This is a genomic window from Clostridium sp. UBA7503, assembly GCF_002477055.1.
Taxonomy (GTDB): Bacteria; Bacillota; Clostridia; order Clostridiales; family Clostridiaceae; genus Clostridium_J; species Clostridium_J sulfidigenes.
Window position 1 is genome coordinate 1 of record NZ_DLNT01000006.1, and the last position, 115,343, is coordinate 115,343.

A 115,343-nucleotide genomic window follows, 5' to 3' on the forward strand; every position below is an offset into this window, starting at 1 on the left:
GCCCATGCTGGGCGCACTTAAGAAAGAAGGCTCTTAACTGTTAATTAAGAGCCTTCTTTCTTAATATTTCTATCTCTTTTCCATATCCCTCAAGGTCATTTGGAGTTTCAAGGAAAAATGGCAAGTTGCATAATTTAGGATGATTAATAATATTAATAATGGCTTCAATTCCTAAAAAACCTTCACCAATTTTTTCATGTCTATCCTTATGACTTTCAAAAGGATTTTTGCTATCATTTAAATGAATTGCTTTCAATCTTTCTAAGCCTATTAATCTATCAAACTCTTCTAAAACTCCATCTAAATTATTAACTATATCATATCCTGCATCATATACGTGACAGGTATCAAGACATACTCCCATATGATCCTTTAGCTCTACTCTATTAATAATTTCAGCTATTTCTTCAAAATTTCTACCTACTTCTGTGCCCTTACCTGCCATGGTTTCTAATAACACAGTAGTAGTCTGCTGCGGCTTAATAACTGCATTAAGCATATCTACAATATAATTAATTCCAACTTCTACTCCTTGTTTAACATGACTGCCTGGATGAAAATTATATAGATTATTAGGTAAGTACTCCATTCTTAATAAATCATCTGTCATCATTTCTAAAGCAAATTTTCTAGTGTTTTCATCTGCTGAACAAGCATTCAATGTGTAAGGTGCATGAGCCAGTATAGTAGCAAATTTATTTTCTTCCATTATTCTTAAAAGGGCAGCAACATCTTTTTCATCTATAGCCTTTGCCTTTCCCCCCCTAGGATTTCTAGTAAAGAATTGAAAGGTATTTGCTCCAATTGAAAGTGCTTCCTTTCCCATATTTTCAAAGCCCTTAGTTGTAGATAAGTGACATCCTATATTTAACATTTTCATTACCTCCATCTTCTATTATTGCAAAACTTCTAATTTTGTATTCTATTTCTATATCCCTTGTAATTTAAATTTCAATAATCTAACTTTAATACAATGATACTATAATAGAAGATATATTTGCAATGGATAATTTTTATTATTTAGAAACAACTATTAGTATTTTAAAGTTCTAACTAGGTCATATACGTCTTCACAATAGAAAAATGTAGACATTAATGCCACTCCATGAGCTCCAGCATCTATTACACTTTGCGCATTTTCAGGGGATATTCCACCTAATGCTATAATTGGACAAGTAACTACCTTCTTTAATTCTTGAATAAATTCCACACCCTTAGGCTTTAATCCGTCTTTACATTTCGTAGGAAATATATGTGATGCTAGTATATAGCTACATCCCTTTTTATCTGCCATTATACCTTCTTCTAAAGAATGTACAGAAACTCCTACATTAAATTTCTTTTTATTATCTAAATTCATAAAATCTTTAAAAGATAGATGAACAGTTCTTTCCTTTACTTTTTCATAAATTTTCATATTAGAATTTATTATTATCTCAGCACTTCCAATTACCAGCTCCTTTATTTTATAATAAAGTCTTTCTAATTCTTCATCATCTAAATCTTTTTCTCTTAATATTATTCTATCCACACCAGCCAGTGAAGCTTCTTGCAGGGTTTTAAAATATTTCTCTTCACTAACTAAATGCCTATTTGTTATTAGGTAAATCAAATTCTTTCCCAATCCTTAAATATTGGTTGAAACCCTGCTTCTATTATCATTTCTTTTATTTCTTCTACTGAACCTTCATCATTTATGGAAAATTGTGATGTACCTTTAGTTTTTAATCCATGACCTCCAACCTCTGTAGACACACCTGCACTCATCTTGGTGATTCCTAAAGGTATAAGGTTTTTTCTCATTTCATGATCTTCTCGTGTAGAAACATTTATTCCACTTTGCTGTGCAAAGATTTTATAAGCTAACATAACTTGTACCATTTTTTTATCTTCCACTGGATTTAACTCTTTTAATCCTCCCTCACAAGGTCTGATTCTTGGAGGTGAATAAGTCACTTCTACATGGGGATATTTCTTTCTAATATACTCTCCATGAAGAGTTGTGAAAAAAGCATCTCTTCTAAAATCACCTAGTCCAAGAAGAGCTCCTATACTTATACTTCTCATTCCAGCTCTTGCTCCTCTTTCTGGAGTATCTAATCTAAATTTATAATTCTTTTTAGGTCCTGATAAATGAACTCTATCATAAATTTCTTCATCATAGGTTTCTTGGTATACAGTAAGACCTTCTGCTCCCACTTCTACAGTTTTTTTATAATCCTCTTCACTTAAAGGCTGTACCTCTAAGGTTATAGATGGAAAGTATTCTTTCATTACTTTTATAGCATCTACTATATACCTAGTTGGGGAATGAATTTGACTTTCTCCTGTTAATAGAATAATGTGCTTAAATCCTTGTTTAGCAACTGCTTCTGATTCTGATTTTATTTCCTCCAAAGTTAGCTTTTTTCTACTTATAGAATTTTCAAGATTATATCCACAATAAGAGCATTTATTAACACAATAATTTGAAATATAAATTGGAGTATATAATAAAATAGTTCTTCCAAAGTGTCTTAACGATAATTCCCTTGCCTTTACTGCCATATCTTCTAATACTTTTTCTGCTACTGGTGATAATAAATTAAGCAAGTCCTCATAATTTGGATTTTTTTCATTAATACTTCTCTCTACATCTTCTATTTTTACCCTACTCCAATATCTATTAAAGTCAAAACCCTTAAATTTTTCTATGGTACTATAAAAACTCATTTTTTCATCTCCTCAAATTTTCCGTTAGTGTAAAGTTTTTTTACTCTCCTAAAAATCCTGTCAATGGTGAGGATGCATTTCCACTTTTAGAAACAGTCCCAAATTTTGATAAATAAGCAAGTCGTCCACCTTCTACTGCCATACTAAAGGCTTTTGCCATATTAGCTGGATTTTTTGAAGAAGCTATAGCTGTATTAACAAGACATGCCGCTGCTCCCATTTCCATAGCTTCCATTGCTTGTGATGGCTTTCCTATTCCAGCATCAACTATAATTGGAATATCTAGTTCATCTATCATTATTTCAATAAGTTCCTTAGTTCTTATACCTCTATTACTTCCTATAGGTGCTCCTAAAGGCATAACCGCCGATGCTCCCGCTTCTATTAATCTTCTCCCTGCATATAAATCTGGACACATATATGGGAGTACTGTAAATCCTTCTTTAGCTAATATTTCTGTAGCTTTTATAGTTTCCTCATTATCCGGAAGCAGATACTTTGAATCCGATATAACCTCAATTTTTATCCAGTTACCACATCCCATAGCTTTGGCAATTCTTGCAATCCTAACTGCCTCTTCTGCATTAGTTGCCCCTGATGTATTGGGCAATAAAATAACATCCTTAGGTATATTAGATAAAATATCTTCTTCCTTATTATCTAAATCTATCCTTCTTAAGGCCAAGGTAATAACCTGTGAATTACTTTCACTCAAGACTTCCTTTATAAGTTTATTAGACGGATACTTACCTGTACCTACAAATAATCTATTTTTTAATTCTACTCCACCTATTTTTAACATATCTTCCATTTTAACTTTTCCCTTCTTTCAACATAATTCTAAGTGCCATATTTGCCATATGATTTGCACATATTGCTACCCTTGGTGCCATGAGTCCAGATCCTTCTTTAGCTTCATTTACTCTATCTCCACAAATATAAAACCTATTGTTTATCTTTTTAGTTTGTATATCATTAGAAGAATAAAAGCCTGCCATACCTGATGATGCTATAAGGACTGATTCCTTAACTTTAGTTAATATCTCATTACACAACATTGCTTTATAATTTGCACTATCAAAAGCTTCTAACACAATATCTACATCTTCAAATAATTCTTTTATATTCCCCTTTTCTATTTTCTCAATTTTTTCATTTATCTCTATAAATGGATTTATGTCTAAGAGTTGTTTTTTTAAAGCAATAACCTTATATTCTCCTATATCTCTTATTAAGTATTGCTGTCTATTTAAATTTGATGGTTCTACCACATCAAAATCTATTATTCTTATAAATCCCACTCCTAACCGTGCTAAGGATATAGCAATATTGGACCCAAGGCCTCCTACACCTGCAATGGCTACTCTTGCCTTTGATACTTTTTCATGTACCCCTGGTGTATGCCTTGCCATCATAACACCTCTAAGTTCACTTTTACTTGGAACTTGTCCTCTCTTTATAAAAACAATGTTGTCACCTTCCTTTAATATCTTATCTTTAATTAAAGGAAATCCATTTAGTATCACCACATCACAACTAGGCTTAAGCCTATCCTTTAAACCAAGACATGTTTCACCCTTATTAACTTCTTCTATGTTTTCATTAACTTTAATTTTAATCTTCTCTTTCAAACAAATCCACCACTCTACATCTTTCTGTAAAAGTCTTTTGAAATATATTTATAATTTCTCTTTAGCCTCCCCCTACAAAAGATATAACTTCTATAATATCCTCCTCTTTTAAATATATTTCCCAATAATTTTCTCTTGGTACTATTTCTTTATTTAATTCCACTACTACCTTTTCTTCATTAACATCTAACTTACTTAGCAAACTGCTTATAGTAGTTATTCCATTCATATCTACACTTTTCCCATTAACCTCCATATTTTCACCTTCTTTCAATACCTGTATACATTAACTAAATTATCTTTACAAACAAAAAACACCTAACAAGTGCTAGGTGTTGAAAATCTCAATAACTCATATAACAATATCTTCTTATTTAAGCTTAGATATTAATAATTAAAATTGTATCTTTACTCAAGCTTTTATAAAAATACTAATTTTGCATAAGCAAGGCTTTTATTTTATATAAAAATAAGACTTATTATTTGCTTCCCTACGATGGTACTAACCATATCAGGTTCTTAGAGTTAGGATTTTCCTTCTCAGCCAAATTGGCACCCCTAGCTATCTATTAAATTATATTTATTATATCATTGTGGATTTACAAATTCAACTATACCATTCAATAAATACCTAATTGCGCTCCTATATATATGAATAGTTTTTTATAATAATCACAAAATAAAGTTGAACGAAATGTTGAAGGAGGTTAAATTTATGAAATTAGAAGATAACCCTGAGCTACGTGAAAAAGCTAAACAAATGCTTATAGATGGCGAATCCTATGATAAAATTTTGGACGTAACTCATTTAAGATTAAAAGATGTAAAAAGAATTGAAAGAGAAGAAGTAAGTAGTCATTTTTAGTTAATACAAAATACCCTGTAAAGTAATTCTCTATTTTGTGTGTTAAGCTTTCAGGGTATATTCTATTTTTGTATATGTTTTTGTCCTATATGTCTGTTTTATGCTCTAGTATTTCAATAAATTTTGTAGTTGCTGGAGAAAGGGACACACTCTTTAAAAAACATAGCCCTATACTTCTTTTAGGTATTTCTTCTTTTAATTTCACTTTATATACTGTTCCCTTTTCTAAATATTCTTTTGAAAATTCTTTAATAACACAGGCTATTCCTAAGTTTGCCCTTGCAAATTCTAATAATAAATCATAAGATCCTAATTCGATTTCAGCAGTAATTTTAATTCCTTTAGATAACATATATTTTTCTATGTATTGCCTTGATATAGATTTAGATTCTAATAATATTAATGGTAATTTTGTTATTTCTTCGAGGCTAATGGGTCTAGAGCAACGGTTCTTGTACTTATTTCCACAGACAAATATATCATGAATATCCATGCATTCTCTAAGTTCCAGTGCGGAATCTTCAATAGGAAAATTACAAATTGCAATATCTATTTCCCCTGACTTTACACTAGCACAAAGCTCTAAGGTTGTGGCATTTATTATTTTAAACTTAATATTGGGATATTCCTTGTGAAATTGTTCTAAATAGGGTAATAAAAAATATCTTGATATGGTATCTCCTACACCTATTTTTAAATCTCCTATCATCATATTTTTAATTTTTAAAATTTTATCTTCTCCAACATGTATCAAATTCATGGCAGAGCTAGCATATTCAAATAAAATTCGCCCCTCATTTGTAAGTATAACCCCTTTAGAAGTTCTTGTGAAAAGCCTTATATCTAGTTCTCTTTCTAATTGCATAATAGATTGACTTACTGCGGGTTGAGTCATGTATAACTCTTTAGCAGCCCTTGAAAAACTTTCATGCTTTCCCACCATACAAAACACCTTATATAAATCTAATTTACTTATCATATAAGCACTCCTTATATCTACTATTTAATCTATTTATTTTACTTATACCACTAAAATGGTGTATATTACAAGTGTAGGTTTTAAAAATTAATGTAATTTTACATAAAGGAGATGTTATAATTGGAAAGAGTCGTTGGAACTGTTGTTAGAGGACTTCGTTGCCCAATCATAAACAAAGGAGATAACATTGAAGAAATCGTTGTAGATAGCGTGCTAACTGCTGCTAAAGTTGAAGGTTTCTCAATTAATGATAAAGATGTAGTTACTGTAACTGAATCTGTAGTTGCTCGTGCACAAGGAAACTATGCTTCTATAGACAATATTGCTAAAGATGTAAGCTCAAAGTTTGGTGAAGATACTGTGGGAGTAATATTCCCAATATTAAGCCGTAACCGTTTTGCTATATGCCTTCGTGGTATTGCAAAGGGTGCTAAGAAAATTGTTTTAATGCTTAGCTATCCTTCTGATGAAGTTGGTAACCATTTAGTAGACTTAGATATCCTAGATGAAAAAGGAGTTAATCCTTGGACAGATGTTCTAACTGAAAAGCAATTCCGTGGACACTTTGGATTTAATAAACATCCATTTACCGGTGTTGATTATATTGAATATTACAAATCTCTAGTTGAAAGCTATGGAATAGAGTGTGAAGTTATATTCTCAAATAATCCAAAAACTATATTAGATTATACGAAGAGTGTACTTACTTGTGACATTCACACTAGATTCAGAACTAAGAAAATACTTAAGGCAAATGGTGGAGAAAAGATTTATAGTCTTGATGATATTTTATCTTCATCAATTGATGGTAGTGGATTCAATGAAGCTTATGGACTTTTAGGCTCAAACAAATCTACAGAGGAAACAGTTAAACTTTTCCCTCGTAACTGCCAACCGGTAGTTGATACCATACAAGCTATGATTAAAGAGAAAACTGGAAAAACTGTTGAAGTTATGATTTATGGAGATGGAGCATTCAAAGACCCAGTAGGTAAGATTTGGGAACTTGCAGACCCAGTTGTATCACCTGCATATACTCCAGGACTTGAAGGAACACCAAATGAAGTTAAGTTAAAATATCTTGCTGATAATAACTTTGCTGATTTAAAAGGTGAAGAACTTAAGTCTGCTATCTCTGAATATATTAAAAATAAAGAATCTGATTTAGTAGGTGCTATGGAATCACAAGGTACTACTCCAAGAAGACTTACTGATCTTATAGGTTCATTATCTGACTTAACTTCTGGAAGTGGAGATAAGGGAACTCCTATAATCTTCATCCAAGGTTATTTCGATAATTACACAAAATAATACAGGAAAAACTAATGTAATTTCTTATCCTACTTATATAAAAATAGCCCAAAGGATTTTCTTTATCCCTTGGGCTATTTTCTATACTTTATTTCTAATGGATTTTTCTTATATACACTGACTTACTTTTTATAAGAGCTCTTTAAAGATACAGTTCTATTAAATACTAGCTTTCCTTTAGATAATCTAGTATCTCTTATAAAGTATCCATGTCTTATAAACTGAAATCTACCTTCTTCGTTTAGTCTAAGCGCTGCTGGTTCAATAATTGCATTTTTCTTTACTTCTAAGGAATTTTTATTTATATATTCAAATAAATTATCTCCTGATGGAGCATCATTAAATAAATTTTCAAACAATCTAACTTCACAAGGTACTCCATACTTTGCACTTACCCAGTGAATTGTTCCCTTAACTTTTCTTCCAGTAAAACCGCTACCACTCTTAGTCTCTGGATCATAGCTACATCTAAGCTCTACTATTTCACCAGATTCATTCTTTATTACCTCATTACACTTTATAAAATATGCTCCCTTAAGTCTAACTTCTCCATCTAATACTAATCTATTATATTTCTTAGGTGGATTTTCACTAAAATCCTCTCTTTCAATATACAATTCTTTAGTAAAAGGCATCTTTCTCTTACCTAAGTCTTCATTTTCACCATTATTTTCAATGGTTAAATACTCTAAATGTTCTTCTGGCAAATTTGTTACTACAACTTTTATTGGATTAAGAACTGCCATAACAGAAGGTACCCTTAATTTCAAATCTTGTCTTAAAGAGTTCTCTAGCATAGCAACATCTACTAAAGTATCAGCCTTAGCAACTCCAATTTCTCTTAAAAAGTTTAAAATTGCCTCTGGTGTATACCCTCTTCTTCTCATTCCCTTTAAAGTTGAAAGTCTTGGATCATCCCATCCATCAACTTCTCCACTAGCTACTAACATCTTTAAATATCTCTTACTTGTAACTACTCCACTTAAATTCATTCTTCCAAATTCAATTTGTCTTGGTTTTGGATTATCTAAATCTAACTCATTTAAAACCCATTCATAAAGAGGTCTATGATCTTTGAATTCATTAGAACATAAAGAATGAGAAACCCCTTCAATATAGTCTTGAATTGGATGAGCATAGTCATACATAGGGTATATGCACCATTGAGTACCAGTTTTATAGTGTTGCGTATAGGATATTCTATAAATAACTGGGTCTCTCATATTCATATTGGGACTTGTCATATCTATTTTTGCTCTTAACACAGCTTCTCCCTCTTTATATTTACCAGCCTTCATTTTATCAAATAACTCTAAGTTTTCTTCAATAGTTCTATCTCTATAAGGACTATTTTTACCTGGTGTTGTTAAAGTTCCCCTATACTCTCTTACTTCATCGGGAGTTAAATTACATACATAAGCCTTTCCCTTTCTTATTAAATATAAAGCATAGTTATATATTTTTTCACTGTAATCTGAACCATAAAAAAGTCTATCCTCATAGTCAAATCCCATCCACTTCATATCTTCCATAATAGCATCTACATACTCATGGTCTTCTTTACCTGGGTTAGTATCATCAAATCTTAAGTTGAATTTCCCATTATACTTTTTAGCAATTCCATAGCTTATATTTATTGCATAAGCACTTCCTATATGGAGATATCCATTAGGTTCAGGAGGAAACCGAGTATGAATTTCATCACATTCTCCCTCATTAATATCTTCCTTCACTAGTCTATCTACAAAGTTTAAAGAATCATTTTCATTACACATATCCTCTTAGTAAAGCTTTTTTCACGCTTTACTAAATTCACCTCCAATTTATATATAAATTTTAATTTTAAGATTTTATAGTTTTTCACTTAACCAAATATAAAATTTAGAGTGACGTTGCTAATGCAACTTTCTCGCTTTGCTCTCGAGGAAACTCATTCTCACATCTTTAGCAATATGAAACTCCCTTTCACTTCGTTCAAATGAGTAAGTTCACATGACTAAATCATAGATTTAGATGTTCACTTAAGTTTTACTTAGCTAAATCAAAGATTTAGAGTAATGTTGCTAAGGCAACTTTCTCGCTTTGCTCGTAAAGAAACTCCTTCTCACATACGTTCCAAGGAGTAAGTTTCACTTAACCAAATATAAAATTTGGAGTGAAACTTAAAAACTCCCACCCTAGGACTGTTATAGTCCTTAGGGCGAGAGTTATATTTTCGCGTTGCCACCTAAATTCATAGATATGTCACCATATCAATCTTATCAAGTACGGTATTAAAAATACTTATACTCTAGTCCTGTAACGTAGACCTACGTCATAGCATCATCTTTAAAGAATCCGTATGAAGCTCAGAGCCTTGTTTCGATAAATACTTCTTTACTCCTTTTCAGCACCTGGAGCTCTCTGTAAAAGAAATTAAATATCTACTTTTCTCATCATAGCTATTATTGATATTATTATCTATAATATACAAATATATTTATTTCGTCAATATAAAATTAAGAATATATTTTTATTTTATTCGTGTAATCCAAATCCACTTATTATTAACGTAGCCCAATCTTCATTTTCTTTTTCAATCCACTTATATTCTATATCCAGTTCTTTAAGCCAAGCATTAAGCCCATAACTTTTTTTGCTTACATTCGGAGATTTTCTTCCAAATATTACCTTTATAGTCTCAAGTAATTCAGCTTGTGATTCTTGACCAAGAGGTCTATCAATTACATTACTTATCTCTATACAACATTGAGCATAGGATGAATGATCTTCAAAATACAGCTCATTAGCAAGTCCTATTCTTTTTTCATTTAATTCTTTAATTACCTCATTAATTTCATCAATATTTGATAAATACTTCTTAGCTACTCCCATAGCATCAATATCATTGTCTAGTCTATTTATTTGCTTTTCTAATCTTTCATATCTCATATCTTTTTCTCACTTTACATATTTATTTTGCCATACATAGAGTTTGTATTTAACCAATAAAACTTCTTGTCTTAAGTTGCATCCTCATTTACATTTCTCTTAATGCCAATAATCTATTATAACATTAAAAATCATTGTTGCAATTAACTTCTTTCAATCTTAACTTTACTTCCACCTCTACCTGATTCCGCTGGAGTAATAACTAATTTTACTGGTACCCTATTTTTTATAGATTCTACGTGACTTATTATTCCTACCTTAAGTTTATCATTATGAATTCTCTCTAAGGAGTTCATAACTACTTCTAGTAAGTCATCATCTAGTGTTCCAAAGCCTTCATCTAAGAAGAATAGCTCTAAGGGTGCTGTTCCCTTAAGTTGAATTTCTGAGGATAGTGCTAAGGCTAAAGCTAAGGATGTTAGGAATGTCTCTCCCCCTGAAAGTGTGGATGCATCCCTTGAGACTCCTCCATTTTTATAGTCTCTTATTATGAATTTGCCCTGTTCATCTACTTCTAAACCATAAGTTCCACTAGTAATTTCCTTAAGTCTTTTAGAGGCTTCCATGGATACATATTTTAGTCTAGTAGCAGCTACAAACTCAACAAACTTTTTACCCTTAAATAGCTTTTCTAAATCATCAAGAAGAGCTAATTTATGATCTAATTTTTCTTTTTTATCTAACAATTCCTTTAACTCCAATAGTTTTTTCTTTATATAATTAACTTCTTCTGAACATCTTATATTTACTTCCGTAAAAGCTTTAATTTCCTCTTCTTTTATAGCCTTTTCTTCTTGAACCTGCTGCCAAGCTTCTTCACTTACTTCTCTTCCATTTATCTTTATAAGTAAGCTTTCAATAGCCCCATTAACCTTGGATATGCTATTATTGTACTCTTCAATAAATGTCTTTAATCTCTCTATTTCCACCTTAGAAATTACATTATCTTTAACCTGCTCTATATCTTCAAAACTTTCCTTCCTTAAGCAATCCTTCAAGTAAGTTCTTTCTTCTTCCTCTCGTTTAACTAACTGTCTAACCTTACTTATGATTTCTATTAAAGCTTCATTACAGCTTTTAAAGTCTTTTTCCATGGATTCCTTTTTCTTATCATAATCATTAAAGGAATCTTCTATAGTCTTTATTTCTTCCTGAAGCTGCACTAATAAGTCCTTGAGATTATCGAGTTCTCCTACCTTAGCTTTTATTTGAAGCTCCTTCTCCTCTGCACTTTTTTCTTTTTCTATAAGGGCAGATTTCTCTTTAGCTAAGTTTTCTCTAAGAGAATTTATGCTTATTTGTAGGGATTCCTTGCTATCTATTAGATCATCTAATCCCTTTCTATACTTTCTTATGTTCTTTTCTAACTCTTCTCTTTCTTTTTCTATCCTTAATATTTCTTCATTTTTTTCTTCAAAATTTTCTACATTGATAGAATTTTTTATGCTACTAATATCATTTTCTAAATCACTACAAGATAGAGTATTTTTATTAAATTCTAGCTCTACATCCTTATATTGCTTTTCCTTTTCTTCTACTACTGATTTAATAGTATTTCTTTTTCCTTCTAAGGATAGTTTTTCTTCTTTTAAGGTTTTTATAACAGTCTCTAAAACTTCTTTATTTTTATTATACTGTGAAAGTTCTTTATCTAGTTCTTTAAATTTATCTTCTAATATTACTAGATTCCCAACTTTAAAATCATCCCCTAAAGCTTTTATTTCTAGTTCTTTAGCCTTAATGTTTTCTTCTAAATTTAAGATTTTAGTGTTGTCCCTAGTAATATTCATTTCTATTTCCTTAAGTTGATTTTCAAAGTTATGCAGTTTTTCATTTTTTCCAGTTAAGTCTAGGTTTTCTATATGCCTTATATTCTCAACATGATGCTCTAAAGAACCACAAACAGGACAAGGTTCACCCTTATTTAAATTTTCTCTAAGCTCACTTGCTAAAGTCTCAACCTGTAGCTCTAATATTTCTGCTTTTAAACCTTTAATGGCCTCATCTATACTAGACTTATTTTTCTCATATTTATTTACTGCTTCCCTTAAACTTTTAATAATTTCTTCTGAGCTTATAATAACTTCAGTTGCAATGCTATATCTTTTAGTCTTTTCTGTTTCCTCAGATATACTTCTTTGAAGATTCAAAAGATCAGTAGATTCTCCTGGACAAGTATTAATTAGTTTCTCTAACTCCTCTTCCTTTTCTATAAGCAATGCTTCCTTTTTACTAAATTCTTCTCTGCATAAATCCTCTTTTACGTGTTCTTCTTCCATAAACTTTTTAAGTTTTGTTAAGGTTAATCTATCTTTATCTACTAAAGCTTTTAAGTCTAAAAATCTTTCATTAAGTCTAATACCCCTTTGAACCTTTTCCTTTAAGTAACTATCTATCTTAAGGGCTTCAAACTTCATCTCAGTTTCTTTTATAACATTTCCACCTTTAAGAATTCTTTTATCTAAAATATCTATTTCTCCCTGAGCTTTCTGTCCCTGCTCATTTAAACTTTTAACACTTTCTCTTAACTCACTAATATTAACTTTTAAATCATCTAAATTTTTCTTTTCTATTAAAGCATCCTTAACCTTTTCTTCTTTTACTTTTAAGTCAGGTAATTCCTTATCCTTTTTCTTTCTCCAAAAATTCCACTTACTTTCTAGTTCATCTTTTTCTACTTTTAATTTTTCATATTGGAGATTTAACGCATTTTCCTTTTCCTTCGAGGCTTTTAAATCTCTTAGAGTATTTTCATAGCTTTCTATATAAGGTAAAACCCTAGCTGCACCTTCACCAATTTTTAGTTTTTCCTTATACTCTTCTATTCCTTCAGCTTTTCCCATTAGAGCTTTTTTCTTTTCCTCATAGTCTTTAATATCTAAGCTTAACTTCCAAACTTCTTCTTTTTCCTTAAAATCTTCTGCTAACTTCTTAAGTTCCTCATTACCTTTTTTTAGTATATCTGTTGAAGCTTTTAGTTCATCCTCTTTTTCTTTTAATGTATCCTCATTTATATTTTCATAACCCTTAAGCTCACCAGATAGCTCCTTGTATTTACTTTCTTCCTTGATTACTTCAGCCTTTAACTTACTTGAAAGATTATCTCCATACTTTTGTAAATTAAATAATCTCTCAAGCATATCTCTTCTCGTTCTACCCTCTAACCTTAAAAACTCACTAAATTTCCCTTGAGGTAACACTACAGTTCTAGTAAAATCCTCTAAACTTAATCCTATAATCTCTCTACAAGTTGCAGTAACTTCCTTCACCTTATCTGCTAAAATTATGGGCCCCTCTAAAGTCATATCTACTATCTTACATTTTCCTGATATAGGATTACCCGTTTTCTTATCTCTTTTAAATTCTCTATCCACAACATATCTCTTAGACTTTGCTCCTGAAATTTGAAAGGTATAACTTAAAGCTAAGCTATCACAATTAGTATTTATAAAGTTTGAACTTTTTCTTGAAACCTCTCCATATAAAGCTAAAGTTATTCCATCTAATACTGTAGATTTTCCACTACCAGTAGGCCCAAATATACCAAAAAAGTCTTGCTCAGTAAGTTTTTCAAAATCTATAAATTGCTCTTCATTAAAGCTATTCAATCCCTTAATTTTAAGACTAATTGGTTTCATTATCTTCGCCTCCTTCTTCTGAGATTATAGACATAAGTAAATCAACCACTTCATCCTCTGCATCTACTCCTCTTTCTCTTTTATAAAAATCCTTAAATATCTCTTCAAAGGATTTTTCAGAAAGACTCCTAGAATTCTCATCCTCTTCCTCCACCCCTATAATCTTAGGCATAATTTCTAGGATATCTCTTTTTAATGTCTTCATTTTCTTTATTTCATCTTCATTTATATATCTATCTGTAGAAATTTCAAGATAAACCCAACAATTTCTATCCTTATTTTCCTCACACTTTAAGATAGCTTCCTCTACTCCATTGCATTTCCACACCTCAATGGGCTTATAAACCTCTATTTCCACCTCTTCTATAATGCTATCTTCTCCAGCCTTCACATCTACTATAAAACATTTATTTTTAAAGCTAATTTCCTTTTTATTATAATGAAGAGGTGAACCTGAGTATCGTGCTCTTTTATTAGTTCCAGGGACTATTTGAGGCTTATGCACATGACCAAGAGCTATATATTGAGCTGATTCTGGAAAACAGCTACCATTTACTATATAGCTTCCTCCTAGTTGTATACTTCTCTCTGAACCGCTTTCTTCACTTCCCATGGCAAAGAGATGTGATACTACTAAATTTATAGTGTCTTCTCTATAATGACCTTCTAAAGTGTGAAATAATTCATGTATTCTATCACTATAAGACATTAATTTTTCTTCTTCACTTTCCATGCCACTATACAATATTTCATTTAATCTTTTTTCACTGGGATAGGGTACTGTTAATATAACTGCTCTTTCTCCATTAACTTCAATTTCAATAAACCCTTCTCCAGATTCAATAAGTCTGTGTTTTCCATAGCTCCCTGGTTGAACTACAGTTTTTGGAGTTCCCACCATAATTATTCCATGGTCCATAGCTAAAGGACCTGCTGCCACTAATCTCTCTGGATTATCATGATTTCCCGATATTACAAGGGTTAGCCTTTCACCATTTCTAGAAATTCTCTTTAAAGTATCATAAAACATTTTTTCAGCTCTAGCTGGTGGATTACTTGTATCATAGACATCTCCTGCAATAATAACTAAATCTATATTATTTTCTTCTACTATATTTACAAAATCCTTTAAAAACTCCTCTTGCTCATCCATCCTACTCTTACCCTCTAGATTTTTTCCTAGATGCCAGTCTCCAGTATGAAGTATTCTCAATTTTGTTCACCCTCCATTAATCTATATCTATTTCTTTAAACCCTATAAATTCCTCACCCTTAAATTTCATAACAATAATCCAAGGCATAATACTTTTTATTCTATTAAACTCCTCATAACCAAAAGTTTTATTATAATAATTCAATATTGTACTTAAAGCTGTGCCATGAGTTCCTATTACTACATTCTTGTCTTTATCCTCACCTAATATTTCTTTTAATGCTTTTATATTTCTCTCTTGTACCTGTCTAAGACATTCACCTTTAGAAAGCTTGTACTCAAAATCCTCCCATTGGCATTTTACAAACTCATTAAAATCATCTATCCATTGATCTGTAATAGTCCTCTCTCTTAAATCATCCTTAGTTTTTACTTCTAAATTTAAAGTATTTGCTAACTTTCTAATGGTATCTATTGCACGTTTATATGGACTAGAGTAAATAGCATGAATCTCTTTATTTTTTAATACTTTCTCTACTTTTTTACTATCTTCTAATCCTTTATCTGTTAATGGTCTAATGAAATCTTCATGAATTGAAAAGTCAGGCTCACAATGTCTAATAAAATATATGTTGGTCATTTTCCCTTTCCTCCTATAAATAAACTCTAATCCTATATTATTCTATTATACCTTAAGTTATTTTGTAGTATCATCTTTAATTAAAAACTTACTAGTATTTTTTCAATACTATTGAAGATAGAAAACAAAAAGAGTTATATTAAAACAATTTTCTAATCTTAATTAAATATTGTACACTCATTTAAAATAAATATAAGTACAATATTAATTAAACATTAATTTTGTTTTGATATAACTCTAAACTCATTTAAACACTTTATTCTTCTATACCATAGAATAATTCTATTACATCTCTATCTGGTTTTTTCCCAATATAACTTCCCATTAAGAATGTAATTATAGCTACCACAAGCGCGGGCACTATAGGTTGAACTCCCATTGGTGCAAACTTTGTAATGTAAAATATTATAAAGGAACCAACACCGCAAATCATAGATATTATAGCCCCCATAGCATTAGCCCTTTTCCAATATAAACCAAAGACCACTGGACAAAAGAAAGCAGCCTCTAATCCACCAAAAGCAAATAGATTAATAAAAGTAAGTAATGATGGAGGTTGTATTGCAAGAATAAATACTATAAGCCCTATAATTGCTGTGGACCATAGACTCATTTTTGATATTTTCTTTTCAAAATCTTTACCTTCTTTTACATCATAATTTTTCATAATGTAGTTCATATATATATCTTTTATAATTGCAGCAGAAGATAAGATTAACATAGAAGATACCGTTGACATAACTGCAGCTAGTGGTGCTGCAAGAAATATTCCAGCAGCTATAGGATGCATAATATTAATAACTAAAGTTGGAATAACAGTATCTGAATTTGCAATTCCTTTTGGAAGAATTGCTGCAGAAAGTACTCCCGCTAAAAGCATTCCAAACATTAAAATAAAAAATACTACTGTTCCATAAATCATGGCATCATGCATAGATTTGCTATTCTTAAATCCCATAGCTCTAACTGTGTTTTGAGGAAGTCCAAGGGTTCCTACTCCTACTAATACCCAAAAGGACATGATGTATCCTTTACTAAAATGTTCTCCAGATAAAGGGGTATTCCATACTGGATTAACTTCATTTAAAGTAGCTGAAATAGTATCCATTCCCCCGCCAACCTTTATAATGGAGTAAATAATCAGTCCTGTACCTATTATCATTATAATTCCTTGAATTGTGTCAGTAACTACTACTGCTTTAAAGCCTCCAATGGTAGTATATATAATTACTATTGTACCGAAAAGAATTAGTCCTACCAAATAAGAAAATCCTGTAATAGATTGGAATAGTACAGCTCCTCCAATAAACTGTGCCACCATAGTTACAATAAAAAATATTACTAAAGCAATAGATGCCATTATAACTACTGTGGGTGACTTATATCTTTTGTATAAATAATCTGTAACTGTTACAGCATTAATTTTTCTTGATATTATAGCTAGCTTTTTTCCTAAAATTCCCAATGTCAAAAATGCTGTTGGAACTTGAGTTACTGCTACAAATACCCAGCTTAATCCTACAGAATAAGCAATTCCAGGTCCACCAATAAAACTGCTAGCACTAGTATAAGTTGCTATTAGTGTCATAGCAAGAACAAGCCCTCCCATGGATCTTCCACCTATGAAGTAATTATTAATAAATCCATTTTTAGAATTTTCTTTTGCTGCATTTTTACTGATCCAAACTCCTACAAATAAGTTTAGTGCTAAATAAAAAATAATTGGTATTATAATTAACATTTTTTCCATACTACATTCCCCACTTTATTTTTCCTTATGATTCTTCTTTTGTTCTTCATCACTTTCCAAATCCATATCCATAAATAAGTACTTTACAGTAAATGTTACTGCTACAATAAGTATTATTGGTCCTACAAAACTACTTAATACAAACCACAATGGTAGTCCCATTACATATTTATAAGTAGATGGATCTCCACTTCCTAGCCCAAAGCCAGTAACATACCACCAAATAAAATAAAGTATATACAAAATAATAGAAATAATAGCTTCTTTATTCATTTGTCGATTCTTAGCTTTTTCTGATAATTTCATAATTTTACTCCTCTTGATTTCAACATAAATAAGTTTTCTAGAGCTGTACCATTTAGTAATAAGCCCTCATTTTAACAACATAGTAATATTATCACGTCACCATTGAGTTCACAATGGTTTTCATAATTTATTTTCCCCTAATATAGCATTTTAACCTAAATAAATATAAGTTTTTTTAATAAATATAAATCTTTTTAAAGAAAATATTGAAAAACTATTGCATATTTATAAGTTATAGTTGTATAATTATGCAACAGTATTAAATTATTATACAAGGGGGATACAACAATGAAAAAAGGTATACTAAAGAAAATTTTTGCACTAGCTATGGTAGGTACCATGTCACTATCTTTAATGGCATGCGGTAATAAAGAAGAGGTGGACTTGCTATCAAAAATAAAAAAAGAAGGAAAATTAAAAGTAGGTATGAGTGTTGATTACGCACCTTATGAATTCTTTATAATGGAAAATGGTGAAAAGAAAACCGTTGGTCTAGACATATCTCTAGTAAGTGAAATAGCTAAAGATTTGGGTGTAGAATATGAAATTCAAGAAATGGAATTTAGCACTATTTGTGATGCTACAAGAAATGGAATCATTGATTTAGGAGTATCTGGACTATCAGTTAATGAAGAAAGAAAAGAAGTTATAGACTTCTCAAATATATATTTTCAAGCAGAACAAGGAATATTGATAAATAAAAACAATTCTGAAACTATTAAAAGTATTGATGATTTAAAAGGTAAAAAAGTAGGAGCTCAAAATGGTTCTACACAAGCTACTTTAGCTCAGGGAATTGAAAATGCTGATGTTAAGCTATTAGCACAAGTTCCAACTTTAATTCAAGATTTAATAGCTGGAAACTTAGATGCAGTAATTGTTGAACTTCCAGTAGCTGATATACAAGCTATGGTTCATGAAGAATTAGCTGTTGCAAAAGAAAAAATTAATGATACTTCCGGTGGTGGTTCTGCTATAGCTCTTCCAAAGGGACAAAATGCTTTACTAGAAGCAGTTAATAAAACATTAGAAAGATTAGAATCTGAAGGTAAAATACAAGAGTTTTATAAAGAAGCTATAAAATTAAGTAAAGATGAGGTTACAGCTCAATAATTTTTACTAGCTACAAAGGAGGAAGCTATGTCTAATTTAAGTTTTAAGTTTTTAGAAAAATATTATCCAGTGTTTATAGAAGGTATTCAATGGACTTTATTAGTAGCAATGCTATCAGTTCTATTTGGAGCAATCCTAGGAACCCTTCTTTGCTTTATGAAAAGGTCCAAATTATCTGTATTAAAAGTACCTATTCCTAGGGTTATAGCTTCTATTTATATAGAATTCATAAGAGGAACACCTTTATTACTACAAATTTTTATAGTATACTTTGGTACAACCTCCTTTGGAGTTAAGCTTACTCCTTTAGTAGCTTGTGTAATAGCACTTTCACTTAACTCTGGAGCTTATGTGGCAGAAATAATAAGAAGTGGAATTGATGCAGTAGATAAAGGACAATTAGAGGCTGCAAGAAGTCTAGGTATGAATCAAAGAATGGCCATGCAACATATTATATTACCACAAGCCATAAGAAATATTTTACCTGCTATTGGTAATGAGTTTGTGGCTATAATAAAGGAATCATCTATGGCATCAGCTATAGGTGTAGCAGAGATTACTTATGGTGCTAAGCTAGTTACAGGTGCCACCTATAGAAACTTTGAGCCCTTAATTGTAGCAGCAATCTGCTACTTTATCCTGACATTTACTCTAGGAAGATTAATGGCTTATGCAGAAAGGAGACTTAAAGGAAATGATTCACGTTAAAAATTTAAAGAAAAACTTTGGAGAACTAGAAGTTTTAAAGGGAATTGATGAGCATATAACTAAAGGTGAAGTTGTTGTAATTATTGGTCCCTCTGGTTCTGGTAAGTCTACCTTCTTACGTTGCCTTAATCTACTAGAAGAGCCGACTTCAGGAGAAATTATATTTGAAGGAAATAATATCACTGATAAAAAGGCTAATATAAATAATCTAAGAGAAAAAATGGGAATGGTGTTTCAACAATTTAATCTCTTTCCTCATAAATCAGTATTAGAAAATATAACTATATCACCTATTAAGGTAAAAGGAGAAAAACTTCAATCAGCTAATGAAAAGGCTCTATCCCTTTTAAAAATGGTAGGTCTAACAGATAAAGCTAGTGCTTACCCAAGCTCCTTATCTGGTGGACAAAAGCAAAGGATAGCAATAGCCAGAGCTTTAGCCATGAACCCAGATGTAATGCTATTTGACGAACCTACCTCTGCTTTAGATCCTGAAATGGTTGGCGAAGTTTTAAATGTTATGAAAGAACTAGCCAAAGAAGGTATGACCATGGTGGTAGTAACACATGAAATGGGCTTTGCAAGAGAAGTTGGAGATAGAATTTTATTTATGGATGAAGGAAAAATTCTAGAAGAAGGAACTCCAGCTGAACTTTTTGGAAATCCTAAAAACTCTAGAACTATAGATTTTTTATCTAAGGTTTTATAAATCAATAAAATTCTCAATGGATTTTTATAAAATAATTTATCATAGTATATACTTATTCTTCATATATAGGGCACACTAAAATAACCAGTGATTTATTTTGAAAATAAATTCACTGGTTATATTTCTACTATTTATAATTTCGTAGTATTGTAACCTTTATTTATCAATATTCTAAATCAGCCTTTAAAAATTAAAATATCTTTTAATCCTTTTGTCTAACTCCAATTTTCACGCCATTTGGATCATGTATAAAAATATATCTTTCCATAGGCCCATTAATTATTTTTATATTTTGATCTTCTAATTTTTTTACAGCTTCATTGAAGTCATTTACATTAAATACAAGAGAAACATTTGAACCATTGACTTTTTCTACCCCCGTAAAATTCTTTGGATATTCTATTAATTCAATAATTCCACCCTCTTTATCCTTTAAGAAAACAATGCGTATTCCATCTGGAGCATCTATTCTATGCATTTCTTTTAACTCTAAAATTTCTTTATAAAACTTTTCTGACTTTTCTAAATCTGCTACTGCTATCGTAACCATTTCTAAATTCATAAATACTACCTCACTTTATTAATTTTACATCTATTACTATATATTTATAATATCCTCTTTATATATATATTTTATATTAATAGCCTTTATATAATATTACACTTTGTTTATATAAAAATTCTACTATAACCTTTTAGTTATTCAACAGTAATCTCTAAATAACTAATCACATTCTCATATGGATAATCTGACCTAACTCCATATGTAGGATCATAATATATTCCATTATAATAAACCATAAGATGACTCTTTTTATTTCCTTGGACATTAATGATACAACATTTAGGAAACTTTACTTCTATTCCCCTTGTATAAATAAATTTATCTGAATGAGCTATCCCGTAATAATCTAGTGCCTCAATGACTTTGCTTATACTTGCCAAACATTTATTACTGTGCATAACATTTATTATTTCATCAATAGATAATCCAGTTAACATAGCAATACATGCTTGTCCACAAAGCCCCTTATCTGGTTGATTAACATATTCTATGTTATCAATCTTTCTTATGGGGTTCTCCTTATTATATGGACTATCGAAATTAATTCTAGTTAATCCCTCAATTATCTCAAATTTAACACAGACTTCATCCACAGAGCTTATTTTATTCAAAACTGACTTTACAATTGGAATGTAATAAACTCCTTTTCCCTTTGGCATCAACTTACACTCAAAATATACATCATTAATGATTACCTTAACAGGTATCATTCCTTTTTTCTTGCATGTTTCCCATACATTAAAAGGAATAGATACAAATATTCTATTACCTTCTTTTAAAAAAGTAGAGTTAAATGAATATATCATAATCAAACCTCACATGTTATTTATTTTACTTTTTTGATGAACATACAAAATCCACTTTTACATTTCAGAAACAGCCTTTTTTAGTACTTTAATTGCATCTTCATACTCTAGGCTTCCACTTAATACTTTTAAATCTTCTTCATCCATAAGTGATTGAAATAATTTCTTCCTTATTATCTTCTGCCCTTCCACATCCACCTCTAATCTAAGATTTTCAAAATAAGGGTTATTGCTATAATCATATTCTGTAGAAAGTAGCTCTTTTACATAATTGTTAAACCATTTTGCAGCAAGCTCCTTGTCCCCTATTTCAATATATAGCCTACAGTAATTATATGCTCCTGAACCCATCCCTATTTTAAATATACTCTCTACTTGATTTAGAGCATCTAAATAGAAAACTGCCTTTTCATAATTATGTTCACCTTTTGAGATCCTTGCTAATATTGCTATCATTGCAATGCTTTGGTTTAAATACTGTAATAGCATTCCTTTACACATATTTTCTGCTTCTTCAATCTTTCCCTGTTTCTGTAACAATGAAGAATATAGTACCATGGGATCTATAAATGAATTTGATAATTCCTTAAGAGCTCTTTCACTTTCCTCATAGTTTTCTAAGGTCATTTGTATATTAGCAATAGAAAATAAAGCTATTGATATATACTTTGAAACCTTACTTTCAGTAACTTGATAAAGTAAGGTCAAACAATACTCCATTCTAGACTTTATACATTCCTCTGAAACATTACCTGACATCATAGAATACATTTGAATCAATTGTGCAATTATCAATTTTAAATATACACTATTAGGGTATTCTTTCTCATATTCTTTACATCTTAATTCACCATCCATATAACCCTGATGTAAAAATACTTCAACTAATTCTTTTTTTATATTAATCACTTCTACTTCAGAAAGCTCTTGTTGAAAGGAAAGTAAAACATCTAAAGAGGTATCCAATGCTCTTGCCAATGGCGCTAATAAAGAAATATCTGGTGTTGAATTTCCAGTCTCCCATTTACTTACCGCTCCAGCTGAAATTCCAATCATACTTGCCAACTGCTCTTGAGTAATCTTTTTTTCTTTCCTTAAATGTAAAATAGTCTCTCCAATATTTAATCTACTCATATTCACTACCTCCGCCTTTGGGCCTTTTTAGTACTTTTATTATAAGCTTAATTATAACTGTCAACAATGGAGAGTAGTTCATACTTAAGTTGAAAAAACTTGAGTGGTATTCAACTTTATGGTTATAAGTTATAGTTATTAATCTATTCTATGTCTCATATACCAAATATCATTATAATTTTGTTTGTATAAACTCAATAAGTGGCTTAAGATTTTCTTTGTTTATCCAATCGAAGTTAGAGCCAATTGCTTGCATTAATGCAGCTTCCCAAGATTCGTAATTGTTAGGATCTTTTTTTGCAACAGCTTTTTTAAGAATATTACAAAGGGTTTTGTCTTTCCAAGACATAGTTTTCTCATTCCAAGCACCACGACAATAAAAACATGGGATTTCATTAAGTTTGTCTTTAAAATTACGCTCTTTTATAGCAGTCATAGCTTTCTCATCATATGGAGATGCTCCCACTGCAAAAACTACTATTCTTTTATCCTTTAGTTTTTCATAATGCTTTCTTAGAAAAGATATTCCCGCTATACCTGTTGCATAAATACCTCCACCTAAAATAATTGTATCATATTTTGTAACTTGCTCTATACCAGCTTGTTTTGTTTTAATTATGTCACTTGAGAGCTCTTCTGCTAGCCATTCCGCATATTTTTTTGTAGCTCCATACTTTGATTGATATAGTACTACTATATTTTCCAACTTTAGTACCTCCTTGTATAATGATTCAATTACATTTTTTATTATATCTGTAATAGTAAAATGTTTTTTTTATATTTTAACTTTATTTTTTTGATATTGTATCTTTTGACTCATTTTAATATCCATTTATATCCTTACTATCATTTTAATACCACTATTAATAGTAACACCAAATACAATATTATCCAATAAATTCTATAAGTATATTTTATTTTCTATAACTTCGTGTCATAATAGGATTAATAAATAATTTATGGAGATGATTTTATGAACACTGAAATAGAAAAACTAACACAAATTTTAAGAAATAGCAATAACATAGTATTCTTTGGTGGCGCAGGAGTATCTACCGAATCAAATATACCGGATTTTAGAAGTGCTAATGGGCTTTTTAATTCACGACTTAACATGACACTTTCTCCTGAACAGTTAGTTTCTCATACTTACTTTATAAGATTTCCTGAGGAATTTTTTAATTTTTATAAGGCAAAGCTTATATATCCTGAAGCTAAACCTAATGGAGCACATATAGCCCTTGCTAACCTTGAAAAATTAGGTAAACTTAAAGCAATCATTACACAAAACATTGATGGACTTCATCAAGCAGCTGGTTCTAAAAATGTATTTGAGCTCCATGGCTCAATTCATAGAAACTATTGCGTAAAGTGTAATGATAGCTATGATGTGGATTTTATTATAAATTCTAAGGGAATACCTACTTGTCCTAAATGTAGTGGAACTGTTAGACCTGATGTAGTTTTATATGAAGAAGGTTTAGATGAAAATGTACTTCAAGGAGCTATCGATGCTATATCAAAAGCAGATACCTTAATCATAGGTGGAACTTCTCTAGTGGTTTATCCTGCAGCAAATCTTATCAACTACTTTAAGGGTAAAAATCTAGTACTTATAAATAAAAGCAGTACTTCCGCTGACTCTACGGCTGATTTAGTTATTAACCATTCCATTGGCAAAGTTTTAAGTGAATCTGTTAATTTTTTATAAAACAAAAGGTAGCTATTTGACTACCTTTTATTATTAAAAATATTATGCCTCTTTCCAAATACTAATTACATATTAGCTCTTCTTACTTTTCTCTTCTGACATATGTTAGTTCAACCATTCCATCTACATCTTTAGTTTCAATTAATTCAAGTTTAATTTCTGGATTTTCTTTGATAAATAGAGGAATTCCATCCCCTAATATAGTTGGAATTACTGTAATAACATACTTATCAACAAGATTTTCCCTTACAAACTCATGAATTAATTTTCCTCCACCAACAAGCCAAATATCTCTCCCTAATTGATTTTTTATATTTGATACAAAGTTTGTAATACTTCCTGAAATAAATTCTACTTTTTCATTAGTTTCATATTCTTTTTTAGTAAATACATAACAATTTTTTCCTTCATAAACCCAATTATCTGGGGATAATTCATTAACCACTTGCTCATAGGTAACTCTCCCCATAATAATAGTATCTACATTATTATAAAACTCTTCATATCCATTATCTACTTCTAATACTTTCCCATGCCCACTTAACCAATCAACTGATCCATTAATTCTTGCTATATATCCATCTAAACTCATGGCTATATATAAAACTATTTTTCTTTCCATTTTAATCTCCTTATAACATAAATTTATTATAAATTAATTTTATATCTACTTTAATAAAAAAGCTATTTATATTATACTAATATAAGACTTAATACACATATACAAAGGAGAATTTATTATGCCACAATTGCCTTTTAAGGATCTTAAAAACATAGATATTTCACAATTTGATACCCAAATTGAAGATTTTAAATCTCTTTCTTTAAAATATCGTTGTGCCCTTCGTGAAATTGAAACAAAATTTGCAATACTTAATGATGAATATAAAAGTATTCATTCTTATAATCCTATTGAACATATGAAATCTAGGCTTAAAGCTCCTGAGAGTATACTTGAAAAACTTCAAAGAAGAGGATTGGAACTCTCTATTGAGTCTGCAGAAACTTTAACTGATATTGCTGGAATTAGAGTTATTTGCTCTTTTCTCAGTGATGTTTATGAAATTGCAGCTTCAATTAAGGCACAAACTGATTTAACTATTATAAAAGAACGTGATTACATAAAAAATCCAAAAGACAACGGTTATCGCAGCCTTCATTTAGTTGTTAGTATTCCTGTATTCTTTTCAAAGAAAGTTGAAAATGTTCCTGTAGAAATTCAGTTTAGAACAATCTCAATGGATACTTGGGCAAGCTTAGAACATAAGCTTAGATATAAATATGAGGGAGAAATGCCTGATGATATTAGCACCATGCTATTAAACTGTGCTGGTGCTACAACACACCTTGATGAAGAAATGCTTATGGCACATAATAGACTTATGAACAATCATGTTTAATGCTTATTAAGTAAAGCTTTTACAAATATTTATTTTTCATAAAATTTGAGCATGTATCTAATATAGAGACATGCTCAAATTTTATTTGAATTATTTTATCGTGATAAAGTTTTGTATTTTAGTCTCGATTAGGCACTACTTTTGTATCATATAAAAGGTCATCTACCTGATAGTCATTAATATTCAAATTTATTTTTTCCTGCATAAGCTTTAGTATAAGTTCTTCCTTTTCATCTTCAAATATACCAGACTTTTGAATACTTTCTACAAAATTATATAAATCATAAATAATACAATCTCCTTCATAGGCACCTAATTCAGTACATATATCTACTGAAGCTTGAAGGGGGTCTGTTCCATAATCAACATAGACTTTACTTGTATCATCTGATAATTCTTCTATTTTTCCTACATAATATCCTGCTACATATTTTCTTGCATCATCCTCTTCTCCAAAGCCTAATACGTCTCCATTTGGTGTTACAACTATATAATTATGATAAGGTACACGTGTATTCATAGCTAAATGCATTCTCCTTTTCAGTGGATTTTACTATACTATATATTAAGTTTTCCAAAGGATAGAATTATTATACTGAGCAAAAATGAAATAATTATTACATCTTCTAAACCCTTGATAAATCTAATATATAAAATAGAATTCCATAAATTATAAAAGAAAAGCACATAAATACATGATATATAACATCAAATTTTATTATATTATTTCTAAATTTATTATTCATTAATTTTCTCTTTGATAATAATATTTTAATTCTAAAAAAAATTTCAAATATCCCTAATAAAACTGCTGGTACTGATAATAAGTTTAGCTTAGTCGCAAAAATATCACCAGATATAATATTTCTAATATCTCTAGTAAATCCACAAAGAGGGCAAGGCTCTCCTAAAATTCTATAAGAAAGGCATCCATAGGTGATAGGAAACAATTTATTCACAGCTCTAGATATAAATGGTAAAAATATCATAGCTATTACTAAAGTAATTAATATCACATTAAAAATATTATATTCTTTTATTATTCCTTCGCTTTTCAAATTTTAACCTCCTTGTAACTAAAATAAGATGCCTATACAGACATCTTTTAATGATATAATTTTATACTGCTGCTCCTAATGAAGCTAATCCCACAATAAATATTAAAAATATAATAGCCATACATATTCCTATTATGGAACATATAAATCCACCTTTAGCCATTGCAAAAGCTTCACCTGATTCTTTCTTTTTCTTCATGTCTATAATCCCTAATACTACACCTACAACACCTAAAATTAGAGATAACCACCATAGGCACCCCCATGAAATTACAGCAAATACAATACTACAAATTCCAACTACTAATGAAGCAACACCCATACAAAATCCTCCTTGTAAATTTTATCACTCCATTCATTTTATTAATCTGTATCCAATATTATTACAATTTTATTAACAAAATCATTTATCAGATATGACTATATAAATTTTAAAATATTTATATAGGAAACTATTCATATATATAACTAATTAAATAGTTAACTAGTTGTTGTCATAGTGCGGGTTTGCAAGATTCATGAATATCCAATACAGATACTATTGTATTACAAAATAAAAAAGGTGCATAGGCACCTTTTTTATTATTCTTCTACAAATTCTATAATATCTTTACCAAGCTTACTCACTCTTGCTAGCGAATATACTTCATAGCCTTTATCTTCAAGATTTTTACGACCTGGTTGGAAAGATTTTTCTATGACTATTCCAATTCCTGCAACTTTTGCTCCAGCTTCTTCTATCAATCTTATAGCTCCTTGTGCCGCTTCTCCATAGGCTAAAAAATCATCTATTATAAGTATATTATCTTCTGGTGATATAAATTTCTTTGACAAAGTTAACTCATAATCTACAGCCTTAGTAAAAGAATGTACTGTAGTTTGATATACATCTCCACTTAAAATCTTAGATGTTTGTTTCTTTAGTGTTACCATTGGTAATTCCATTTGAAGAGCGGTCATAACTGTAGGCGCTATGCCTGAACTTTCAATGGTAAAGATTTTAGTTATTCCATGGTTTTCAAAATGTTCTTTAAAGGTTGTTCCTATTTCCTGCATTAATTTAGCATCTACTCCATGGTTTAAGAAAGAATCTACCTTTAATACAGATTCATTTAACGCATGTCCATCTTTTAATATACGATTTTTTAAAGTTTCCATTATGCCACCTCACTTTTTTCTACTTTTATTTTCTCTACTTTATCTTCTTTTAATACTAAATTTAATATTAAAGCAGTTATAGTTCCTGTAGATATTCCTGATGAGAAAATCATCTTTAATCCTTCTGGTAATTGTGCTATAACATCTGGCCTAAATGTAACTCCAAGACCTAAAGCTATAGATGTAGCTATTATAAGTAGATTTCTTTCAGTTAGTCTTACTCTGCTTAAAGTCTTTATTCCTGCTGCTGCAACAGTTCCAAACATTACTACTCCAACTCCACCAAGAACCGGTTGTGGTATTCCACTTACTAGTCCTGCCAGTTTAGGTAGGAAACCTAAAATCACCATTATTATTCCTGACATAATTGCCACGTGCTTACTTGCTACCTTTGTTAAAGGTATTAGTCCTACATTTTGGCTGAAGGTAGTGTTTGGGAAGGAACCCACTACTCCACCTAACATGCTTCCTATACCATCTGCCAATACACCAGCACCCACACGTTTTTCATCCATGTATATCTGAGAAGTTTCTCCAATAGCCTTAAGACATCCAACGGTTTCTATAGTAGTTACAAAATATGCTGGAATAAATGCAATTACAGCTTTTATATCAAAGGTTACTCCATATTCAAATATTTTAGGGAAGGAAATCCAACTAGCTTCTTTAATAGCTGTAAAACTCACTAAGTCTAAAGGAATACAAATTATATATCCCGCAACCATCCCAATTAAAATAGATGCACTACTAACCATACCTTTTCCATATCTATTTAAAATCAAGGTAAAAATTAAAACAAACATGGCTATTGATAAATTCTTAATACTACCATAATCTGCAGCTCCAACTCCACCTGCAGCCCAATCAATAGATACTGGTAATAATGTAAGTCCAATTAAACATACCACTGTTCCCGTAACTATTGGCGGAAATAATTTCATAAGAGGTTTAATAAAGTAACTTAAAATAATTTCAAAGAATGCTCCTAAAATAGTAGCTCCAATTATTCCTGGAAGTCCAAGTACTGTTCCTACTGAAATAGCAGGTGATACAAAGGTAAAGTCTGTACCCATGATACAAGCAACCCTTGAACCTATAACGCCAAAACCTCTAGCTTGAATTATAGTTGCAATACCAGAAGCTAAAATTGTTGCACTTATTAATGTTGTAGTTATTTTTGCATCAAATCCTAATGCACTTGCTATTACTAGAGGCACTACTACTATACCTCCAAAAGCTGCAAATATATGCTGTAAACCAAATAATATCTTTTTAACTAAAGTTGGATTATCATCAACCCCATAGGTTAATTCAATATCATTAGTTAATAGTTCTTCATTATTCATAAGTTCATCTCCTTTTAGATATTGTTTTAATTTTATCTAAGGGTTAGCTACTTCCTTAGGTTTATTTAAATCAAAAAATAAAAGCACCTCAATAAAAATTGAGGTGCTGTGATTCATCACTATAATGATTATAGTCATAATAAAATACAACTCCCCGTAGTCTGCAAATTTATGGTTTGCAGGTAGAAACTTTCGGACCATATTACCGATTATATACGAGTCTTACCAATTGTATTGTCATTATAACACGAACATTTATATTTTACAACCAGCTATTGTTAGGATTTTTTGTAATAATAAGTTTATTGTTACATTGATTGTTCTTTTATATTTTCCACTGATTTTCCTTTTCTTCCTTCAATTATATTTTGGAGATTTTCCCCTGCATTTTTAAATACTATTGATATTGTTAAAAATACAAGAAGAACAATTCCAAGGATTAAAAAATCTTTTCCCACTATTCCATAATTAATTGTATTGGCTGAAATAACTTCTCTTAATAATTCTACACTATAAGTAAATGGCATATATGGATTAATCACTTTAAAGAATTTAGGTACTATCTCTAACGGGAATGTACCTGCACAAGCTGTTAGCTGAAGTATTAATAATACTATTCCTAAAAGTCTTCCTGCATCTCCAAATAGGGATATTAAACATTGAATTATTGCTATAAATACCAATGATAAGAATACTATAGATGCAAAATACATACCTGTACTTGTTGGGGTTAATCCTAGTCCCATTACAACTGCACTTACAAGTAATGCTTGTAATAAACCTATAAATCCAAAGGATAAGTATTTACCTATAACTTTATCAAACTTGGATAAATTAGCATCATCATCAGTTTTAGCTGAGATAACGAAGAACATCATTATTGCACCTATCCATAAAGATAGCGATATAAAATATGGTGCAAAACCTGTTCCATAGTTAGGCACTTTATTTATTGGTTCATTTTTCATATTTATTGGAGCTGATACAAAGTCACCCATTTCCTTAGAGGAATTTTTAAGTCCGGATTTCATCTCTCCTGCACCATCTTTTAAAGCAGTTGCAAGCTCATTTGATCCTTTATATAACTTATCTACCCCATCTTCTAATTGTGGTACTTTTCCTGTTAACTCTGACACTCCATCATTTAACTTGTTTTGTCCATCAACTAGAGCATTAGAACCATCTACTAGTTGATTTGAACCATTATATAAAGCTTGTATTCCACCACTTAAAGCTGGAACATTACTTCTTAACTGTCCAAGACCTCCATTTAATTCGCCAGATCCACTATATAAAGCTTGTATTCCACCACTTAAAGTTGGAATATTGCTTCTTAGCTGTCCAAGCCCTCCATTAATTTCACTAGATCCACTGTTTAACTTATTGATTCCTGCATTTAAACCAGACATATTGTCTGATAATGATTTTAATCCAGCTCCAAAGGAATCTTTAGTATTTTCGTTAAGTCCAGCTTCTAAGGAATTTAAGCCTCCACTTATTTTGCTTACTGCTACACCCATGTCATTCACACTATCTGTTAAAGCTACTGTACCTGTTGCAAATTCCTTAACACTACCAGTGTACCCATTCACAACACCATTAAACGTTCCTAGGCTATCACCAAACTTCTTACTTCCTTCTTCTAATTCTTCTATCTTCTTTTGTGTTTCACTAGTTTCTTTGTTTAAATCTTGTATCTTTTGAAGTGCCTCTTTAATATTGGGATCGTTTGCCAATCCAGGATTTGATTCAACTGCTTTTGAAATTTCCGTAGATATTTTATTCATTGTTGCTGAAGATTTATTAACACTATCTATAAGCTCATTAACTTCATCTGTAACTGATTGGTATTTAGTATTTACGCCTGTTGATAATGCTGCCACACTATCACTAGAAGTTTTTAATCCTTCTCCACCTTTCTTTAAGTCTTTTATATTACTTTCTCCAGCTTTTAATTTACCATTTAACTTATTAGCTCCATCTTTAAGCGAATTTACATTTGGATAAATTGTTGCATTAAATGCACCATAAAGACCTTTACTTCCTGATGTTAATGCACCTGCCCCATTTACTGCAGTTCCTAGTCCATTTTTCAATTCCTCTGAACCAACATATAACTTATCTACTCCAGAGCTTAAAGCTGGAACCTTACTATTTACTTCTGATAAGCCATTTTTCAATTCCTGTGAACCATTATATAATTTATCTACACCTGAACCTAAAGTTGGCACTTTACTATTCACTTCTGATAAGCCATTATTTATTGATTTTATTCCAGAGTTAAGAGCACCTTGTCCATCCTTTAATTGTTCTGAACCATCTCCAAGCTTCTTAGCACCTTCCGCTAGCATAGGTACCTTTTCATTCAGTTCACCAATTCCATTATAAAGTTTTTCACTTCCATCAGCTGCCTTTATAAATCCATCTTTTGCTTCATATAATTTATCAAAAGCAACAGTGACATAGTTGTTTGAAATTGTTCCTACAATTTCTTCTTTTAGTAACTTTTCAACCTGTGAATTGATTTGAGCTGCTAAAAAGTTTTTCTTTTCGTTACAGACAAATTGTAAATCTGCTATCTGAGGCTTACCTTCTTTTGCAGCCACAACGCTTTTTGAAAAATCTTCAGGAATTACAAATTTAGCATAATACCCTTGTTTTTCTAAACCTTCATTGGCTTTTTCATTGCTAGTGAAATCCCAGCCAACCTCTTCATTTCCCTTTAGGTTTTCTACAATATCTTCACCGTAGTTTACCTGTTTTCCATCAAGTAATGCACCACCATCTTCATTAACTACAGCTATGGTCATGTCCTGAATTCGTGCATAAGGATCCCAAAAGGCATCTAAGTACAACAATGAGTATAGTAATGGTACTATAATAATTGCAATAACCGATACTCTTATAAATCTGTTCTTAAAAATGCTTTTAATATCCTCACCGGCAATTTTTAAAAAGTTCACACTATCACCTTCTTTATTTTTTTATACTTTACAGTTAATATTATATATATACTATTTTTAAACTGACTAGTCAATATTATAAAAAAATTTTTTTATTGGTATCCTTTTCAAAAATATTAAAAAGAGCTTTCTACCTTGATATTATCTTAGCTAGAAAACTCTTTTATTAAAATTGTATATTATTTTTTATTTATATTTCATATCTCAAGATAACCTTATGTCATAGTTAATATAATCCATAAATTTTTCTACTACTTCATCATGATTATAATTGTCATTATTTATAATTTCATAGAGTGCAGATGAAAATAATACCCCTATAAAGCAGTAACTTAATATATCCGAATCTTCGTCAGAAATATTTTTATTTTTTGTGATTCCTTCCAAAAATTTAGAATTCATATTAATTAAGTTCATTACCTGCTCTCTTATTTCTTCATGACGTTCCTTTTGTCCCCATACCTGACTCATTATTACTCTAAATAAATCCTTATTAATATATACATACTTTAACTGAACCCTAGCAGATTCCTTCAATCTTTCTATAGGGTCACTTATTTCTTTTATGGATTCTTCAACTTCACTGTTTATTAAATCAATTCCTGTCTGAACAACAAAATAAAATAATTCTTCTTTACTTTTAAAGTGATAATATAAAGTTCCCTTTGCAACTCCAGCTTCGCTTGCTACTTCATCCATAGTGGCACTCTCGTAACCATTGCTTGAAAATACTTTTATTGCAGCCTCAAAAATAATTTTTCTAGTCTTATTCATAATATACGCTTCTATCCATCATGATATGAAGCAACACAACTCCTTATAATTTATATTTTATCTTTTAGTAATATAAACATTATTATAGCATAATACTTATATACTACTAAATAATAAACTAAAATAAAATTTCTAATAATGATTTTAGGAGTCACATTAATTGTATATATCCGAAAATTCTATATTACATTTTTCTACCTTTGAACTTATCATTTCACTTTTATGAGGCACATGGTCTTTTTCATCCTCCTCCATTTCTACAATCCTTATTGGAAGATAAAATGTAAATTTAGTACCTTCACCAACCTTACTTGTCACATTAATGCTACCACCATGCATTTCAATTAAGGATTTAACCAGTGATAATCCAATTCCACTACCTTCATATCTTCTTTCTGAAGTGTCATCCGCTTGAATAAATCTATTAAATACCAAATTTACCTTTTCATTTTCTATTCCTTCTCCATTATCCATAACTGATATAAAGACTTTTCCATCTTCAATACCTAAATATACTTCAATTCTTCCATTTACCTTTGTGTATTTAATTGCATTGGATAATAAATTAAGCATTATTCTCTCAATTTTATCTGGATCACAAGCAATTATTTCTTCTTCAATTTCTGTATCAAATATTAATTCTATCCCTTTATTTTCTACATATTGAGCTACAGAAATAGTAATATCTTCCACTACATTAACAATATTATGATTTTCAAGTTGTAACTTATAATACCCTGCATCTATCTTAGTTATATCTATTAAATTATTAACAAGCCTTAATAATCTATAAGAATTTTGTTTAATAGAATTCATGTACCTTTTTAAAGCTACCCCTTTATCAGCACAAATACGCTCTTTTTCTATATTACTATTTATAAGTTGCATAGTTGTAAGAATAATATTTAAAGGAGTTTTAAATTCATGGGATATATTAGAGAAAAATTCACCTTTAATTTTCTCTAATTTTATTGCTTCTTCATAATTTTTTCTTTGCTCTTCTAGTTGATGCTGCTCTGTTACATCCTTACCTGTACATATAGATATTCCTCTACTTTTTAAATATCTACTATTCCATTGAATCCACCTTGAATCTCCATTTTTGCACATAAGTCTAATCTTAAAACTCATTATCTTTTCTTCTGTCTTTAATTTTTTTATAAATTCATTCTTTAATTCTAAATCCTCCGGGTAAATTATATCTGTCCACTTCATCTTTAAAAGTTCCTCTTTGCTCCATCCTAAAGTCTTTTCCCACCCTGAATTTAACTTTCTATGTTTATCATTATCACCAATTATAACCATTAAATCAATGGCTGTATCTAAAAATAGTTGTAATTCACTTTCTGTTTCCATACGTTTTTTTAGTTCTAATTTAATTTCTTTAGATAAACTATGATTTTTTATTATTACTGCGATTTGATTACACAATATTTTTATAAAATTATGGTTATTTAGTTTTCTATCATCTATTTTACTGTATAAGAAATTCATTACACCGATAATTCTATTATTATATTCAAGTTTATATACTCCAACAAATTTAACACCTTTTTTTTCTAATATGTCTTTATTAGGATAGTATTTTCTATCACATAAGAGTTTTATTCCCTCTGCTCCTTCTTCTTCAAAAAACCCCTCTAATTCTTCATAAGTTATTGGAAGTTCTATATTATCAATATCTCTTTCATTATACTTTCCTAGATAACATTTACAGTTAAGTTTACCTTCCTTATCGTCATAAGTCCATATATTTATATCATCCACGCCCAGTTTTTGGATAATATCTTCTTTTAAATTATCAAATCTTCCACTTATTTCATTATAGCTATTACTTAATACTTCATATAAAGCGCAAAACTGTTTATGATTCTCCAATAATTCTAATTCTACTTTTTTATTAAAAGTTATATCCCTTGAAACACCAACTATATACTTTACTTCTCCATACTCATCTAATATTGGAGCATTATAAGTTTCAAGCCACATATCACCTTCTGAATTATGAATCACTCTTTCATATACTATTGGTCTTTTGTTAACAAGTACTTCATGATCTGTTTCACTTGAACAATCACATTGGTCTCCATAACAAAAGTTCCAATCATAAGATCCTATAACCCTCTCCTTATCAACATCCAAGTTTTTTACATATTGAGTATTTGCATATATATATTTGCCCTGAACATCCTTCATCCACATGCTATAGGGTAGATTGTCTAGAAGTATTTCTAAATTCTTTTTACTATATATTTCTTTTTCTTTTAACATAACAAAAAAAGCTGACTCTCCGCACCACATTCCTTTGTTAACATTTATATCACAGTGAATTTTATCTAAACCTTGTAAAGAAAGTGTATACTCTATAACTCTATTAGTATACTTTTCAAAATTACATATAAGTTCCCTTAGTATATCCTTATTTTTTTGTAAAGCTATGTCTCTATAAGATTTTTGTAAGTCTTTTTCATTTAATTCAAACCGTTCCATTAACTTAGAGTTTGCAAATAGAACTTTTTCTTTACTATCAACTACTAATATCATTTCATCTAGACTATTAAAAACCTGTTCCATAAACTTCCATCTCCTTTATTATAACTTTCCTCACTGTACTAAAATTATTATAAAAATTAATTTTTATAACTTTTTAGTTATATATGTATATTCTTTTCTATTGTATCTACATATTTCTTTAAAAGTGTATATTCACACTACCAATTATACATTTTAAAGTAATATATTACAATATATAGCAACAAATTAGTGAAACGAATTATTGTATATTAGATTATTTTGTAGTATTTTATCTTTTAAATTAGCTATTTAAAGAAAACAAGAGTTATTTATATCTATTCTACTCTAATCAGACTATATAGCATTTTTTCGCAATACCATTTAAATCAGTATTAGTGTATCATGTAATTAAGACACTACAACTGATAAGATGAGGTGATGAAATGGAGTTAGAATTAAACTCAAAGGAACCTATATATATTCAGATAAAAAATTACATGAAAATGAAAATTGTTTCTGGAGAACTAAAAAAGGGGGAGAGATTATTGTCTGTTAGAGATTATGCCAGTGAACTCAAAGTTAACCCAAACACTATATTAAGAGTTTATTCTGAACTTGAAAATGAAGGATTAATAAATACTCAAAGGGGTATCGGAAAATTTTTAACAGAGGATGAAACTATAATAGATAACCTAAGAAAAGAATATTCTAAAGAATTACTAAGAGATTTTATCCACAAAAGTAAAACCTTAGGGTTTTCAAAAGAAGAAATTTTAGAACTAATTATGAATATGTATGAGGAGGAATAGTCTTGAATAATGACGCAACTACCATAGTAACTAAAGATGAACTTTTAAATAATGTTGATTTAAACACATTTTGTGATAATGTACTAGAGATAACTGCTCTATCCAAAAATTTTGGAGCTAAGCATATTTTAAATGAAATAAGTTTTAACTTAAAAAAAGGAAAAGTTCTTGGAATCCTTGGACCAAACGGTCAAGGAAAAACAACCTTGTTAAATGTTATATCTGGACTCTTTAAGCCCACTTTAGGAACTGTAACTATTAACGGCATGTCAGTTGGAAGGGAAACTAAACAGTTTGTTTCATACCTACAGGAAAAAGATTATCTATTTAAATGGATGAAGGTAAATGATGCTCTTAAGTTTTATAAAGATTTCTTTTATGATTTTAATGAATCTAAAGCTTTAAGCTTATTAAAATTTATGAATATCCAAACAGATGCAAAACTTAAATCATTATCTAAAGGAATGTTAGAAAAGGTTGCTCTTAGCCTAACCTTAAGTCGAAATTGTAACTTATATATCCTTGATGAGCCTATTTCTGGAGTTGATATTATAAGTAGAGATAAGATAATTAATGCAATTATAGATAATTTGGATAGTAACGCTTCAATGATAATTACAACTCATTATGTAGGGGAACTTGAGCAGATTTTTGATGAAGTAATATTTTTAGGTGATGGCTCAATAATTGAAAAAGGCGATGCAGAAGAATTACGTATAAAGTACGGTACATCTATAGACAAAATATATAGAAAGGTATTTGCAGAGTAGGTGAATATTATGGAAAATAAAATAATTAAAAGTAAATCAATTAAAATAAAAAATATTTTCGGTATAGCTAAATATTCTTTTAGAACCTTGAGAATTATGTATTTGATAGAAGCTATTATTCTAGTTTTAGCTCTTGGGTCAAGTTCATTTTTGTCTAAGTTCACTCAAGGATTAGACCTAATACCAGCTATTTCAATTCTTATCGCTACGAATTTCATAGCTCATATAATAATATTTTATATGCAATTATCAAAGGAATATGGGCGACTTTTATTTTTAGCTCCTATATCTGGTATAGATTTTATTCTAGGTAATCTTTTAGAATTAATTTTTATAAATCTTTTTATTACTATAATTGTAGCTTTAGGTGCTATGGTTAACTCTGGCAATTTTTCATCCATAGTTCTTAATATTTCATTATCTATCTCCTTAGGTACTATTATAAGTTATTTAATTATAACTGCATTAATCGCAATACTAGGTTCCTATATTAAAAGTACTGCTTTATGTGTATTAGCTGTAATAGGTGCTAGTATTGTTGGAAATATTATTTACTCCTTTATAGCTAATTTAATATTGTACTTTTTACCTTATATATATATGACCATAGGTAAATATGGAGCTATTGAATTAGATATATTTGCAATAATTATAGATATATTAGCCCTAATTATACTTCAATTGGTTGCTGCCAATAGAATAGACAAAAAACTAGATATAATTTAATTAATTTATTAAAATAGAGGTGTTTTTATGAAAAAGAAACTTTTTATTATAATTCCTACTCTAATCCTTACGACTACTCTTCTTGTGGGTTGTAATGTAGAGTTTGGTGTGAAATCTCGACCTAAGAATAGTAGTCCAGTGAATTTTAATAATGATAAATTATTTGGGAATCTAGGTACAGACTTTCTAGATAATTTAGATGATATTAGTAATAACTTTGATGACTTTGATAATAATGGAAATTTAACCACTTATGACGAAGGCATATCCAAAACCATTCCTATGAAAAATATAGAAGATATAGATATTGAAATCCATGCTTCTAATGTAAATATTAACTCTGTTGACAGTTCAGATTTTACTATAACTTGTAGGGGATCTAATTCCTTTGTAGATAAAACCACAATTGGTGTTATTGGAAATACCCTCAATATTAAAGAACATGGTGTAAATTCTTCTATAAACTTAGGCTTTTTTAATAAATCTACATCTAGAGAAATTACTATTAATATTCCTAAAGGTTTTAATAAAGATTTAGAATTACATGGTGGTGCTGGTAATGTTTCTATTAATGGAATAAATATTAATAAATTAAAGATTGAAGGTGGTGCTGGAAATCTTACCTTGAAAGATATAGTTTTTCAAGATCTAAAGCTTGAACAAGGAGTTGGAAATACAACCATAGATCTTTCTAGCAAATGCGGTGATATAGATATTGATGGTGGTGTTGGTAATCTTTCCATTATCTTTGCTGAAGTTGGAGGAGACTTAACTTATGATGGTGGTGTAGGTAAAACTGTTATATCTATTCCAAATAATTCTCCTGTAAAGCTAGATACTTCTACTGGTATAGGTAGTATAGATATAAATGCCAAGACTTCTGGTGAAGATATATACACCTTTGATTTAAATGTAGGAGTAGGTAATCTGATTGTAAACTAGCTACTTTATAAAAAAATAAATCAGTTTGAAAAAAATTGAGCAAGTACTTATAGTATTAAGGCTAAAACCCCTAATACTATTAAAGTATATGCTCAATTTTTTATATAAGATTATTTATATATTTTTATAAAAGTCCTTTATATTATAGACAGTATTTATTCTAGGTATATAGATTTATAAATTAATTCTACATACCTATAACAGTAAGACCTACTGTTATTATCACTCCTGAGTATAATAAATCTATTATACAATATCCCATAATATCCTTTGCTCCTAGACCTGCTATTCCAAGTGCTGGCAAAGCCCAGAATGGTTGAATCATATTTGTCCATGCATCTCCCCAAGCAATTGACATTGCTGTTTTAGCTGTGCTTACTCCAAGTTCTGCTCCTGCTGGCATCATGATAGGTGCTTGTACAGCCCATTGTCCACCACCAGATGGTACAAAGAAATTAACTAATCCTGCACTTAAAAATGAGAACATTGGGAATGTAACTTTGTTAGAAATAGTTACAAACACATTTGACATTAATACTGCTAAAGATATTCCCTCTGCATTAGCTCCTGTCATCATTCCCATTATACCTGCATAAAATGGGAACTGAAGTAATATAGGACCAGCTCCTTTAGCACCCTCCATTAAAGCATTTATAAATCGCTTAGGAGTTCCATGTAACAAAATACCAAAAAATAAAAATATAAAGTTTACTATATTAAGGTTTAAATTAAATCCTGAAGTAATAAAATAATATATTATATAGGTAAATCCCATTATTGAAATTAACCAAGTAACTATCTTACTATTTTCTAACTTATCAGCTGGAGTCATATTTTCCTTTGGCATCTCTACAAATGCTTTTTCATCCTCTAATAAGCCTTTGTCTATAACTACAACATTACCTTTATCTGGGTGCATAGCTCTATTTATAAGTGGTAAAGTTACTACTAAAACTCCTACTATAACTAAATTACATAGTGAAAATATAGTTTCGGTAGTTGGTACTCCTGCAGCACTTACTGCTCCTGATGTAGCTTTAACTAAAGATTCTCCACCAGTAGCAAGAGTTAATGGAATTGATGCTGATAGTCCAGCATGCCATAATAAGAAACCCGAATAAGCTGAAGCTATTAGAAGCCTATAGTCAACACCATCTACTTCCTTTGCAAGTTCTTTTGCAAATATTGCTCCTATAACTAATCCAAACCCCCAGTTTAATATACATGCTATAGAAGATACAAAAGTAACTAATAAGATTGCTTGAGTTGGTGTTTTGGGGATTCTAGCTAGTTTCTTTGTGATTTTTTTAAATGCTGGTGCACTAGCTAAAGTATGACCAAAAACAAGAACTAATGCCATTTGCATTGCAAATGCTAATAAATTCCAAAATCCATTTGTCCAATGAATAATCATAGATAATGGAGATTGTCCTGTAAATAAAACACCTGAAATAAAGATTATGAAAGTTAAAATGATACAAAATAAAAATGGATCTGGTAGGTAATTTTGAACTAATTTAACGCAACCATTTGTAAATTTTTTAAACATTTTCTTTCCCCCTTAATAAATATATGGATTTCTTTATATCAGCAAATAGTTATATTTTTATGTAGCTATTTGTTGCTATCTATTTACATTACACTCATTAGAGTAGTTAAATTTTTAACTATATTAGCTATACTATATTCTCTACATGAACATTATTCTAGTTCAAACCTAGTACTTCAAGTCATGTATACTCAATCCATGTTTAGTATACCATATTTTCTATGTTTTTAAAATATACATATTACTTTTTATAAGTTTTATTACTTAATAATACATTTATAATATTTTTTTCATATAGATTAATATATGGTTATTTATTTTATAAATACATGGAATGAGTATATTCTATTACTATATTTTTCAATATAATTATTTAAATTTATTAGTTAAATTTTAAAATTGAATATCCATTAAATTCATTAAATATTATTTTGTATTTTGAGTAAACTATATAAAAAATAGAATTAAATTTTACTTTTATTTTTTATAATTATTTCTACTATATGATACTAAATTACATTTAAAATAATTTTATGGGAGGAGATTTTTATGAATAAAATAGGTGATGAAGTTAAAGAAGGTATGAATAAAGTTACTAGTGAAGTTAAGGATATGTATAATGAAGTTAAAATTCAGTATGGTGAAAAAAAGGAAGATATTAAAGAATTTATTTCAAATAAGAAATTTGTTCACGACCTTAAAAATCAAATGAAAGATGAAGTTAGAGAAGAAGGTCAATTAGCTAAAAATCTGTACAATAAAGCTATGGTTGGAGGAAAAACAATAGCTAAAGAATTAAAAAATGATGTTAAAAATGAGATGAAAAACCAGTAGTTTAATATAAAAGCTTAAATATCCAATAACAGTATATCTATTATTGGATATTTAAACTTATATTAATTATTCCTCTTAAATATTTTCACTATAGCAATAAATATTACCCATATCTCTAGTCTACCAAATAACATTCCTAAAATTTCTATCCATAATATAGCTGATGGCGCTGATATTCCTGTTATTCCAACCGATAACCCCACAGTACCTAATGATGATGCAAATTCAAACATAGCATCTTGAAGAGGATATCCATATGCAGTTATAACTCCAGTTCCAATAATAAATAATATTATATAAGTAAAAGCATAGTTTGAAGCATCTAATATATTACTATCCTCTATATAAACTTTCCCCTCTGGCTTATATATACTATCTTGACTCACCACATGCTCAGGCTTAAACTTTCTTTTTAAATTCCAAATCATTCTTTTCATTATCAAATATATTCTATTAAGTTTTATTCCACCAGCAGTAGATCCTGCTCCTCCACCTATAACCATTAAACTTATCATAACTAAAATAGCAAAACTAGGCCACTTCCCATATCCAACCGTTGAAAATCCTGTAGTTGAAAGTGCTGAAACAAGTTCAAAAGCAGCTACTCTTAATGCTCTGGATAAACTTCCGTATAATCTATTTAATGAAACAAAAGTGACTAAAGGTATTGTAACTCCAAGCAATATAAGCATAAATCTTACTTCTCCAAGTTTAAAAAATTTTTTAAACTTTCCCTTCAAAAGAAGCAAGTGAGCTGCAAAATTTGTAGTTCCTAAAAGCATTAAAATTATAGTTATTAGCTCTATGGAAAAACTATTATATTCTCCTATACTATTGCCTCTTACTGAGAAACCACCTGTAGATAGTGCTGCAATAGAGTGATTTAAAGCATCAAATAGTGGCATATCAAAAATATAATACAATATAGTTCCTGATAAAACATATCCCACATAAATTGTCAATATCATTCTAGATGATTTAATTAGATTAGGTAATAGTTTATCTGAATGACCTTCTGAATTATAAAGCCTCATACCAAATGTAGCTGATAGTGCAGACACCATTACAAGCACTATGCCTATGCCTCCAAAAAATTGCATTATACTCCTATGTATAAGATAAATTTTAGGTATATTTTCAACATTTACCACTGATAATCCAGTGGTTGTCCATCCACTAACAGCTTCAAAATATGCCTGAGTAAAATTAAACTCTCCTAGTAATATAAATGGCATTGATGAAAAAATTGTAGCAATAATCCAAGTAGCTACTACAATTATTGCATCTCCTCCTAATGATATATTGCTGTACTTTTTAAAATCAACAAGTCTACTTAATAAAATTCCAATCCCCATAGATATAATAGATGGAATAATAAAAGTCGGAGCATATTTTACTTCATGTGGGTATGCAATTAATATTAACAAAGGAAGTAATATTATGGCTCCTATTATAATCATTAAAATTCCTATATACGCAAATATTATCTTATAGCTTGTGCTATTATTACTACATGATTTCACTTTGCCCCTTACCTCCAACTAATGATTTAATTATGTTATCTTGCATTTGTGTAGAGGATATAATTAAAAATTTATCTTCTGCAAAAATTTTAGTATTCCCATTTGGAATAATTATATTCCCATCTCTAATAATACATCCTACAATAGCTTCTTGAGAAAATTTAATATCTTTAATATATTTACCACATAATGAGTAATGTTCTTTTATAATAACTTCCATTATGCTAGCTTTTCCATCCTCAATGGGAATATAATTATATATATCATTAACTGTAGCCATTTGTTCTATAATCCTTGATACGACATAAGTAGCACTAATAACTATATCTACTCCTAACTGTTTAAATACTTTAACATTTTTAGGATCAGCAACTGTTGCAAAAGTTTTGTTAACCCCGTATATATTTTTAGCTAATTGGCATATAACTAAATTGTCAGAATCCTTTGGAGTCATTGCAATTACCATATCCATACTATTTATCTTAGCTTCTTCAAGGATATACATTTTAGTTGCATCACCACAAATAATTTCTTCATCATATTTACGAGATAAAGTTTTGCAGTACTCGTAATCATCATGAATCACAGTTATTTTATTCCCTTTATCTATAAGAGATTTCATTAAAAAGTCAGCTTTCTTCTTTCCACCTATTATTAAAATATTCATTATAATGCCTCCATGATGTTCTTTGTTTTTTTCTTCGCAAAATCTGTTATACATATTTTATTCATATCATTATTATTAATGTTTTCAAACTCCCTTATGGTTAGTTGAGTAGGTCTGATAATATTCACATTAAATTCATCATATACAACTTCTTTCTCCGTATCATACAATCTAGATACCACTTTATCTACTCCAAAAATCTTACTTCCTATTTCAGCAATCATAATATTCGTATTATCATCACCTGTAGCAGCCACTAATGTTCCTGCTATTTCTATTCCACTTTCTATTAAAACGTCTATATCTGTAGCATCTCCTTCAATTTTATATCCACTATAGTCTGGTGAAAGTTTTCTAAATGAATTTTTATTTATATCTATAATAATAACAGACTTTCCTCTTGCCGATAACATAGATGCTATATTAGCTCCAAACTTACTACATCCTGCTACTATTACATAATCTGAAGATTTTCTTTTCATAATTTAATGCACTCCTTAACATCATTTTTTATTTATTATTAATTTTAAAATTCATACGTTAGTTTAAACATTTCTATTCTTACTATTACTGTATATAAATATATTACTATCTAAAATATAAAGATTGTGTTAAGATAATCATTAAAACATAAATATATCATTAAATTGTATTAATAATATGGTTGAGTTAAGTTGACAAATTATATGCATAAAAATATGTTATATCTAATTTTAATAATTACATTAGATATAACATATTTAATCTGTGTATTTATTCATCTACTAGCCTGTATCCTACGCCTACTTCAGTCTTTATATATTGTGGTTCTGCTGGATCTTTTTCTATCTTTCTTCTTATACTTGCCATAAACACTCTAAGAGATTGTGTTTCATTTTCACAATACCCTCCCCATATTTCATTTACAATAAATTTATGAGTTAAAACTCTTCCTGAATACCTTGACATTAATTCAATCAATTTATATTCTATAGGTGTTAAATGTATTTCTTTACCTTCTACAAATACTCTATGTCTATCAAAATCTATTTTAAACCCTCTAATTTCAAATACTTTTGATTTATTATTCTGATTATACATATCTTTATTTTGATTTCTAAGAGCTACTCTAACTCGAGCTAAAAGCTCAGAAACACTAAATGGCTTTGTTAAATAATCATCAGCTCCACAGTCCAAAGCTTCAACTTTTGACCTTTCATGTCCTCTGGCAGATACTACAATTACTTTAGCTTTCGTTTTACCTACAATTTTGTCTATAACTTGTAATCCATCCATATCTGGAAGTCCTAAATCTAGAATTACTATATCTGGATTCATAGAAAAAACTAAAGATATAGCAGCATCTCCATATTTAGTATCTATACATTTATAACCTTGTGTTTCCATAGATACCCTTATAAATTTACTTATAGGTTTATCATCTTCTACAATTAAAATTAATGGTTTTATCTCCATATATGCCTCCTTCTTCTCTAGGTATACTAAATCTAAATGTGGCTCCACCTAACTCATTATTAAAAGCTTCCATTTCTCCATTATGAGCTTTAATTATGGATTTACATATTGCTAACCCTAATCCTATCCCCCTATTTTCTATATGTTTTACTTTTGATTTTGTGTAAAATCTTGTGAATATATTAGGTAAGTCTTCTTTCGGTATACCATTTCCATTATCTGAAACTTCAAAAATCACTTTACTGCCTATATCCTCTAATTTAATCTTTATCTCTGAATTATCAGGTGTATACTTTATTGCATTATGAATTAAATTCACAAAAACTTGTTCAATTAACACCCAATCTACAGATATCAAAACCATCTCTCTTGGTAAATCTATTTTAATATTACGATTATCTGCAAATTTTCTTACTCTAGAAATTGCTTGTGTAATAATTTCTTCAATTATTTCAGGCTCTTTTTTCATTTCAAGCTTTCCCTCATCAACCCTAGTCATACTCAATATATTTTCAACCGAGTGAATAAGCCAACTAGTGTCTTCACAGATATTTTGTAAAAGTTCCTTTTGTATGCTTTTGTCCAATAAATCATAATTCTCAAGAATAGTTGATGCTGAACCCATAATACTTGTAAGTGGAGTTCTTAAATCATGAGAGATGGATCTTAACAAATTTCCTCTTAATCGTTCCCTTTCAGCATCTAATTTTACTTTTTCATTTTTTTCAAACAACTCTTCCCTCTCAATAGCCAATGCCACCTGGGCTGATATAGCTGCTACTGTTATTTTTTCATTTGATGTTAGTTCACCCTTTTGGAAGCAGTTCATACATATTACTCCTAATACATGATGCTGGCCTTTTATTGGATAGTAATAAACACTACTTTCGCTACAATAATTCGTACCTATTCCAACCGCACGCTCTAGTTTGAATGCTTCTTCCAATATATTTTTCTCCAAAGATGACTTAAATATGTTGCCATCTCCTCCATCCCTTTCTTCACCATATATTCTTGGATCAATTAAATTATTCTTAGAATCTTTAACAATTATCATAACAGTTCTATTACACATATCTACTAAACTTTCGCCACACAATTTAATTATCTGATTTTTATTTCTGGCTATTAGTAACCTCTTGTTATTTTCATATAATAATCTAATTCTACGTTCTCTTATATATGCAATTTTCGCTTCCCTTTTGACCTTAGACGTCAACATGCTTGTAATTATAGCTACTAGTAGCATTACTAAAAAAGTTATAGGATAATCACTTCTATATGCCCTAAAAGTATAATAAGGTACTGTAAAGAAAAAATTAAAAGCTAATACTCCTATTATTGATGCAATAGTACCATAAAAATATCCTTCTGTGCTTCTAGCTGTGAATATTACTCCTAATATAAATATGAGAATAATGTTGGACTCGTTAAAACCAAATTTTCCAAACATGATAGATATCAGTGTGCTAAAAATCATTATTAACATAGTTTTTAATAAATCTCTAATCCAATATGTCTTTTTACCTATTTCTTTATCATCATAATTATATATATTTTTATCATATTTCATTGTATATATCTCCCTTGCAAGTATTAATTATATTTCTAAAAAAGGTTAAATACAATGCTAAAGACAATTACTATAAGTTGTATTAATTATCATTAATTCATATTTAATATCAATTTATTTTCACAAATCTACCTATGTTATTTTCATCATAAATTACTGTATACAATTGTTTTTCAATATTTTCTTCATTATTTCCATAATCAATATCCCAGGTACTATATTTATATGAAAAATCACTGATTCTCTGTAGATTATTCCTTGCTGGTCTAAATGTAGCATTAAGTGAGTATGATGCACTATAATGCTTATGCGCTAAATCTATATTTTTATTCAATTCATAAAATATTCCAAATAAATTGTGAATTTCTGGAGCTGAATCATCTATCATCATAGCCTTTAAAATATAGCCTCTAGCTGGTTCATAATTCCTATTTTTTAATTCTAAAATAGCCTTGTCCATATAAAATTTAAATTTATTTTCTTTATGATTAGTTTTCATGTTGTCTCAACTCCTATTTCTAATATATCTTTATATTATTAGTTTAACAATATATTAATAAGTTTTGTATTAAGATACTTATTTACTATATAAAGATAATGTTAAGATTTCAAAGTTGAAATTATAAAAAAATAGACCTATATTGATATAGCTACTTTATATATCAATATAGACCTAAAAATTTATATTAATTATTTTTTTAATTCCTGGAGAATTTCTTCTATTTCACTAATACATCCTCCACAAACAGTTCCTGCTCCTGTAGCTTCCATTATATCATCTACTGTCTTAGCACCATCTTCAATGGCTTTCTTTATAGTATTATAGTCTACATCTTGACAAGTACATACAATTCTATTTTCTGACATTTATTTTTCCTCCTTAATATAGACATATATGATTAACGTAATTAATCATATACAATGTAATTATTCTATAATAGTATTACTATAAATCACATTTAAATACACTATATTTTTAGATTTTATATTTACATCCAATGAAGTTGTTTGTAACATTAAAACATATTATTTATTTGAGTCAATCAAACTCTCAATAACACATTTACATTTTCCACATGCTGTTCCTGCCCCTGTAGTTACACCTACCTTTTCTACAGTAGTATCTCCATTTTGTATTGCTTTTACTACCTCTTCAGTAGAAACATTTCTACATGTGCATACATCCCCTAGTATTTTTTCAATTCTTTCAATACATCCTCCACAAACATCTCCTGCTCCTGTAGCAGCTTGAATATCTTGTACCGATCTAGCTCCTTGAGCCATAGCCTCTCTTACTGCAGCATAAGTAACCCCATTGCATAAACATACGATTTTTTCTAGTGACATTTCATATTCCTCCTTAAATCTCTTATTTATATATTTCCATTATAACCTAATAATTTTTATTAATCAATATTTATTATTACATATTCACTATTCATCTTCCATGTTGGATATACCTACAATTGTATTATTTGTTACTTTTAATAATATATTCAGTATAGAATTTACGCCTGCTGGAAATTTAAAGATTTCTTCCTTTTTATTCATTGACAACCTTTCTCAACTATGATAAAGTATGGGTTGTTGAAATATAATAGTATATGAATGATATTGGTTTTAAAGGAAGATGGATGAAATTTCCGCACAGTACCGCTACTGTAATTAGGGAATATTAATTGTTTATACCACTGAACTTTTGTTTGGGAAGGTTAATTAATATAATGATCTATAAGTCAGGATACTTACCAATATTAAAAATATCGATACTCTTCGAGTAAAGAGTGATATTCGCCATGACAACTATGCTTTTGTCTATGGTTTTATCAAGAGTATCCTTATATTCATACAAATTATAATATTTAACTGATTATAATTATAATGTTAAAGGAGAATTACAATGAAACACTTTAAAAAAATCACTTCACTTCTATTGAGCTTATTACTTATCCTTAGTCTAGTAGGTTGCAGTAATAACAAATCTGATAAAAACACTTCTTCTGAGAAATCTAATTCATCTCAAAATGAATCTAAAGATTCTCATTATCCAGTAACAATTGAAACTTATAACTTCAAAAAAGAACCTATAAAACTAACTTTTGATAAAGCGCCTGAAAAAGTTTTTGCTGTATATCAAAACTCTATAGAGACTCTTCTTGCTTTAGGTCTTGAAGATAAAATAGTGGCTGCAGCTGGTCTTGACCATCCTGTAAAAGAAGAATATAAAGCTTCTTTTGAAAAAATTAATTATTTAAAAGAATTTACGCCTTCAAAAGAAACTGTGGTTATGTCCGAGCCTGACTTCATTCTTGGGTGGTATTCACTTTTTAAGGATAAAAATCTTGGTGATGTATCTTACTGGAATGATAATGGCACTAATACATATATGTCTCTAAATAGTGGTGTTGCTGAAGAAAAAACTATTGATAATGAAATTACTGACATATTAAACTTAGGAAAAATCTTCAATGTTGAAGATAAAGCACAAGCTCTAGTAAATAAAATTACTGAGGCTGTTGAAAATACTGCTAATTCAGTTAAGGATAAGGAAAAGCAAAATGCTTTAGTTGTAGAATTCTTTGATGATAAAATCAGCACTTATGGAGCTAGCACTTTGGCTGGTGATATGATAACAAAACTTGGTGCCAATTTACTTAGTCCCGAAGGAAATAGTATTGGTAAAGAAGACTTAATCACTCTTAATCCTGACTGTATATTTGTAGTATATATGGATAGAGGCGATGAAAACATTCCTCAACAAGAAGTAGATAAAATTTTAAAAGATGAATCTCTTCAAACACTTTCAGCTATTAAAAATAAAAGAGTATATCCTATATCTTTAGGAGAAATGTATTCTAGTGGTATTAGAACTATAGATGGAATAAATACATTTTCTCAAGGTTTATATGGAACTTTAGGTAAATAGTAATTATGATGATTAAAAATAAAAATTTACAGGGAACTAAATATTCTAATATTTTTAAGAGAATGCCTATTTATATAGGTACTTCTCTTGTTCTTTTAATAATACTTATTCTATCAATAGGACTAGCTGTTACCATTGGCTCAGTAAATATATCCATGAAAGAAGTATATGGGATTATTTTTTATAAACTTTTTAGTATAGGTGAGCTCTCTACAAGTGCTGCTAAAGTAGATGTTATATGGTTGATTAGAATGCCTAGAATAGTTTTAGCTATAGCCGTTGGAATGGGATTATCCGTAATTGGAATTGTAATGCAAGCAATTGTTAAAAACCCGTTAGCCGACCCCTATATTTTAGGAATATCTTCTGGAGCATCCCTTGGGGCTACTTTAGCAATTCTACTCGGTATTGGAACAAGCTTAGGTAGCAGTTATATTGGAATAATGGGATTTATAGGCGCTTTTTCTATTTCAATGCTAGTTTTAATGCTTTCTAATATAGGTGGAAGAACAAATTCTGTAAAATTACTTCTTTCCGGAATGGCTCTCAGCTCTGTATGTAGTGCATTTTCAAGCTTTATAGTTTATATTACCAATGATTCTCAAGGAATGAAAAATATCAGTTTTTGGCTTATGGGTAGTTTAGCTGGTGCTAATTGGAATGAAATTTCTTTTATACTCCCTATTATTTTTATAGGAACATTATTCTTTATAACCCAATATAGAACTCTAAACCTAATGCTTTTAGGTGATGAAGTATCTGTTACTTTAGGTACTGATTTACATAAATTTAGAATTGTTTATTTAATTATTACTTCTTTAATGATTGGTGTAATAGTATATTCATCAGGTATGATTGGATTTATTGGACTTATAATTCCCCATATAGTTAGAATACTATTTGGTACAGATCATAAAAAAATAATTCCTATTGGGGCTATACTAGGTGCAATATTTCTAATTTGGGCAGATGTACTATCTAGAATTATAATAAGAGGCACCGAGGTTCCAATCGGTATATTAATTTCTATGATAGGTGCCCCTTGCTTTGTATGGCTTATGATAAAAAAATCCTATGGATTTGGAGGTAGCAATTAATGCATATTTCAACAGAGAATATAAAAGTTAAAATTGGCGATACTGATATTCTAAATGGCATTGATATTAATGCTAATAATAAAGAATTCATAGGAATCATTGGACCAAATGGTAGTGGTAAGTCTACCTTATTAAAGTGTATCTATAGAAGCTTAAAACCTAATAGTGGCATAATAAAATTAGATGATATTGATTTAAGCAAAATTTCAGTAAGAGAAAGCTCTAAAAAATTAGCTGTTCTTTCTCAACATAATAATTATAATTTTGATTTTTCTGTAAAAGATATATTACTTATGGGTAGGTCTCCACATAAAAAATTTTTAGATAGAGATACAAAAGAGGACTACGATATAATTTATGATGCCTTAGATAAAGTAGGAATGGTAAATTTTATAAATAGAAGTTTTTTAACTCTTTCCGGTGGTGAACAACAACGTATTATTCTTGCTAGAGCATTAGCACAACAAACTGAATGTTTGATCCTAGATGAACCAACTAATCATTTAGATATAAAATATCAAATTCAGCTTATGAGTATTGTAAAAAATCTTAACATAGAAGTAGTTGCTGCAATTCATGATTTAAATATTGCAGCAATGTATTGTGACAAACTTTATGTTTTAAAAGAAGGTATAATCGTTGCTTATGGTACACCTAAAGAAATTCTTACTTCTAAGTTAATTAAAGATGTTTATGGAGTTGATTCAGTGATTATAGAAAATCCTACAACTACTTTATTAAATATTTGTTATAACCCTATGTAACAATAAAGGGTATCTCCAAAACTTGAGATACCCTTTATTTTATCCATAATTTATTTCATTATCATGGTTTAATAAATATTTCTACTTACTTACTTTGAAATGATTGATTAATTGTGATAAATCATGACAAGATTGTGATAATTCTTCAGAGTGTTGTGCTATGCTTCCAAATACAACACTTTGTTCATCTATCGAAGCACTAACTTCTTCAACGGTAGATGCATTCTGTTGTGCATTATTTGAAATGTCTTCTACTCCACCTAAGATATTTCCACTATAGTTATTAATATCTTCTGTTCTATGACTTGTTTCTCTTATTAATTCAACTATTTCTTGTAACTCATCATTAATAGAATTAAAAGATTGTTCTGTACTTAATACAGCACTTGCAGTTTCTTTGTTTATATCATTAGCATAAAGTATTGCACTTTTCACATTATTAGTTTCTTTATTTATATTAGATAAAGATTCCTTAATCTTATTTGTTGCATCACTAGATTGCTCTGCTAACTTTCTAACTTCTTCTGCTACCACAGCAAATCCTTTTCCAGCATCTCCAGCTCTGGCTGCTTCTATACTTGCATTAAGCGCTAGTAAATTAGTTTGACCAGATATATTAGTTATCATATCGATAACTTTATCTATTTCTTGTAGCTTATAAACTAATCCTTGGAATATGTCATTTACCTTATTAAGTTCAGTGGTATTTTCATTAATTTTTATATTTAAATTACTTACATTTTCTAAGCCTAATTCTGATGCTGCTGTAGAAGAATTGGATAGTTCATTCATTTTATTGATAATATTATTAATATCTTTAATAGATTCATTAAGTTTTTCTACCTTGTCTACTATACCTACAATAGTCTCTGCTTGATTTGAGGTATCTCTAGCTATTTCTGCAACTGCAGCATTTATCTCTTCTGTTGAAGCTGTAGTTTCTTCTGATATAGCACTTAAGTTTTCACTAGCACTATTGATTTGATATATAGATTTTTGTACATTAGATACTATATTGTTAATATCCTTAACCATGCTATTGAAGTTATTAGTTACTTGTCCAATTTCATCCTTCAATTTAGATTTTATATCTACTGTTAAATCACCTTCTGCTACTAACTTTGCTTCCTTAGATAACTTAACTAAAGGATTAGATATTCTTTTTATAAGTATAAATAATATTATAGCTAATACTAGCATCACTACAAAAGTTATAGCCATAGTAAAATTATTAATTTCAATTATACTAGCTTGCATATCTTTCTCATTATATACAGCTCCTACTTTCCAATTGAAGTTTGGTATAGTATAGTAATATACTTCTAAATCTTCCTTACCTTCATTAAATTTATAAGAACCTGATTCTGATTTGAAAATCTCATCAAACATAGGTTGCTCTTTTAGGTTTTCATTAATTAATTTTGGATGGTATAATGCAACTCCTTCATTGCTAACTAAAAATGCATAACCCTTGTATCCTACATTATGCTCTTTAACATTGTTTAAAGAGTTTTCTAGAGATAAGTCAACAGCTAATACGCCCTTTACTTTTCCATTTTCAACTATAGCTTTTGCTGCTGTAATTACTGGAACATTATTGTCGGCATCAATATATGGTTCTGTCCATATTACATCTTCTGGACTTTCTGATGCCTCTATATACCATTCTCTTTGGGTTACATCATAGTCTGCTGGCACTTCCCATGTAGGTTCTGCAAGCATACTTTTATCTTGAAATCCTACATATATGCTTAATATCTGTGAATTAGATTCAGTATAATTCTTAAATAATGATGATACCTCTTCTAAAGCTACGGAATCCTTAAGCACTTTCTTATTAAAAGCACTTTCTTCTCCAATTAATTTTAAGTCTTTTTCATACTGTAATAGCTCCTTTTCAAAGGACTTTCCTAATTCTGCTACTACTGTAGTTCCTCTTTCACTTGTATCTTCTTTAAGATTTTGTTTCATTATTATAGTAGTTGTTAATTGAGTTGTTAACATTCCTATTAACACTATGCCTACTATAAACACAGTCATTTTAGTTCCTAAACGCTTAAACTTAAACATAATTCTCCCCCTATAATTAATTCCAGTCTTACATATAAGTCATTGCTTACTCAACACATACAATTTTACTTTTTTTATATTATTTTTTCTACAAGCATATATTATATCCATCTCCTTTCTTAGTCTAATTTTAAACCTTTTCAATATTCTATAATATATAACTATATTAAAATTAAATAGTAATCTTATTAATAAAAATATATAATTTATTTGTTTATTAAAGGTTACACAATTATAATCGTATCAACGGAATTATAATAAACACTTTAGTAAAAAAAACATCCTATATATACACAAAAAACTATTAATATGTAGAATATTAACAGTTTTTATAATACATTAATTATTTTTCCAAATTTCTTCTATAAGTTTATTTACTTCTTTATTAGCTTCTTCTATAGCTTCTCTTCTTTCTTCTTCAGTAAAACCTGTTCCATCCACCAATAGTTCCTCAAATTTCTTAATTCCTATATACTTCATTATATCTCTTACATTATCAAGTCCTTTATTAAAAATGGATCTTAACATCCATGGAATCGGTGCACCTGATGATTGGATATATACCATAGCCCTTGGTTTGTCATTTAATAGTCCTTCCATTTTATTTTCTGATATATTTATAGTTTTTCCATCCATAACTATACAATCAATATATTCTTTTAATGGAGCTGGAAAGGAAAGACTCCACATTGGTGCTGCTATTACATATAAGTCAGCTTCTTTAAATTGATCCACAAGTTTTACAATTTTATGAACTTCTCCTTGTTGTTTTTCATTCAACTTACTAAAATCTTCTTCCTTAATCATACAATTTCTTTTTTCAAAGTATTCATACTCAAGTCTAGGTATATGACACTGATAAAGATCTAATTCTTCTAAAATAAAATCCTTATGATTTTCTAAAAACTTATTTACAAATGTTCTACCTACTGTTTTACTAGCAGATAACTCTTCTGGTTTAGAGTTTACAATTATATACAATAACTTCTTCATAAATTTCACCTCTATAATTATTAATATTGCTATTCTTTGCTTTAAATCTTAAAATATTCATAACTATTTAGGAGAATATAAAAAAATACAGGGATACTTCAAATATATTTTGAAATATCCCTGTAAACTACATTTTTGATAAGTCAGCAGATGGACCAAACATTTCATAATTTATATAATCCTCTGACACTCCCATTGCCTTTAAAGCATCATATATCATTTTCATAAACCCTAAAGGTCCACAGAAATAAAATTCTTTATCCTTTGATAGATTTCTTTCAATCCATTCCTTAGTTAAATATCCTTCAAATTGATAATCTTCCCCAAGTTTATCATTGTTTAGTGGCTTACTATAGAAAAATTTTACGTCTACATTATCATATTTTTTATCTAAATCCCTTAGCTCATTTTTAAAAGTATGAACATTTGAATTTATAACTGCCTGAATAAATTTTACTTTTCGTCCTTCTTCTATAGCCTTATAAAGCATAGACATCATAGGTGTTATTCCAATTCCACCACTTATAAGCACTAAGGGTTTATTGTTATCCTTTAATATAAATTCACCTAGTGGTTCTGTTATTTCTACTTCATCATTTACATTTATATTGTCATGCAGATATCTGGAAATTAATCCTTTATCTTCTCTCTTAACACTTATTCTATAAAAATCTTCTCCTGGCTTCATAGACAAGGAATATTGTCTAACCTCACTAGATTTATCCCCTTCAGTTATTGGTTTTATAGAAATAAATTGTCCAGCTTTATGTATTTTTAAAACTTTTTTATCTACAGAAGCTAAATAAAAAGATGTAACTACATCGTTTTCTTTAACCTTATTAAGCACTTTAAATTTACTAAATAAATTACTTTCCTTAAATTCTTCAAACATCTCTGATCCCACGCCACAGACTGGACAAACAAAATCACTTGGTAATTTTTCACCTTCATATATGTATCCACATACTTTGCAAATAAATTTTTTCATGTTGAATTCCTCCATATATACCCTATATTATAACTGTAATTTTCCTTATAGCTATATACTTATAGTATTACTAACTCATAAATTAGTCAATAATAGCTATTATTAAACAATAACTTCAACATTGCATTCCTTTGCAATATTAGTATATAAATCCAATACTTTATCTGCCTTATAAAAACATGGAAATTTTTTATTGTAGTTACCCCATATAGTAAATGGATATTTTGTGAAATATACAGTACAGAATAGAACTTCTCTAGTACTTAATCTAGTTATAAATGGTATGATGTCTTTTGTTAACCTAAAATAAATTGTGTCTCCCTGCAAAGTAGCCTTAATACTTTCCATTATTTCTTTATCTTTTTCTTCCAATAACCCTATTAGTCTTTCCTTATCTTCTTTTTCTAAAGTAGAAAAATATAAATCTACAAAGGAGTTATCCTCACCATTTAATATTATAACTTCCTCCATAAATTTAATTATATTTTCCTCAGCCTCCTCTAAATTTTTACTTTCTAACATTGCACTCTTATAGTTATTAAATCCTTCATTAATATTGTTAAATCTTATATTAACTATTTCTTTAAACTTATTCTCATTTACTGGATGTAATAAATTGTTCATCTTAATCCCCTTCTATAATATGAGTTTTACTAACAAATAAAGATTATGTAATTATAACTAAAATATATTTATAATAATATGATTATTATATAAGTACTAATTTATAATAGTTTTAATATACTTTATATAAACTCTAAATTTAAATTCTATAGCATTAAGGAGGTGAACATATGTCAAATGTATATGCCATTAAATTAAAACCACTAATAATTAGTTTAATACTCAGTTTAGGAACCGGATTTCTTTCTTCACTACTTACAAAAAATAGTAGAGAAGTTTATGCTAATCTTATAAAGCCTGATTTAGCTCCTCCAGCTATTGTCTTTCCCATTGTATGGACTATTCTTTTTATACTTATGGGTATTTCTGCCTATATAGTTTATGAATCAAATTCTCCATATAAAGATTATAGTCTTAAACTTTATATAGCTCAACTGATAGTCAACTTCTTTTGGTCTATAATATTTTTCAATTTAAATCAATTTACATTTGCATTCATTTGGATTTTGGTATTGATAGTATTAGTTTCCTTTATGATATTTAATTTTTATAAGATAAATAAGTGTGCTGCATATTTACAGATACCATATCTTTTATGGCTAATATTTGCTGCGTACTTAAATTTTAATATAATTCTTTTAAACATTTAAATATATTCAAATTTTAATTGCTACTCTATTATTTTACATTTCATCAATTTGGAACTTATCACGTAAGAACAAATTAAAATAAGATTAAATATAAATATTTTCTCTCAAAACAAGGAATACCATATAAGAGTATTCCTTATTTTGTATTTTTCCTAAGTTTCAAATTTAAAATCAATCCTATTTATTTCTTATTGAGATTCTACTAAAAAATCTCTTTTTATTTTACAAACTTCCACCTAACTGAGAAAATACGATTTCTTTGGTATTACCATCAAAATCTTTTCTTATAAGTACATCTCTTTCATCACATATATATCTTGCATTTTCCTTTTCTAAAATATCCTTAAGAATTTTATCATAATCCTTAGGAAAGTAAAATTTCATAAGTGGAGCTATTATATTTTTATTACTTGAGAAATCACAATAATTCACATAATCTCCTCTTAGGGTTATATTACACCAAGTTGAGTTTTCCGTAATTAATACATCATAGTGCTTAAGTCCCCTTAAGTCTGAGCTATATATTAGAGAACCCTGGTAATATTCCTTAAAGGAAAATTTCTCCTTTAAAAATCTAAAGTCTTCTAAAAAATTATCTGTAGAGCCCTCTTTCCTATTATATTTATCTGAAACAATTTCAAATTTATCTGAGGTGTTTTTTATACAAACATAGGATTCCTTTACATTTATAGAAAACCCAAAGACTTTTCTTAGTACCTCAAAGGGTATCCCCGTTTTCCCCTCATTATCTATTATTAATTGGTTTAAGGATAAAACTACATATTCATCTCCATTTTTATCTGCCACTATACCTCGCCCCTAACATTTAATTTAACTATTATCATTTATTTCTATATATAATGTTATATTAAATATTATTTCAATACAATATGAATTATTTAAATTTCAATTAACAAAAAGAAGGGTATAACTTTACCCCTTCTCCTTAACTTGTTATACTCTATATAAAATTTTGAATTGATAAATATCTTTCTCCAGTATCCGGTAGTAAAACAACTATAGTTTTCCCTTCATTTTCTGGTTTAAGAGCTATTTCTGTAGCTGCTTTTAATGCAGCTCCTGAAGATATTCCAACTAATAATCCTTCTGTCTTTGTTAGTTCCTTAATTGTATCAAAAGCATCATCATTAGATACTTTTACAATTTCATCATACACTTCTTTATTTAAAGTCTCTGGAATAAATCCAGCACCTATTCCTTGAATTTTATGAGGTCCTGCTTTCCCATCTGATAACACAGGTGAATCTTCTGGTTCTACTGCTACAACTGATACCTTTGAATTTTTTGACTTTAAGAATTCACCTGTTCCTGTTATAGTCCCCCCTGTTCCAACTCCAGCTACAAAAATATCTACTTCTCCATCAGTATCTTCCCAAATTTCTGGTCCTGTAGTTGCTTTATGAATTGCTGGATTAGCTTGATTTACAAATTGTCCAGGAATAAATGAATTTGGAATTTCATCAGCTAACTCTTCAGCCTTGGCTATGGCTCCCTTCATTCCTTTAGCACCTTCAGTTAACACAATCTCAGCTCCGTAAGCCTTCATCAAGTTTCTTCTTTCAATACTCATAGTTTCCGGCATCACTAATTTAATTTTATATCCTCTTGCTGATGCCACTGATGCAAGCCCTATACCAGTATTTCCACTAGTTGGTTCTATAATAACGGAATTTTCATTTAAAATTCCCTTAGCCTCTGCATCATCAATCATTGCCTTTGCAATTCTATCCTTTACACTTCCCGCTGGGTTAAAGTATTCTAATTTTGCAACTATAGTTGCTTTTAAATTATGCTTTTTATTATAATTCGAAAGCTCTAATAGTGGTGTATTTCCTATTAATTCTGTTAAACTCCTATAAATCTTTTTCATGAGTAATTCCTCCCTATATTTTATTAAAATTTAATATTATTTTTTATTTAAAGGTTTTGCAGCTATTCCTACTACAGTTGAATTTTCTTCTGTAGATTGCAGTACTACTGAGTTAGCTCCTATTTTAGTTCCTTTACCAATATATATATTTCCTAGAACCTTAGCACCAGCTCCAATAATTACATCCTCTCCTATAGTTGGATGCCGTTTTCCCTTTTCATTACCAGTTCCACCAAGTGTAACTCCATGATACATAGTTACGTTATCTTTAATTTCTGCTGTTTCACCAATTACTACCCCCATTCCATGATCAATAAATAAACCTCTTCCTATTTTGGCTCCCGGATGTATTTCTATACCTGTAATAAACCTACTAATATTTGAAATAAATCTTGCTAAAAAGAATAATTTTTTTCTATATAAAAAATTAGATATTCTATAAAATATAAGAGACTTTATGTGAGGATATAATAAAAATATCTCAATCCTACTTCTAGCTGCAGGATCTCTTGGAAAAACTGAGTCTATATCATATTTAAGCACTCTAAAAAATTTCATAATAAATTTCCTCCATAAAAATTTCAATTGTAAAAGTATAAATCAACAATATTCTTATTTTTAATTTAAATAGTCAACTTCATACTATATTTGAACTATTCTTGAGATAAAAAAAACGCCTCTAAGATAAACTTAGAGACGGATAATATCCGCGGTTCCACTCTATTTGGTAAAAAAATAACCCCACTCTTCAAGTACTATCATACTCTATTAATATAACGGTTAAAACCGCGATAGCCTACTTAATTCGGTATCGTACTCCAAAGGGCACTTCATATATAATTCCAATAAATATCCTTTCAGCTAATGGATATTCTCTCTGAATCTTCATTAAATATTACTTTCCTTCTTCAATGTATTTATATATTAAAATTATTATATTTTATTATATGCACATAAATAAAAAATGTCAACTGATTTTATTTATGTACATACATTATTTTAATAAGGTACAACTTATTTCATCCTAATATTTTCCTAGCTATGGTTACAGATTCCTTTGCATCTTTAGCATAAAAATCTGCCTTAATCATATTTGCATATTCCTCATTAAGTACTGCTCCACCCACCATAACTACACAGTCTGGCTTAATTCTTTTTAGTTCATATATGGTTTCTTCCATATTTTTAACAGTAGTAGTCATTAATGCACTAAGTCCTATTAGTTTAACATTATTTTTAATAACAACTTCTACTATTTTCTCCTTAGAAACATCTTTTCCTAAATCGATAATCTCATAATTATAATTTTCTAGAAGTACCTTTACTATATTTTTCCCTATATCATGTATGTCACCTTTTACAGTGGCTAATACTATCTTTCCTTTTGAAATTTCAGTATCAGTTCCTTTTCTTAACTCCGCTTTTATAACCTTAAAAGATTCTTTTACCGTTTCAGCAGATTGTATTAGTTGCGGAAGAAATATATGTCCATTTTCATATTTTTCTCCTACAATATCTAAGGCAGGAGCTATATATTCATTTACAATTTCTAGTGGCTGTCTATTTTCTAATAACTTAACTGTGGCTATTTTAGCTTCTTCTTTAATACCTTTTAATATTATTTTAAATAAATCATCCTGAATATTTTTCATATCTTTTTTAATAGGTATTTGTTGTTTAGATATGTTTTCATTATATATTAAATATTCCTTTGCTCCCTTATCTTCATTCCATAAAACTTTAGATGCTACTATTGTATCCATGATTTCTTTATTTAAGGGATTTATTATAGGTAAATCTAACCCTGCAAATAAACTTGCTGCTAAAAATGTTTTATTTAAAATATCTCTATTAGGTAATCCAAAAGATATATTTGATACACCAAGTACAGTCTTTACATTTAACTTCTCTTTTACTAAGGAAAGTGCTTTTAAAGTTTCCTTAACCTCTTTCTGTTGAGCCGCAGCTGTTAATGTTAAACAATCTATATATATGTCTTTTTTATCTATACCATAACTTTCTGCTGTTTTTACTATTTTTTCAGCTATTCTAAATCTTTCTTCCCCACTTGAAGGTATTCCTCTCTCATCTAAAGTAAGTCCCACTACAGCAGCTCCATATTTTTTTACTATAGGTAATATATTTTCTAAAACTTTATTTTCTCCATTTACTGAATTAACTATAGCCTTACCATTATAATATCTTAATCCCATTTCTATAGCTTTAGCATTTGTAGAATCTATCTGAAGAGGTACATCTAATACGGATTGTATTTCTTTAATAACCTTAACCATTATTTCTTCTTCATTTATTTCTGGAAGACCTACATTAACATCTAAAATATGGGCTCCTGCATCAACTTGAGCTATAGCCTCTCTTAAAATATAATCTAAATCTCCATTTCTTAATGCTTCCTTGAATAATTTTTTCCCTGTAGGATTTATCCTTTCTCCTATTACTTTTACCTGATCAATAATTACTGCTTTAGTAGGAGTACATACACCACTTAAAGGACTATATTTCTTTTCTCTTATTTCTACTTTCTTTAAAGCTTTTACTAGACTCTCTATATGTCTATCTGTTGTACCACAGCACCCTCCTATTACTTTTATACCTTTTTCTTTAAACTTTACTCCATAAACTGCAAATTCTTCTGGTAAAATATTAAATACCGTATCACCATTTATAATATTAGGCAATCCTGCATTAGGTTGTACAATTGCTGGCACCTTAGATATATTTAATATTTCATCTATTATAGGCTCTATTTCTTTAGGTCCTAAAGAACAGTTAACTCCTAGGGCATCTACACCTAACCCCTCTAGCACCATTACCATAGATGTAGGATTACACCCTGTGAAGGTTCTCCTATCTGCCTCAAAACTCATTGTACAAAATACTGGTAAATCTAAATTTTCCTTAGCTGCTAATACTGCAGCCTTTGCTTCATATAAGTCTGTCATAGTTTCTATTAATATTAAATCAACCCCACTTTTTACCCCCTGAATAACTTGCCTTTTAAAAATATTATAGGCTTCATCAAAAGTTAAAGTCCCCATAGGCTCTAATAGTTCACCAATAGGACCTATATCTAAAGCTACATATGCTTGTTTATTCTTTCTAGCTATTTTTGCATTTTCCACTGCTGAATGAATTATTTTCTCTACACTATAATTGCTATTTTTAAGCTTAATTTCATTAGCCCCAAAGGTGTTGGTAGTAATAACATTTGCACCAGCTTTAATATACCTTTTATGTATTTCAATTATTACGTTTGAATCAGTAATATTTAGTATTTCTGGTAATTCACCTATCTTTAATCCACTATTCTGTAGCATAGTGCCCATAGCACCATCAAAAATTAAAATTCCTTCTTTCAATTTTTCTTTAATTTCCACATTCACCATCCCCTTTTCTAAACATACAATTAGAATATTTATTACACTGTAAACAACTTATCTTTTTTATGCTATTATTCTCTCTTTTAACAACACCTACTATGGATGTAATGGATTTTCTTGGTATTAAAATACTATTAGAGGATGCAGTAAGCCCTATAGATTTTTCTGCACTAAGCATACTGAGAAATTTTTTTTGTATATCTATTGGTAAATCCCCATATCCAGGACTATACCTAGCTGTTAGTGTATTGTTTTCATTTTGTACAACTTCCTCCAACTCTTCACATATTCTATCACATAGTTCTTCTATAGCTGTTGTAGCACAAGCATCTAGTATCAACGCCTTAGTCATGCTTATCTTTTCATAATATCTTATTTTTGCATCTACACTATTTCCTAGAGTTACTGCCATTAAGATACAGACTTCTGATTTATCTAAGTGCTTTTTAATATTTTCTCCTGCTATACTAAAATTGCTATTTAAAATACATATTCTACCCTTCTCTTTCCTAATGTTAAAGAATTTATATATATATCTAGCTTTAATTAAACTTCTCATTTCATCCATTAATTCATCAATTAAAACATCAGTAACTTTATCTAAAACTTGATTTTTATAGCCTAAATATCTTAAAACCTCATCTTTATTTTGTAGAAATTTATTCATAGGCAAGTTCCACCTCCCTTATTCATTAATTATATATTAAATTACTTGTCTTTTATTTATAAAATTTAGTATTGAGCTAATGCTATTAGTAATTCTTTTAGCTATATATGGATTGTTCATTGTATAAAGATGTATTCCCCTTACATCAGTAGAAATTAAATCTACTATTTATTCTAATGCAAAGGCTATTCCTGCATCCCTCAGTGCATCCTTATCACGCTCATATCTATTTATTATAATACTATATATCCATATATTTAATAAGGAGACTTGATTCTTTTACCATATTTAACCTTAAATAATTAAGTCTATTATTTGATTACCTCTAAATTATTATGCTATAATAAGCTCACTACATTTTAAAATAAGGGGGAATATAAGAATGGACGGGAGCCCCAGTGGCAGTTTTATTCTAATCTTTTTACTAATCTTAATAAATGCTTTCTTTGCATCTGCAGAGATGGCAATTGTATCCTTAAACAAAACTAAACTAAATCTTTTAGCGGATGAAGGTAACAAGAAGGCCTTACTTCTTCAAAAAATTTCAAAGGATCCTAATAATTTCTTATCTACTATCCAAGTAGGAATTACCTTTGCAGGTTTCTTTGCATCTGCTTCAGCAGCTACATCTATTTCTGTAGGCTTTTCCGATACACTATCTGGATTTGGTATACCATACAGTGATAAAATAGCTCTAGTTGCTATAACCTTGCTTATATCTTATCTAACGTTAGTTCTAGGAGAACTAGTTCCAAAGAGAATAGCTCTTCAGAATTCAGAGAAGGTAGCTATGTTTTCTATAAAAGCTATAGTTCTTATAGCTAAATTTACTAAACCTTTCGTATGGTTTTTATCTTGCTCCACTAATCTTATAATGAAACTCTTTGGAATTAAGACAGATGGTATGGAAGATCAGGTTTCAAGAGAAGAAATCAGAAGTCTTATTGAAATTGGCCAAGAACAGGGTGCTATTAATAAAATAGAACGTGAGATGATTGATGGTATAATTGAGTTTGATGACACCATGGCTAAAGAAATCATGACACCAAGAACAGAGGCTTATCTACTAGAAGTAAATGATTCCATTAAAGATAACATAAATTATATCCTAAGTGAAAGTTTTTCTAGAATACCTGTCTATGATAAGGACTTTGATAATATTGTAGGCGTACTTTATATGAAAGATATATTTGCAAGTATAGTAGAAAAGGGTATAGATAATATTTCTATTAACGACATAATGAAAAAACCTTATTTTGTTCCTGAGACAAATTCTATTGATAATTTATTCAGAGAACTTCAGACAAATAGGAATCATATGGCTATATTAATAGATGAATATGGTGGATTTTCAGGTATTGTTACCATAGAAGACATTATTGAAGAAGTAATGGGAGAAATTTGTGATGAATATGATGATGAACAACCTGAAATAGAAAAAATAGATGAGGAAAACTATATAGTTAGTGGATTACTTACCCTATCTGATTTGAATGATTTTTTAAATCTCTCTTTAGATTCAGAGGTTGCAGATACCATAGGTGGTTTATTCCTTGAAACCTTTGAAACTTTCCCTAATGACACAAATAACCATCAGGTTCAAATAGATAATGTAACCCTAAAACTTTTAGCCTTAGATAATAGAAGAATAGATAAGATTCATCTTATAATAAATAAAAGCAACAACATTGAATTTTAATTTAAAGTAATTACTTAAATTGAATATAAATTTGGCTATCTAAAAAAACTAATACCATTAAATAAATTTACACTTATATTGTTAAGTGCAATTTATTTTATAGTATTAGTTAATTATTTGAAGATAGCCCTTTTAATTAATTATTCAAACTGAGAATTATATAATTGACTATAAAATCCCTTTTGTTTTAATAACTCTACATGATTTCCTTGTTCAACTATATTCCCATTATTAACCACTAGGATATGATCTGCATTCCTTATGGTAGAAAGCCTATGTGCGATTACAAAGCAGGTTTTATCCTTCATTAAATTTCTCATAGCCTTTTGAATTTGAACTTCTGTTCTAGTATCAACATTAGAAGTTGCTTCATCTAAAATAAGCATCTTTGCATCCAAAAGCATAGCCCTTGCTATGGTTAGCAGTTGTTTTTGTCCTTTAGATACATTAGCTCCATCATCAGTAATTACTGTATCATAGCCCTTAGGAAGTCTTTTTATATATGAATGAATTTTAGCTGCCTTAGCTGCTTCTACCACATCTTCCATAGTTGCATTTTCATTGCCATAAGCAATATTTTCAAATATACTTCCTTCAAATAGCCATGTATCTTGAAGTACCATAGCATAAGCTTTTCTTAAACTCTTACGTGTAACCTGTGATATTGAATTTTCATCTACCTTAATATCCCCTTCATTAACATCATAGAACCTCATGAGAAGATTAATTAAAGTAGTTTTTCCTGCTCCCGTAGGGCCTACTATAGCAATCATACTTCCAGCTGATACATTCATACTAAGATTCTTAAGAATAATCTTATTCCTACTATATCCAAAGGAAATATTCTCTACCTTCACATTTCCTTCCATATCCACAAGCTCTTTAGCTCCTTCCTTATCTGCTACCTCTGACAACTCATCCATTAATTGAAAAATTCTTTCAGCAGCAGAAAGGGAGGATTGAAATTCTCCCATGATATTAGCAGCTTCATTAATAGGTCCTGAAAATTTTCTAGAATATAGTACAAAGGAAGATATATTTCCTAAAGTCATTTGTCCAAAAAGATACATAATAGCCCCAAAAATACTGATAAGAGTTAGGGATAAATTATTCATAAAGTTAACTGAAGGACCAACCATAGAACCATAATAATCAGCACGATAATAAGCATTTACTGCTTCTTCATTTTTACTTGCAAATTTTTTCTTTGTGTTTTCTTCTTGATGATAAGCCTTTAAAGTCTTTTGACCTGATACAAACTCCTCTACCATTCCATTAAGTTCCCCTAATTTTCTTGAACGATTACGAAACATTGGTCTTGTTACCCTGGTTATTCTTTTAGTAAGTATAATAGACATAGGAACTGTAAATACAAATACTAAAACTAACTTTTCAGATATCATAACCATAGACCCAAAGGATATAATCACAGTAATTATACTTGAGCAAATGCTCACTAAATCAGATGTTAAGGTAGAATTTAAAGTATCCACATCATAGGAAATTTTACTTATGATATCTCCTGTTGCATGGGTATCAAAATATCCCACTGGAAGAGATAATAATCTATCAAATAAATCTTTTCTTAGTCTATAGGATATTCTCTTACTAATTTCTAGCATAAGTACTGATAAAATATAAGCTAATATAGAAGATAAAATATAAAATCCAATCATAAGTCCACAGTAATAATATATCTTAGAAAAATTTACTGCCCCTCTTCCAACATTTATATTATCTATAGCATAACCTGATAACATTGGACCAATTAAGGCAAATACGTTAGAGCCTATGGATAATATAATTGCTATGATAATTAATATCTTATATTCAAATAAATAGGACATTACTCTTTTTAATGTATTCCTTTTTCTATCTTTCATATATTATAAATGTCCTCCCTTTTTACTTTGATTTCCATAACTTACTCTCCCATCTGAGACTTATGAATTTCTTTGTATACATCACAACTTTCAATAAGTTCTTCATGAGTTCCATACCCTACAACATAACCATCTTCTAATACACAGATTTGGTCTGCATTAAAAATCGAACTAATTCTTTGAGCAATCATTATAGTTGTAGTATCTTTAAAATGTTCTGTAAGATTTTTTCTTAGTACAGCGTCTGTCTTATAATCTAAAGCACTAGAAGAATCATCTAAAATTAATATTTCTGGGTGTGCTGCTATGGCTCTGGCTATAAGCATTCTTTGTTTTTGTCCACCACTTAAATCTGCACCTCTTACTGCAACTTTAGTATTAAAGCCTTCTGCCTTGCCTTCAATAAACTCAGTTGCCTTAGCATAATCTGCTGCTAAGCTTATAGCACTATTCTCTAGAGTTCTTCCAAATCTAATGTTTTCATAAATTGTATCCGTGCTTATAAAATCGTTTTGAAATACCACTCCAAACTTTTCTCTTAATTTTTTCATATTAATAGATTTAATATCTTGTCCATTTATATAAATAGAACCCTGATCTACATCATAAAATCTCATTAATAATTTAATTAAAGTAGATTTTCCTGAGCCTGTAGCCCCTATAATACCTAGAGTTTCACCTTTTTTAACTCCAAAGGTTATATTACTCACATTTTCTTCTTTATGATTATAAGAAAAAGAGACATTTCTAAATTCAATAGCATAATCTGTATCTATAATTGGTATGTTCCTAATTGGTAATTCTTCTTTCTCATTTAGTATTTCAGTGATACGCTTTGCGGAAGCACTTGCTTTGGAGTAATTAGTAAATACTCTAGAAATAAATAAAAGGGAATTTAATATTAAAGTTACATATGTTAAAAATGCAATTATTGCTCCTGGTTTAATGGCTCCACTATTTACTCTGTAAGCTCCAGCCAAAATAACAAATACTGTCCCCACATTTAAGCAAAGGTTCATTACTGGATTTAGTATAGCCATAACCATACCACTCTTCTTTTCTTGAATTACTGTAGCATCATTCCGAGCATTAAATCTTTCCTTCTCATGTTCTTCCTTTGATAAAGCCTTAATTACACGAATTCCTGTAACATCTTCACGGACTACACGTACAAAATCATCTACTTTTTTCTGAACAATTGAATACATAGGGATACCTACTTTTGATATGTGCATAATAGTGATAAAAATAATAGGCATTACTGAAATCATTACTAAAGTTAGTAATGGATCTAATGTCAATGTTATAATTATTCCACCAATAAGCATTATTGGAGCTCTAATACCTAGTCTTTGCATCATTCCCACCATCTGATGGATGTTATAAGTATCCGTGGTAGCTCTAGAAATTAAAGAAGGTAGTGTAAAAGCATCCACTTGTCTATCAGAAAGACATATCATTTTAGAGAATAAATCATTTCTAACTCGCTCTGTGGTATCTCTTGCCACCTTTGAAGCCATTCTGTTAGCTAATATATTAAAAGTTACTGCACAAATGGCACATAAAAGCATAATTCCACCCCAAATTAAAATTAGAGATACCTGCTTTAATGGAATAATTTCATCAATCATATAAGACAAAATCCATGGAATTGCTAGTTCTACAATAGTTCCAGTAAACTTTATTGAAAATCCTATAAGCATGTTTACTCTATAAGGTTTTAAATACTTAAATATTTGCTTCATAATATTCCACCTTTAAGATATAATATATTTCGTTTTCCTAAATATATTATATCTTAAAGTTTTTAAAAAATCTATTTTAAAATTCAGAAATTTGCTTTAGCAATTTATAGTTCTAAAGGTTTACCTAATAATTTTTAGATGATAGAATAATAAGAATAAGGAGGTGCCATGTTGAGAGAAATAGATTATATGGCTATAGATGCTGCTAATAATCAGGATCTATTAAATAGTTTCATTGAGCAAAATGAATTGTTTATTTTAAAATGTACATCAAGAATAACCCGAAAATACATAACTAAAAGTGATGATGAATGGTCTGTTTCACTTCAGGCATTTGTACAAGCAATTAAAGGCTACGAATTAATTAAAGGAAATTTTCTCAGTTTTGCCGAGCTTATAATTCGTAGGCGTCTTATTGATTATCTTAGGCTTCAGAAGAAATATAACTTAGAATTATCCGTAAATCCTGCCATATTTAATTGTCAGTTAGACGAAAATGAAAATGATAAAGATATTGCACTTGGACTTGCAGTAGCAGAAAAGATAATTTACCAAGAAAATTATACACTAAAATTTGAGATTGAAGCTGCAAATGAAGTATTTTTCTATTATGGATTTTCTTTTTTAGATTTATCTACATGTTCACCTAAAGCTAAAAAAACAAAATCGTCCTGTGCAAAAGTTGTAGTATATTTACTCAATAACCCAATATTAATTAATGAATTACAAAGTTCAAAACAACTATCATTAAAAATAATTGAAAAAAATTTAAATGTACCCCGAAAAATATTAGAACGTCACCGAAAATATATAATAGCAGCAGTAGAGATACTATCCGGAGAGTATCCAAACCTAGCTTACTATTTCAGGTACATCAGAGAGGAGATTAATAAATGAAATCTGTTGTTGTAGAAATCAAGGCTGGCTATGCTGCAGTCCTTTCTGAAGATGGCTGCATATCAAAAGTAAAAGATAAAAATTATATCATTGGGCAGGTGATTGAAATGAAAAGTACCAATTTTAAAAATATAAAATTGGTAATGTGTTCTGCTTTAACAGCTATGATTGCAATTGTAGGAGGCATAACCCTATGGGCCTATAAAACACCTTACTCCTATGTGAGTTTAGATGTAAATCCTTCTATTGAATATTCTTTAAATCGTTTTGACAAGGTAATTAGTGTAACTGCAGTTAATGATGATGGTCAGGAAATTCTTAATGAACTTGAATTAGACAAGCTTGAAAATCAAAATATTGAAGATGCAGTTGCTGAAACAGTTAATCAAATTAGTGAAGATGGTTATTTTGATAATAGCATTGATAATGACATTGATGGTGGAATTATTATTGCAACTTCTGGTGAAGATCAAGAAAAATCAGATGAACTTGCTGAAAAACTACAAGAAAGTTTAGAAACTGAAATTGAAGAAATAGGTGAAGATATTACCCTTGAAACTATAAGTGTTGGATTTGAACGAGTACAAAAAGCCAAAGAACTGGGTGTAACACCTGGCAAACTAAATTTAGTTGAAAAACTACAAAATAGTTCTTCAAATCCAGAAAGCATTATTCTTGAAGAGTGGTTAAACAAACCTGTTAAAGAAATTATGAGTGCTATCAAGGAAAATAAGAAAGCTAAAATAGAACAAACTGAAACTTCTGATGAAGATGAATCTACTGAAGAATCAACTACAGATAGTACAGAAGTGGCAGATGAAATAAAAACTGATAAAGCCCTAACTAAAGAAGCTGAAAATACCAATGATACTAAAGCTACGCAGGAAAGAGCTAGCCAAAAATCTCAGAATAAAATAGAAAAAGCTACTAACAAGCTTGAAAAGACTGAGAATAAAGCTAATAAAAAATCTGAAGCAACTGAGAAAAAAAATAACAACAATACTGAAAAACCTAAAGAAAAAATACCTAACAAGCCTGAGAAATCTAAAGAAAAAACACCTAACAAACCTGAAAATTCAGGAAAAAAAGGTAATGAAAAATCAAATAAAAACTAATAATAGTTTTTATATATATTACTTATATAACTAAAGATAAAAATATAATTTAAACAAACTAAAGATAAAAACATAAATTAAATAAACTAAAGATAAAAACATCGTAAAGTACAAAAAAATACAAAGAGTATGCCCCTAATGCCCCCATACTCTTTGTATTTTTTATATGCCTATAAACATCCCTGAAACCCGCATAAACAGAACAACTATTTAACTAGTTTAATATTTATATATTTATTTTACTGTTATTCTATTTTAAAATTATACTTAAAATATTCTTCTACACTTTCAAAGCAAATATCTATCATAAATTCTATTTCATCTTTACTTATTACATAAGGAGGTATGAAATAAAGTACATCACCTATAGCTCTTAATAGTAACCCTTTCTTCAATGCTATTTTATAAATCTCATAACCTACTCTACTTTGCCAACAATATCTCTCCTTGGTATCTCTATCCTTTACTATTTCAATAGCAGTTATCATGCCTATACTTCTTACTTCTCCTATATGACTACAATTCTTTGCTCTTTCTATTGTAAGTTTTTCTATTAATCTTCCCTTAACTTTATTATTTTCTATTATATTTTCTTCTTCATATATTTTTAGATTTTCTAAAGCAATAGCACAAGCCATAGCATTTCCTGCATAGGTATGACTATGTAAAAAAGATTTTCTTTCTGAATAATCACCATAAAAACAATTATATATTTCATTAGTAGTCATAACTACAGACATTGGCATATATCCTGCAGAAATACCCTTTGAAAGGCACATAAAATCTGGACTTATATCTGCATGATTACATGCAAACATCTCTCCTGTTCTTCCAAATCCCATGGCAATTTCGTCTACTATCAAATGTACATCATACTTATCACAAAGATTACGAAGTTTTTTTAGATAAATAGGTGAATAAATTTTCATTCCTGCTGCACCTTGAACCATTGGCTCAACTATTACAGCACTTATCTCTTCATGATTTTCAACTAAACATTTTTCCATAGCTTCAAAGCATCTAGCACTACATTTATCTCTAGTACAACCATATTTACACCTATAACAATCTGGTCCATCAATCCTAAGAGTATCTAAAAGTAAGGGTTTATATATCATATTAAAGGCATCAATATCACACACAGATAGAGCACCTAAAGTTTCTCCATGATAGGCATCACTTAAAGCTACAAATTTCTTCTTTTTAGTTTTATTTCTTTGCATATTATAGTGAAAACTCATCTTTAAAGCTATTTCCACTGCAGAAGATCCATTATCTGAATAAAATACTTTATTTAATCCTTCTGGTGTTATGCTTACTAACTTTTCTGCTAAGTCAATAGCAGGTTTATTTGAAAAATTAGCAAAGATAACATGTTCTATTTTATCGATTTGATTCTTTATAGCTTTATTTATTCTTTTATTGCTATGACCTAGGGTATTTGTCCACCAAGATGATATACAATCCAAATACTTATTTCCATGAATATCATAAAGCCAAACCCCTTCTCCTCTTTCAATAACTATAGGATTAAGCTCTTCATAGTCCTTCATCTGTGCACAAGGATGCCATATATATTCTAAATCTCTTTTTACATAATCCTTCATATAAACACCTAACCTTTACTATAATTCTTCCATCCAATCTATAATACTTCTGTCATTAAAAGTATTTAATGCACAAGTTCTTATATTATCTATATTACTTTTATCTATAGTTTTAAATTTACCTACTACAGGAACTCCAGTAAGTTTTTCTATAACCTTAATATTATCTTTAGTTATATAATTATCTTCGTAATTATTTATAATAATTCCTTTTACTTTGATTCCCATGGACTCTATATATTTCACAGTAAGTACTGTGTGGTTTATTGTTCCCACTCCACCTCTAGCTACAACCACGGTACTCATATTTAAATCCTTAATAAGGTCACCTAGTGTATATATTTCTTCATCCCTATTTATTAGAGGACATATTATACCACCACTACCTTCTGCAATTATAAAATCATATTTTTCTTTTAGTTTCTCAAATTTAGCCTTTATAATATTTAGCTCAATAGGATTATCTTCTATTTGGGCAGCTAAATGTGGAGATATGGCTGTCTTAAATATATATGGAGTTATATTTTCATAGGGTTCCTTTAATCCACTAACCTGGCTTACTAAGTCAGTATCTCCAGGAATTAGTTTATTACCTTCTTCTATAGCCCCACTTAAAGCTCCCTTAAAATATGTTGCTCTGTGCCCTTTACTTCTAAGGACATGAAGCAGTCCTGCAGTTACAACAGTTTTTCCTACATCTGTATCCGTTCCAACTACAAATATCCCCTTAGCCATTACTTCTAACCTCCAACTTTAGTTCACCTATCATTTTCTTATCATCACATATTTTATTACCAGAAGTGGTTAAATAATTTCCAGTAATAGTAGCATTTGCACCTGAGTTAAAGCATTCTTTCCCCAAATCCCTAATGAGATTTCTACCACCAGCTAATCTAATTAAAGCTTTAGGGTTTATAAACCTAAAAATAGCAATGGTCTTTAAAATATCCCATTGACTTAAATTTTTAGAATCTTCAAGAGGAGTACCTTTTACAGGATTAAGTACATTCACCGGAATAGACATAATCGTTAATTCTTTCAATTCAAAAGCAAGATTAATTCTATCAACCCAACTTTCACCAAGTCCAATAATTCCTCCTGAACATACAGGTATACCTGCCTTCTGTGCAGCCTTTATGGTATCTATTCTTTCTTCATAACTATGAGTTGTACATATTTCCTTATAAAATTCTCTACTTGTTTCTAAGTTGTGATGGTACATAGTTATTCCTCTTGCCTTTAACTTAAGTAGCTTATCATAATCAAGTATTCCTAAAGAGGCACATAACTCAATCTTTAATTCCCTATTAAGGTTTTCATATATATCTAAAACTTTCTCAAAATCGTTACTTGTAATCCCTCTACCACTAGTAACTAAAGAGAATCTATTTACTCCCTCTGATTCATTTTCTTTTGCTAACTTTAATGCTACTTCCTTTGAAGCTAAATCATAGACTTCTGCACTAGTATTATAATGAACAGATTGCGCACAGAATTTACAATCTTCAGAACATCTACCTGATTTTGCATTCATGATAGAGCAAATATCTACCTTATTACCGCAAAAAATTTTTCTTATATTATTAGCACTAAGACATAATTGTTCAATCTCATCATTATTTCTAAGCTCTGTTAATGTCATTGCTTCTTGAAAATTTATGTATTCACCTGATAAAATTCTTATCTCTAAATCCTTAATAAAACTTTTCATACTTCAAGCCTTCTTTCACTTTTATTAAATGTATCCAAACCATTTGAATATAGGTACTATTTTTATTGCTACATAAGCTGCAAATGCTGTTAAAATCAAATCTCCAGATATGCATAGTATAAAACCATTAAAAAATGCAAAATATAGTGACATCGGTTGTTGTATATATAAGTTATAGCTAACATAAAAATATATAACTCCAAATAAATAAATAAAAAATAGTCCAGCTAAAAGCATCCCCATAGCTTTAATAAAACTTAAATCCTTAATCTTTTCTCTTATCTTTCCTATTACATAAGCTGCCACTATAAATCCTATAAGATATCCAAATGTAGGTTTAAATACATAGCTAAGCCCTCCCCCTTCAGTAAATACTGGTACACCTGCAAGCCCAACCATAACATAAATTATTTGGGATAGTGCACCAAGTTTAGAGCCTAAGATAATTCCTGCTAAGGCACAAAATAAGTATTGAAGAGTAAAAGGCACATAAGGTATTGGTATTTTAATAAATGCACCAATAGCGGTTAATGCTGCAAACATAGCTACTAAAATCAAATTTCTCGTATTCTTGGTAGTTTTCATAATTCTCTCCTTAAAATGTTTACTTTATAGTGAGATTATAATTAAGAATTCATCAATTGTCAACCTATTTAATAATTAAAGTTTACAATTTACTATAAATACATTCCATTACTTGGACTAAAAATACATTAGGTATTATTAACAAGCACATAAAAATTAGAGAGCATGCTCTTTATATAGCAATGCTCTCTAATTTATCAAGTATTATATTTATTATTTTTCATAGGCCCTAATTCAAAATTCTTTTCTGATTTTCACCAAAAGTTTAGCATGTACTTTAATATTTAATTAATTTTCAAGTAGTCTTTTTACTGGAACATAAATCTCCATAATCGTATCTGTTAGATAATGACAACGCTCATCATAAAATTCAAAATCTAATTTATCTTCGTCATAAATATATCCACTATCTTTAAACCATTCTTCAAATATATATTTCCAAGTTTCTTTAATCACTTCTGAAAACTTATCTTGGTTAGGGTCTACAGTAACATCCACTGGAGGAGTTGTAAATACTGCATACTCCGCCTCTGGTACTTCCACTGTAATCATATCCTCTGTAACTTTAGAGAAATCTTCAACAATGACCCCTAAAAGATAGCATACATTTCCCCCTTTATCAGTTGGAACACACAGACCAACTTCCCCATGATTAGGAGGATTTAAGATTTCATACATCTTTGTTTCTAAATTTTCTCCATCATAATTGCTCCAAAAGGATGCAATATCCTTTGTATAACTTGTTCCTCCAATATTAGTATTTATTCCATATCCAGCTACCTTAAAAGCTGGCTTTTTAACAATATCAGGCTTCATAATATAACCTCCAATTTTAAATGTTATTCCCTTATTAAAGTACCCATCCATTCTAGCTATATATTGTGTTGGACTATATCCAAAAGCTTTCCGAAAGGACTTTGAAAATCCACTAGGTGTTTCAAATCCATATTCAAGGGCAATATCAATAATTTTTCTTCCTTTAAATAGTTCTATTGCTGCTAATGATAGCTTACGTTTTCTAAGGTACTCCATTATAGATATACCTTTACATAAAGTAAAAACTCTACAAAAGTGGTTTACAGAATACCCCACATAATCAGCAACTTCACTCACAGTAATAGCTTCCTTAATATTATTTTCTATAAATTCAATACACCTATCAATATCCTTACTGTAGTTCACTTTTATCACAACCTTTTCCCTAGGGTATCTTTATTATACCAAGACTTTAAAATTTAAGCTGTTCCTAATTTGCTAAAATCTAAATTTAAAACCCAATATTCACTTTTGAATATTTTAATGGTATATTGATTTTAAAGAAATTTAGTATAATATTATTAAAAATGACTTATCATCTCATAAATAAGGATGTGATTATTCATGACTGAACATAAAAAGTGTAACTGCGAAAACTGCCTTCATAAATTATGCGTAGAAAAAGTTCCAATTTTCTCTGGTTTAAATTCTGAAGAACTAAGTAAAATAGCTACCTTAGTTGTAAAAAGGAAATATGAAAAGGGTGAGCTAATTATAATGGAAGAAAGTTATTTAGAAAATTTAATAATTATAGATAAAGGTAAAGTAAAAGTATTTAGTTATACTATTGAAGGCAAAGAGCAGATTCTATATATATTTGATCACGGTGACTTCTTTGGTGAGAAAAATCTCTTAAATAATCAACAATCTACCTATAATGTTGAAGCATTAGAAACTACTTATATTTGCTTGATAAATAAAAATGACTTTCAAAACCTTTTAATTAATTATCCTAAAATAGGGATTAAAATCATAGAAGAATTATGTAGTCGAATGGAGAAAATAGAGAGCTCAGTGCAAAATATGGGTACTAAAAACATAGAGTTGCGTATAAACTCACTACTTCTTGATTTTACAGAAAGGTATGGTAAAAAACATCCTAATGGTGTTATTGTAGAGCTCCCATTAAGCCGTGAAGGAATAGCTAATTATATAGGTACTGCTAGAGAAACGGTTAGTAGGAAATTAAGCGTACTACAAGATCAAGGTGTCATTGATATGATAGGAAATAAACAGATTTTAATACGAGATATAGATGCTTTAATGAATTAAAAAGTAAAAAATAATTAGATAGTTTATTTTAAAACTATGACTCCAGTCACAGAATATTTTATATAACTAATATATTATATAGTTATAAACAAGAAATCTTTAAATAACACTGTATTGGAGGAATATATATGGATAAATTTAATAGTTCTCAAACCGTAGGAGAAATTGTTTCAATTCTGCCTAAGGCTAGTGAAATTTTCAAACAATATAAAATCGATTTTTGCTGTGGAGGTAATAGACCCCTTGAAGAGGTACTCTATGAATTACATCTTGATGAAAATCTAATATTAAATAAAATAAATGAGATTTTTGAAGAAAATAATAAAACAGAAGAAGTATTCATAGATTTTAGGGCATTGACATCAAATGAATTAATTGACCATATTGAAAATACTCATCATGCCTATACTAAGAAAGTACTTCCTGAATTAGGAGATTTAACAACAAAAATAATGAGAGTTCATGGTATAAACCATAATGTACTATTCAGAGTCCATAAGCTCTTTTCAATGCTTAAAACTGAGTTAGAACAACACTTGCTTAAAGAAGAACAAATTCTTTTCCCATTAATTAAAGAATATGATAAAAATCCAAGTGTTAATCAGCTTCAAAAAATTAATAAAGTAATTAATGAAACCGAAGATGAGCATGAAAGTGCTGGAGATATTTTAAAGGAACTTAGAAAAATTACCAATGATTTCAAAGTTCCTAATGACGGTTGTAATACCTATGTTATAACCTTTAAAATTATTGAAGAACTAGAGAGTGATTTATTCCAGCATATTCATCTTGAAAACAATATTCTATTTAATAGAATGAACTTGGATATTAACAAACATCAATAAGTAATTTTATTAAAATAAAAAATTTAAAAGCCTAAGAATAATTTGTTTCCTTAGGCTTTCACCATTTTATTCCATACTCATTTTGTACCTCTACATTTTCTCTGATTTCTTATTTATTTAAAAGAGCTTTATCTGGAGTTACAAGAATTTTCACATGTTTTTTCTTTTCAGGACCTGTCAAAGCTCCAAATCCTTCTTCAACTATATCTTCAAGTGCTATTTTCTTAGTTATATATCCTTCTGCCTTAATTCTTCCATCGCTCATTTGCGCAATTGTTGCTGGAAACTCATGTCTATAGGCTAAAGTTCCTACTATTTTCTTTTCAGAAAATACTAAGACATTAGGGTTAAAGTTTATTTCATCTTCCCAAATACTTGTTATTACCATAGTTCCTTCATATTTTAGACTATCTATGCCTATATCAAAGCCTATCTTTGCTCCTGTAGTTTCAAAGGCCACATCTACACCTGTTCCACCAGTAAGTTTTTTAACCTCCATAGCTATATCAACTTCATTTGGATCAAGAACAACATCTGCTCCTGCCCTCTTTGCATATTCCTGTCTTATTGATTTTCTTTGCAACACTACTACTAGTTTTGCTCCTGCTGCTTTTAAGCATTCAATAGTTGCAAGACCTATTGGTCCTGAACCAAGTACTATTGCAGTATCTCCTGTTTTAAAATTAGCAATTCTAATAGAATGAAGTGCTACCGCCATTGGTTCTACTAAAGCTCCCTGCTCATAAGTCATCTCCTCTGGCATTTTATGCACATATTCTTCTGGAAATACAGTATATTCTGCAAGTCCTCCACCACTACCACAAAGTCCGTGAAATCCTAAGGAAGAGCACAGATTGTATTTACCTTCTCTACATGCTGGACATTCTCCACAAGCTACTATAGGTTCTACAATAACTCTATCACCTATTTCAAATTTTGTTACTCCTTCTCCTACTTCTACAACTTCCCCTGAAAATTCGTGCCCTAGAACTACTGGTGCTATATTCCCACTTAAAGGATGAGGTTGTCCAACAGGTATGAAAATAGGTCCTCCTAAATATTCATGCAAATCTGAACCACATATTCCACACCATTTAACTTTAATTTTTATATTTCCTTTAGTAACCTTTGGTTCATCTACCTCTTCAACCCTAATATCTTTCTTAGCATACCATAATGCTGCTTTCATAATAAAAATACCTCCTAAAAAATAATAATCTAGCACATTGTTAATATTCTCACATATTTATTATGCAAGTCTTATGCCAAAATCATTATTTAAAATACTTTTTAAAACATTATTCACCCTATTTTGCCTGCAGCTATGAAAATGACTACATTGAGTCCCATTCTACATTTCTAATTTAATTTACTTTAAACTTTATTTAAAAATTTAATTTATATAGTAAATTAAAAAATCTCAAAATGATACACAACTCAGTGTCTCATCTTGAGATTTATTATTTTAAATTCTCATTTTGATACATATATGATTCTAATCATTGACAATAAAAAAACAAAGTAATTTATAGGTTTTTTATGTTATATTTTTTTATCTTTCTATAAATAGTAGCTCTACTTATTCCTAGCATTTCCGCAGACTTTAATATGTTACCTCGGCAATAGTTAATAGCTTTTATTATACTTTCTCTTTCTAAAATATCTATAGGTACTATTTCATCTACCTCACTTGCTTTCTCATTATTAAAATTAGCTTCTATCATTTGTGACTTTTCCAAAGATTGTACACAAATTATATCCTTTTCACTAGAATAATAATCCCTTTCTATAGCATTTCTAAGTTCTCTTACATTTCCAGGCCAATCATGTTTTTTTAGTTCATTTATATAATCTGTTGTTATTAGTTTATATTTAGCTTTATTTTTAAAATTAAGACTATTAACAAAGTGTCTTGCTAGTGTCTCTATATCTTCCTTTCTTTCCTTCAAAGGTATGGTTTTTATATTCATTACATTTAACCTGTAATACAAATCTTCTCTAAAAGTTTTTTTACTTATCTCTTCTTTTAACTCTTTATTAGTTGCTCCTATTATTCTTACATCTAATTTCTTTTCGTAATTTCCGCCTACTCTAACTATGGTATTGTTATCTAAAACTCTTAATAATTTCGATTGCATACCTAAAGGAAGTTCTCCTAATTCATCTAAGAAAATTGTTCCACTATCTGCTAATTCAAATTTCCCTGGATGTCCCTCTTTAGCAGCTCCAGTAAAAGCGCCCTTATCATAACCAAAAAATTCACTTTCCATTAGATCTCTAGGAATTGAAGCACAGTTTACAGCTACAAAAGGGCCATTACTTCTTTCACTATAATTATGTATAGCTTGAGCTACCAGTTCTTTTCCCGTGCCGCTAGGTCCTTCTATTAATATATTGCAATCACTTCTCGACGCCCTTTTTGCAAAATTTATCATATTTATCATTTGATCGTTACTAGTTACAATGTCTTTAAACTTATAGTTAGCCTTATATCCTACCACTTTATTTACAAACCTATGTATAGATTTACTTTCTCTAAAAGTTATAACTACTCCCATAGACCTATTATTAACATTCATAGGCACAACATTTAATATACATTTTATTCTTTTATTCTTAATATTAAAGTCACATTCTATGTTATTATACGCTTCCTCATAATTTTCTATAATGTAATCAAAATTTAAATTACCTAGAGCTTTTTTTATATCTATTTCAAATATTTCATCTCGATTCATGGCTAAAATATTTTCTGCCCTATGATTCACCCTCTTAATATTAAGCTTTTCATCTATTACTATCATTCCCTCTACAATGGAATCAAAAGTTATATTCAATAAATTATAGGATAATATAAGTTCTAACTGTTTCTTTATAGATTCAGCTGCTGCAATAACTATTCCCAAAGTATGCAGATGTGCATCCTTGCATATGCCAGACATATTTATACACCCTATTATTTTCCCATCACTATCATGTATAGGTGCTGATGAACACGTCCAAGAATGTTGTTGTATACCATAATGCTCAGCCCCAATAGTTTGTATTGGTTTATTTAGATATAAGCAAGTTCCTATAGCATTAGTTCCTACTGCTTTCTCTGACCATAAGGCTCCTTTTGTAAATCTTAAATCCCTGGCTTTTTCTAAAATACTATCATCACCAATAACATCTAGTATATATCCATCTTTATCTGCAAGGAATAAAGCAAAGCCTGAACCCGATATGGTGTTATACAAATTCTCCATTATAGAATGTGCTACTGAAACTAATTCTATATTCTCTTCAACTTTAATTCCTACAGGAGCTTTATATTCCTCAACACCTCTTCCATCCATATAGTCTACATAATACTCTTTACATCTTATCCATGAATCTCTTATATGTTTTTTAACTTTTTTATTATCTATACCGTATTTCACAAATTCATTCCATGCCTTTGTAATGAACTCCTCATAATTGTCCATTCTTACACTCCCACCCCTTAAGAAATATATACTTAAAACAACAAATTTATTATTTTAGCATTTGTTTTATATCACCATGGATAAAATGTATACCTAGAACTAAATCTAATATATAAAATAATAAGAGTTATTAATATAATCCACTCCATATTTTTCACTTAGTTTCTTTAACAAAGTTTTTACCTTAATATTATTTTCATCTGGATTCTTTAAAAGTTCATTAAACCTATTCTTTTCTTTTAATGTTGCTTTATCTTTTATATATCCATAAACATGTTGTGATGTGTTAATAAAATTTCCTCTACTAAAAGGCTTTTCTAAACACTGATCTATATACATATACACTTCTCTCATTGGTATAGGAGAATTTACTAAGCTACTACATTTTTTATAATAAGAATAATCCTTTTCCATTAAAGAATACTTATACTTCGCCCATTGCTCTGTCCTTACATAAATTGGTAAGTCCTCATTAATAGCACAAATACACTTGATTGTTGATATTTCCTTATCCTTAACTTCAAGCATAACATCTGAATTAACTTCTGAAATACTTTTCATATAATCTAAAAAATTACTAGTAACAACAAACTTAGAATGAGCTCCTCCTTTTTTACTTATATCTCTATCAGAATAATGGAATTTTACTGGACCATCTTCAATCTTCCATGTATTTTTAACAGAGTATAAAATATCCTTCCACTCTAAAGAACAAGGATTGAGTTGTTGATGAAGATTATCAAACACTGCTGGTATTTTAATATCATTACAAATATTTAATACATCTTCTATGGTATAACTCTTATCATCATTTTCAATTACCAATCTTTTTTTCAAAGAGCTTGATAGTCTACTAAAATTATGCTTAAATCGTTCCATAGCAGAAATTTTATCTCCATATACTCCTCCAACGTGAAGTATAATTTTGTTAGAATAGTCCACACCTAAACTATCTAAAAATCTGCAATGATACTCTAAGTCCATAATACTTTTTTCAACTACTTCATCATTAGGAGAATTTAGAACTGTATATTGACCAGGATGCATAGAAACCCTAATATTATTACTTTTTATAAACTCTCCACACTCTGTAAGTTCTTTATTATATGTCTCCCACCACTTTAGGTTATTAATGGGGTGACTACCAAAGGGAATTATATCTGAACTTATCCTAAATAAATATATTTCATTTTCTACATTCCACTTTAATATATTCATCAAATCATCAATGTTACTTCTAACACACTGATTAAAAACATTATCACTAAAATTTTTTAATAAAAAGCTTCTTGAAGTTTTATATGGAATAGACGCAGGTGTACATGCATATCCAATTCTATTTTTTTCAAGCAACTTACAACACCATCCTTTTACTTAAATGAAAAGTAATAAACTAATTGCCATTACAGCCATTCCAGCTACTAGCCCGTAGATAGATAAATGATGTTCTCCATATTCTCTTGCCGATGGAAGTAATTCATCAAGAGAAATGAATATCATAATACCAGCAACTACAGCAAAAATAATTCCAAGGGTAATATTATTAATAAATGGCATTAGTACTAAATAACCAATAATAGCACCTAGAGGCTCTGACAGTCCAGATAGAAAAGAATATAGAAAGGCTTTCTTTCTACTACCTGTAGCATAATATACTGGAACTGATACTGCGATACCCTCAGGAATATTATGAATGGCAATTGCTATTGTAATAGGTATTGCTATTGATGGTTCTTGTAAGGCAGAAATAAAAGTAGCCAATCCTTCTGGAAAGTTATGAATACCCACAGCAAGGGCTGTAAGTAATCCCATTCTAAGCAATTTCTTATTATCTTTTGATGTATCTTTTAAATTATCATTTTCTTTTCTATTTAATTCTTCAACTTTATAAATTTCGTGAGGATTTTCACCACTTGGTATAAGTTTATCAATAAGAGCTATGATTAGCATACCACCAAAAAATGATCCTACTGTAACCCATGAACCCAATTTAAATCCAAGCTCAATGGATAATAAATTCCTAGCTTCAACGAAAATTTCTATCATAGAAACATATATCATAACTCCTGCAGAAAATCCTAAACTAATTGATAAAAACTTTGTATTAGTTTTTTTAGCAAAAAATGCAAGAGCACTTCCAATTCCCGTGCATAGTCCTGCAAATAGCGTTAATGTAAATGCAATAAAAACCTGTTCCATATCTTTTCCCCCTAATTTCTATATTTTATTCATACACTTTATTCATACACTTATTAATAATTTACACAAACTTGTTTAATCACTATAATATCTATCACTGTAACTTTCACTAATCTTCGCCTTAATTAAATCTTGTTATTTTCTTAGGATAAATTAATCTATTTTCCTTTAATAGTATAATTATTATATCATAAGCAATTTAAAAATCACTACCATGCTAACCCTATATAACAGAGTTCTTTGCTTCAGAAGGAGTTTTCACTCCCACTGAAGCGTAGAAATCGTTATCCATGGACGTAAACTGCTCTTTACTCCAACTTTGAAGAAGATGGGAGTATTAGAGCTGGTGGTCATCGGATGAAATAATATTTATCCTAATATTTTTATTAGATCTATTCATATTTTTGTTTATAATATGGATACTATGCAAAAGCATACTTACGTTAAAATAATATTTGTGCACATCAATTTTATTATATATAAGTACTTAACAAAATACTTTATTAAACTTAAGAATAGGAGACATTAATTATGTACGAAAATGTTAAAATGGAAAATATGACATGGCAATAATTTTCAAAGAAAAAAGATGATGTAATTATATTACCAATAGGTGCTACAGAACAACATGGCCCACACTTACCTACTTGTGTAGACTCTGTACTAGCAAGAGAATTTGCTTATCACGTAGCTGAAAAAATTAATGGAGTAGTTGCTCCAACTATTTCTTATGGATACAAATCGAAACAATTAAGTGGTGGTGGTCCATTATTTCCAGGAACTATTGACTTAAATGGCGCTACATTACAAGCTTTAGTAATGGATATTGTTGATGAATTTGCTCGTGATGGATTTACAAAAATATTTATTTTAAGTGCTCACTTTGAAATTGAAGCATTTATTGTGGAAGCCATGGATCTATGTTCAGCAAAATACGGAGACAAGGTAAAACTTCTTCTTACCAACTGGTGGACCCAATGTCACCTGATGTAATTGATAAAGTTTTTGATGAAGTCCCATTTCCAGGATGGGCTTTGGAACACGCTGCCGTTACTGAAACTTCATTAATGATGTATTTTGCACCATAGCTTGTTAGAGAAGATAAAATATTAGATACAGAAAATACTAGCCCAGCAACCTATTTTAGATATCCTATAGAAAAAGATATCGTACCTGAAATCGGAATACTTGCATCGGCTAAATCATCTTCAGCTGCAAGAGGAAAGATAATTGTGGATGATGTTGTTCCAAATATTATAAAAATAGTTGAAGAAGCTTTCAAGTAAAGTCTAAGAAAATTATTAACTATATTTAGCAATTATTTTTTAACTTATAAAATTTATATTTTCTTATTTAATATAGTAAAATTGCCTAGTATGATATTATACTCCATACTAGGCAAAACTTATTTATAATTCTTATTTCTAATTATCACATAAAACTATGATTTGTGATGGTGTTGTAATTGCAGGTATACTTTTGGTACTCATTCCATATACAACAACAAGATTTCTATTTTCTATATTTCCTAAAAAGCTCTGTCCATTTTCAAGTAGTATTTGTGTTCTATTACTAATATTAAGTCTAAGTGAATCATCTCTACTGACTAACCTTCTATTGAAATGAGATACCTTGACATTTTCTTTTTTTGATTTTCTAGCTATAACAATAGCTCTATACTGAGGTGGAAATATTAATGGAACAGGTGCCAATGAATCATAAAATCCAATTATATAATCGCCAGGTCTTATATTAACATGGTCTACAAAGTAAGTATCTCGGCTAACTACTAAGTTAAAATCATCATTTCTTCTTCCTCTTACTGACATTATCATTGTACATGCCGATGTGTCATTTACTGACGTTTTCATCACTTCTATACTTTTAACTACTCCTTCAACACTTAAAAATTCTTTCACTATTATTCCTCCATATAATAACATACTGTGTTGTTATTATATTATGGATTGAAAAAACTTGTGTTACAATTTAAATATCTTCTTTAAAAATATAAAACTAATAGAGAATGCTTATCTACCTTTTTTCAAAATTTTAGTATAATTATGGGTACACTAAAGCTAAATTTTACTTTACCATTCTTTTCTTACCATCAGATAAATCAAGACCTAATGTTCCACCTGGATTCATAATATTATTTGGATCAAAATGATTTTTTAATACCTTGAATACCTCCATTTGATTTTTACCTATTTGACCTTCAAGCCAAGGGGCTGTCATCTTTCCTATTCCATGGTGATGACTCATCGCAGCTCCATACTTCTGAATATTATCAAGTATTCCATATTGATATTCTAAATACTCATCTATTTTATTCATTTTAGCTATAAAAATAAAGTACAGATTTGCACCTTGTGGATAAACATGAGACATATGTGTCATACAAATTGTATTTGGTCTACTTTTGCAGTAAGCTCTTACTCCCTTATGAACATAATCCATATTCTCCCAATTAACTGAACATTCAAGGGTATCAGTCATAATACCATAATCCTGTAAATCTTCTCTTAAATATGGATCTCTAAACCTTCCGTGTTCCCATGCCTTAGTTACATATCCTGTAGTCGACATGGCTCCATACTCTTTACATATCTTATGAACCTTTTTCCTTACTACCTTTGTAAAACATGTTTCTCCATCTGTAAATCCCAAAAACATACATCTCTCATTTGGCTTGTATCCTCTTACAGTCATTATTTTATCAATAATTGTTCCTTCTACGCCATAGAGTTTCATCATAACATCAGTTTCTTCTGGGTCTGATAATCTAAATACTGATGGAAATCCAAATTGTCCTTGCATAATTTCTCTTGCTGCATTCCTAGCATCTACCCAGTTTTTGAATATATAACTAAATCTTCTTTGATTTTCTGGCATGTATCTAAAAATTTTAAGAGTTACAGAAGCTAATATTCCATAGGCACCTTCACTTCCCATCATGATTTCATCAATGGATGGTCCTGTAGCTAATGCAGGATATTCATCAGTTTTTATAACACCAGCTGGTGTTATATACTCTTGGCATATAACCATATCCTCAATCTTTCCAAAGTAAGTTGAATTCTGACCTGCTCCTCTAGTTACAACCCAACCTCCAACTGCCGAATATTCAAAGGATTGAGGGAAATGCCCACAGGTATATGCCCTCTTTGCACCAAAGAGTTCCTTTGCTTTATTTAATGTTTCTTCTAGTTTCGGACCTGACATACCAGCTTCTACAGTTATTGTTTGATTTATTTCATTAAAGTTAACTACCTTATTCATATGAACTCTCATATCTAAGGATACTCCACCTTTTACACACTCAACGCCTCTAGTTACAGATGAACCTCCTCCGTAAACATACACTGGTATTTTCTCTTCATTACAGTACTCAACTATTTCTTTTATATCGTTTTTGCTTCTTGGATGTATTACTATATCAGGAATATTTTCAACTATACCTTCTCTAAGTCTCATTGAATCTATCATAGTTTTTCCATAAGCTATTTGAAGCCTTGAATAAGGGTCCATTCTTACATTATTTTCTCCTACTATGTCTTTAAAGTGAGCAATTTGCCCTTCTGCTAAAGTAATCTCTTTTTCAAAATTAACTTTTTCTAAACCCATTTTTTGAGGTGTTTTAAAATCATCATCAGTCATTTCAAAGGTTTTCTTCATCAAAGTGTATAACCTAGGATTGGGATGTTTAAATTCCTTAGGATTTCCCCATTTTAAAATAGATCTATAGGATCCTTCTGGTGGTAAATCTTCATACCAACTTGGTGTGAAAATATCTTCATTTCTATTCATATATAATTCCCCCATATACAATTAAATATCTGGATAATTTGTTATCTTTCCAATATCTGAATATAGTGATTTAAGTCTTCTATATATTTTCTTGTAAACTTTCTTAAAAAGTTTTGAATATATTTCTGTATATTCTTTTTCTGGAATAAATATTTTTTTATAATGAACCATTTTCTCAATAGCTTCATTGTAAGTTCCATACATTCCTAAAGCTACAAAAGCTATAATAGCTGCTCCTAATCCTGACGTCTCATGGGTAGTAGTTTTATAAACCTTTCTATTTAGCATACTGGCAGTTATTTGACAAATAGTATCACTTTGAGAGCCACCTCCTGAAACCATTACATACTTCACTTTTTCCTTAGTCTTTCTTTCTATTTTTTCTATTCCATCTAATAATCCATAATTTATTCCTTCAATAATAGCTCGATAAATATGGCTTCTTGTATGAACATCTCCAAAACCTATAATTGCTCCCTTTGCCTCAGGATATTTTAAACCTGGCCCCCAATATGGTTGAAGCATTAACCCATGGCATCCCGGTGGAACATCCTTTAATCTTTCATTTAATATTTCTTCATAAGAAATACCTCTTTCTTCAGCTTCCATAGCTTCCTTTCTAGCAAATTCCCTCTTAAACCAACTAATCATCCAATAACCCCTGAAAATTTCAAATTCCGGATTATAATATCCTGGGATGCAAGCTGGATAAGCTGGCATAAACATTAAAGGCTCTATATATTTTTTTGACATGGTCTGAACTGTAGCTGTTGTTCCAAAACTTAAATTTACCCATTTTTCATTCTTACAACCTGTACCTAAGGTTTCACAACCTTTATCTGATCCTGCTGCAATAACAGGTATTCCAATCTTTAACCCTGTAACCTTTGCAACTTCGGGACTTATTTCCCCAATTCTTTCTCCCACTTCTACAAGCTGAGCTAGTTTTTCTCTTTCAATTCCTGAAATTTCCCATCTATAATCTTTATTTCCTTTTGGCCAATCTTTCTTTTTAAAATTAAAAGGTATATGTCCAATCTGAGATGCTATGGAATCTAGAAAATTTCCTGTTAATTTAAAATTTAAATATCCTGATAGTAATAAATACTTATAAGTGTTTCTCCATATTTCCGGCTGATTTTCCATTATCCAATTTGCTTTACATTTTTTCCTTGAAACCTCTATGGCTTTTTTCATTCCAATTAACCTAAAAAGAAAATCATATCTTTTACTTATAGGTTTTTTACACTCTGCCATCCTCTGATCTAACCATATTATTGCAGGTCTTAATGCTTCCCCATTTTTATCTACATTTATTCCTGTATCTCTTTGTGTTGTTACTGATACTGCAAGTATCTCATTGAAAACAGTGGAATTATTCTCTTTTAGTGCTGTACATACATGACATACACCTTGCCACCAAATCTCTGGATCTTGTTCTGCCCATCCTGGTCTATTTGAAAAGTATGGTTGAAAGTCTAACTTCTCTTTAGCTACTAATGTACCTAATCCATTAAATATCAATGCTCTTACACTTTGCGTCCCACAATCTATGGAGAGAACATATTTATCCTCCATTCGGATACTCCTCCTTTAATGTCTCAATTAAACTTGAGGTTGAAATGATATTAACTCCAGTATTTAATACATCTTCAATTATTACTTCATTTATATCAATAGGATTTGTTATCACTACTTTACTTATTTCTCTCATTACATTGAATATTTTATCCCTTGGAATCAGTCCATCAGTTCTCACCGGTAGCCTTGGCATTTCCTTATATATAGTATTTACTGTTGAAGCAATACTTCTTAATGGATTTTTAATCTCATTAATTCCAAATTCTATTCCTCTTTTGCACTTATTACCTTCCACTAATAGTTCTTCATTTTTTTCAATTATAGTAAGTTTACAACCATTAGGACACACTATACAGGTGATTTTTTTTAACTCCACCTTATACACCTTCTTTAATTTTACTCATAACTAAATTTAAATTATCCATATTATTTATAGAAAATGATTTTAAGTTCAAAATTATTTTTTCCATCTCCGGAGGTTTTATTATATTATACTTTTTCATAAATACTACTTTGTTATCTAAGTAAAATTCCACTTTTACATCTTCTATTACATCTTTACTTCTAAAGTAAATTGTTATATCTTTATCTATATAATTTAAATCTATGCTTTGTGGTACTACATATAGAAACTCTTTTTTATCAAAAGTTATATCCACTAATTTTCTATAACTATTTTCTTCATAAATTGCTGCCTGTTCTCCAGCATATTTCCCACTTTCTGATACATAATCTACTAAATCATTAACATGAAGAGAATTTCCACAGGAAAATACCCCATTTACACTTGTTCTAAAGTTATGATCTACCTTTGGTCCTTTGGTTGATGAATCAATTTCTACATTCAAACTTTCAGCTACTTCATTTTCTGGTATTAATCCTACTGATAATATTAATCCATCACACTTAATTATCTCCTCAGTTCCAACTATAGGCTTCATATTTTCATCAACTCTACATGTTTCAACCGCTGAAACTCTACTATCCCCTATTACCCTAGTTACTGTATGGGATAAATGTAATGGGATATTGTAATCTTCTAAGCATTGCATAATATTTCGGTTTAATCCTGAAGGAGTACTTTTCATTTCATACACACCTATAACCTTTGCACCTTCCAATGTTAACCTTCTAGCCATAATTAATCCAATATCCCCACTTCCTAAAATTACACAATTTTTACAAGGTAGATAACCAAGGATATTTGTTAAGTATTGTGCTGTTCCTGCTGAATATATGCCAGCAGGTCTATCACCATTTATAAAAACTTGCCTAGACGTTCTTTCTCTACACCCATTGGCTAAAACTAACGCCTTAGAGCTAACCTGAAAAACATCTTTCTTTGAATTTATTAAAGTTAATATAAAACTTTCTCCTAACTTTTCTACTTTACTTACAAACGTTGATGTATATATTGATATATCTTTTTCTCTAATGTTTCTCATATATCTATCGGCATATTCTGGTCCACTAAGTGTCTCATTGAAGGTAATTAATCCAAAACCATCATGTATACATTGTTTTAATATTCCACCTAATTTTTCTTCTCTTTCAATAATTAATGTTTTACTTCCCTTCTTATTGGATGCTAATGCTGCTGCAAGCCCCGCTGGACCTCCACCTATAACTATTACATCAAAGTGAAATTTATTATCTTTCATTTAATTTCACCTCAGTTTCATTTATAGTTAGATTATTATATTTACTTTGAACTTTTTCCATGAGAATACTAGAATATTTTCCTTTCTTGGTTATTACATCCAAACCTTTACCAGACTCTTCATGAATAATCTTTAATACCTGTGGTAAACAAAAGCCACCTTGACACCTACCTGCTCCAGCCTTAACTCTTCTTTTAATGGCATCTACTGTGTCTACTTTTATTGGACTTCTTAAGGCATCTTGAATTTCACCTTTGCTTATCTCCTCACATCTACAAATTATTTCTCCATACTCAGGTCTCTCTTTTATTAACTTAGCCCTTTCCTCAAAGGACATATTTCTTACTTCTGGTATTCCTTTTCTTATTGGATTCCAATAATGTTTTTTCTTCAACTGTATTTTTTCAGCTAGTAATCCACAGGTTATCTTTTCAATTGCCTCTGCTATAGCTGGTGCAGATGCAAGACCTGGTGATTGTATACCTGCTGCATAAATTAAATTGTCAACACGTTCAGAGCGTTCAATGATAAAATCTTCTTCATAAGTAGCGGCTCTTATTCCGGCATAATATGTTATTACATCACCATTAGACAATTTTGGTACTACAGGTAAATGCTTTCTTAGTATATTCTCTATATTTGTTGAATTTGTAGAATAATCTTCTCTAAAGGGTTGTTCATAAGCATCAGGCCCTACCAATATATTTCCATCTATTGTTTTTATAATACCTCCACCCTTGGTATTTCCTTTAGTCAGATTTAAGCTTGGCTTAGCTACTACTCCATTAATTAAAGAACCTTTCTTTCTATCTAGTATTAGCGTCTCTCCTTTTCTTGGATGTATTGTGAAAAACTGATCATGTGCCATGTTAGCAATTTTATCAGCGAAGATTCCGGCTGCATTTATAATTACCTTAGGATATATTAATCCTCTATTTGTATTTACTCCAATAATCTCATTTCCACCCATAAGCAATGATTCTACTAAGGTATCTAAGGAAAACTCAACTCCATTCATAGCTGCATTTTCTGCAAAAGCATAGGTCATCCTATAAGGAGATAATATACCTGTTGTTCCAAAATGAACTGCCCCAACTATATTATCCGTCACATTTGGTTCTATTTTTTTTACCTGTACCTTATTTAAAATAACTACATCCTTTACTCCAGCCTTCCGTGCTCTATTCATAAGGTAAGGTTTAGCTAGCCTTATAAATCCTCTATCAAAAAGCACTGTAGAGCCACATCTTTCAAAAGGCACTCCTAGCTCCTTTGTAATCTTTGAATAAAGCTCATTACCTCTAACATTAAACATGGATTTTTTACTTCCTATAGGAGCTTCTATACCTGGATGTATCATACCATCATTTCTTGATGATGTGTGCATTGCCAAATCTGATTCTTTTTCAAGCAATAAAATAGACATTTCCCATTTTGAAAGCTCTCTAGCAATAGCACACCCTATAACTCCTCCTCCAATAATAAGTACATCTACCCTTTTTCCATTTAAATGTGAATCTCTTGTAATCGGTGCTTTAATTAGAGGTATTTTTAAACCTTTCACAGTTATTTGATTTACTACACCCTTGTATCCTCTTTTAGATGCAAGTTTACCAGCTTTAATAACCATATCCCAATTCTCCACCTGCCCTTCTAAAATGATGGAAGAGTTCCATTCTCTGCAGTAAATCTCTTTATAAACCTCTTTTTGTATAAGTTTTTGAACCTTTTCATATTTTTTTATCATTATATATCCCTTCCTTAGGATGTTCGGACATCTTAACTTCTCTGTATATACTATGATTTAATTACAAAATAAATACTTATTTTCAATAATTTATCATTGGTACATAGTATAAATTTTCTGGAACTATAAAATTTAAATAATAGAATGGTTCTTCATTGTTTTCTTCATATATCCATCTTTCCATAACTAATACTCTTGTAGTTTCATCTATTTCTAACAGATTTTTTTCTTCGCTATTTGGAATTCTAATGGTTATCGTCTGATCTACCTTTGATATATCTACCTTTAAATCATTTATAATCATGCTTGCCAAGGATTTTTTAAAATCAAATTTACTATTATCACTAGAAAACCGCTGTGAAAAATATGAATTCTCAATAGCTACTGGAATTTCCTCAACAGCTCTTAACCTTTTTACATAAAGGCACTTTTGATTTATTTTCAACCTCATCTTATTTGTTAATTCCTCGCCTGGGATAAAAAAATTCTCATCTAGTATTTTGTTGCTAATCTTTATCCCCTTAGTTCTTAATGTAAAAGTTAAACTAATAAGTGGCTCAAATCCCAAAGAAGGCTTATCTCTTAAAACAAAGGTACCAATTCCTTGTTTCTTATACAGATATCCTTGACTAACTAATAAGTCTATAGCTTGTCTTATTGTAGCTCTACCTACTTCATAGTTCTGCATCAGTTCCCTTTCAGTTGGAATTCGAGAATTAACCTCCCATCTACCACTTATAATAGCCTTGGTTATTTCTTCTTTTACTTGTATATACAACGGTGTTTTATTATATCTATCTATCATCATTAATTCCTCCAATGTTTTTTATATTTATATGCTAGATGATTTATATGATTACCAATTTATTAACATGTTGAGGATTATTTATATCTTATGATTTATATTGTTAAACTATAAAAAGGCAACCTGAAACTGCTTTTCAGGCTGCCTTATATAATATTTTATAATATACTAACACCAATTTATTTAACTTTCCTATGATATTTTAAAATGAACATATTTCTCAAGAATAGTCTACTTTTGAAATTATTTTTAAACTTATATGTTATTATCAATTGATTTCATTGTCTTTGAATACTTCTTATAATAAAAATATCCTAACACTGCCCATAAAATCACTAATACCATAGAAGGTCTACTTAATCTTGCAGGAGAACCTGGTATTATCAATAATCCTATGAATAATAGCCCTATAAAAGCCCCCAATGCTGAAAAATATTTATCAACTCCTATTGAGTTTTTAAACCCAATATAACATACATAAAAATATGCTATTGCTGCTAGTAAGGATGACATATCTACAATATAGATAATAACTTCTCTACCAAACCATGGTGCTATTAAACTTACTACGGCTATAAATTTAACTCCATTTTCGAAAACACCATTTTTATTATTCTCTTTGTACTTTGATGGGATAAGTTTATATCTGGATAAAGCTCCAATTAACTTGCTACTCCCTAACATAAACCCATTTATACCACCTGCTACTGCACCAGCTAGGGATATTATTAGTAAGATAAAGCCTATATATCCCATATTATCAAGTACTGCAGACCCTAAAGCCCACTGCTCCAATAAGGCTTTCTCTGGAGTATAAACTAGACCTGTTGTAATATTTAATAGGTTATAAAAAAGTGCTCCAGCAAATATTGCTAGTAATGCCATTCTTGTAGCTTTTGGCGCTTCAAAATTCAAATCTGTGGATACTTGCGGTATTACATCAAAGCCAACAAACAAGAATGGTACTATAGCAAAAACTTTTACTACTTCAGTAATATTAAACTTATAGTTATTAATATAGGTATCCCTAATCAAGCTGTGGTCTACCTTCATAAACATGAAAGCAAACACTATAATTACATTTACCACCATTAATAAAATTAAGATGTTCTGTACCATGGAACTCAATTTCAATCCTTTGATATTAATATAAGCAAATACAAGAATTATCAAGCTGGCAATGATAACTTCTGACAAGTATACTGGATAACCTGCTACTTGATATAGATATATAAAATCCACTGCTGAACCAAATAATCTTTTAAGCACCAAGACAAAGGCTGTGGCATTAAGTGGAACCATACTTATATAACACAATGTCAAGGACCAGCCTACTATAAATCCATTTCCCTTTCCTAAGTTATTGTAAGTATAAGAGAATTCTCCCCCATCTTCATTATGCTTCTCCATCATTATGTGATAACCCTTTTGTATAAAAACAATAGCAAGACCACCAAGTATAAAACCGATGGCCGTGCTAATAATACCACTTTCATGGAGAAACTTTGAACCTGGCAAGGTAAATGAACCCCATCCAATAATAGATCCTAATGCTAAGGCTAATATGTCTATCCTGTTCAACTTTTTCTTCATAAAATTCAATCCTTAATTAAAATTATATTCTGTAACTATCTTTGCTCTTCCCGTTACTTGATCTTGATAATATTCATAGCAACAAATACCTAGATAAGAACCAGATATATTGATTACATTATCATATCCACTATTTTGTAGTGCCATTACTGCATTATAACTTCTTTGACTTGAACGACAATGTAAATATACCGGTTTATCCTTTGGAATTTCAGACATTCTTTCTCTAATTTCACTTAATGGAATATTTACTGAATTCTTAAGATGTCCTTGTTCATATTCATGCTTTTCTCTTACATCTACAATAAATTCGTCGTTTTCTACTAAATCCCTAACTATCGTCACTGGTACTTGTCTAAACTTACCATATAATAAATTTAGTCCTACTAAAGCTGCAAAATTAACTACATCTTTTGCTGTTCCAAATAAAGGAGCATAACATAACTCTAATTCCTTTAAATTCTCTAAGGTTCCACCCATTGTTATCATTGTTGCAATTACATCTATTCTCTTATCTACATTTCCTTTTCCTATAGCCTGTGCTCCAAGAATTCTTCCTGTTGGATATTCATATATTAATTTGAAATGCATTGGATTACTATCTGGCATTAAGCCAACTTTATCTCCTGGAATAATATATACGAAATCATAAGAAATACCTGCTGCTTTAGCAGCTTTTTCATTTAATCCTGTAGAAGCTGCTCCTAGATCAAATACTTGAACTACAGATGATCCTATAACTCCATTATTATTGTGATGAATATTATACATATTATCAGCTGCTGCCCTAGCCTGTCTTTGAGCTGGTCCTGCTAAAGCCAGCCTTGAAGTTTTATGTGTTAAGCGATTATAAACTTCTATAGCATCACCTACAGCATATATATCTTTATCATTGGTCAAATAGTTATGATCAACTTTAATGCCTCCAGTTACTCCAATTTCAAGTCCTGCATCCTTAGCTAATCCTGTTTCCGGACTAACACCAATTGCCATTACTACAACTTTTGCAGCCACATTTTTACCTGATTGTAATTCTACAAAGTCTTCATCTATCTTCTTAACTCCATCACTTAATATAAGGTTTACTCCCTTATCCATCATTTCCTTGTGAAGTATTTGGGCCATATCATAGTCAAAAGGACTCATTATTTGATCAAGTGCTTCTATAAGACTTACATTCTTATCTGCTAAACATAGGTTTTCCGCTACTTCAACCCCTATAAAACCACCGCCAACAACAGCAATATCCTTAATATTGTTACTATCAATATAATTCTTTAATTTCTTTATATCAACTACATTTCTTACTGTAAATACATTGGAACCTGTTACTCCTTGAATACTTCTTGGCAATATTGGATTAGCTCCTGGAGATAAAACTAATTTGTCATAGGACTCTTCATATTCTTCTCCTGTAAGAAGGTTCTTAACTACTACTTTTTTATCTTCTCTTATAATTTTTATAACTTCACTATTAACTCTAGCTTCAATATTATATTGATTTTTGAACTGTGTTGGACACATTAAAACTAAATCGTCACCATTTTCCACCATACCACTTAAATGAAATGGTAAAGCGCAGTTAGAAAAAGATACATGAGGTCCCTTCTCAAACATAATTATTTCTGCTTCTTCATCAATTCTACGTGCTCTTGCTGCAACTGAAGCTCCTCCAGCAACTCCTCCAATAATTAAAATTCTTTTACCCATAACAATGATACCTCCTTTTAATGTTGCTTAAATAGTCTTTTAGCTAGTGTATTTCCTACAATACCACCAACTACCATGAAAATTAAGAAAATCCAACCAGAAAGTGAGAAATTTGCAATTGGAGTATATAATGCTCCTACATTACATCCATTAGCAAGTCTAGTACCTAATCCCATAGTAATTCCGCCTAGTGCATATAGTAATACTTCTCTTACCGTAATGTGCATCTCTGACATAAATGTTTTCTTAAACTTACCAGCAGTTAACAAGTATATACTAGTTCCAATGAGTATTCCAAAGTTTTGCACTGAAACAGCATGTTCAAAGAATGGAACAAGATACGCCTTTGCTGGCATTTGAGTAAAGGCTGCTAAAGATTCTGGTGAAACTCCAAATATCATCAAGAATTTACCAAACCATATTCCATAAGGAGTAGATGCGCCCCATCCAGCCTTAGTAATTCCCATTAACAAAGCAAATAATATCCCTATAACTACAGCCCCTTGCACTAATGTCCAGGGTTTTACAAATAATCTGTTGTATGTTGTTTCACTTAAAAGCTTGTAATTCTTAGTGTCTAATACTTCATTTTCATCCTGTATCTTTTCCATTGAGTGACCAGTATAAGTATTATTTTGCTTACGACTTCTCTCGTAACGGTATGATATAAATACAACTACTCCGCAAAATAATGCCATTAATACTAAGGCACCTAGATATCCTTCAAGACCATCCCATTTAAATAGATCTGGCAGGAATACACCTCCTGCCAACTTTTCACCTACTGGAGTTGAAAACCAGGAGTTCTTAACCCATCCTACAGTATTTTGTATAGGGAATCCTAAGAATACTCCTAACCCAAAGAAGATTAATGTAATAAACGCTCTAGGAAGACCTGTTATTAAGTCCGTAAGTACTCCTGATGCACAACATGATGAAAATGACATACCAAACCCAAATAGTATTGCCCCTAATATAAGACCAAAGTTAATTGGGTTTATCCACAGATCGTAACTAGCTGGATCTGCCTTGAATAAAAATGCAGTGGTCAATAAAGATGAGATAAAGAACAAGAACATTAGTGTCCTCATTAATTTTGTTGATCCGGTGTTAAATGCACGATTAACACTACCTGCAAATCCTGTATAAGCCCTAGATAAAGCATAACCTAATCCCACACCCACTAAAAGTCTAAAAAATAGCATGTCAGTTTTTAATAATGTCTTTCCTAAAAGTAATACTAGTAAAATTCCTATAAATCCTAAAATTTGTTCAGTCTTTTTCATTTTTTTCCTCCTTATACTTTTAATTTAAAATTTAGTGTGATTTTTTTAACAATATTTGGTGCAAAGTGGTTGTGTTTTCGTTTATATCACGATGTATTATCTTTATAATAAAATTCTATTACATATTATTCTTTTTCCATAGAAACTAAATGCTATATACCATAACACTTCCCTTTAACCAATTGTAAAATATGTCTAATAAAAATAAATATATTTATTTCTGTGTAATATACTAGTAAAATAGAATATATGTATAATTATTTTTAGGATGTGACTATATGAATCTTGAATATCTTGAATCATTTTATATAACAGTGAAATATAATAGTATCTCAAAAGCAGCACAAATTCTTCACCTTACCCAACCTGGTCTCAGTGGTCAGCTTAAGAGCTTAGAAAATGAATTAGGTGTAAATCTTTTAAATCGAAGTAATAAAGGTGTAGAATTAACAGAGGAAGGAAAAGTAGTATTTAACTATGCAGATACTTTACTTTCTATTCAAGGAAATATTAAAAGAGATTTGATTAACTTGCATCAAGAGCAACCAAAGTTAATGATTGGTGCTTGCAAAAGTGTGGGTGAATATGCTCTTCCTTGTAGTATTTTTACCTTTAAACATCTCCATGAAGAAGTTGACATTCGTATGGAGGTAATAAATTCAAGGGAAGTTATTCAAAAACTACAAGAACACGATATTAATATTGGAATCATTCAGCATGATCCAATATTAAATGATATTTCTACTCAACCTATTATTTCGGATGAGCTTTTGCTAGTAGGAAATAGTGATAATTCACCTAAAAGAATTTCTATGGAAGAATTAAAACATATTCCACTAATTTTACGAGAACAAAATTCTGGAACTAGATATGTAATTGAAAAATCATTAAAAGAAAAAAATGTAACTGTAGAAGAGTTAAATGTGATTTATGATTTAAATTCTCCCGAATCTATTAAATCTTCTATTCTTTCGGGAAAAGGTTTTTCTTTTTTACCAAAATTAACAGTTGTTCAAGAACTAAAAAAACAGTCTATTCAAATCGTTGAAGTAGAGGATTTTAAAATTTCTTTCAGTTATTATATAGCTTCAAGAAAAAAATATACACTTACAAAGCACGAGCAAATGTTTGTAGATTTTATAATTTCTAATAAAAGAGGTTTTTGTTAAAAAAAGAGGACACATGTCCTCTTTTCCATTTTTATATAAAGAATTTAACTAAAATCTTAACTCCTACCCATGTACCCAACATTACAAAAATACCAAAAACCCAAGCGTGTAAGGAAAAAGACGGTATGCCGCTGAAAAAAGCACCAATATTACAACCAACGGCAAGCCTAGTTCCATATCCCATCATAATTCCTCCTAAAAGAGCAATTATAAACTGCTTTTTACTCTTTATTTTCTTCCATTTAAATTGGGAAGCTAATAACGTTGCAACTAAAGATCCTAAAATAACACCTATATTTAAAATTGTATATTGATTAATAAATATGTTTCCATTGGAAATTATAGGACCGTAGTAAGATTGAAAATGACTAAAATACTCCCATTTAAATGGGTCTAACCCAAACCATTGTAGTATGCCAATACCCCATAATAAAAAACCACTAGTTATTTGCCAGCTTATACCAATTAGACCTAGTAAAATTACATTCATTACTCCTAATAAAATTCCACCTACCCAATAAGGCCAAGGTTTCTTAAGATATTTTATTATAGACTTCATTTTATCTCTCCCCTATTTTCCTTTTGGCTTTTGAATATATACTTCCCACTCTCCTCTACCTAATTCCACAAGCTGTATGGGATATTCCTTTTCTAGTGCCCACTTCTCTATATCAATTGCCACACAACTATGATCGCAATTAAGAATTAAAATATCTCCTGGCTCCATTGTTTTAAGTTCCTGCATTGCCCTTAGCAAAGGAATAGGACATAATTCGCTTAAACAATCTACCTTTCTTACTGTCATATAAGCTCCTCCATTACAATTATTTCAAATGTCTATTTTCATACCTTAATGCTAATTTATATAAAATTATTAATACAACTATCTGCGCTAAAACAACAATTTTCAAATCAAAATGTTCTAAAAAGTAAATAGTCTTAGCATCCTTAATAAAATGCTCATACCAAAAAGAATAGTCCTTAGCTCCTAGTATGGTTCCAATCATGAATCCTATAAGGACAACCCAGTGTAAAACATGTCCTTCTCCTATTCTCATCAATACACCTGAAGCACAACCTCCAGCTAAAACCATTCCAATACCAAATATGAAAGCACCAATCATTACATGAATACCTACTGAACTAACTGCTCCTGGAATCAAATTGTAATCAATACCTTTATTATGAATATATCCAGATTGAATTACAGCAAAACCTACAGTACTTACAATCATAGCTAGTATCATCCCTCTTAACCCTCTTGTATTCCCACTAATAAAAGGATCTCTAAATGCTGCTGTAAAACAAAATCTCGAATATCTTAAAATAATACCAATTATAACACCTACACCTAAACATACAGCATAATTATACTTGCTTTTCCAAAGTATAGCACACATTATTAATGTAATTAAAAGCAATGCAACACCATAAGGAATCTGGGAATTTTCCTTCTTTACTTGACCTTGCCGTTGCTTAATCAATTCATCCATTTCTTTTGACAACATATTATCATCCCTTTAAATAAAATTAATATTTCGTGCCTCAAAATTATATATTATGCCCATATCATAAACCAATAATATATATTGGTCAATATTTCAATAAAAAAACAATTTGCTACCAACACTAAAATTATGGTAGCAAATCATATTTATATTTACATGAATTTTCTTATATAAAATGTTATTTTTCATATGATTTATTTAAAAACACTCTAAACTAATCTTCATGATGCCAGCATCTAGACCAATGTCCTTTAAAAACCTCTTTTAGTTCTGGCAATGTATTTCTGCATTTATCAAAGGCTTCATGACAACGATCTGAAAATCTACATCCCTTTGATAATTGTGATAGATGTGGAACATATCCTTCAATTGTATCTAATCTCCTTTTTTTATCATCTATTCTGGGAATACACTCCATAAGCTTTTTAGTATATGGATTTATAGGATTTTCAAATAATTCTTTATTAGATGCAATTTCCATGATTTTTCCACAATACATAACCACCACTTCATCTGCCATCTCTGCTACTACTCCCAAATCATGGGTATTTAATATTATGGACATATTGTATTCACTATTAAGTTTACGTAATAGATCTAAAATTTCTGCTTGAATTGTAACATCCAAAGCCGTTGTAGGTTCATCTGCTATTAATATTTTAGGATTACAAGCTATTGCCATAGCTATCATAAGTCTTTGTCTCATTCCTCCACTAAACTGATTGGGAAGCTGATGATATCTTTCTTCTCCATCCGTAATACCAACGGCTTTCATTAACTCTATAACAACCTTTTTAGCTTCCTTCTTACTAACTTTTTTATGAATTATGAGAGCTTCTGCAATCTGTTCTCCTATCTTATTCATAGGATTTAATGTTGTCATTGGATCCTGATATATCATAGATATTTCATTTCCCCTTATTTGTCTCATTGCCTTTTCACTCTTTTTAAGCAAATTTTCTCCTTTATAATGTATTTCTCCATGAATTATTTTTCCTGGAGCATCAATTAACCCCATGATAGATAAAGCAGTCACACTTTTACCACTCCCAGACTCTCCAATAATCGCCATTGTTTTACCTTCATCTAGGGTAAAGCTTATATCATCTACTGCAGGATATTCCTTTCCATTCAAATAAAAATATGTTTTTAAATTCTTAACCTGAAGTAATGTCATATTATCCCTCCTTAATGAAATTTTGTCTTAGGCAATATAATATCTTTTAACACATTAAAAATCACAAAAATAAAATAGTAAAAAATCGCCAGAAATAAAATAAATGTAGTAAAGGCTATTCCACCTTCATATGGTGGAATCAATTCTGTTGTATAAAAAAGTATCATATAAAATCCCATTCCTCTAAAGTAAAATAATCTTTCTACTATAATAAGACTTGAAAACATTATACCCATAACTGTTGGAAATCCAGATAACACTCCATAAATTATACTTTTCATCATGTGGTTTTTTATAATTTGAACCCTAGAACATCCCTTTCCCCTAGCTGCTAGTATATATGACTTTTCAAAATTTTCTTCTATTGTAGTAGCTGTTATCCTTGCAATATATGCTGCTGGAAGTATTGATATTGATATTATAGGGTAAACTGCATTTACAAGTCCTTCATCTCCAAATGCTGGCAGTGGTCCTAAACCCAATAATGAAATTCCTTTATTATATAAGTATATAGCACCCATCTGTACAAGTACTATTGTTAAAATATCTGGTATTGAAAGAGGTATTAGAGATTGCAGTAATTTTATTGTTCCACTCCTCTCCTTCTTTCTACTATCTATAATTCCTTTAGGAATCCCAATAACAACTGCTAAAAGAGTTCCAAAAAATAATATAAATAAGCTTTTAGTTGCTGTTTTAGCTAATAGTTGTCCTATAGTTTCTCCCTGAATCTTAATATTAAATTCTTCACCACGCAAAAATATTTTAAAGTTATTTCTTATATTTTCAATAACTCCATCCATTTTCATATTAGGTGTGTGCTCTCCATTGTATGAAACTATATCAAAATCTAATGGTATTCCTGTTACAGCTATAACAAGAAATACAATTACAAGGAGTATTAATATATTCATAAGAACTTTTTTAGTTACCACCTTTAATATTTCAGCTTTCATTTTTACTCCTCCCATCTTTAAATAAATGGCAAGAAACTAACCTTCCATTGTCAAGTTCTATAAGTTCTGGCTCAATAGTTTTACATTTAGCCATTTTTTTAGGACATCTATTGTGAAATGCACATCCTGATGGTATATCCATTGCACTAGGTATTTCACCTTGAAGCTTTATTCTATTAATATTTCTACTAGGCTCAGGTACTGGTGAAGCTGACATTAATGCTTCAGTATATGGGTGCTTTGGAGAATCAAAAATATCATCCACACTACCTTTCTCTACTATTTTCCCCAGATACATTACTGCTACTTTGTTGATTACATGCCTTATTACACTTAGATCATGGGATATAAATAAATATGATAAACCAAACTCTTCTTGAAGATCCATAATAAGATTGAGTATCTGTGATTGAACAGATACATCTAAAGCTGATACAGATTCATCACACACTACAAATTTCGGTCTTGTTGCTAAAGCTTTAGCTATTGCAATTCTTTGTCTCTGACCTCCACTAAATTCATGAGGTAATTTCTTAGCATCCTGTGCTGACAATCCTACCATTTCAAGTAATTTGCCTACTTCTTTTTTGTATTGTAATGGCTCAACTATTTTGTGTATTTGAAGTGGTTGAATCAAAATATCTTCAATAGTCATTTTATAATCTAATGCAGAATAGGGATTTTGAAAAACTATTTGCAAATTCTTTCTTAGCTTTCGGAACTCTTTGTTACTAATAGTACTAATATCTCTTCCTTCTAAGAATATCTTTCCTTCATTTGGTTCTAAGAGTCTTAATATCAATCTCCCTATGGTTGATTTACCACTTCCTGACTCTCCAACAAGACCCAAAGTCTCTCCCTTTTCTATTTTAAAGTTAACGCCATTTACTGCATGTACAACCCCTTTATTCACACCAAAAATTTTGTCTTTTATTAAAAATTGTTTAGTTAGATTTATTACTTCTATCATGGTTTTTCTCCTTTTCAAAGGTTTCTTACTAATCCATCATATAAGAATTCATTGTCATGGTATCTACTAATATTTGTCCAATACTTTCCATTCTTTTATAATTTATATTTTCTATAATATCAATATTACTATTAACTCCTTCTGTTGAAGGATTTCCTATTCCAACACTTGAGAGTGCATTTAATCTCATGTTAATTAAAGCATTTGTAGTTGTATAATTTTCGTGAAATCTTTGATATCTCACATCTAGTTGTTTAAATCGTTCTTCTATCTCCAATCCCATTAGATAATTACTATTCTCTGCTATTTGAGCTGGAAAGGTTATAAGATTTAAATCTTTATCTTCTTGATATCCTGGATAGCTTATATCAAAATAATAATATCCATGTGACATTGCCATATTTACAGGCATACCTTCTATTACACTGTAATGATATGAACCATCAACCTTTGAATATTTAAACATGTCATACTCATTATCCCAAAATATAAACTGAATTGACTTTTCTAATTGGCCTTCTGTAAGAGATAACATTCTTGCCACTTCCAATGCTGTTGCAGCAGCAGTTGATGACATAGCGTAGGCACTGTCAGTTCCATTTATATAAACACCATCATAGCTTGCACCTATAATTATTAACTCACCCGGTTCTTCATAGGTTTTGCCTTTCCCTGGCAAAAATCCAGTAATATTACGTCCCTTATATTTTGGTATCTTGGGATAATCAAAGCTTATCTCAACTTCTCTATACCCCTTCTCTAATACTTCCCTTAAATCATCAAAAGGAATGATATCTGTAGAATTAAAGAAGTAGGTATTATTACTTGTATTGTAGCCTTCACCTAATATAAACTGTATATCATAATTAAAACTATTTCCTAATTCATTTGTTATCTGATTTTGGATACCAAAAGAATTAAAATCTAAACCAGTATATTCCCTCTTAATAGAAAAGACCTCTGTGCCTTCAGGTATATTATTTACATTTTCAAGGTCTGCTGCAACTCCCTTGTAATGCAATTTTTCTTTTTTCTTAGTCATAAATATATTTTTACTTACAGTTGCAATTGTAAAGTCTTTATGCAGCTGGTAGGTCTTTTCTTGTCCATTGTCATCTGTAACCTTTATCCATCCTGATTCAATTACTACAGGAGCCAGAATTTCAGGAATAGTTTCTTCAGTGTTAGTTTCTGAACTTTTTGTGGTAGTTGTTAGTGGAATTTCTAAAGTATTAACTTCATAGCCATATGATTTTAAAGTGTTAATTATATATTCTCCAACTAAATGTCCTCCTTCTGTTCCAGCTACCCTTCCTCCATATTTATCACTGGTAAGTTCTTCAACATGTAGTTTAGCTTGATTTATGTCAAATTTATAAAGGCTTGGATGCCAAGGTATTACTATATATGCAATAGCACCTATTATAATTAAACTCTTTACAATCACAGGTTTATAGTATTTCTTAATATCCTTAAGCTGTGAGATAAATATTTGGGGTGATATTAGGTAAGAAATCTTTCTAATAGAACTAATAACTCTAGACTCTCTCTTTTGAAATTCTATTCTAAGTCCCTCTCCTGTAAGATTTATTCCAATTATTGCAATACTAAAAACCAATATAGGATAAAGAGTCATCCAATATGTTGTTTCATATTTTTTAACGTTTATTGCAATTCTGGAGAGAGTACCTCCCCATTCTGGCTCTAAAATCATTTCATAATTTGCTCTAAAGGCTAGTGCCTTAACTTGTCTTGCTACTCCAACAAAAATATAAAGAACTGCTAATTGAGCAATTAAAAACAACGCCATACCCATTTCTTTAAAAAACAAGCTTACACTAGTTGGTAATATGTGAGGTAACACATTTTGTCGTGCTATCTGCAGTTTTGTCTTCCCTATAGCTATCTCACCTTCTATAAAATCCTCTTCCATAACCATCCTAGTTGAATCTTCAATTATTCCAGCTAGTTTTGCCCATCCCACAATGGTAAGTACTATTGCAAAAGCAAAAATTGACTTATCCATTTGTAGATTCCTGAAATATCCTATGTTCAAAATAACAAAACTAAATAAAAGCATAGGTATTGCAGTAAAAAATGTATTAAATATTTTTATTATATTTGAAATAAACTTTATACCCATTCCTGCAGCTAATCCAAGTGGAAGGGCTAAGATCATTCTAAATATAGCTATAAGAAGTGCCAACTTTAATGTGTTTCTAGTTCCATATACAAGTCTTGAGTATACATCTCTTCCAGCATCATCTGTCCCAAGAATATTATCCTTATTAGGTGGCATTGGATTGTATGCAAACTTTTCTACCAATTTACCATCCTCTTTGTATTCTACATACTTAGGTGTTTCTTCAAAAAGAGGATCCTTTGACGCGAAAAACCCTGGGTATAAAGCTACAATTGATAAAAATATTACAATTATACTTCCAAGAAGTAGTGGAAAATTTATTTTTTTCATTAATAGGTACTTCCCTTCAAATAATATTTTACTCATAAGTATATTTTTATACTATATGTAAATCAATAGTAATATACTTATCTACAATTTTATCTAATTGGCAAAGTTTCATCAATGATTTTCATTTTCCACATTTCAACATTATTTGTAAACTATTAATTTTTTCAAATAAAAACCAGCAAAGATTATTTTTTTAATCTTTGCTGGTTTACACATGGATTCTCGTATAACTTTCTTTAGCATTATTGTGATATTCTAATATATAACTTCTAATTTCTAATTACATTCAAATTCAATATTAAAATTTATTTTTTTCTCTAGCATTTTAAAATTATTATATACACAAATATAAATAATCATAACATTCTTTGTAAACACCGTACTATTCAATTTTCAAAGATCAATTTATTTAACATACTTACTAAATCGTAAATCTGTATATTATCTTTTCAACTACATAAACTATTGTTGAAAGGTGGTCATTATATGAAAAAATTTACTGTTATGCTATTAATCTTGATAACTTTAATATTTAGTGCATCTGCTACAACTCCTGCATTTGCCCAAAATCTATTCAAAGAAGGCTCATATAAATTATCAGACTTCGTTCCTGCAAAAGACAATTCTTACTTCGTTCAGAATATTTCATCAAAAGGTAATTGTTACTTCGCAGTTATGGGTGAAAATGATTCCTTATTACAAGTTATTTATCTAACTCCAAAATCGTCAAGATATAATCTAATTCCTCTTAAATCAGAATATAAAATTTTTATAGTTGGAGATGGCGAAATATTTATTAAAGGTGTTGAATAATATATATTTTTCTATTTAATCTTACATTAGTAATAAATAAAATATATATTATTGATATGTATTCCCTTTACAATTACTATAAAATTTTTGTTTTATATTATTTTTTGACTACATAAATTATTATCGAAAGGTGGCTATTATATGAAAAAATTTACTACCACATTAGTAATTTTCATTACATTAATACTTAGTACTTCTATTATAGCTCTTGCATCTGAAAACACTACTTATAAAGAAGGTATTTACACATTATCAGACTTTGCTCCTACAAAAGATAATCTTTATACTATTCATAATATTTCATCAAAAGATAATTCTTACTTAATAGTTATGGATGAAAATCTTACTTCACTGCAATTTCTACGTTTAGAGCCTAAATCTCCAATACATGATTTAATTCCTCTTACTCCTCAGTACAGAATTGTTATATTTGGTGCTGGAGAAGTATCTATAAAACCAGCAAAATAAAATATACATTTGCTATTTCATGTCATATGAAAATACCTACTTACAGCAGTGCTCCCATATGACCTTATTTTTGATTTTAGAATATTTTTAACTGCTCTTAAACACTTGGCTCATAATTCATAAAAATTAACTCACCCCTAACTGGTATGTTATCACCTGTAGCTCTATGTTAGATACTAATTTTCATGTAACTAATAAAATGAAAATGATACTATTAATATTTTAGAAAATATAATTATAAAAAAATAATTTGCCACCAATACAAAATTTTTGGTGGCAAATTGATGGCAAACCATATTTCTATTTATATTAAAGTAGCTCAAACCCTTTATTTATCTCACTAGTTTAACAACCGCCTCGGTATGATGTCCTTGAGGGAACATGTCTACTGGCTGTAGCTCCAGTGCTTTATAATTTAATTCTTCAAGAATCTTTAAATCCCTTGCTAATGTTGCAGGGTCACAGGATACATAAACAATCCTTTTAGGTTTTACTTTTGCTATCGCATGTAGAAGTGATTCTTCACAGCCCTTTCTTGGAGGGTCTAGCATAATTACATCTGGGTTTATTCCATCTTCAATTAGTTTTGGAATTTCTTCTTCTGATTTTCCTACTATAAATTCCACATTTTTTATATTATTAATTATTTTGTTTTCATTAGCATTTTCTATAGCTTCTGGTATTATTTCAATTCCATAGACCATTTTAGCTTTTTTAGATAAGAACAGTGATATAGTCCCTGTACCACAATATGCGTCAAATACAACCTCATTTCCTGTAAGACTTGCATATTCTAATGCTTTTTTATATAGCATTTCTGTTTGTACAGGATTTACTTGAAAGAAAGATAATGGCGATATATTGAATTTAAATTCACCTATATAATCTGATATTGTATCTGTTCCCCATAGAGTAATAGATTTGTTACCTAAAATCACATTTGTTTTATTCTTATTCACATTTTGAATTATAGATTTAAGATTTAAAATTTCTTCTCTAAGAGATTTTATAAGTGGTTTTATACTAGGTAACTTTTCTCCATTAGTAACTATTACAACCATTACCTCCTTAGTCTGAAAACCCTCTCTAATCATTATATGTCTAACTACACCACTATGATTTTTTTCATCATAAGGAGTTACTTTATTCTCTTTCATCCATTCTTTAAGGATCTTAACAACTTTATCACCTATTTTACTTTGTATATAACAGTGATCCATATTGATTATTTCATGGGATCTTGGTGCATAAAATCCTATTACTATATATCCATCATTATTCCCAACTGGTAGCTGAACCTTATTTCTATAGTTATATGGGAAATCCATACCCATAGTATTATGTACCTTTAATCCTTCTATCTTTCCTACTCTTTCCATAACATCCTTTACTCTTTGAGTTTTAAAGTTAAGTTGTTCTTCATAGGATATATGTTGAAGATTACAGCCTCCACATCTCCTATAAATTGGGCATATGGGTTCTGTCCTATATTTAGATGATAGAATTACATCTAATAGTTTACCTATTCCATAGGTTTTACTTACTTTTATAAGCTTTATCTTTACTGTTTCACCCTTTATGGCTCCTTTAACAAATACAGTAAAGTTATTTATTTTACCTACCCCTTCTCCTTCATGTCCATATCCTTCTATCTTAATTATATAATCCTTATTCTTTACAATTTCTATATCTTCATGATTATTGTTTAATTCTAAAATAAGATTTTCTATCTCTGCTTCTCTTTCTTCACTTTTCCTATCCTCTTTTAGAAATCTTTCTTTTTCTAATGAAGCTTTCACTCTTTCTCTCTCTTCTTTTTCAGCTTCTTCTATAACTTTAACCTTACTTATCTCTTTACGTATTTTCATAAAACCACCCTTTATTAGCTTCTAATTAATTTTAATTTTATCAGAAAACTAGTCAATTAACCATAATAAGTAGTCATAATATAAAATTAAAGCAAGGGCAACTTTAGATTATTAATAAAATTAGCTAAAGTTGCCCTTACTATGGTGAATTAAATTTTAAAAGTTTCACAGTCTGTTCTATTACTACTTATTGCACCTACACCATTAATGTGTACAAAGTTTGCAACACAATCCTTATTGATATTATACCTACAGTTTATTGCATCACATACTATTTTTGGTCCTGTACCTCCAGAGAAATTATTAAAGCTTTGTTTTACTTCTCCTCCAATATTCATATTATATACATTAGAAAGAGAATTCTTTATTCCCATTTCTGTGAAACTTCCACACTGAGTATACTCACTAGAGTGAGCATTTGCTCCTTGTACATGGATACTGTTAGCGGTGCACATTCCAGAATTATTGTGTGTACAATTAGTTGCATTACATGCTAAATTTCCACTCATTCATAGCACTCCTATTCTTAATTATTTTCTTAAGTAATTAGATAATACTATTATGTGGAAAAATATTTTTTTTATACATGGGGTAGACCTAAAATTATAGCTACTTTTAAATACTAATATATCTAAATTAAAATTTCTGAAAAAATTAAAGACACCCTTTACGGGTGTCAATAATGAATCAGTTGCCAAAAATGTTATATTTTAAGTCTTATCCATTGGATTATTAATTATACATTAAATTTCAGATAATTTCAATATTTTTTATAAATTTTACATAAATACCATAATTATCTTAATTTTAAAATAATTCCTTGGATGAAACTACTTAATATTAGCTTTTCCGCTATATACCATTCCTACTTTTGAGTCCATAGTTATAAAACATCCAGATTTTATAATTGAAGATGCGTTTTGTGCGTTATATATAATAGGAATGTTTCTTGATGCACATTCTAGTAATACGCTAGAACTCATCTCATCGCTTTCTACTATTATTCCACCAACTTCATTAAGCACATCTGAAAAATCTCTACTTAATTTATCTACTATAATAATTTGCTTTTCATCTAGAGAATTAAAAAACTTCTTAGAATTATTTACATGCATTACTGTTCCAAAAGCTGTACCAGAATTACTTCCTTTACCTTGTAAAAGTACATCTCCTATAATATGAACCTTCATCATATTTGTACTACCTATGTAGTTCATTGGTATTCCTGCAACAATTACTACAAGATCACCCTTCTTTACATAATTAGCTGCTAATGCAATTTCTGAAGTCTTATCTATTAATTCATCTGTATCTTTTAATTTTGGAGTTATTACAGGAAACACACCCCAATTTAGTGCTAAACTTCTTGCAACCCTTTCATAAGGAGTACAAGCTATTACTTCACATTCCGGTCTATATTTAGAGATTTGTCTTGCAGTTTGACCGCTTTGAGTTGCTGTAATTATTGCTGATGCATTTAACTCCATTGCTGTTGTACATGTAGCTACACTTATAGCATTAGGCACATTAGCAACATGTAACTTTCTTCTTTTTTTAAAACTTTCCTCATAATTTATATATTCCTCTGCCTTCATAGCTATTTGAGACATAGTTTTTACAACTTCTACTGGATATTTACCACTGGCAGTCTCTCCACTTAGCATTATAGCATCAGTTCCATCAAAGATCGCATTAGCTACATCTGAAGCTTCTGCTCTAGTAGGTCTTGGATTTCTAATCATAGAATCTAACATTTGAGTTGCAGTAATTACAGGTTTTCCAGCTTCATTACATTTTTGTATAATCATCTTCTGAACTACTGGTACCTCTTCAGTAGGAATTTCCACTCCTAAATCCCCTCTTGCTACCATAATTCCATCAGAATACCTTATAATTTCATCAATATTATCTACGCCTTCTCTATTTTCAATCTTTGAAAATACTTGAATATAATCTCCACCATTCTTATCAAGAAGATGTCTTATATCTAGAACATCTGTACCTTTTCTTATAAAAGATGCAGCTACTATATCTACTTCACTTTCTATACCAAACATTAAATCTGCTATATCTTTCTCTGTTAATGCTGGAAGATTTAATTTAACTCCTGGTACATTCATACCCTTATGATTACCTATAACTCCTGTATTTTCCACATGAGTTTTAATACTTTTTTCTTCTATATCTAATACCTTTAGTGCCACTAATCCATCGTTAATTAAAAGTACATCCCCTAACTTAACGTCTTTATAAAGATTTTTATAGGTTATGGAACATTTAGTTTCATCTCCTATAATATCCTCGCCACAATGAACTATAAAAGTTGTTCCTTCTTTAAGTTCTACAGTTCCATTTTCAAAGTTTCCAGTTCTAATCTCTGGTCCCTTTGTATCAAGTAATATAGCAATATGCTTTTCTAATTCAGCTCTTGCTTCCTTAACCATATCTATTCTTCTCTTATGTTCTTCATGACTTCCATGAGAGAAATTTAATCTGGCAGCATTCATACCATTTTCAATTAACTTTTTTATAATTTCCTTTTCATCAGTAGTAGGTCCCATTGTACAAATAATTTTAGTTTTCTTCATAGTTATCCTCCTTTATATTTCATAGATTTAAATTCTTTTGCCTAGATAACTTTACCACTATATAAAATTATATTAAAATATTTGTAATTCTACAATATCTGTAACCCATTAATTCGACAAATCTACACTTAATTTGTATAACTCTCCATTAAAACATGATTTTAAATCTAAAGCTTCTTTTATATCTATATCTATAATTTTATTTGCCTTTACACCAATAAGTCTTGCTGTCTTTCCTTCTAATAACACTTTTACTGCTTTACTACCCATTCTTGAAGCTAAAATTCTATCAAAAGCACTTGGGCTTCCACCTCTTTGTATATATCCAAGCACTGTTGCCCTGGTCTCTATGCCCGTTATTTCCTCTATTCTTTTAGCTAATTTCTGTGCTCCACCTACACCTTCAGCTAAGATTATAATATTATGAAGCTTACCATTACGTTTTCCTTTGAAAATATTTTCACATATATCTTCAATAGTGAATTTTTTTTCTGGAACTATTACCTGTTCTGCCCCGCCAGCAATACCTGAAAATAAAGCTAAATCTCCACAGTTTCTTCCCATAACTTCAATTACACTCACTCTTTCATGGGAGCTAGATGTATCTCTGATTTTATTTATGGCATCAATAGCTGTATTTAAAGCTGTATCAAATCCAACGGTATAATCTGTATAAGGTAAATCATTATCTATAGTTCCTGGTATTCCAACTGTTGGTATACCTAAATTGCTTAATTCCTTAGCTCCTCTAAAGGATCCATCTCCACCAATGACTATAATTCCATCTATTTTAAGGACTTTAATAACATTAAGTGCCTTCTGTCTCCCTTCAGGTGTTCTAAACTCTTCACTTCTAGCAGTCCTTAGGATAGTACCTCCTCTTTGAATTATATCAGAAACAGAATGTCTATCCATCTCAAATATTTCCCCATTAATAAGTCCATTAAATCCTCTATGTACTCCAAATACCTGGACTTCATTTTCAATTCCAATCCTAACTACAGCTCTTATTGCTGCATTCATTGCTGGTGAATCTCCACCGCTAGTCAATACTGCAATTCTTTTCACTATATTACCCCCTAGCTTTATTGTGGTTATTATTTATTTAAATCTCTACTTACTTAACTTAAGTTTAATGTTTAGAGTTACTCCTTGCAACCTATTATTGGATACATTTGAGTAAATACCTATAAATTTATTATTGTAAATGTTGTCAACTTTTAATAAAGTCTCTTATAATTTATTCTTCCCATTTTATCCTTTATAATTAATAAATTTTAATAAAATTTATATATAAAATTAAGAAGAGCTACTTCTTCAATTAAACTTATCTTTTACAACAATTCAATTTACAATCTAATATCAATAAAACTTCTTTATATTTTCATGCAAATTAAGGTTAAATATAAGTAAAATTTGAACTAACTCTTCTCATATTATCTTTTAATTATCTTTTTACTAATGGAAAAGCAATTACGTCTCTTATAGATGATGAGTTTGTTAAAAACATCATCATTCTATCTATTCCTATTCCAAGACCTCCTGCTGGTGGCATAGCTACATCTATAGCTACTGCAAATTCTTCATCCATTGGGCTAGCAGTTTCAAGTCCTGCTCTCAATTTCGCTGCTTGCTCATGAAGTAAAATTCTTTGCCTTAATGGATTATTAAGTTCTGAATATGCATTTCCAAGTTCTACTCCAAAGGCATAAGGTTCAAATCTTTCTATTAACTCTGGATTCTCTCTATGAACTTTACATAGCGGAGACGAATCTAATGGAAAATCTATTACAAAGGTTGGCTCTATTAATTTATCCTCGCAATAAGCCTCAAATAATGTAAGTATTAAGTCTCCTTTATTTGCTTCTTCAATATTAAATCCATCCCTTTGCTCCTCTTCTAATAGTCCTTTTTCTATAATTAGAGGTATTATTTCTTCCTTAGTTAACCTTTCCACATCTATTCCTGTATCTTTAAGAACTAAATTGCACATAGTTTCTCTCTTCCAAGGGACTTTAAAGTCAATTTCAACACCGTCATATACAGCTTTAGTTGTTCCTTTAATTTTAGTAAATACATGCTCATATAAATCTTCCATAATTCTCATCATATCATTATAGTCAGCATAAGCCATGTAACATTCAAACAATGTAAATTCTGGATAGTGAGTTCTATCTATTCCTTCATTTCTAAAGGAACGTCCCATACTAAAAACTCTATCAATGCCTCCAACCATCAATCTTTTTAAGTATAACTCTGGAGATACATTCATAAATACTTCACAGTCTAACGCATTTACATTAGTTATAAATGGTTTAGCTTCTCCTCCACCATATTTTGTATCTAAAATAGGGGTTTCCATTTCCATAAACCCTTTAGAATTCATAAACTCTCTTATGGCATACATAGCCTTAGCTCTATTTACAAACCTATCTCTTACATCTTCATTCATTATCATATCTAGAGATCTATGTCTTTGTCTTAAATCCATATCTTGAATTCCATGATATTTTTCTGGAAGAGGTCTTATAGATTTTGAAAGAACGGTAACATTTAGAGCTTTAATAGTAATTTCCTCCGTTTTTGTTTTAAATGCGAATCCCTCTATACCAATTATGTCTCCTACATCAAGAAGTTTAATAACTCCATAGGAATCTTCACCAAGATCATTTTTACTTATATACACTTGAATATTTCCATTCTGATCTCTTAAATTTAAAAATGTTACTCTACCCATTCTTCTTAAAAGCATTATTCTTCCTGATAAAATAAATTTCTCTTCACTATCTATTTTATCAAAATTTTCTGTTATATAGGTTGAAGTAGTGTTTGATTCAAAAGTATAGGGATAAGGATTAATTCTTCTGCTTAAAAGTTCATTTAATTTTTTTATTCTCTCTACATTAAATTCATTGGCATCTTGCATTATTTCTTGTAAGTTATTTAATTCTACATAATCATTATACATATATAATAGTACCACCTTTCAATTTTGCTTTTTAATTTCTTATAACTTTTATGAAGCTAAATAACACCTCATTGTAGTTTTTTCTAGTAGACTCAGTTACGTTACTTTAGTCCATTGTTATATTTTTGCAAAATAAAAACTCTCACCTCCAAGACAATAGTCTTGGGGACGAGAGTTTGGTAAGTTCAACTTCGTGGTACCACCCCAGTTTATTAATATGTCACCATATTAACCTTTTCAAGTACGGCTTTACAATAAAATATATTAAGCTTATACCCTAGCTCTATAACGGGAGCACCCGTTACACCATCTCTCTTCCTAAAGGAAACTTCTTTCTTTTTTAAGAAGCAACCTCACTTTAAGATAAACTCTAGTAAAGTAAAGATCCTGTGTACAACTCCGAGGCTTTTTTCACCAAACTGTTTTTTGCTTTGTCTCACCATCTAAAGCTCTCTGTAAAAAAATTGGGTTTGATTACTCTTCTCTTCATAGTTTTATTGAATATATTCTAATATACTCAATATGCAATGTCAAGAATTTTAAAAAAATTTATATTATATAAAAGCACCAAGCTAATTACTTGGTGCCTAAAATAATTTATATTATTATAATATTAGCCTTATTCTTCTAAAACTTTAACATTATCATCCCCAAAAATTTCTCTCAGTTTAGATGTAGTTTCATAATCATTATTAAGCCAACTATTTTTATTTATAAGATATTTTTTCTTCGTATTAGCAGCAAATAAGTAGGTTGGTGCTGAACCAAATTCCCCCATAAAATTGTCTCTTATAAGCTTCATTGTACTATTTAGCTTGCTATCATCTTCAACCCTTATATATATCTTATCTGTAATCACTTTAACTAATGGCAATATTTTTTCACATAATATTTTAGGTTGTTCTTCCTCTTCCAGGGCTATACGTCCTTCCACAGTGATTATTTCATCCTCCTCAACAAATTCTCTGCAAGCTGAAAATGTCTTTGGAAATATGACTAGTTCTATGGTTCCAAATAAATCCTCTAAGGTTGCAAAGGCCATAGCCTGATTATTTCTTGTAATTTTTTTAGAAACGGATGTTAAAAGTCCCCCTAAAATTACTTTTTGTTTATCCTTTACCTTTGGAACTCTCTCGCTAATAAGTCCTTCTACACCTGCACTTCCATCTTCTAAGGTATCTGCTAAAACTAAGTCTGATATCTTGTGAGTGGTTACATGTTTTAAGGTCTTCTCATAATCATCTAGTGGATGACCTGATAAATATATTCCTGTCATTTCTTTTTCCATAGCTAGTAAATACTTTTTATTAAATTCTTGAATTTCTGGATAAACTATCTTAAAGGCACTATCTTCATCCTCAGCTCCTTGAAATAGACTGATTTGTCCTGGGATATTTCTCTTTCTTTCATTGTTTATTCCATCTAAAATTTTCTCAAAAACAGCTATTAATTTAGATCTGTATACTCCTAAACTATCAAAGGCTCCAACTTTTATAAGACTCTCTACAGCTCTCTTATTTACTGCTCCAGAATCGATCTTGTTACAAAAATCGCTAA

Annotated in this window: 105 protein-coding genes, 1 pseudogene, 3 riboswitches and 3 other annotated features (1 of these 112 running past the window's edge); of the genes and pseudogenes, 25 read left to right on the plus strand and 81 right to left on the minus strand. The window is 29.9% G+C overall.

Going from position 1 to position 115,343, the window contains the following annotated elements; genetic code table 11:
* Nucleotides 1-40: 40 nt before the first annotated feature.
* The 6 genes from B3630_RS00575 to thiS all read right to left on the minus strand — a co-directional run bounded on the left by B3630_RS00575 (nt 41) and on the right by thiS (nt 4,599).
* Complete coding sequence (locus B3630_RS00575; RefSeq protein WP_346894567.1) at nt 41-874, minus strand: deoxyribonuclease IV; 834 nt, start codon at nt 872-874, stop codon at nt 41-43.
* 159 nt (nt 875-1,033) lie between these two features.
* Nucleotides 1,034-1,612, minus strand: coding sequence for a thiamine phosphate synthase (locus B3630_RS00580; RefSeq protein WP_346894569.1), 579 nt, complete (start codon nt 1,610-1,612; stop codon nt 1,034-1,036).
* Nucleotides 1,609-2,712 (minus strand): 2-iminoacetate synthase ThiH, encoded by a 1,104-nt coding sequence (thiH, locus tag B3630_RS00585; protein WP_346894571.1) that lies wholly within the window; start codon nt 2,710-2,712, stop codon nt 1,609-1,611. Before thiH ends, B3630_RS00580 begins: the two co-directional genes overlap by 4 nt.
* Nucleotides 2,713-2,752: 40 nt before the next feature.
* Nucleotides 2,753-3,523, minus strand: coding sequence for a thiazole synthase (locus B3630_RS00590; RefSeq protein WP_346847546.1), 771 nt, complete (start codon nt 3,521-3,523; stop codon nt 2,753-2,755).
* A gap of 1 nt (nt 3,524) precedes the next feature.
* The gene (gene thiF / locus B3630_RS00595; RefSeq protein ID WP_346894803.1) at nt 3,525-4,331 is read right to left on the minus strand and encodes a sulfur carrier protein ThiS adenylyltransferase ThiF; all 807 of its coding nucleotides are present in this window, start codon (nt 4,329-4,331) and stop codon (nt 3,525-3,527) included.
* Nucleotides 4,332-4,404: 73 nt separating this feature from the next.
* On the minus strand, nt 4,405-4,599 hold the full coding sequence (thiS, locus tag B3630_RS00600) for a sulfur carrier protein ThiS (RefSeq protein WP_346894573.1): 195 nt from the start codon (nt 4,597-4,599) through the stop codon (nt 4,405-4,407).
* Between the two features lie 215 nt (nt 4,600-4,814).
* A riboswitch (TPP riboswitch) is annotated at nt 4,815-4,913 on the minus strand.
* 145 nt (nt 4,914-5,058) lie between these two features.
* Between thiS and B3630_RS00605 the strand changes: the two genes are divergently transcribed.
* Nucleotides 5,059-5,208, plus strand: a complete 150-nt coding sequence (locus B3630_RS00605; protein WP_346894575.1) for a hypothetical protein — start codon at nt 5,059-5,061, stop codon at nt 5,206-5,208.
* Between the two features lie 85 nt (nt 5,209-5,293).
* Here B3630_RS00605 and B3630_RS00610 read toward each other — a convergent pair whose 3' ends face one another.
* Nucleotides 5,294-6,187: a LysR family transcriptional regulator gene (locus tag B3630_RS00610; RefSeq protein WP_346894577.1), complete on the minus strand. Its 894-nt coding sequence runs from the start codon at nt 6,185-6,187 to the stop codon at nt 5,294-5,296.
* Between the two features lie 120 nt (nt 6,188-6,307).
* Between B3630_RS00610 and B3630_RS00615 the strand changes: the two genes are divergently transcribed.
* Nucleotides 6,308-7,498 carry a coenzyme F420-0:L-glutamate ligase gene (locus B3630_RS00615; RefSeq protein WP_346894579.1) on the plus strand — a complete coding sequence of 397 codons (1,191 nt, stop codon included), beginning with the start codon at nt 6,308-6,310 and terminating at the stop codon, nt 7,496-7,498.
* 122 nt (nt 7,499-7,620) lie between these two features.
* Here B3630_RS00615 and B3630_RS00620 read toward each other — a convergent pair whose 3' ends face one another.
* The 7 genes from B3630_RS00620 to B3630_RS00650 form a co-directional block, all read right to left on the minus strand.
* Nucleotides 7,621-9,273 carry a glutamine--tRNA ligase/YqeY domain fusion protein gene (locus B3630_RS00620; protein ID WP_346894581.1) on the minus strand — a complete coding sequence of 551 codons (1,653 nt, stop codon included), beginning with the start codon at nt 9,271-9,273 and terminating at the stop codon, nt 7,621-7,623.
* Nucleotides 9,274-9,691: 418 nt separating this feature from the next.
* Nucleotides 9,692-9,946: a binding site (T-box leader), on the minus strand.
* Nucleotides 9,947-10,015: 69 nt separating this feature from the next.
* A complete protein-coding gene (locus B3630_RS00625) occupies nt 10,016-10,429 on the minus strand; it encodes a hypothetical protein (RefSeq protein WP_346894583.1) in 414 nt (137 codons plus the stop codon).
* Between the two features lie 143 nt (nt 10,430-10,572).
* The gene (locus B3630_RS00630) at nt 10,573-14,067 is read right to left on the minus strand and encodes an AAA family ATPase (protein WP_346894585.1); all 3,495 of its coding nucleotides are present in this window, start codon (nt 14,065-14,067) and stop codon (nt 10,573-10,575) included.
* Nucleotides 14,054-15,280, minus strand: coding sequence for an exonuclease SbcCD subunit D (locus B3630_RS00635; protein ID WP_346894587.1), 1,227 nt, complete (start codon nt 15,278-15,280; stop codon nt 14,054-14,056). Before B3630_RS00635 ends, B3630_RS00630 begins: the two co-directional genes overlap by 14 nt.
* Before the next feature lie 16 nt (nt 15,281-15,296).
* Nucleotides 15,297-15,860, minus strand: a complete 564-nt coding sequence (locus B3630_RS00640; protein ID WP_346894589.1) for a histidine phosphatase family protein — start codon at nt 15,858-15,860, stop codon at nt 15,297-15,299.
* Nucleotides 15,861-16,116: 256 nt separating this feature from the next.
* On the minus strand, nt 16,117-17,610 hold the full coding sequence (gene panF / locus B3630_RS00645; protein ID WP_346894591.1) for a sodium/pantothenate symporter: 1,494 nt from the start codon (nt 17,608-17,610) through the stop codon (nt 16,117-16,119).
* Nucleotides 17,611-17,625: 15 nt separating this feature from the next.
* Entirely contained in the window at nt 17,626-17,916 is a 291-nt protein-coding gene (locus B3630_RS00650; protein ID WP_346894593.1) for a YhdT family protein, read from the minus strand.
* 288 nt (nt 17,917-18,204) lie between these two features.
* On the opposite strand from B3630_RS00650, the gene B3630_RS00655 reads away from it, so the two are divergent.
* The 3 genes from B3630_RS00655 to B3630_RS00665 are packed head-to-tail and all read left to right on the plus strand — an operon-like array spanning nt 18,205 to nt 20,446.
* Nucleotides 18,205-19,029: a transporter substrate-binding domain-containing protein gene (locus B3630_RS00655; RefSeq protein WP_346894595.1), complete on the plus strand. Its 825-nt coding sequence runs from the start codon at nt 18,205-18,207 to the stop codon at nt 19,027-19,029.
* 27 nt (nt 19,030-19,056) lie between these two features.
* Nucleotides 19,057-19,737 (plus strand): amino acid ABC transporter permease, encoded by a 681-nt coding sequence (locus B3630_RS00660; protein WP_346894597.1) that lies wholly within the window; start codon nt 19,057-19,059, stop codon nt 19,735-19,737.
* Nucleotides 19,724-20,446, plus strand: a complete 723-nt coding sequence (locus tag B3630_RS00665; RefSeq protein ID WP_346894805.1) for an amino acid ABC transporter ATP-binding protein — start codon at nt 19,724-19,726, stop codon at nt 20,444-20,446. Before B3630_RS00660 ends, B3630_RS00665 begins: the two co-directional genes overlap by 14 nt.
* Before the next feature lie 202 nt (nt 20,447-20,648).
* Here the strand turns inward: B3630_RS00665 and B3630_RS00670 are convergent, their stop codons facing one another.
* From B3630_RS00670 to B3630_RS00685, 4 genes are all read right to left on the minus strand, one after another.
* A complete protein-coding gene (locus B3630_RS00670; protein WP_346894599.1) occupies nt 20,649-21,008 on the minus strand; it encodes a VOC family protein in 360 nt (119 codons plus the stop codon).
* A gap of 137 nt (nt 21,009-21,145) precedes the next feature.
* A complete protein-coding gene (locus B3630_RS00675; protein ID WP_346870857.1) occupies nt 21,146-21,817 on the minus strand; it encodes a DUF1905 domain-containing protein in 672 nt (223 codons plus the stop codon).
* 57 nt (nt 21,818-21,874) lie between these two features.
* On the minus strand, nt 21,875-22,951 hold the full coding sequence (locus B3630_RS00680; protein ID WP_346894601.1) for a helix-turn-helix transcriptional regulator: 1,077 nt from the start codon (nt 22,949-22,951) through the stop codon (nt 21,875-21,877).
* Between the two features lie 172 nt (nt 22,952-23,123).
* Entirely contained in the window at nt 23,124-23,657 is a 534-nt protein-coding gene (locus tag B3630_RS00685; RefSeq protein ID WP_346894603.1) for a flavodoxin domain-containing protein, read from the minus strand.
* Nucleotides 23,658-23,924: 267 nt separating this feature from the next.
* Between B3630_RS00685 and B3630_RS00690 the strand changes: the two genes are divergently transcribed.
* On the plus strand, nt 23,925-24,662 hold the full coding sequence (locus B3630_RS00690) for an NAD-dependent protein deacylase (RefSeq protein WP_346894605.1): 738 nt from the start codon (nt 23,925-23,927) through the stop codon (nt 24,660-24,662).
* 82 nt (nt 24,663-24,744) lie between these two features.
* On the opposite strand, the gene B3630_RS00695 is transcribed toward B3630_RS00690, so the two are convergent.
* Entirely contained in the window at nt 24,745-25,284 is a 540-nt protein-coding gene (locus B3630_RS00695; RefSeq protein ID WP_346894607.1) for a dihydrofolate reductase family protein, read from the minus strand.
* A gap of 118 nt (nt 25,285-25,402) precedes the next feature.
* Here B3630_RS00695 and B3630_RS00700 point away from each other — a divergent pair, with 118 nt between their 5' ends.
* Nucleotides 25,403-26,062: a GTP pyrophosphokinase family protein gene (locus tag B3630_RS00700; protein ID WP_346894609.1), complete on the plus strand. Its 660-nt coding sequence runs from the start codon at nt 25,403-25,405 to the stop codon at nt 26,060-26,062.
* A 118-nt stretch (nt 26,063-26,180) separates the two neighbouring features.
* Here the strand turns inward: B3630_RS00700 and B3630_RS00705 are convergent, their stop codons facing one another.
* The 8 genes from B3630_RS00705 to B3630_RS00740 all read right to left on the minus strand — a co-directional run bounded on the left by B3630_RS00705 (nt 26,181) and on the right by B3630_RS00740 (nt 35,935).
* Nucleotides 26,181-26,582, minus strand: coding sequence for a hypothetical protein (locus tag B3630_RS00705; protein WP_346894611.1), 402 nt, complete (start codon nt 26,580-26,582; stop codon nt 26,181-26,183).
* A gap of 106 nt (nt 26,583-26,688) precedes the next feature.
* Nucleotides 26,689-27,120 carry a DUF2752 domain-containing protein gene (locus B3630_RS00710; RefSeq protein ID WP_346894613.1) on the minus strand — a complete coding sequence of 144 codons (432 nt, stop codon included), beginning with the start codon at nt 27,118-27,120 and terminating at the stop codon, nt 26,689-26,691.
* 61 nt (nt 27,121-27,181) lie between these two features.
* Nucleotides 27,182-27,442 carry a hypothetical protein gene (locus B3630_RS00715; RefSeq protein ID WP_035133860.1) on the minus strand — a complete coding sequence of 87 codons (261 nt, stop codon included), beginning with the start codon at nt 27,440-27,442 and terminating at the stop codon, nt 27,182-27,184.
* Between the two features lie 260 nt (nt 27,443-27,702).
* Nucleotides 27,703-28,278, minus strand: a complete 576-nt coding sequence (locus B3630_RS00720; RefSeq protein ID WP_346870849.1) for a xanthine phosphoribosyltransferase — start codon at nt 28,276-28,278, stop codon at nt 27,703-27,705.
* A complete protein-coding gene (locus B3630_RS00725) occupies nt 28,278-29,624 on the minus strand; it encodes a nucleobase:cation symporter-2 family protein (protein WP_346894615.1) in 1,347 nt (448 codons plus the stop codon). Before B3630_RS00725 ends, B3630_RS00720 begins: the two co-directional genes overlap by 1 nt.
* Nucleotides 29,625-29,761: 137 nt before the next feature.
* Nucleotides 29,762-29,863: riboswitch (purine riboswitch) on the minus strand.
* Between the two features lie 69 nt (nt 29,864-29,932).
* A complete protein-coding gene (locus tag B3630_RS00730) occupies nt 29,933-32,587 on the minus strand; it encodes a YhgE/Pip domain-containing protein (RefSeq protein WP_346894617.1) in 2,655 nt (884 codons plus the stop codon).
* 204 nt (nt 32,588-32,791) lie between these two features.
* Nucleotides 32,792-33,361 carry a TetR/AcrR family transcriptional regulator gene (locus B3630_RS00735; RefSeq protein WP_346894619.1) on the minus strand — a complete coding sequence of 190 codons (570 nt, stop codon included), beginning with the start codon at nt 33,359-33,361 and terminating at the stop codon, nt 32,792-32,794.
* Nucleotides 33,362-33,517: 156 nt separating this feature from the next.
* Nucleotides 33,518-35,935 carry a PAS domain S-box protein gene (locus B3630_RS00740; protein ID WP_346894621.1) on the minus strand — a complete coding sequence of 806 codons (2,418 nt, stop codon included), beginning with the start codon at nt 35,933-35,935 and terminating at the stop codon, nt 33,518-33,520.
* Between the two features lie 383 nt (nt 35,936-36,318).
* Between B3630_RS00740 and B3630_RS00745 the strand changes: the two genes are divergently transcribed.
* Genes B3630_RS00745 through B3630_RS00760 form a run of 4 tightly spaced genes read left to right on the plus strand, consistent with a single transcriptional unit; the run spans nt 36,319 to nt 39,122 of the window.
* A complete protein-coding gene (locus tag B3630_RS00745) occupies nt 36,319-36,684 on the plus strand; it encodes a GntR family transcriptional regulator (RefSeq protein WP_150841796.1) in 366 nt (121 codons plus the stop codon).
* Between the two features lie 2 nt (nt 36,685-36,686).
* Nucleotides 36,687-37,454, plus strand: a complete 768-nt coding sequence (locus B3630_RS00750; RefSeq protein ID WP_346894623.1) for an ABC transporter ATP-binding protein — start codon at nt 36,687-36,689, stop codon at nt 37,452-37,454.
* A gap of 9 nt (nt 37,455-37,463) precedes the next feature.
* Nucleotides 37,464-38,180 carry a hypothetical protein gene (locus B3630_RS00755; RefSeq protein ID WP_346894625.1) on the plus strand — a complete coding sequence of 239 codons (717 nt, stop codon included), beginning with the start codon at nt 37,464-37,466 and terminating at the stop codon, nt 38,178-38,180.
* A gap of 27 nt (nt 38,181-38,207) precedes the next feature.
* Nucleotides 38,208-39,122, plus strand: coding sequence for a DUF4097 family beta strand repeat-containing protein (locus B3630_RS00760; protein ID WP_346894627.1), 915 nt, complete (start codon nt 38,208-38,210; stop codon nt 39,120-39,122).
* A gap of 187 nt (nt 39,123-39,309) precedes the next feature.
* Here B3630_RS00760 and B3630_RS00765 read toward each other — a convergent pair whose 3' ends face one another.
* Entirely contained in the window at nt 39,310-40,671 is a 1,362-nt protein-coding gene (locus B3630_RS00765; RefSeq protein ID WP_346894629.1) for a short-chain fatty acid transporter, read from the minus strand.
* Nucleotides 40,672-41,220: 549 nt separating this feature from the next.
* Between B3630_RS00765 and B3630_RS00770 the strand changes: the two genes are divergently transcribed.
* Nucleotides 41,221-41,505, plus strand: a complete 285-nt coding sequence (locus tag B3630_RS00770; protein WP_346870841.1) for a hypothetical protein — start codon at nt 41,221-41,223, stop codon at nt 41,503-41,505.
* A gap of 62 nt (nt 41,506-41,567) precedes the next feature.
* On the opposite strand, the gene B3630_RS00775 is transcribed toward B3630_RS00770, so the two are convergent.
* The 9 genes from B3630_RS00775 to B3630_RS00815 all read right to left on the minus strand — a co-directional run bounded on the left by B3630_RS00775 (nt 41,568) and on the right by B3630_RS00815 (nt 48,280).
* A complete protein-coding gene (locus B3630_RS00775; RefSeq protein ID WP_346894631.1) occupies nt 41,568-43,028 on the minus strand; it encodes a TrkH family potassium uptake protein in 1,461 nt (486 codons plus the stop codon).
* Nucleotides 43,015-43,695, minus strand: a complete 681-nt coding sequence (locus B3630_RS00780) for a potassium channel family protein (protein ID WP_346870839.1) — start codon at nt 43,693-43,695, stop codon at nt 43,015-43,017. Before B3630_RS00780 ends, B3630_RS00775 begins: the two co-directional genes overlap by 14 nt.
* Complete coding sequence (locus tag B3630_RS00785; RefSeq protein WP_346894633.1) at nt 43,695-44,177, minus strand: TrkA family potassium uptake protein; 483 nt, start codon at nt 44,175-44,177, stop codon at nt 43,695-43,697. The genes B3630_RS00780 and B3630_RS00785 overlap by 1 nt, the downstream gene beginning before the upstream one ends.
* 271 nt (nt 44,178-44,448) lie before the next feature.
* Complete coding sequence (locus B3630_RS00790; RefSeq protein WP_346894635.1) at nt 44,449-45,150, minus strand: response regulator transcription factor; 702 nt, start codon at nt 45,148-45,150, stop codon at nt 44,449-44,451.
* Nucleotides 45,113-46,723 (minus strand): DUF4118 domain-containing protein, encoded by a 1,611-nt coding sequence (locus B3630_RS00795; RefSeq protein WP_346894637.1) that lies wholly within the window; start codon nt 46,721-46,723, stop codon nt 45,113-45,115. Before B3630_RS00795 ends, B3630_RS00790 begins: the two co-directional genes overlap by 38 nt.
* Before the next feature lie 109 nt (nt 46,724-46,832).
* Nucleotides 46,833-47,222, minus strand: a complete 390-nt coding sequence (locus tag B3630_RS00800) for a hypothetical protein (RefSeq protein WP_346894639.1) — start codon at nt 47,220-47,222, stop codon at nt 46,833-46,835.
* A 191-nt stretch (nt 47,223-47,413) separates the two neighbouring features.
* Nucleotides 47,414-47,590, minus strand: a complete 177-nt coding sequence (locus tag B3630_RS00805) for a (2Fe-2S)-binding protein (RefSeq protein ID WP_346870834.1) — start codon at nt 47,588-47,590, stop codon at nt 47,414-47,416.
* A gap of 159 nt (nt 47,591-47,749) precedes the next feature.
* On the minus strand, nt 47,750-48,070 hold the full coding sequence (locus B3630_RS00810; protein ID WP_346894641.1) for a (2Fe-2S)-binding protein: 321 nt from the start codon (nt 48,068-48,070) through the stop codon (nt 47,750-47,752).
* A gap of 87 nt (nt 48,071-48,157) precedes the next feature.
* Nucleotides 48,158-48,280 (minus strand): hypothetical protein, encoded by a 123-nt coding sequence (locus tag B3630_RS00815; RefSeq protein ID WP_346894643.1) that lies wholly within the window; start codon nt 48,278-48,280, stop codon nt 48,158-48,160.
* Nucleotides 48,281-48,321: 41 nt separating this feature from the next.
* A riboswitch (cobalamin riboswitch) is annotated at nt 48,322-48,490 on the plus strand.
* 133 nt (nt 48,491-48,623) lie between these two features.
* Between B3630_RS00815 and B3630_RS00820 the strand changes: the two genes are divergently transcribed.
* Genes B3630_RS00820 through B3630_RS00830 form a run of 3 tightly spaced genes read left to right on the plus strand, consistent with a single transcriptional unit; the run spans nt 48,624 to nt 51,510 of the window.
* Nucleotides 48,624-49,649: an ABC transporter substrate-binding protein gene (locus tag B3630_RS00820; protein ID WP_346894645.1), complete on the plus strand. Its 1,026-nt coding sequence runs from the start codon at nt 48,624-48,626 to the stop codon at nt 49,647-49,649.
* A gap of 8 nt (nt 49,650-49,657) precedes the next feature.
* On the plus strand, nt 49,658-50,746 hold the full coding sequence (locus B3630_RS00825) for a FecCD family ABC transporter permease (RefSeq protein ID WP_414632986.1): 1,089 nt from the start codon (nt 49,658-49,660) through the stop codon (nt 50,744-50,746).
* Nucleotides 50,746-51,510, plus strand: coding sequence for an ABC transporter ATP-binding protein (locus B3630_RS00830; RefSeq protein WP_346894649.1), 765 nt, complete (start codon nt 50,746-50,748; stop codon nt 51,508-51,510). Before B3630_RS00825 ends, B3630_RS00830 begins: the two co-directional genes overlap by 1 nt.
* A gap of 81 nt (nt 51,511-51,591) precedes the next feature.
* Here B3630_RS00830 and B3630_RS00835 read toward each other — a convergent pair whose 3' ends face one another.
* The 4 genes from B3630_RS00835 to B3630_RS00855 form a co-directional block, all read right to left on the minus strand.
* Nucleotides 51,592-53,580 carry a methyl-accepting chemotaxis protein gene (locus B3630_RS00835; protein WP_346894651.1) on the minus strand — a complete coding sequence of 663 codons (1,989 nt, stop codon included), beginning with the start codon at nt 53,578-53,580 and terminating at the stop codon, nt 51,592-51,594.
* A 339-nt stretch (nt 53,581-53,919) separates the two neighbouring features.
* Nucleotides 53,920-54,573, minus strand: a complete 654-nt coding sequence (locus B3630_RS00840; RefSeq protein ID WP_346894653.1) for an FMN-dependent NADH-azoreductase — start codon at nt 54,571-54,573, stop codon at nt 53,920-53,922.
* Nucleotides 54,574-54,700: 127 nt separating this feature from the next.
* Nucleotides 54,701-55,561, minus strand: a complete 861-nt coding sequence (locus B3630_RS00845) for a rubredoxin-like domain-containing protein (RefSeq protein ID WP_414632985.1) — start codon at nt 55,559-55,561, stop codon at nt 54,701-54,703.
* Between the two features lie 102 nt (nt 55,562-55,663).
* Nucleotides 55,664-56,185 carry a hypothetical protein gene (locus tag B3630_RS00855; protein ID WP_346894655.1) on the minus strand — a complete coding sequence of 174 codons (522 nt, stop codon included), beginning with the start codon at nt 56,183-56,185 and terminating at the stop codon, nt 55,664-55,666.
* 170 nt (nt 56,186-56,355) lie between these two features.
* Between B3630_RS00855 and B3630_RS00860 the strand changes: the two genes are divergently transcribed.
* Complete coding sequence (locus tag B3630_RS00860; RefSeq protein ID WP_346894657.1) at nt 56,356-56,835, plus strand: TspO/MBR family protein; 480 nt, start codon at nt 56,356-56,358, stop codon at nt 56,833-56,835.
* Between the two features lie 222 nt (nt 56,836-57,057).
* Here B3630_RS00860 and B3630_RS00865 read toward each other — a convergent pair whose 3' ends face one another.
* The 6 genes and pseudogenes from B3630_RS00865 to B3630_RS00890 all read right to left on the minus strand — a co-directional run.
* Entirely contained in the window at nt 57,058-57,642 is a 585-nt protein-coding gene (locus B3630_RS00865; protein ID WP_346894659.1) for a hypothetical protein, read from the minus strand.
* Nucleotides 57,643-57,796: 154 nt separating this feature from the next.
* On the minus strand, nt 57,797-58,726 hold the full coding sequence (gene cysK, locus B3630_RS00870; RefSeq protein ID WP_346894661.1) for a cysteine synthase A: 930 nt from the start codon (nt 58,724-58,726) through the stop codon (nt 57,797-57,799).
* A 36-nt stretch (nt 58,727-58,762) separates the two neighbouring features.
* On the minus strand, nt 58,763-59,284 hold the full coding sequence (gene epsC, locus B3630_RS00875) for a serine O-acetyltransferase EpsC (protein WP_346870824.1): 522 nt from the start codon (nt 59,282-59,284) through the stop codon (nt 58,763-58,765).
* Nucleotides 59,285-59,415: 131 nt separating this feature from the next.
* Nucleotides 59,416-59,647, minus strand: a binding site (T-box leader).
* A 98-nt stretch (nt 59,648-59,745) separates the two neighbouring features.
* Nucleotides 59,746-62,124, minus strand: a complete 2,379-nt coding sequence (locus B3630_RS00880; protein WP_346894663.1) for a homocysteine S-methyltransferase family protein — start codon at nt 62,122-62,124, stop codon at nt 59,746-59,748.
* Nucleotides 62,114-62,794: a methionine synthase gene (locus tag B3630_RS00885; protein ID WP_346894665.1), complete on the minus strand. Its 681-nt coding sequence runs from the start codon at nt 62,792-62,794 to the stop codon at nt 62,114-62,116. The genes B3630_RS00880 and B3630_RS00885 overlap by 11 nt, the downstream gene beginning before the upstream one ends.
* Nucleotides 62,795-62,830: 36 nt before the next feature.
* Nucleotides 62,831-63,031, minus strand: a pseudogene (locus B3630_RS00890) (methylenetetrahydrofolate reductase); the annotation flags it as partial.
* Between the two features lie 145 nt (nt 63,032-63,176).
* On the opposite strand from B3630_RS00890, the gene B3630_RS00895 reads away from it, so the two are divergent.
* A complete protein-coding gene (locus B3630_RS00895; protein WP_346894667.1) occupies nt 63,177-64,493 on the plus strand; it encodes a hemolysin family protein in 1,317 nt (438 codons plus the stop codon).
* 140 nt (nt 64,494-64,633) lie between these two features.
* Here the strand turns inward: B3630_RS00895 and B3630_RS00900 are convergent, their stop codons facing one another.
* Both B3630_RS00900 and B3630_RS00905 read right to left on the minus strand, forming a co-directional pair.
* The gene (locus B3630_RS00900; RefSeq protein WP_346894669.1) at nt 64,634-66,376 is read right to left on the minus strand and encodes an ABC transporter ATP-binding protein; all 1,743 of its coding nucleotides are present in this window, start codon (nt 66,374-66,376) and stop codon (nt 64,634-64,636) included.
* Nucleotides 66,377-66,417: 41 nt separating this feature from the next.
* Nucleotides 66,418-68,121, minus strand: a complete 1,704-nt coding sequence (locus tag B3630_RS00905) for an ABC transporter ATP-binding protein (protein WP_346894671.1) — start codon at nt 68,119-68,121, stop codon at nt 66,418-66,420.
* A 171-nt stretch (nt 68,122-68,292) separates the two neighbouring features.
* Between B3630_RS00905 and B3630_RS00910 the strand changes: the two genes are divergently transcribed.
* Together B3630_RS00910 and B3630_RS00915 are read left to right on the plus strand one after the other, a co-directional pair.
* Nucleotides 68,293-69,018 (plus strand): hypothetical protein, encoded by a 726-nt coding sequence (locus tag B3630_RS00910; protein ID WP_346894673.1) that lies wholly within the window; start codon nt 68,293-68,295, stop codon nt 69,016-69,018.
* On the plus strand, nt 69,015-70,133 hold the full coding sequence (locus tag B3630_RS00915) for an anti-sigma-I factor RsgI family protein (RefSeq protein ID WP_346894675.1): 1,119 nt from the start codon (nt 69,015-69,017) through the stop codon (nt 70,131-70,133). The genes B3630_RS00910 and B3630_RS00915 overlap by 4 nt, the downstream gene beginning before the upstream one ends.
* Nucleotides 70,134-70,378: 245 nt before the next feature.
* Here B3630_RS00915 and bioA read toward each other — a convergent pair whose 3' ends face one another.
* The 5 genes from bioA to B3630_RS00940 all read right to left on the minus strand — a co-directional run bounded on the left by bioA (nt 70,379) and on the right by B3630_RS00940 (nt 75,218).
* A complete protein-coding gene (bioA, locus tag B3630_RS00920; RefSeq protein WP_346894677.1) occupies nt 70,379-71,740 on the minus strand; it encodes an adenosylmethionine--8-amino-7-oxononanoate transaminase in 1,362 nt (453 codons plus the stop codon).
* A gap of 18 nt (nt 71,741-71,758) precedes the next feature.
* Nucleotides 71,759-72,475: a dethiobiotin synthase gene (bioD, locus tag B3630_RS00925; RefSeq protein WP_346894679.1), complete on the minus strand. Its 717-nt coding sequence runs from the start codon at nt 72,473-72,475 to the stop codon at nt 71,759-71,761.
* Nucleotides 72,468-73,451, minus strand: coding sequence for a biotin synthase BioB (bioB, locus tag B3630_RS00930; protein WP_346894681.1), 984 nt, complete (start codon nt 73,449-73,451; stop codon nt 72,468-72,470). The genes bioD and bioB overlap by 8 nt, the downstream gene beginning before the upstream one ends.
* Before the next feature lie 24 nt (nt 73,452-73,475).
* Nucleotides 73,476-74,036: a biotin transporter BioY gene (locus B3630_RS00935; protein WP_346894683.1), complete on the minus strand. Its 561-nt coding sequence runs from the start codon at nt 74,034-74,036 to the stop codon at nt 73,476-73,478.
* A gap of 288 nt (nt 74,037-74,324) precedes the next feature.
* Nucleotides 74,325-75,218 (minus strand): AraC family transcriptional regulator, encoded by an 894-nt coding sequence (locus B3630_RS00940; RefSeq protein WP_346894809.1) that lies wholly within the window; start codon nt 75,216-75,218, stop codon nt 74,325-74,327.
* Between the two features lie 198 nt (nt 75,219-75,416).
* Between B3630_RS00940 and B3630_RS00945 the strand changes: the two genes are divergently transcribed.
* Entirely contained in the window at nt 75,417-76,124 is a 708-nt protein-coding gene (locus B3630_RS00945; RefSeq protein ID WP_346894685.1) for a Crp/Fnr family transcriptional regulator, read from the plus strand.
* 128 nt (nt 76,125-76,252) lie between these two features.
* Nucleotides 76,253-76,969, plus strand: a complete 717-nt coding sequence (ric, locus tag B3630_RS00950; protein WP_346894687.1) for an iron-sulfur cluster repair di-iron protein — start codon at nt 76,253-76,255, stop codon at nt 76,967-76,969.
* A 109-nt stretch (nt 76,970-77,078) separates the two neighbouring features.
* Here the strand turns inward: ric and B3630_RS00955 are convergent, their stop codons facing one another.
* The 4 genes from B3630_RS00955 to zupT form a co-directional block, all read right to left on the minus strand.
* Nucleotides 77,079-78,158, minus strand: coding sequence for a 2,3-butanediol dehydrogenase (locus B3630_RS00955; RefSeq protein ID WP_346894689.1), 1,080 nt, complete (start codon nt 78,156-78,158; stop codon nt 77,079-77,081).
* Between the two features lie 337 nt (nt 78,159-78,495).
* On the minus strand, nt 78,496-80,436 hold the full coding sequence (locus B3630_RS00960; RefSeq protein ID WP_346894691.1) for a sigma-54-dependent Fis family transcriptional regulator: 1,941 nt from the start codon (nt 80,434-80,436) through the stop codon (nt 78,496-78,498).
* 105 nt (nt 80,437-80,541) lie between these two features.
* Complete coding sequence (gene uvsE / locus B3630_RS00965; RefSeq protein WP_346894693.1) at nt 80,542-81,789, minus strand: UV DNA damage repair endonuclease UvsE; 1,248 nt, start codon at nt 81,787-81,789, stop codon at nt 80,542-80,544.
* A gap of 21 nt (nt 81,790-81,810) precedes the next feature.
* A complete protein-coding gene (gene zupT / locus B3630_RS00970) occupies nt 81,811-82,635 on the minus strand; it encodes a zinc transporter ZupT (protein WP_346894695.1) in 825 nt (274 codons plus the stop codon).
* A 609-nt stretch (nt 82,636-83,244) separates the two neighbouring features.
* On the opposite strand from zupT, the gene B3630_RS00975 reads away from it, so the two are divergent.
* A complete protein-coding gene (locus B3630_RS00975; protein ID WP_346894811.1) occupies nt 83,245-83,628 on the plus strand; it encodes a creatininase family protein in 384 nt (127 codons plus the stop codon).
* A 431-nt stretch (nt 83,629-84,059) separates the two neighbouring features.
* Here B3630_RS00975 and B3630_RS00980 read toward each other — a convergent pair whose 3' ends face one another.
* The 10 genes from B3630_RS00980 to B3630_RS01025 form a co-directional block, all read right to left on the minus strand.
* Entirely contained in the window at nt 84,060-84,554 is a 495-nt protein-coding gene (locus B3630_RS00980; protein WP_346894697.1) for a hypothetical protein, read from the minus strand.
* Nucleotides 84,555-84,720: 166 nt separating this feature from the next.
* On the minus strand, nt 84,721-86,445 hold the full coding sequence (locus B3630_RS00985; RefSeq protein ID WP_346894699.1) for an FAD-binding oxidoreductase: 1,725 nt from the start codon (nt 86,443-86,445) through the stop codon (nt 84,721-84,723).
* A gap of 21 nt (nt 86,446-86,466) precedes the next feature.
* Nucleotides 86,467-88,023, minus strand: a complete 1,557-nt coding sequence (locus B3630_RS00990; protein ID WP_346894701.1) for an FGGY-family carbohydrate kinase — start codon at nt 88,021-88,023, stop codon at nt 86,467-86,469.
* Nucleotides 88,013-88,402 (minus strand): DUF1667 domain-containing protein, encoded by a 390-nt coding sequence (locus B3630_RS00995; protein ID WP_346894703.1) that lies wholly within the window; start codon nt 88,400-88,402, stop codon nt 88,013-88,015. Before B3630_RS00995 ends, B3630_RS00990 begins: the two co-directional genes overlap by 11 nt.
* Before the next feature lies 1 nt (nt 88,403).
* The gene (locus tag B3630_RS01000; RefSeq protein WP_346894705.1) at nt 88,404-89,687 is read right to left on the minus strand and encodes an NAD(P)/FAD-dependent oxidoreductase; all 1,284 of its coding nucleotides are present in this window, start codon (nt 89,685-89,687) and stop codon (nt 88,404-88,406) included.
* Complete coding sequence (locus B3630_RS01005; RefSeq protein ID WP_346894707.1) at nt 89,677-91,434, minus strand: NAD(P)/FAD-dependent oxidoreductase; 1,758 nt, start codon at nt 91,432-91,434, stop codon at nt 89,677-89,679. Before B3630_RS01005 ends, B3630_RS01000 begins: the two co-directional genes overlap by 11 nt.
* Nucleotides 91,435-91,516: 82 nt before the next feature.
* Nucleotides 91,517-92,242: a GntR family transcriptional regulator gene (locus B3630_RS01010; RefSeq protein WP_346894709.1), complete on the minus strand. Its 726-nt coding sequence runs from the start codon at nt 92,240-92,242 to the stop codon at nt 91,517-91,519.
* A gap of 252 nt (nt 92,243-92,494) precedes the next feature.
* Nucleotides 92,495-93,832, minus strand: coding sequence for an APC family permease (locus B3630_RS01015; protein WP_346894711.1), 1,338 nt, complete (start codon nt 93,830-93,832; stop codon nt 92,495-92,497).
* Between the two features lie 12 nt (nt 93,833-93,844).
* Entirely contained in the window at nt 93,845-95,542 is a 1,698-nt protein-coding gene (locus tag B3630_RS01020; RefSeq protein ID WP_346894713.1) for an FAD-dependent oxidoreductase, read from the minus strand.
* 17 nt (nt 95,543-95,559) lie between these two features.
* Nucleotides 95,560-96,828: a YeeE/YedE family protein gene (locus tag B3630_RS01025; protein WP_346894715.1), complete on the minus strand. Its 1,269-nt coding sequence runs from the start codon at nt 96,826-96,828 to the stop codon at nt 95,560-95,562.
* 278 nt (nt 96,829-97,106) lie between these two features.
* Between B3630_RS01025 and B3630_RS01030 the strand changes: the two genes are divergently transcribed.
* Nucleotides 97,107-97,997, plus strand: a complete 891-nt coding sequence (locus tag B3630_RS01030) for a LysR family transcriptional regulator (protein WP_346894717.1) — start codon at nt 97,107-97,109, stop codon at nt 97,995-97,997.
* Between the two features lie 31 nt (nt 97,998-98,028).
* Here B3630_RS01030 and B3630_RS01035 read toward each other — a convergent pair whose 3' ends face one another.
* The 7 genes from B3630_RS01035 to B3630_RS01065 all read right to left on the minus strand — a co-directional run bounded on the left by B3630_RS01035 (nt 98,029) and on the right by B3630_RS01065 (nt 105,081).
* Nucleotides 98,029-98,556: a YeeE/YedE thiosulfate transporter family protein gene (locus tag B3630_RS01035; RefSeq protein ID WP_150841602.1), complete on the minus strand. Its 528-nt coding sequence runs from the start codon at nt 98,554-98,556 to the stop codon at nt 98,029-98,031.
* Nucleotides 98,557-98,568: 12 nt separating this feature from the next.
* Nucleotides 98,569-98,802 carry a sulfurtransferase TusA family protein gene (locus B3630_RS01040; protein WP_035132122.1) on the minus strand — a complete coding sequence of 78 codons (234 nt, stop codon included), beginning with the start codon at nt 98,800-98,802 and terminating at the stop codon, nt 98,569-98,571.
* Between the two features lie 19 nt (nt 98,803-98,821).
* The gene (locus tag B3630_RS01045) at nt 98,822-99,502 is read right to left on the minus strand and encodes a YeeE/YedE family protein (protein ID WP_346894813.1); all 681 of its coding nucleotides are present in this window, start codon (nt 99,500-99,502) and stop codon (nt 98,822-98,824) included.
* 217 nt (nt 99,503-99,719) lie between these two features.
* Nucleotides 99,720-100,682, minus strand: a complete 963-nt coding sequence (locus tag B3630_RS01050; RefSeq protein WP_346894719.1) for an ABC transporter ATP-binding protein — start codon at nt 100,680-100,682, stop codon at nt 99,720-99,722.
* 11 nt (nt 100,683-100,693) lie between these two features.
* A complete protein-coding gene (locus B3630_RS01055) occupies nt 100,694-101,638 on the minus strand; it encodes an ABC transporter permease subunit (RefSeq protein WP_346894721.1) in 945 nt (314 codons plus the stop codon).
* Nucleotides 101,628-102,608, minus strand: a complete 981-nt coding sequence (locus B3630_RS01060) for an oligopeptide/dipeptide ABC transporter ATP-binding protein (protein ID WP_346894723.1) — start codon at nt 102,606-102,608, stop codon at nt 101,628-101,630. Before B3630_RS01060 ends, B3630_RS01055 begins: the two co-directional genes overlap by 11 nt.
* 28 nt (nt 102,609-102,636) lie before the next feature.
* Entirely contained in the window at nt 102,637-105,081 is a 2,445-nt protein-coding gene (locus tag B3630_RS01065) for an ABC transporter permease subunit (protein ID WP_346894725.1), read from the minus strand.
* 486 nt (nt 105,082-105,567) lie between these two features.
* Here B3630_RS01065 and B3630_RS01070 point away from each other — a divergent pair, with 486 nt between their 5' ends.
* Together B3630_RS01070 and B3630_RS01075 are read left to right on the plus strand one after the other, a co-directional pair.
* A complete protein-coding gene (locus B3630_RS01070; RefSeq protein ID WP_346894727.1) occupies nt 105,568-105,894 on the plus strand; it encodes a hypothetical protein in 327 nt (108 codons plus the stop codon).
* A gap of 141 nt (nt 105,895-106,035) precedes the next feature.
* Entirely contained in the window at nt 106,036-106,362 is a 327-nt protein-coding gene (locus B3630_RS01075; RefSeq protein WP_346894729.1) for a hypothetical protein, read from the plus strand.
* Between the two features lie 332 nt (nt 106,363-106,694).
* On the opposite strand, the gene rlmD is transcribed toward B3630_RS01075, so the two are convergent.
* The 6 genes from rlmD to B3630_RS01105 form a co-directional block, all read right to left on the minus strand.
* Entirely contained in the window at nt 106,695-108,230 is a 1,536-nt protein-coding gene (gene rlmD / locus B3630_RS01080) for a 23S rRNA (uracil(1939)-C(5))-methyltransferase RlmD (RefSeq protein ID WP_346894731.1), read from the minus strand.
* Nucleotides 108,231-108,379: 149 nt separating this feature from the next.
* The gene (locus tag B3630_RS01085; protein ID WP_346894733.1) at nt 108,380-108,739 is read right to left on the minus strand and encodes a DUF1540 domain-containing protein; all 360 of its coding nucleotides are present in this window, start codon (nt 108,737-108,739) and stop codon (nt 108,380-108,382) included.
* 321 nt (nt 108,740-109,060) lie between these two features.
* Nucleotides 109,061-110,818 (minus strand): pyruvate kinase, encoded by a 1,758-nt coding sequence (gene pyk, locus B3630_RS01090; protein ID WP_346894735.1) that lies wholly within the window; start codon nt 110,816-110,818, stop codon nt 109,061-109,063.
* Nucleotides 110,819-110,926: 108 nt separating this feature from the next.
* Nucleotides 110,927-111,886: a 6-phosphofructokinase gene (gene pfkA, locus B3630_RS01095; protein WP_346894737.1), complete on the minus strand. Its 960-nt coding sequence runs from the start codon at nt 111,884-111,886 to the stop codon at nt 110,927-110,929.
* Between the two features lie 379 nt (nt 111,887-112,265).
* A complete protein-coding gene (gene lysS / locus B3630_RS01100; RefSeq protein WP_346894739.1) occupies nt 112,266-113,786 on the minus strand; it encodes a lysine--tRNA ligase in 1,521 nt (506 codons plus the stop codon).
* A 161-nt stretch (nt 113,787-113,947) separates the two neighbouring features.
* Nucleotides 113,948-114,285: a binding site (T-box leader), on the minus strand.
* Between the two features lie 120 nt (nt 114,286-114,405).
* Nucleotides 114,406-115,343: the 3' portion of a DNA polymerase III subunit alpha gene (locus tag B3630_RS01105; protein ID WP_346894741.1), read on the minus strand. It continues 2,626 nt past the right edge of the window; only the last 938 of its 3,564 coding nucleotides appear in the window; its start codon lies off the right edge, out of view; its stop codon occupies nt 114,406-114,408.

What these genes read in the sequence shown, in the direction of transcription:
- B3630_RS00705 (WP_346894611.1), bottom strand. Translation starts at nt 26,582, where the DNA reads ATGAATACACGTGTACCTTATCATAATTATATAGTTGTAACACCAAAT.
- B3630_RS00670 (WP_346894599.1), bottom strand. Translation starts at nt 21,008, where the DNA reads ATGAATTTAGAAATGGTTACGATAGCAGTAGCAGATTTAGAAAAGTCA.
- pyk (WP_346894735.1), bottom strand. Translation starts at nt 110,818, where the DNA reads ATGAAGAAAACTAAAATTATTTGTACAATGGGACCTACTACTGATGAA.
- B3630_RS00945 (WP_346894685.1), top strand. Translation starts at nt 75,417, where the DNA reads ATGACTGAACATAAAAAGTGTAACTGCGAAAACTGCCTTCATAAATTA.
- B3630_RS00735 (WP_346894619.1), bottom strand. Translation starts at nt 33,361, where the DNA reads ATGAATAAGACTAGAAAAATTATTTTTGAGGCTGCAATAAAAGTATTT.
- B3630_RS01025 (WP_346894715.1), bottom strand. Translation starts at nt 96,828, where the DNA reads ATGAAAAAGACTGAACAAATTTTAGGATTTATAGGAATTTTACTAGTA.
- ric (WP_346894687.1), top strand. Translation starts at nt 76,253, where the DNA reads ATGGATAAATTTAATAGTTCTCAAACCGTAGGAGAAATTGTTTCAATT.
- B3630_RS01010 (WP_346894709.1), bottom strand. Translation starts at nt 92,242, where the DNA reads ATGATGATAGATAGATATAATAAAACACCGTTGTATATACAAGTAAAA.
- B3630_RS00740 (WP_346894621.1), bottom strand. Translation starts at nt 35,935, where the DNA reads ATGGAACAGGTTTTTAATAGTCTAGATGAAATGATATTAGTAGTTGAT.
- B3630_RS00780 (WP_346870839.1), bottom strand. Translation starts at nt 43,695, where the DNA reads ATGAATATTTTAATAATAGGTGGAAAGAAGAAAGCTGACTTTTTAATG.
- B3630_RS00915 (WP_346894675.1), top strand. Translation starts at nt 69,015, where the DNA reads ATGAAATCTGTTGTTGTAGAAATCAAGGCTGGCTATGCTGCAGTCCTT.
- thiH (WP_346894571.1), bottom strand. Translation starts at nt 2,712, where the DNA reads ATGAGTTTTTATAGTACCATAGAAAAATTTAAGGGTTTTGACTTTAAT.
- B3630_RS00835 (WP_346894651.1), bottom strand. Translation starts at nt 53,580, where the DNA reads ATGTTTAAGTTTAAGCGTTTAGGAACTAAAATGACTGTGTTTATAGTA.
- B3630_RS00960 (WP_346894691.1), bottom strand. Translation starts at nt 80,436, where the DNA reads ATGGACAATTATGAGGAGTTCATTACAAAGGCATGGAATGAATTTGTG.
- B3630_RS01030 (WP_346894717.1), top strand. Translation starts at nt 97,107, where the DNA reads ATGAATCTTGAATATCTTGAATCATTTTATATAACAGTGAAATATAAT.
- B3630_RS00985 (WP_346894699.1), bottom strand. Translation starts at nt 86,445, where the DNA reads ATGAATAGAAATGAAGATATTTTCACACCAAGTTGGTATGAAGATTTA.
- epsC (WP_346870824.1), bottom strand. Translation starts at nt 59,284, where the DNA reads ATGAAATTTTTTAGAGTGCTTAAATATGATATAGACTCAGTTTTTCCA.
- lysS (WP_346894739.1), bottom strand. Translation starts at nt 113,786, where the DNA reads ATGTATAATGATTATGTAGAATTAAATAACTTACAAGAAATAATGCAA.
- B3630_RS01000 (WP_346894705.1), bottom strand. Translation starts at nt 89,687, where the DNA reads ATGAAAGATAATAAATTTCACTTTGATGTAATAGTTATAGGTGGAGGT.
- bioB (WP_346894681.1), bottom strand. Translation starts at nt 73,451, where the DNA reads ATGAAAAGTTTTATTAAGGATTTAGAGATAAGAATTTTATCAGGTGAA.
- B3630_RS00760 (WP_346894627.1), top strand. Translation starts at nt 38,208, where the DNA reads ATGAAAAAGAAACTTTTTATTATAATTCCTACTCTAATCCTTACGACT.
- B3630_RS00680 (WP_346894601.1), bottom strand. Translation starts at nt 22,951, where the DNA reads ATGAGTAGATTAAATATTGGAGAGACTATTTTACATTTAAGGAAAGAA.
- panF (WP_346894591.1), bottom strand. Translation starts at nt 17,610, where the DNA reads ATGGAAAAAATGTTAATTATAATACCAATTATTTTTTATTTAGCACTA.
- B3630_RS00695 (WP_346894607.1), bottom strand. Translation starts at nt 25,284, where the DNA reads ATGGAAAGAAAAATAGTTTTATATATAGCCATGAGTTTAGATGGATAT.
- rlmD (WP_346894731.1), bottom strand. Translation starts at nt 108,230, where the DNA reads ATGAAAATACGTAAAGAGATAAGTAAGGTTAAAGTTATAGAAGAAGCT.
- B3630_RS00805 (WP_346870834.1), bottom strand. Translation starts at nt 47,590, where the DNA reads ATGTCAGAAAATAGAATTGTATGTACTTGTCAAGATGTAGACTATAAT.
- B3630_RS00990 (WP_346894701.1), bottom strand. Translation starts at nt 88,023, where the DNA reads ATGGAGGATAAATATGTTCTCTCCATAGATTGTGGGACGCAAAGTGTA.
- B3630_RS00650 (WP_346894593.1), bottom strand. Translation starts at nt 17,916, where the DNA reads ATGAAATTATCAGAAAAAGCTAAGAATCGACAAATGAATAAAGAAGCT.
- B3630_RS00830 (WP_346894649.1), top strand. Translation starts at nt 50,746, where the DNA reads ATGCATATTTCAACAGAGAATATAAAAGTTAAAATTGGCGATACTGAT.
- B3630_RS01015 (WP_346894711.1), bottom strand. Translation starts at nt 93,832, where the DNA reads ATGAAGAAAAAGTTGAACAGGATAGACATATTAGCCTTAGCATTAGGA.
- B3630_RS00955 (WP_346894689.1), bottom strand. Translation starts at nt 78,158, where the DNA reads ATGAAAGCAGCATTATGGTATGCTAAGAAAGATATTAGGGTTGAAGAG.
- B3630_RS00935 (WP_346894683.1), bottom strand. Translation starts at nt 74,036, where the DNA reads ATGAAAACTACCAAGAATACGAGAAATTTGATTTTAGTAGCTATGTTT.
- B3630_RS00605 (WP_346894575.1), top strand. Translation starts at nt 5,059, where the DNA reads ATGAAATTAGAAGATAACCCTGAGCTACGTGAAAAAGCTAAACAAATG.
- B3630_RS00840 (WP_346894653.1), bottom strand. Translation starts at nt 54,573, where the DNA reads ATGAAGAAGTTATTGTATATAATTGTAAACTCTAAACCAGAAGAGTTA.
- zupT (WP_346894695.1), bottom strand. Translation starts at nt 82,635, where the DNA reads ATGGAACAGGTTTTTATTGCATTTACATTAACGCTATTTGCAGGACTA.
- B3630_RS01055 (WP_346894721.1), bottom strand. Translation starts at nt 101,638, where the DNA reads ATGAAAGCTGAAATATTAAAGGTGGTAACTAAAAAAGTTCTTATGAAT.
- B3630_RS00700 (WP_346894609.1), top strand. Translation starts at nt 25,403, where the DNA reads ATGCCACAATTGCCTTTTAAGGATCTTAAAAACATAGATATTTCACAA.
- B3630_RS00630 (WP_346894585.1), bottom strand. Translation starts at nt 14,067, where the DNA reads ATGAAACCAATTAGTCTTAAAATTAAGGGATTGAATAGCTTTAATGAA.
- B3630_RS00610 (WP_346894577.1), bottom strand. Translation starts at nt 6,187, where the DNA reads ATGATAAGTAAATTAGATTTATATAAGGTGTTTTGTATGGTGGGAAAG.
- B3630_RS00715 (WP_035133860.1), bottom strand. Translation starts at nt 27,442, where the DNA reads ATGGGTGTTGCTTCATTAGTAGTTGGAATTTGTAGTATTGTATTTGCT.
- bioA (WP_346894677.1), bottom strand. Translation starts at nt 71,740, where the DNA reads ATGAAGGATTATGTAAAAAGAGATTTAGAATATATATGGCATCCTTGT.
- B3630_RS00660 (WP_346894597.1), top strand. Translation starts at nt 19,057, where the DNA reads ATGTCTAATTTAAGTTTTAAGTTTTTAGAAAAATATTATCCAGTGTTT.
- cysK (WP_346894661.1), bottom strand. Translation starts at nt 58,726, where the DNA reads ATGAAAAAGATTTATAGGAGTTTAACAGAATTAATAGGAAATACACCA.
- B3630_RS00725 (WP_346894615.1), bottom strand. Translation starts at nt 29,624, where the DNA reads ATGAATAATGAAGAACTATTAACTAATGATATTGAATTAACCTATGGG.
- B3630_RS00655 (WP_346894595.1), top strand. Translation starts at nt 18,205, where the DNA reads ATGAAAAAAGGTATACTAAAGAAAATTTTTGCACTAGCTATGGTAGGT.
- B3630_RS00770 (WP_346870841.1), top strand. Translation starts at nt 41,221, where the DNA reads ATGAATAAAATAGGTGATGAAGTTAAAGAAGGTATGAATAAAGTTACT.
- B3630_RS00640 (WP_346894589.1), bottom strand. Translation starts at nt 15,860, where the DNA reads ATGACCAACATATATTTTATTAGACATTGTGAGCCTGACTTTTCAATT.
- B3630_RS00785 (WP_346894633.1), bottom strand. Translation starts at nt 44,177, where the DNA reads ATGAAAAGAAAATCTTCAGATTATGTAATAGTAGCAGGATGTAGTAAG.
- B3630_RS01040 (WP_035132122.1), bottom strand. Translation starts at nt 98,802, where the DNA reads ATGACAGTAAGAAAGGTAGATTGTTTAAGCGAATTATGTCCTATTCCT.
- B3630_RS00800 (WP_346894639.1), bottom strand. Translation starts at nt 47,222, where the DNA reads ATGAAAACTAATCATAAAGAAAATAAATTTAAATTTTATATGGACAAG.
- B3630_RS01005 (WP_346894707.1), bottom strand. Translation starts at nt 91,434, where the DNA reads ATGATAAAAAAATATGAAAAGGTTCAAAAACTTATACAAAAAGAGGTT.
- B3630_RS00825 (WP_414632986.1), top strand. Translation starts at nt 49,658, where the DNA reads ATGATTAAAAATAAAAATTTACAGGGAACTAAATATTCTAATATTTTT.
- B3630_RS00620 (WP_346894581.1), bottom strand. Translation starts at nt 9,273, where the DNA reads ATGTGTAATGAAAATGATTCTTTAAACTTTGTAGATAGACTAGTGAAG.
- B3630_RS00895 (WP_346894667.1), top strand. Translation starts at nt 63,177, where the DNA reads ATGGACGGGAGCCCCAGTGGCAGTTTTATTCTAATCTTTTTACTAATC.
- B3630_RS00905 (WP_346894671.1), bottom strand. Translation starts at nt 68,121, where the DNA reads ATGAAGCAAATATTTAAGTATTTAAAACCTTATAGAGTAAACATGCTT.
- B3630_RS00590 (WP_346847546.1), bottom strand. Translation starts at nt 3,523, where the DNA reads ATGGAAGATATGTTAAAAATAGGTGGAGTAGAATTAAAAAATAGATTA.
- B3630_RS01020 (WP_346894713.1), bottom strand. Translation starts at nt 95,542, where the DNA reads ATGGGTAAAAGAATTTTAATTATTGGAGGAGTTGCTGGAGGAGCTTCA.
- B3630_RS00795 (WP_346894637.1), bottom strand. Translation starts at nt 46,723, where the DNA reads ATGAAATATGATAAAAATATATATAATTATGATGATAAAGAAATAGGT.
- B3630_RS00810 (WP_346894641.1), bottom strand. Translation starts at nt 48,070, where the DNA reads ATGTCACTAGAAAAAATCGTATGTTTATGCAATGGGGTTACTTATGCT.
- B3630_RS00720 (WP_346870849.1), bottom strand. Translation starts at nt 28,278, where the DNA reads ATGGAAACTTTAAAAAATCGTATATTAAAAGATGGACATGCGTTAAAT.
- B3630_RS00625 (WP_346894583.1), bottom strand. Translation starts at nt 10,429, where the DNA reads ATGAGATATGAAAGATTAGAAAAGCAAATAAATAGACTAGACAATGAT.
- B3630_RS00765 (WP_346894629.1), bottom strand. Translation starts at nt 40,671, where the DNA reads ATGTTTAAAAAATTTACAAATGGTTGCGTTAAATTAGTTCAAAATTAC.
- B3630_RS00575 (WP_346894567.1), bottom strand. Translation starts at nt 874, where the DNA reads ATGTTAAATATAGGATGTCACTTATCTACAACTAAGGGCTTTGAAAAT.
- B3630_RS01065 (WP_346894725.1), bottom strand. Translation starts at nt 105,081, where the DNA reads ATGAAAAAAATAAATTTTCCACTACTTCTTGGAAGTATAATTGTAATA.
- B3630_RS01035 (WP_150841602.1), bottom strand. Translation starts at nt 98,556, where the DNA reads ATGAAGTCTATAATAAAATATCTTAAGAAACCTTGGCCTTATTGGGTA.
- B3630_RS00675 (WP_346870857.1), bottom strand. Translation starts at nt 21,817, where the DNA reads ATGATATATTCATTTAACTCTACTTTTTTAAAAGAAGGTAATAGAATA.
- B3630_RS01070 (WP_346894727.1), top strand. Translation starts at nt 105,568, where the DNA reads ATGAAAAAATTTACTGTTATGCTATTAATCTTGATAACTTTAATATTT.
- B3630_RS00845 (WP_414632985.1), bottom strand. Translation starts at nt 55,561, where the DNA reads ATGAAAAAATTTATTTGCAAAGTATGTGGATACATATATGAAGGTGAA.
- thiS (WP_346894573.1), bottom strand. Translation starts at nt 4,599, where the DNA reads ATGGAGGTTAATGGGAAAAGTGTAGATATGAATGGAATAACTACTATA.
- B3630_RS00860 (WP_346894657.1), top strand. Translation starts at nt 56,356, where the DNA reads ATGTCAAATGTATATGCCATTAAATTAAAACCACTAATAATTAGTTTA.
- B3630_RS00690 (WP_346894605.1), top strand. Translation starts at nt 23,925, where the DNA reads ATGAACACTGAAATAGAAAAACTAACACAAATTTTAAGAAATAGCAAT.
- bioD (WP_346894679.1), bottom strand. Translation starts at nt 72,475, where the DNA reads ATGGCTAAGGGGATATTTGTAGTTGGAACGGATACAGATGTAGGAAAA.
- B3630_RS00900 (WP_346894669.1), bottom strand. Translation starts at nt 66,376, where the DNA reads ATGAAAGATAGAAAAAGGAATACATTAAAAAGAGTAATGTCCTATTTA.
- B3630_RS01060 (WP_346894723.1), bottom strand. Translation starts at nt 102,608, where the DNA reads ATGATAGAAGTAATAAATCTAACTAAACAATTTTTAATAAAAGACAAA.
- B3630_RS01050 (WP_346894719.1), bottom strand. Translation starts at nt 100,682, where the DNA reads ATGACATTACTTCAGGTTAAGAATTTAAAAACATATTTTTATTTGAAT.
- B3630_RS00755 (WP_346894625.1), top strand. Translation starts at nt 37,464, where the DNA reads ATGGAAAATAAAATAATTAAAAGTAAATCAATTAAAATAAAAAATATT.
- B3630_RS00885 (WP_346894665.1), bottom strand. Translation starts at nt 62,794, where the DNA reads ATGAATAAATTTCTACAAAATAAAGATGAGGTTTTAAGATATTTAGGC.
- B3630_RS00745 (WP_150841796.1), top strand. Translation starts at nt 36,319, where the DNA reads ATGGAGTTAGAATTAAACTCAAAGGAACCTATATATATTCAGATAAAA.
- B3630_RS01075 (WP_346894729.1), top strand. Translation starts at nt 106,036, where the DNA reads ATGAAAAAATTTACTACCACATTAGTAATTTTCATTACATTAATACTT.
- B3630_RS01085 (WP_346894733.1), bottom strand. Translation starts at nt 108,739, where the DNA reads ATGAGTGGAAATTTAGCATGTAATGCAACTAATTGTACACACAATAAT.
- B3630_RS00820 (WP_346894645.1), top strand. Translation starts at nt 48,624, where the DNA reads ATGAAACACTTTAAAAAAATCACTTCACTTCTATTGAGCTTATTACTT.
- B3630_RS00855 (WP_346894655.1), bottom strand. Translation starts at nt 56,185, where the DNA reads ATGAACAATTTATTACATCCAGTAAATGAGAATAAGTTTAAAGAAATA.
- B3630_RS00790 (WP_346894635.1), bottom strand. Translation starts at nt 45,150, where the DNA reads ATGGAGATAAAACCATTAATTTTAATTGTAGAAGATGATAAACCTATA.
- B3630_RS00665 (WP_346894805.1), top strand. Translation starts at nt 19,724, where the DNA reads ATGATTCACGTTAAAAATTTAAAGAAAAACTTTGGAGAACTAGAAGTT.